General features: G+C 55.7%; 101 protein-coding genes and 4 tRNA genes (1 of these 105 running past the window's edge). 69 read left to right on the plus strand and 36 right to left on the minus strand.

What is annotated here, in order from left to right; translation table 11 throughout:
* Window positions 1–587 precede the first annotated feature (587 nt).
* On the plus strand, window positions 588–1,475 hold the full coding sequence (locus ACZYUB_RS03360) for a hypothetical protein (RefSeq protein WP_463945540.1): 888 nt from the start codon (window positions 588–590) through the stop codon (window positions 1,473–1,475).
* The gene (locus ACZYUB_RS03365) at window positions 1,472–1,939 is read left to right on the plus strand and encodes a hypothetical protein (RefSeq protein WP_463945542.1); all 468 of its coding nucleotides are present in this window, start codon (window positions 1,472–1,474) and stop codon (window positions 1,937–1,939) included. Before ACZYUB_RS03360 ends, ACZYUB_RS03365 begins: the two co-directional genes overlap by 4 nt.
* Window positions 1,940–1,949: 10 nt before the next feature.
* On the opposite strand, the gene ACZYUB_RS03370 is transcribed toward ACZYUB_RS03365, so the two are convergent.
* The gene (locus ACZYUB_RS03370; RefSeq protein WP_463945544.1) at window positions 1,950–2,456 is read right to left on the minus strand and encodes a GNAT family N-acetyltransferase; all 507 of its coding nucleotides are present in this window, start codon (window positions 2,454–2,456) and stop codon (window positions 1,950–1,952) included.
* A gap of 153 nt (window positions 2,457–2,609) precedes the next feature.
* Between ACZYUB_RS03370 and yfcD the strand changes: the two genes are divergently transcribed.
* On the plus strand, window positions 2,610–3,161 hold the full coding sequence (yfcD, locus tag ACZYUB_RS03375) for an NUDIX hydrolase YfcD (protein WP_463945546.1): 552 nt from the start codon (window positions 2,610–2,612) through the stop codon (window positions 3,159–3,161).
* 89 nt (window positions 3,162–3,250) lie between these two features.
* Here yfcD and corA read toward each other — a convergent pair whose 3' ends face one another.
* The gene (gene corA, locus ACZYUB_RS03380; RefSeq protein ID WP_460882386.1) at window positions 3,251–4,198 is read right to left on the minus strand and encodes a magnesium/cobalt transporter CorA; all 948 of its coding nucleotides are present in this window, start codon (window positions 4,196–4,198) and stop codon (window positions 3,251–3,253) included.
* A gap of 261 nt (window positions 4,199–4,459) precedes the next feature.
* Here corA and ACZYUB_RS03385 point away from each other — a divergent pair, with 261 nt between their 5' ends.
* Complete coding sequence (locus ACZYUB_RS03385; protein ID WP_463945548.1) at window positions 4,460–5,065, plus strand: DUF922 domain-containing protein; 606 nt, start codon at window positions 4,460–4,462, stop codon at window positions 5,063–5,065.
* Window positions 5,066–5,156: 91 nt separating this feature from the next.
* Here the strand turns inward: ACZYUB_RS03385 and mnmC are convergent, their stop codons facing one another.
* Window positions 5,157–7,274 (minus strand): bifunctional tRNA (5-methylaminomethyl-2-thiouridine)(34)-methyltransferase MnmC2/FAD-dependent 5-carboxymethylaminomethyl-2-thiouridine(34) oxidoreductase MnmC1, encoded by a 2,118-nt coding sequence (gene mnmC / locus ACZYUB_RS03390; protein ID WP_463945550.1) that lies wholly within the window; start codon window positions 7,272–7,274, stop codon window positions 5,157–5,159.
* Window positions 7,275–7,392: 118 nt separating this feature from the next.
* Between mnmC and fabB the strand changes: the two genes are divergently transcribed.
* The gene (fabB, locus tag ACZYUB_RS03395) at window positions 7,393–8,607 is read left to right on the plus strand and encodes a beta-ketoacyl-ACP synthase I (protein ID WP_463945552.1); all 1,215 of its coding nucleotides are present in this window, start codon (window positions 7,393–7,395) and stop codon (window positions 8,605–8,607) included.
* Between the two features lie 86 nt (window positions 8,608–8,693).
* On the opposite strand, the gene ACZYUB_RS03400 is transcribed toward fabB, so the two are convergent.
* Window positions 8,694–9,896, minus strand: coding sequence for an HD-GYP domain-containing protein (locus ACZYUB_RS03400; protein WP_463945554.1), 1,203 nt, complete (start codon window positions 9,894–9,896; stop codon window positions 8,694–8,696).
* Window positions 9,897–10,033: 137 nt separating this feature from the next.
* Between ACZYUB_RS03400 and rsuA the strand changes: the two genes are divergently transcribed.
* Entirely contained in the window at window positions 10,034–10,723 is a 690-nt protein-coding gene (rsuA, locus tag ACZYUB_RS03405) for a 16S rRNA pseudouridine(516) synthase RsuA (RefSeq protein WP_463945556.1), read from the plus strand.
* A gap of 181 nt (window positions 10,724–10,904) precedes the next feature.
* On the opposite strand, the gene ACZYUB_RS03410 is transcribed toward rsuA, so the two are convergent.
* From ACZYUB_RS03410 to ACZYUB_RS03420, 3 genes are all read right to left on the minus strand, one after another.
* Complete coding sequence (locus ACZYUB_RS03410) at window positions 10,905–11,798, minus strand: DMT family transporter (protein ID WP_463945558.1); 894 nt, start codon at window positions 11,796–11,798, stop codon at window positions 10,905–10,907.
* 133 nt (window positions 11,799–11,931) lie between these two features.
* Window positions 11,932–13,074, minus strand: coding sequence for a PilT/PilU family type 4a pilus ATPase (locus tag ACZYUB_RS03415; RefSeq protein WP_463945560.1), 1,143 nt, complete (start codon window positions 13,072–13,074; stop codon window positions 11,932–11,934).
* 149 nt (window positions 13,075–13,223) lie between these two features.
* Entirely contained in the window at window positions 13,224–13,580 is a 357-nt protein-coding gene (locus ACZYUB_RS03420; protein ID WP_460882394.1) for a DMT family protein, read from the minus strand.
* Window positions 13,581–13,777: 197 nt separating this feature from the next.
* Here ACZYUB_RS03420 and btuC point away from each other — a divergent pair, with 197 nt between their 5' ends.
* Window positions 13,778–14,779: a vitamin B12 ABC transporter permease BtuC gene (gene btuC / locus ACZYUB_RS03425; protein ID WP_463945562.1), complete on the plus strand. Its 1,002-nt coding sequence runs from the start codon at window positions 13,778–13,780 to the stop codon at window positions 14,777–14,779.
* Entirely contained in the window at window positions 14,772–15,581 is an 810-nt protein-coding gene (locus ACZYUB_RS03430; protein ID WP_463945564.1) for an ATP-binding cassette domain-containing protein, read from the plus strand. The genes btuC and ACZYUB_RS03430 overlap by 8 nt, the downstream gene beginning before the upstream one ends.
* A gap of 90 nt (window positions 15,582–15,671) precedes the next feature.
* On the opposite strand, the gene ACZYUB_RS03435 is transcribed toward ACZYUB_RS03430, so the two are convergent.
* On the minus strand, window positions 15,672–16,733 hold the full coding sequence (locus ACZYUB_RS03435) for a 3-deoxy-7-phosphoheptulonate synthase (protein WP_463945566.1): 1,062 nt from the start codon (window positions 16,731–16,733) through the stop codon (window positions 15,672–15,674).
* Between the two features lie 151 nt (window positions 16,734–16,884).
* Here ACZYUB_RS03435 and ACZYUB_RS03440 point away from each other — a divergent pair, with 151 nt between their 5' ends.
* From ACZYUB_RS03440 to ACZYUB_RS03455, 4 genes are all read left to right on the plus strand, one after another.
* A complete protein-coding gene (locus ACZYUB_RS03440; RefSeq protein WP_463945568.1) occupies window positions 16,885–17,265 on the plus strand; it encodes a diacylglycerol kinase in 381 nt (126 codons plus the stop codon).
* A gap of 343 nt (window positions 17,266–17,608) precedes the next feature.
* Window positions 17,609–17,818: a cold-shock protein gene (locus ACZYUB_RS03445; RefSeq protein ID WP_460882399.1), complete on the plus strand. Its 210-nt coding sequence runs from the start codon at window positions 17,609–17,611 to the stop codon at window positions 17,816–17,818.
* Between the two features lie 188 nt (window positions 17,819–18,006).
* Window positions 18,007–20,427, plus strand: coding sequence for a YgiQ family radical SAM protein (locus ACZYUB_RS03450; protein WP_463945570.1), 2,421 nt, complete (start codon window positions 18,007–18,009; stop codon window positions 20,425–20,427).
* Window positions 20,428–20,521: 94 nt separating this feature from the next.
* A complete protein-coding gene (locus tag ACZYUB_RS03455; protein WP_463945572.1) occupies window positions 20,522–21,001 on the plus strand; it encodes a DUF2059 domain-containing protein in 480 nt (159 codons plus the stop codon).
* Here the strand turns inward: ACZYUB_RS03455 and ACZYUB_RS03460 are convergent.
* Both ACZYUB_RS03460 and ACZYUB_RS03465 read right to left on the minus strand, forming a co-directional pair.
* Window positions 20,965–22,680: a bifunctional diguanylate cyclase/phosphodiesterase gene (locus ACZYUB_RS03460; protein WP_463945574.1), complete on the minus strand. Its 1,716-nt coding sequence runs from the start codon at window positions 22,678–22,680 to the stop codon at window positions 20,965–20,967. The genes ACZYUB_RS03455 and ACZYUB_RS03460 overlap by 37 nt on opposite strands.
* A 1,158-nt stretch (window positions 22,681–23,838) precedes the next feature.
* Window positions 23,839–23,964, minus strand: a complete 126-nt coding sequence (locus tag ACZYUB_RS03465; RefSeq protein ID WP_463945576.1) for a hypothetical protein — start codon at window positions 23,962–23,964, stop codon at window positions 23,839–23,841.
* A 72-nt stretch (window positions 23,965–24,036) separates the two neighbouring features.
* On the opposite strand from ACZYUB_RS03465, the gene ACZYUB_RS03470 reads away from it, so the two are divergent.
* Window positions 24,037–24,270: a hypothetical protein gene (locus tag ACZYUB_RS03470; RefSeq protein WP_463945578.1), complete on the plus strand. Its 234-nt coding sequence runs from the start codon at window positions 24,037–24,039 to the stop codon at window positions 24,268–24,270.
* Between the two features lie 58 nt (window positions 24,271–24,328).
* Here ACZYUB_RS03470 and ACZYUB_RS03475 read toward each other — a convergent pair whose 3' ends face one another.
* From ACZYUB_RS03475 to ACZYUB_RS03500, 6 genes are all read right to left on the minus strand, one after another.
* A complete protein-coding gene (locus tag ACZYUB_RS03475; RefSeq protein WP_463945580.1) occupies window positions 24,329–25,648 on the minus strand; it encodes a DUF945 family protein in 1,320 nt (439 codons plus the stop codon).
* A 159-nt stretch (window positions 25,649–25,807) separates the two neighbouring features.
* The gene (gene yfbR / locus ACZYUB_RS03480; RefSeq protein ID WP_463945582.1) at window positions 25,808–26,410 is read right to left on the minus strand and encodes a 5'-deoxynucleotidase; all 603 of its coding nucleotides are present in this window, start codon (window positions 26,408–26,410) and stop codon (window positions 25,808–25,810) included.
* A gap of 53 nt (window positions 26,411–26,463) precedes the next feature.
* Complete coding sequence (locus ACZYUB_RS03485) at window positions 26,464–26,778, minus strand: hypothetical protein (protein ID WP_463945584.1); 315 nt, start codon at window positions 26,776–26,778, stop codon at window positions 26,464–26,466.
* 101 nt (window positions 26,779–26,879) lie between these two features.
* Window positions 26,880–28,094, minus strand: a complete 1,215-nt coding sequence (locus ACZYUB_RS03490) for a pyridoxal phosphate-dependent aminotransferase (RefSeq protein ID WP_463945586.1) — start codon at window positions 28,092–28,094, stop codon at window positions 26,880–26,882.
* Window positions 28,095–28,497: 403 nt separating this feature from the next.
* Window positions 28,498–29,973 carry a D-alanyl-D-alanine carboxypeptidase/D-alanyl-D-alanine endopeptidase gene (gene dacB, locus ACZYUB_RS03495; protein ID WP_463945587.1) on the minus strand — a complete coding sequence of 492 codons (1,476 nt, stop codon included), beginning with the start codon at window positions 29,971–29,973 and terminating at the stop codon, window positions 28,498–28,500.
* 13 nt (window positions 29,974–29,986) lie between these two features.
* Complete coding sequence (locus tag ACZYUB_RS03500) at window positions 29,987–31,750, minus strand: DEAD/DEAH box helicase (RefSeq protein WP_463945589.1); 1,764 nt, start codon at window positions 31,748–31,750, stop codon at window positions 29,987–29,989.
* A 148-nt stretch (window positions 31,751–31,898) separates the two neighbouring features.
* On the opposite strand from ACZYUB_RS03500, the gene fabV reads away from it, so the two are divergent.
* Window positions 31,899–33,098 carry an enoyl-ACP reductase FabV gene (gene fabV / locus ACZYUB_RS03505; RefSeq protein ID WP_463945591.1) on the plus strand — a complete coding sequence of 400 codons (1,200 nt, stop codon included), beginning with the start codon at window positions 31,899–31,901 and terminating at the stop codon, window positions 33,096–33,098.
* Between the two features lie 142 nt (window positions 33,099–33,240).
* On the opposite strand, the gene ACZYUB_RS03510 is transcribed toward fabV, so the two are convergent.
* The 4 genes from ACZYUB_RS03510 to ACZYUB_RS03525 all read right to left on the minus strand — a co-directional run bounded on the left by ACZYUB_RS03510 (window position 33,241) and on the right by ACZYUB_RS03525 (window position 36,771).
* Window positions 33,241–34,002, minus strand: coding sequence for a heme ABC transporter ATP-binding protein (locus ACZYUB_RS03510; protein ID WP_463945593.1), 762 nt, complete (start codon window positions 34,000–34,002; stop codon window positions 33,241–33,243).
* Complete coding sequence (locus tag ACZYUB_RS03515) at window positions 33,999–35,009, minus strand: FecCD family ABC transporter permease (protein WP_463945595.1); 1,011 nt, start codon at window positions 35,007–35,009, stop codon at window positions 33,999–34,001. Before ACZYUB_RS03515 ends, ACZYUB_RS03510 begins: the two co-directional genes overlap by 4 nt.
* Before the next feature lie 3 nt (window positions 35,010–35,012).
* The gene (locus ACZYUB_RS03520; RefSeq protein WP_463945597.1) at window positions 35,013–35,882 is read right to left on the minus strand and encodes a heme/hemin ABC transporter substrate-binding protein; all 870 of its coding nucleotides are present in this window, start codon (window positions 35,880–35,882) and stop codon (window positions 35,013–35,015) included.
* Between the two features lie 106 nt (window positions 35,883–35,988).
* Window positions 35,989–36,771 (minus strand): energy transducer TonB, encoded by a 783-nt coding sequence (locus ACZYUB_RS03525; protein WP_463945599.1) that lies wholly within the window; start codon window positions 36,769–36,771, stop codon window positions 35,989–35,991.
* Between the two features lie 182 nt (window positions 36,772–36,953).
* On the opposite strand from ACZYUB_RS03525, the gene ACZYUB_RS03530 reads away from it, so the two are divergent.
* Genes ACZYUB_RS03530 through hutZ form a run of 4 tightly spaced genes read left to right on the plus strand, consistent with a single transcriptional unit; the run spans window position 36,954 to window position 41,436 of the window.
* Window positions 36,954–38,951, plus strand: coding sequence for a TonB-dependent hemoglobin/transferrin/lactoferrin family receptor (locus tag ACZYUB_RS03530; RefSeq protein WP_463945601.1), 1,998 nt, complete (start codon window positions 36,954–36,956; stop codon window positions 38,949–38,951).
* Window positions 38,952–38,988: 37 nt separating this feature from the next.
* Window positions 38,989–40,380, plus strand: coding sequence for a heme anaerobic degradation radical SAM methyltransferase ChuW/HutW (gene hutW, locus ACZYUB_RS03535; protein WP_463945603.1), 1,392 nt, complete (start codon window positions 38,989–38,991; stop codon window positions 40,378–40,380).
* On the plus strand, window positions 40,367–40,879 hold the full coding sequence (gene hutX / locus ACZYUB_RS03540) for a heme utilization cystosolic carrier protein HutX (protein WP_463945605.1): 513 nt from the start codon (window positions 40,367–40,369) through the stop codon (window positions 40,877–40,879). Before hutW ends, hutX begins: the two co-directional genes overlap by 14 nt.
* 11 nt (window positions 40,880–40,890) lie before the next feature.
* Entirely contained in the window at window positions 40,891–41,436 is a 546-nt protein-coding gene (hutZ, locus tag ACZYUB_RS03545; RefSeq protein WP_463945607.1) for a heme utilization protein HutZ, read from the plus strand.
* An 83-nt stretch (window positions 41,437–41,519) separates the two neighbouring features.
* On the opposite strand, the gene folD is transcribed toward hutZ, so the two are convergent.
* Window positions 41,520–42,374, minus strand: coding sequence for a bifunctional methylenetetrahydrofolate dehydrogenase/methenyltetrahydrofolate cyclohydrolase FolD (gene folD / locus ACZYUB_RS03550; RefSeq protein ID WP_463945609.1), 855 nt, complete (start codon window positions 42,372–42,374; stop codon window positions 41,520–41,522).
* Window positions 42,375–42,567: 193 nt separating this feature from the next.
* Between folD and ACZYUB_RS03555 the strand changes: the two genes are divergently transcribed.
* The 4 genes from ACZYUB_RS03555 to ACZYUB_RS03570 all read left to right on the plus strand — a co-directional run bounded on the left by ACZYUB_RS03555 (window position 42,568) and on the right by ACZYUB_RS03570 (window position 42,994).
* Window positions 42,568–42,644 (plus strand) — tRNA-Pro (locus tag ACZYUB_RS03555).
* A gap of 16 nt (window positions 42,645–42,660) precedes the next feature.
* Window positions 42,661–42,737: transfer RNA gene (locus ACZYUB_RS03560), tRNA-Arg, on the plus strand.
* A gap of 43 nt (window positions 42,738–42,780) precedes the next feature.
* Window positions 42,781–42,856, plus strand: a tRNA-His gene (locus tag ACZYUB_RS03565).
* 54 nt (window positions 42,857–42,910) lie between these two features.
* Window positions 42,911–42,994: transfer RNA gene (locus tag ACZYUB_RS03570), tRNA-Leu, on the plus strand.
* Between the two features lie 340 nt (window positions 42,995–43,334).
* On the opposite strand, the gene ACZYUB_RS03575 is transcribed toward ACZYUB_RS03570, so the two are convergent.
* The 5 genes from ACZYUB_RS03575 to ACZYUB_RS03595 form a co-directional block, all read right to left on the minus strand.
* Window positions 43,335–46,409, minus strand: a complete 3,075-nt coding sequence (locus tag ACZYUB_RS03575) for an efflux RND transporter permease subunit (RefSeq protein ID WP_463945611.1) — start codon at window positions 46,407–46,409, stop codon at window positions 43,335–43,337.
* 2 nt (window positions 46,410–46,411) lie between these two features.
* Entirely contained in the window at window positions 46,412–47,542 is a 1,131-nt protein-coding gene (locus ACZYUB_RS03580) for an efflux RND transporter periplasmic adaptor subunit (RefSeq protein WP_463945613.1), read from the minus strand.
* A 240-nt stretch (window positions 47,543–47,782) separates the two neighbouring features.
* Entirely contained in the window at window positions 47,783–48,553 is a 771-nt protein-coding gene (locus ACZYUB_RS03585) for a substrate-binding periplasmic protein (protein WP_463945615.1), read from the minus strand.
* Window positions 48,554–48,726: 173 nt separating this feature from the next.
* Window positions 48,727–49,074, minus strand: coding sequence for a hypothetical protein (locus ACZYUB_RS03590; RefSeq protein WP_463945617.1), 348 nt, complete (start codon window positions 49,072–49,074; stop codon window positions 48,727–48,729).
* Between the two features lie 271 nt (window positions 49,075–49,345).
* A complete protein-coding gene (locus tag ACZYUB_RS03595; RefSeq protein ID WP_463945925.1) occupies window positions 49,346–49,732 on the minus strand; it encodes an EAL domain-containing protein in 387 nt (128 codons plus the stop codon).
* A gap of 903 nt (window positions 49,733–50,635) precedes the next feature.
* On the opposite strand from ACZYUB_RS03595, the gene ACZYUB_RS03600 reads away from it, so the two are divergent.
* The 3 genes from ACZYUB_RS03600 to ACZYUB_RS03610 all read left to right on the plus strand — a co-directional run bounded on the left by ACZYUB_RS03600 (window position 50,636) and on the right by ACZYUB_RS03610 (window position 54,457).
* On the plus strand, window positions 50,636–52,351 hold the full coding sequence (locus ACZYUB_RS03600; protein WP_463945619.1) for an SgrR family transcriptional regulator: 1,716 nt from the start codon (window positions 50,636–50,638) through the stop codon (window positions 52,349–52,351).
* Entirely contained in the window at window positions 52,341–52,547 is a 207-nt protein-coding gene (locus ACZYUB_RS03605) for a hypothetical protein (protein ID WP_463945621.1), read from the plus strand. Before ACZYUB_RS03600 ends, ACZYUB_RS03605 begins: the two co-directional genes overlap by 11 nt.
* A gap of 254 nt (window positions 52,548–52,801) precedes the next feature.
* Window positions 52,802–54,457, plus strand: a complete 1,656-nt coding sequence (locus tag ACZYUB_RS03610) for a methyl-accepting chemotaxis protein (protein WP_463945623.1) — start codon at window positions 52,802–52,804, stop codon at window positions 54,455–54,457.
* Between the two features lie 305 nt (window positions 54,458–54,762).
* Here the strand turns inward: ACZYUB_RS03610 and cueR are convergent, their stop codons facing one another.
* Window positions 54,763–55,167, minus strand: a complete 405-nt coding sequence (cueR, locus tag ACZYUB_RS03615; RefSeq protein ID WP_463945625.1) for a Cu(I)-responsive transcriptional regulator — start codon at window positions 55,165–55,167, stop codon at window positions 54,763–54,765.
* A gap of 10 nt (window positions 55,168–55,177) precedes the next feature.
* Window positions 55,178–57,550 carry a heavy metal translocating P-type ATPase gene (locus ACZYUB_RS03620; protein WP_463945627.1) on the minus strand — a complete coding sequence of 791 codons (2,373 nt, stop codon included), beginning with the start codon at window positions 57,548–57,550 and terminating at the stop codon, window positions 55,178–55,180.
* Between the two features lie 423 nt (window positions 57,551–57,973).
* On the opposite strand from ACZYUB_RS03620, the gene ACZYUB_RS03625 reads away from it, so the two are divergent.
* Complete coding sequence (locus tag ACZYUB_RS03625; protein ID WP_463945629.1) at window positions 57,974–58,210, plus strand: heavy-metal-associated domain-containing protein; 237 nt, start codon at window positions 57,974–57,976, stop codon at window positions 58,208–58,210.
* Window positions 58,211–58,438: 228 nt separating this feature from the next.
* Here the strand turns inward: ACZYUB_RS03625 and ACZYUB_RS03630 are convergent, their stop codons facing one another.
* Window positions 58,439–59,896: a Cu(+)/Ag(+) sensor histidine kinase gene (locus tag ACZYUB_RS03630; RefSeq protein WP_463945631.1), complete on the minus strand. Its 1,458-nt coding sequence runs from the start codon at window positions 59,894–59,896 to the stop codon at window positions 58,439–58,441.
* Complete coding sequence (locus ACZYUB_RS03635; protein ID WP_463945633.1) at window positions 59,886–60,569, minus strand: copper/silver response regulator transcription factor; 684 nt, start codon at window positions 60,567–60,569, stop codon at window positions 59,886–59,888. Before ACZYUB_RS03635 ends, ACZYUB_RS03630 begins: the two co-directional genes overlap by 11 nt.
* A gap of 183 nt (window positions 60,570–60,752) precedes the next feature.
* Here ACZYUB_RS03635 and ACZYUB_RS03640 point away from each other — a divergent pair, with 183 nt between their 5' ends.
* From ACZYUB_RS03640 to ACZYUB_RS03785, 30 genes are all read left to right on the plus strand, one after another.
* On the plus strand, window positions 60,753–62,138 hold the full coding sequence (locus ACZYUB_RS03640) for a Cu(I)/Ag(I) efflux RND transporter outer membrane protein (protein ID WP_463945635.1): 1,386 nt from the start codon (window positions 60,753–60,755) through the stop codon (window positions 62,136–62,138).
* A 47-nt stretch (window positions 62,139–62,185) separates the two neighbouring features.
* Entirely contained in the window at window positions 62,186–62,578 is a 393-nt protein-coding gene (locus tag ACZYUB_RS03645; protein ID WP_463945636.1) for a copper-binding protein, read from the plus strand.
* A 91-nt stretch (window positions 62,579–62,669) separates the two neighbouring features.
* The gene (locus ACZYUB_RS03650; protein WP_463945637.1) at window positions 62,670–63,959 is read left to right on the plus strand and encodes an efflux RND transporter periplasmic adaptor subunit; all 1,290 of its coding nucleotides are present in this window, start codon (window positions 62,670–62,672) and stop codon (window positions 63,957–63,959) included.
* A 10-nt stretch (window positions 63,960–63,969) separates the two neighbouring features.
* Window positions 63,970–67,116 carry a CusA/CzcA family heavy metal efflux RND transporter gene (locus ACZYUB_RS03655; RefSeq protein ID WP_463945639.1) on the plus strand — a complete coding sequence of 1,049 codons (3,147 nt, stop codon included), beginning with the start codon at window positions 63,970–63,972 and terminating at the stop codon, window positions 67,114–67,116.
* Between the two features lie 330 nt (window positions 67,117–67,446).
* Complete coding sequence (locus ACZYUB_RS03660; protein ID WP_463945641.1) at window positions 67,447–68,418, plus strand: YbgA family protein; 972 nt, start codon at window positions 67,447–67,449, stop codon at window positions 68,416–68,418.
* 60 nt (window positions 68,419–68,478) lie between these two features.
* The gene (locus ACZYUB_RS03665) at window positions 68,479–69,396 is read left to right on the plus strand and encodes a MerR family transcriptional regulator (RefSeq protein ID WP_463945643.1); all 918 of its coding nucleotides are present in this window, start codon (window positions 68,479–68,481) and stop codon (window positions 69,394–69,396) included.
* Window positions 69,393–70,799 carry a deoxyribodipyrimidine photo-lyase gene (gene phrB, locus ACZYUB_RS03670; RefSeq protein ID WP_463945645.1) on the plus strand — a complete coding sequence of 469 codons (1,407 nt, stop codon included), beginning with the start codon at window positions 69,393–69,395 and terminating at the stop codon, window positions 70,797–70,799. Before ACZYUB_RS03665 ends, phrB begins: the two co-directional genes overlap by 4 nt.
* A gap of 1 nt (window position 70,800) precedes the next feature.
* The gene (locus ACZYUB_RS03675) at window positions 70,801–71,229 is read left to right on the plus strand and encodes a nuclear transport factor 2 family protein (protein ID WP_463945647.1); all 429 of its coding nucleotides are present in this window, start codon (window positions 70,801–70,803) and stop codon (window positions 71,227–71,229) included.
* Complete coding sequence (locus ACZYUB_RS03680; RefSeq protein ID WP_463945648.1) at window positions 71,226–71,960, plus strand: SDR family NAD(P)-dependent oxidoreductase; 735 nt, start codon at window positions 71,226–71,228, stop codon at window positions 71,958–71,960. Before ACZYUB_RS03675 ends, ACZYUB_RS03680 begins: the two co-directional genes overlap by 4 nt.
* Window positions 71,957–73,219: an NAD(P)/FAD-dependent oxidoreductase gene (locus ACZYUB_RS03685; RefSeq protein ID WP_463945650.1), complete on the plus strand. Its 1,263-nt coding sequence runs from the start codon at window positions 71,957–71,959 to the stop codon at window positions 73,217–73,219. Before ACZYUB_RS03680 ends, ACZYUB_RS03685 begins: the two co-directional genes overlap by 4 nt.
* Window positions 73,216–73,998: a DUF1365 domain-containing protein gene (locus ACZYUB_RS03690; protein ID WP_463945652.1), complete on the plus strand. Its 783-nt coding sequence runs from the start codon at window positions 73,216–73,218 to the stop codon at window positions 73,996–73,998. The genes ACZYUB_RS03685 and ACZYUB_RS03690 overlap by 4 nt, the downstream gene beginning before the upstream one ends.
* Complete coding sequence (locus ACZYUB_RS03695) at window positions 73,998–75,278, plus strand: class I SAM-dependent methyltransferase (protein WP_463945654.1); 1,281 nt, start codon at window positions 73,998–74,000, stop codon at window positions 75,276–75,278. Before ACZYUB_RS03690 ends, ACZYUB_RS03695 begins: the two co-directional genes overlap by 1 nt.
* Before the next feature lie 5 nt (window positions 75,279–75,283).
* A complete protein-coding gene (locus tag ACZYUB_RS03700) occupies window positions 75,284–75,799 on the plus strand; it encodes a DUF2878 domain-containing protein (protein WP_463945656.1) in 516 nt (171 codons plus the stop codon).
* Window positions 75,796–76,338 (plus strand): chalcone isomerase family protein, encoded by a 543-nt coding sequence (locus tag ACZYUB_RS03705; protein WP_463945657.1) that lies wholly within the window; start codon window positions 75,796–75,798, stop codon window positions 76,336–76,338. Before ACZYUB_RS03700 ends, ACZYUB_RS03705 begins: the two co-directional genes overlap by 4 nt.
* Before the next feature lie 14 nt (window positions 76,339–76,352).
* Window positions 76,353–76,892, plus strand: coding sequence for a DUF3833 domain-containing protein (locus ACZYUB_RS03710; RefSeq protein WP_463945659.1), 540 nt, complete (start codon window positions 76,353–76,355; stop codon window positions 76,890–76,892).
* A 308-nt stretch (window positions 76,893–77,200) separates the two neighbouring features.
* Complete coding sequence (locus tag ACZYUB_RS03715; protein ID WP_463945661.1) at window positions 77,201–77,971, plus strand: amino acid ABC transporter substrate-binding protein; 771 nt, start codon at window positions 77,201–77,203, stop codon at window positions 77,969–77,971.
* A gap of 42 nt (window positions 77,972–78,013) precedes the next feature.
* The gene (locus tag ACZYUB_RS03720) at window positions 78,014–78,694 is read left to right on the plus strand and encodes an amino acid ABC transporter permease (RefSeq protein ID WP_460885066.1); all 681 of its coding nucleotides are present in this window, start codon (window positions 78,014–78,016) and stop codon (window positions 78,692–78,694) included.
* The gene (locus ACZYUB_RS03725) at window positions 78,691–79,458 is read left to right on the plus strand and encodes an amino acid ABC transporter ATP-binding protein (RefSeq protein WP_463945663.1); all 768 of its coding nucleotides are present in this window, start codon (window positions 78,691–78,693) and stop codon (window positions 79,456–79,458) included. The genes ACZYUB_RS03720 and ACZYUB_RS03725 overlap by 4 nt, the downstream gene beginning before the upstream one ends.
* A gap of 90 nt (window positions 79,459–79,548) precedes the next feature.
* Window positions 79,549–80,571, plus strand: coding sequence for a bile acid:sodium symporter family protein (locus ACZYUB_RS03730; protein ID WP_463945665.1), 1,023 nt, complete (start codon window positions 79,549–79,551; stop codon window positions 80,569–80,571).
* A gap of 140 nt (window positions 80,572–80,711) precedes the next feature.
* Window positions 80,712–81,275 (plus strand): YMGG-like glycine zipper-containing protein, encoded by a 564-nt coding sequence (locus ACZYUB_RS03735; RefSeq protein ID WP_463945667.1) that lies wholly within the window; start codon window positions 80,712–80,714, stop codon window positions 81,273–81,275.
* Window positions 81,276–81,605: 330 nt separating this feature from the next.
* Complete coding sequence (locus ACZYUB_RS03740) at window positions 81,606–82,124, plus strand: Hcp family type VI secretion system effector (RefSeq protein ID WP_463945669.1); 519 nt, start codon at window positions 81,606–81,608, stop codon at window positions 82,122–82,124.
* A 94-nt stretch (window positions 82,125–82,218) separates the two neighbouring features.
* Window positions 82,219–82,509, plus strand: coding sequence for a PAAR domain-containing protein (locus ACZYUB_RS03745; RefSeq protein ID WP_463945671.1), 291 nt, complete (start codon window positions 82,219–82,221; stop codon window positions 82,507–82,509).
* The gene (locus ACZYUB_RS03750; protein WP_463945673.1) at window positions 82,506–84,539 is read left to right on the plus strand and encodes a type VI secretion system Vgr family protein; all 2,034 of its coding nucleotides are present in this window, start codon (window positions 82,506–82,508) and stop codon (window positions 84,537–84,539) included. Before ACZYUB_RS03745 ends, ACZYUB_RS03750 begins: the two co-directional genes overlap by 4 nt.
* Before the next feature lie 304 nt (window positions 84,540–84,843).
* Entirely contained in the window at window positions 84,844–86,028 is a 1,185-nt protein-coding gene (locus tag ACZYUB_RS03755) for an extracellular solute-binding protein (RefSeq protein WP_463945675.1), read from the plus strand.
* A gap of 153 nt (window positions 86,029–86,181) precedes the next feature.
* Window positions 86,182–86,394: a ribosome-associated protein YbcJ gene (gene ybcJ, locus ACZYUB_RS03760; RefSeq protein ID WP_460885058.1), complete on the plus strand. Its 213-nt coding sequence runs from the start codon at window positions 86,182–86,184 to the stop codon at window positions 86,392–86,394.
* Window positions 86,395–86,510: 116 nt separating this feature from the next.
* Window positions 86,511–87,506, plus strand: a complete 996-nt coding sequence (gene dusC / locus ACZYUB_RS03765; RefSeq protein WP_463945676.1) for a tRNA dihydrouridine(16) synthase DusC — start codon at window positions 86,511–86,513, stop codon at window positions 87,504–87,506.
* A gap of 122 nt (window positions 87,507–87,628) precedes the next feature.
* Window positions 87,629–88,987 (plus strand): anaerobic C4-dicarboxylate transporter DcuC, encoded by a 1,359-nt coding sequence (gene dcuC, locus ACZYUB_RS03770; RefSeq protein ID WP_463945678.1) that lies wholly within the window; start codon window positions 87,629–87,631, stop codon window positions 88,985–88,987.
* 106 nt (window positions 88,988–89,093) lie between these two features.
* Window positions 89,094–89,945 (plus strand): carboxylate/amino acid/amine transporter, encoded by an 852-nt coding sequence (locus ACZYUB_RS03775; RefSeq protein WP_463945680.1) that lies wholly within the window; start codon window positions 89,094–89,096, stop codon window positions 89,943–89,945.
* A 49-nt stretch (window positions 89,946–89,994) separates the two neighbouring features.
* The gene (locus tag ACZYUB_RS03780; protein ID WP_463945682.1) at window positions 89,995–90,363 is read left to right on the plus strand and encodes a MerR family transcriptional regulator; all 369 of its coding nucleotides are present in this window, start codon (window positions 89,995–89,997) and stop codon (window positions 90,361–90,363) included.
* 53 nt (window positions 90,364–90,416) lie between these two features.
* Window positions 90,417–90,803 (plus strand): carboxymuconolactone decarboxylase family protein, encoded by a 387-nt coding sequence (locus tag ACZYUB_RS03785; RefSeq protein WP_463945684.1) that lies wholly within the window; start codon window positions 90,417–90,419, stop codon window positions 90,801–90,803.
* A gap of 114 nt (window positions 90,804–90,917) precedes the next feature.
* Here the strand turns inward: ACZYUB_RS03785 and pfkA are convergent, their stop codons facing one another.
* From pfkA to elyC, 3 genes are all read right to left on the minus strand, one after another.
* Window positions 90,918–91,880 carry a 6-phosphofructokinase gene (pfkA, locus tag ACZYUB_RS03790; protein WP_463945686.1) on the minus strand — a complete coding sequence of 321 codons (963 nt, stop codon included), beginning with the start codon at window positions 91,878–91,880 and terminating at the stop codon, window positions 90,918–90,920.
* A gap of 199 nt (window positions 91,881–92,079) precedes the next feature.
* Complete coding sequence (gene tpiA / locus ACZYUB_RS03795; protein ID WP_463945688.1) at window positions 92,080–92,835, minus strand: triose-phosphate isomerase; 756 nt, start codon at window positions 92,833–92,835, stop codon at window positions 92,080–92,082.
* A gap of 138 nt (window positions 92,836–92,973) precedes the next feature.
* Window positions 92,974–93,738, minus strand: a complete 765-nt coding sequence (elyC, locus tag ACZYUB_RS03800) for an envelope biogenesis factor ElyC (protein WP_463945690.1) — start codon at window positions 93,736–93,738, stop codon at window positions 92,974–92,976.
* Window positions 93,739–93,831: 93 nt separating this feature from the next.
* On the opposite strand from elyC, the gene cmoM reads away from it, so the two are divergent.
* The 5 genes from cmoM (at window position 93,832) to ACZYUB_RS03825 (ending at window position 101,807) form a co-directional block, all read left to right on the plus strand.
* Entirely contained in the window at window positions 93,832–94,641 is an 810-nt protein-coding gene (cmoM, locus tag ACZYUB_RS03805; RefSeq protein WP_463945927.1) for a tRNA uridine 5-oxyacetic acid(34) methyltransferase CmoM, read from the plus strand.
* On the plus strand, window positions 94,641–95,996 hold the full coding sequence (gene mukF, locus ACZYUB_RS03810; RefSeq protein ID WP_463945692.1) for a chromosome partition protein MukF: 1,356 nt from the start codon (window positions 94,641–94,643) through the stop codon (window positions 95,994–95,996). The genes cmoM and mukF overlap by 1 nt, the downstream gene beginning before the upstream one ends.
* Window positions 95,977–96,696, plus strand: coding sequence for a chromosome partition protein MukE (gene mukE, locus ACZYUB_RS03815; RefSeq protein ID WP_460885049.1), 720 nt, complete (start codon window positions 95,977–95,979; stop codon window positions 96,694–96,696). The genes mukF and mukE overlap by 20 nt, the downstream gene beginning before the upstream one ends.
* A 2-nt stretch (window positions 96,697–96,698) precedes the next feature.
* Window positions 96,699–101,126, plus strand: coding sequence for a chromosome partition protein MukB (gene mukB, locus ACZYUB_RS03820; RefSeq protein WP_463945695.1), 4,428 nt, complete (start codon window positions 96,699–96,701; stop codon window positions 101,124–101,126).
* 150 nt (window positions 101,127–101,276) lie between these two features.
* A complete protein-coding gene (locus ACZYUB_RS03825; RefSeq protein ID WP_463945697.1) occupies window positions 101,277–101,807 on the plus strand; it encodes a cytochrome b/b6 domain-containing protein in 531 nt (176 codons plus the stop codon).
* Window positions 101,808–101,925: 118 nt separating this feature from the next.
* Here ACZYUB_RS03825 and ACZYUB_RS03830 read toward each other — a convergent pair whose 3' ends face one another.
* The 3 genes from ACZYUB_RS03830 to dinG form a co-directional block, all read right to left on the minus strand.
* Window positions 101,926–103,245 carry a citrate transporter gene (locus ACZYUB_RS03830; protein WP_463945699.1) on the minus strand — a complete coding sequence of 440 codons (1,320 nt, stop codon included), beginning with the start codon at window positions 103,243–103,245 and terminating at the stop codon, window positions 101,926–101,928.
* A 60-nt stretch (window positions 103,246–103,305) separates the two neighbouring features.
* Window positions 103,306–103,977 carry a YccT family protein gene (locus ACZYUB_RS03835; protein ID WP_463945701.1) on the minus strand — a complete coding sequence of 224 codons (672 nt, stop codon included), beginning with the start codon at window positions 103,975–103,977 and terminating at the stop codon, window positions 103,306–103,308.
* A 143-nt stretch (window positions 103,978–104,120) separates the two neighbouring features.
* Window positions 104,121–106,190: an ATP-dependent DNA helicase DinG gene (gene dinG / locus ACZYUB_RS03840; protein WP_463945703.1), complete on the minus strand. Its 2,070-nt coding sequence runs from the start codon at window positions 106,188–106,190 to the stop codon at window positions 104,121–104,123.
* Between the two features lie 309 nt (window positions 106,191–106,499).
* Here dinG and ACZYUB_RS03845 point away from each other — a divergent pair, with 309 nt between their 5' ends.
* The 8 genes from ACZYUB_RS03845 to ACZYUB_RS03880 all read left to right on the plus strand — a co-directional run.
* Entirely contained in the window at window positions 106,500–107,636 is a 1,137-nt protein-coding gene (locus ACZYUB_RS03845) for a porin (protein WP_463945705.1), read from the plus strand.
* Between the two features lie 253 nt (window positions 107,637–107,889).
* On the plus strand, window positions 107,890–108,435 hold the full coding sequence (gene apt / locus ACZYUB_RS03850) for an adenine phosphoribosyltransferase (RefSeq protein ID WP_463945706.1): 546 nt from the start codon (window positions 107,890–107,892) through the stop codon (window positions 108,433–108,435).
* A 31-nt stretch (window positions 108,436–108,466) separates the two neighbouring features.
* Window positions 108,467–110,890 (plus strand): DNA polymerase III subunit gamma/tau, encoded by a 2,424-nt coding sequence (gene dnaX / locus ACZYUB_RS03855; RefSeq protein WP_463945708.1) that lies wholly within the window; start codon window positions 108,467–108,469, stop codon window positions 110,888–110,890.
* Between the two features lie 28 nt (window positions 110,891–110,918).
* Entirely contained in the window at window positions 110,919–111,248 is a 330-nt protein-coding gene (locus ACZYUB_RS03860; protein ID WP_463945710.1) for a YbaB/EbfC family nucleoid-associated protein, read from the plus strand.
* Window positions 111,249–111,297: 49 nt separating this feature from the next.
* Window positions 111,298–111,900 (plus strand): recombination mediator RecR, encoded by a 603-nt coding sequence (gene recR, locus ACZYUB_RS03865; RefSeq protein ID WP_460885038.1) that lies wholly within the window; start codon window positions 111,298–111,300, stop codon window positions 111,898–111,900.
* Between the two features lie 102 nt (window positions 111,901–112,002).
* Window positions 112,003–113,910: a molecular chaperone HtpG gene (gene htpG / locus ACZYUB_RS03870; RefSeq protein ID WP_463945712.1), complete on the plus strand. Its 1,908-nt coding sequence runs from the start codon at window positions 112,003–112,005 to the stop codon at window positions 113,908–113,910.
* Between the two features lie 270 nt (window positions 113,911–114,180).
* Window positions 114,181–115,287, plus strand: coding sequence for a sugar ABC transporter substrate-binding protein (locus ACZYUB_RS03875; protein WP_463945714.1), 1,107 nt, complete (start codon window positions 114,181–114,183; stop codon window positions 115,285–115,287).
* Window positions 115,284–115,343: the start of a sensor domain-containing diguanylate cyclase gene (locus ACZYUB_RS03880; RefSeq protein WP_463945716.1), read on the plus strand. 2,013 nt of this gene lie beyond the right edge of the window; the window shows 60 of its 2,073 coding nt (coding positions 1–60); its start codon is at window positions 115,284–115,286; the stop codon falls past the right edge of the window. The genes ACZYUB_RS03875 and ACZYUB_RS03880 overlap by 4 nt, the downstream gene beginning before the upstream one ends.

Here is a 115,343-nt window from a genome sequence, read left to right on the forward strand (position 1 = left end):
TATTATCCTATTATCCTATTATCCTATTATCCTATTATCCTATTATCCTATTATCCTCTTAGTTGTTTATATGGTGTTTTGTTTGGTGATTGTGTTCAATATGATTATATATGCATCAGGTTAATTTTAAATATGGATGCTTAAGCTCCATCGACATTTGTCTTATGCGGCCTTTTCTTATTGGTATTGGTGATAGTTATAGCGATCACAGAGTTGTTTTGATAATCGCTATTTCGTGTTGTCAGCCTTGACTTAGGCGCCCTCTATCAGGAATGATGTGGATTCTATCGAGTATTATGATGGAGATGTTTATGGGGCACAGCAAAATAGCCAACCTGTGGCATATAGGTGCATGGGTTGGAAGAAGTGTAATGACTTCTTTTATAATTGGCTATTTGCCAGATGAGATGATCCATATTGCATCAGGTAATGTATCCTGCAGGGTATTATTATTTAATAATTATTCAGCAAATAGAATAGACCATGGGTACAGTTGTGATATTAGCGTATATATAGGATCAGACTTTGACCCAATATGATGGATGCCATGCTGTATGGCCAATGATTAAGTCTAGGGAGCAGACATTATGCTGACCGAATTTAACCTCGCCGATTGGAAAACCGAGGACAAGGAGTGGGTGGAGGCGCGTAAGCTGCAATGGAAAGAGCTTGAAAAGCGCTGGCGGGTTGCCGATCCCTCGTTTAGTCGCCGCAAGTATATGCCGATATTTCGGGACTTTTTCCTGACCGGTAAACTGGACTTGGACGATTTTTATGAATCGCAAGGGGGCACGTTTACCCTGATGCTGTTGCATCCGAATCAGACCTATGAGCAGTTGCGCTTGTTTATGGATGCCATCGTGGAGACCCATCGCTATTCAAGACTCTATGAACAGTACGATTATACATATAATGCGAGTGTGATGGGGGCCCAGAGCTTTCATCAATTTGAAAAACTCGGCGGCGAAGGGTTGTTTTATGGCCTGGATGAGCTCTATGCCCGTCTGTTTTTTGGCGATCATTGCCATGATCCCAGGGTGATGAAATTTGGCGGATATACGTTGGGACGAATTAATGCGCTACCTGAGCAGGTATTTGAATCCTATCTTGGCTTTGCTGCCTTTTTTATGCTGGGGGTTACCAAATATCCGTATGTCCGTGAGCAGTATATGGCTGAATATTGGTACAGCGCCATCGAATATAATACCAAGCCTTTTGCGCAGATGGAGGTGCTGCCGATGTTCTTGCAGGCCATCTACTATTTTGACGACTACGATGTGCAGGATGGTGTGGCTGGCCGCCGCAAATTGGCCGATGCGTTGCGGCAGATCCTGGATAACCGCCCCTTACCGGATGAGCTGGCCGAAATCTGGCAAACCATTAAAACCTTGCAGGGCGGTGATAGAACCAAGCTGGAGACGATGCGTAACCGATGTTTGGGAACCTCAACCATACCAGAGGGATTTATCGCATGATGGATGCCACGCTGTACTGCCAATTTACCTCGCCCGCGCAATTGCAGGAATGTCTTTACTATTTTGACCCGGCTACCAGCCTGCCCTTTGCCGATGAGGTCGAGCCGGAAGAGGCCGAACGGATTGAGGCGGTCGAGCAGTTGCCGGCGGCCGATGCCATCACCCAGCAGGAGGTGCTGGCGGCGTTTATCGATCTGCAACTCGATGACAATGATTGGGAAGAGGAGCTGGCCGGCCTGTACCTGTTTATTCGCCGTTTTCAGCCGACCACGTTGGCAGTCTACTTCGATACGCTCGAGGAGTACGCTGCCGTCTGGCTGGCCGGCAAGAAGAAATGGCAACCCCTGTATACCTTCGGTGACGATGCCGCGCTCGATGCCGAGCTCTACGCGCTGGACAATACCCAACCGGGGTGGCACCAGCGCCTGCTGCGGGTCCTGGCCCACTGCGGCTCCTCGCTATAGCAATAGTGGGCTATAGCGGGGGGCTGCTCTCCAGCGGTCTGCGCATATAGACAGCTTGCTCTCCATATTCGCTTAAGTCTTTATTGGCGGCCGCCGGTTGAAACCCGTAGCGCGCCCAGTAGCGGTCGGCGCCTTGCACCGCGACCAGGGAGAGCTGGCGGCGGCGTTTTTTGCGGGCGCAGTGCAGGGTCTGTTCGACAAAGAGCCGGGCGATCCCCAGGCCTTGCGCCGCGGGGGAGACCACCACATCGTGAATATAGAGACTCTCTTCACCGGCCGGTTGCGGGTAGCAGCGATAGAGCGCCGCCGGTTGCCGCGCGTCCCACGGATGAGCCAGACAGTAACCCAGGATCTGCGCGCCACGGCAGGCCACCAGGCAGGTCTCTGGCCCCAGCGTGGTTTTGGATTTCAGCACGGCTTCACTTTCCGGCTCGACGGCATAATAGGCTTCGGCCTGCAAGGCCAGAATGGCGGGCCAATCTTGTTCCTGGATGGGGCGGATCGTCAGTTGTGGCATGATAGGGGCGGTGCTAAGCATCAGTCCGGACTGTGGGCGAGGGCTGATTCTAGCAAAAACCGATGCCGAAGGCAGCGGCCGCGTGTGCGGCGCGCTGTGTACACCGAGCCGAGGGCCGAGAGCCAGAGCAGTATGAGCCGCAGGAGCCAGAAGATGAGCCAAGAACTAAATCCGACTAGCCCGATGAGCGATCAGGAAGAGTGGGTCGACTGGGTGGATGCGCAAAACCAGGTGCTGATGGCGGTGCCGCGCAGCCGGGTGCGGCGCGAAGTGCTGTGCCATCGCGCCACCTATATCTTTATCGAAGATCGCCAGGGGCAGCTGTATGTGCAGCGCCGGACTCAACTGAAGGATTATTGCCCCGGCATGCTGGATGCCTGCTGTGGCGGCGTGGTGCAGACCGGCGAGGAATACCTGCCCTCGGCACTGCGCGAGCTGGAGGAGGAGATGGGCATTCGCGATGTCCCGCTGCAAGCCTGGGGCATCTTCTACAGCGAGCATGAAGACAATAAGGTTTGGGGCGCTATCTACAGTTGCCGCTACGAGGGCGAGTTGCAGCTGCAGGCCAGCGAAGTCGAGTATGTGCAGCGGTTGAGCCCGGAGCAGATCCTGGCGCAGCAGCATGAGTTTATGCCCGATTCCCTGGTGGCCTTTAACGAGTGGCAGCGCCGTAAGGCACACGGTCGTGACAACATTCAGGTGTGAAACCGCCATCAGACAAGCAGCAGGCAGAAAAAAGCCGGGTGATGGGTGCCCGGCTGATTTCAGGGTGACGATGACAACGGAGCCTTGTTTTAGAGCCAGCCCTTTCGTTTGAAGAAGAAGTAGGTGGCAAATGCCGAAAGCAGCATCAGGCCGATGGAGAAGGGGTAGCCATAGTCCCAGCCCAGCTCCGGCATTTTGTTAAAGTTCATGCCGTAGATACTGGCAATCCAGGTGGGTGGCAGGAATACCACGGCCGCAACCGAGAAGATCTTGATGACCTTGTTTTGCTGCAGATTGGTAAAGCCCATGGCCGCTTCCAGCTGGAAGTTGATCTTGTCGAACAGGAACTGGGTGTGGGGCAACAGCGACTCGATGTCGTGCAGCACCTCGTCGATGGTCTTCTTCTGCTCTGTGGTCAGGTGCTGACGCACGGTACGGCGCAAGAACCGCAAGGCGCGCCGGGTATCGTGCAATGCCAGACGGATTTGACTGTTGGTCTCTTCCTGGGACATCAACTCCTGCAACATGGCGTGGATCTCGTCATCGTTCAGCACCTGCTCGGAGGTTTCCTCGAGGGTGGTGTAGCCATCTTCGATGAGATCCGACAGGTATTCGACTTTGAGATCCTGCAACTCCAGCAGGATGTCCATGGCGTTTTCGATTTCCACCCGATCGTGGCGCATATAATGGCGCAGCAAACGGACCACGCCGATATCTTCCTCACGGAAGCTGATCAGCAGGTTGTTGCGCAGGGTAAACGACATGTTGACGCCACGGGTTTCGCCGCCGATCCGTTGCGGGAACAGCGAGAGAATATGCATGCCATCTGTGTCCCAGTAGAAACGGGCCGAAGCCTCAATTTCGTCCAGCTCCTCTTCCTCGGGCACATCTTCGAGGAACAGGCCACTTAACCATTCGCGCTCGTCATCATCCGGTTTATAGACATCCAGCCAAATGCTATTCGGCGGCAGTACGTCACTGGTTGTGAGCGGTACCACCTCAAGGACTTTATTATTGAGCATGTATGCGGTGATCATTGAGTCCCCTTATTGAGTCTGAATGGGGGTGTAATTTTGCCAGTCGCACTATACGCGCCCTTCTTTACATTGTCAGGTCTGATGCCGGAGCCGGTTGAAAAAAAGCAGAATTATCCGGCCGTTGACGGGGCTCCCTGCCGAGTGTAGATCACAGATCCGAACTCATTTGCGAACTTGTACTGCAATCTGGCGGGTGGAATGGTTTACTTGGGCCCCATAAGGGAAATGGCGTTTGGATGGAAAGCGAGGATCTCCACGAGCATGCGGTACCGAATGATCACTCTGATGCTGAGCTTGATGGCCGCCGGGCTGACGCCTGCGGCCGCCGAGAGCTACAAGGATGTCAAAATCACCCCGCAGACCGAGGTCAAGATGCACTTTTATGATGTTTCGGCGGCTTCGGGGGCGGATCTGCAACAACGTCTGTTGCGTACCGCACCGACCAGTAGCGCCGGTCGTCGCGCCATTGGCAAGGCTATCTATCAGTTGAGCTGGCAGCTGGATATGAGTCAGCAGAGTGAGCATTGCCAGCTGTACGGGGTCAAGGTGACGACCAAGGTGGAGCTGACCATGCCGAACTGGTTGCAGCTCTCCTCGTTGGCCGCCGAGACCCAGAGCAGCTGGAATGGTTTCTTGTCGGCGATGCAGGAGTATGAGGGACGCCACAAGTCCATCGTGCAGATCGCCGCCAAGGAGATTGGTGATGGTGTGGCCAGCCTGCCGGTCAATAGCTCCTGCCAGGTGTTGCGCACCCAGGCCGATGCCATCGGCTACCAGGCGCTGGATGCCGCCCGGGAGCAGGCCAAACGCTATCAGAGTGAAACTGGCAAGGGACGGCTGATGGGCGTTTCCTATCCACGGTTATAAGTTCGCCAAACCTAGTGCTGGATCAGTCAACCAACAGGGCCACGATGATGTGGCCCTGTTGGTTTGTGGATCAGAGATTTTATCGACGGTATTAGCGTTGGTCTGGGCCCTGATCCGGACGAGCGATTGGCAGGCGACGCAGCGCGGGCCGTAACCAGAAGCGCGCCGGATGCAGGGCGGCCAGCTGCTCAATGGAGAGCGGTAAGGGCTCGCCCTCGTGGCCGCCACAGATCTCGCAGGCCAGGATCTCGGCCAGTAACGGCGCAGAGCACAGGCCCCGGGCTCCGAGTGCACCCATGAGCCATAACCCCGGTTGCCGGGGGGACGGCTGATGGTGCCACTCTGTCCCGGGCGCGGCCAACCGTTGCTCCAGCGCTGGAATATCCGGTGCGGCACCGACCAGCGGCAGATGATCCCGGGTGGCGCAGCGAATGCCGACTCGCGCCTCGTCACCGAGGTGCAGCAGTTGCGGCCAGAGCTGATCCGGCAGGCTGTGGCGCAGCTTGTCCAGATTCTCCTGCTGCTCTTGTGGGCGGTAATCCAGTTTGGTATCGCCACGGCCATAGCTGGCTCCCAGACAGAGTTTCCCCTCGCCATCCAGCGGTGTCATATAGCCATCAAAACACAAGACAGTGCGGAGCGACTCCAGGGGCGATTGCGCCGGCAGATGGGAGACCTGACCGCGCACCGGATAACAGGGCAGCGTTTCCGTCGGTGGTAGCTGGGTGAGGCGATGACCGCTGGCCAGCACCAGATCGGTAAAGGGCCCGGCGGTGGTATTTGTTGCAGCAGGGTTCCCGGCGGCGCCGTTCAGCGTCAGCTGCCAGCCGCTGTGGTGATGACTTATGGCTGTCACATCGGCGTTGTAGTGTTGCTGCAAAAGACCGCTGGCGGCGGCTTCATCCAGCAGGGCTCGGGTCAGGGCGCGGGGACACACCCAGCCGCCTTGGGGATAGAACCGGCTGGTGTCGCTAAATGGGCTGGCCAGCGGCAATCCGGCATATTGATCCCGCATCTGCGGCGTGATGCTCTGCACCAGCTCGGGTGGAAAGGGGCCTTGCGCCAGTTTGAGGTATTTTTGGGCGCTCTTGGCGTCGTGGGCAAATTGCAGCACGCCACACCAGTCATGGGGCACCCGATGGCGCAGCAGCAGGGGTTGATACCAGCGCCGGGCAAACCCGAAGGCGGCGGCGTAGAACTGGGACAGACCATCATGCTCGCCATTGAGCAACGGATAGATGGCGCCCTGCCGGTTGCCGGAGGCTCCGGCGGCAGACTCGGCATCGGCACAGAACAGGGTGACGCTCTGGCCTCGGCGGATCAGCGTCAGGGCCAGCGTGGCTGCGGCAATCCCGCCGCCGATCACGGCGATGTGGTGGGTAGATGATACGGATTCATTTGGGTGCGGTTTATGGTGTCTCTGGTAACAGGGCAGCCCCAGTGCCGGTAAAGGTTGCTCGTTACGTACCCCGGCCAGCATCTGGCGCTTGCTACCGTGACCCTTGACCTTCTGCATCAAAAAACCAGCCGCATTCAGACCCCGGCGGACAAAGCCGGCGCAGGTGAAGGTAGCGACTGTGGCCTGGGGTCGTGCCAGCCGGGCCAGACCGTTGAACAGATGCTCGGTCCACATCTCGGGGTTTTTACTGGGAGCGAAGCCATCCAGAAACCAGGCGTCGATGAGACCGCCGTGAGTCGGGTGCCAGAGCTGGTCCAGGGTCTCCTTGATATCGCCAAACCAGAGATCCAGCACCACGCGACCGTCATCCAGCAGTAGGCGGTGACAACCGGGGACTGCGGCAGGGTATACGGCCACCAACTCAGCCGCCAGCTCGGCCAGCTCCGGCCAGACGGTCAGGGCTTGCTGCAGATCGCGGGGATGGATGGGGTATTTTTCGAAACTGATGAAGTGCAACCGTTCAACGCCCGGGCGTTGCGCGGCGCGCCACTGGCGAAAGGCTTGCCAAACCGCCAGGAAGTTGAGTCCGGTGCCGAAGCCTGTCTCGCCAATGACAAATAATGGCCGATCATGCGTTGCCCAACGCTCCGGCAAGCCGTTATGCTGCAAGAAGACGAAACGGGTCTCGTCCAGACCATCGTTATTCGAGAAGTAAATATCACCGAATTGGGACGAAACCGGGTTTCCCTGCTCGTTCCAACTGAGTTCGGCAGAGTTCAACGGTGGGAGAAATGGGGATTGGGGAGACACCTTAACCTCGACGGACCTCACAGAAGCGGCGGCTATCTTACGTGAAAGCAGACCAGTTTTGCAGGCGATCACGCGTAGAATGCGGCACAGGATAGTGTATCTAAGTGGAATTTATTCGATGAGAAGAGCAGTTATTACCGGCATTGGTATCGTCTCCAGCATTGGCAACAATGTCGCCGAAGTTCTGGCCTCGCTGAAGGCTGGCAAATCAGGCATCACCTATTCCGAACAGTTTGAACAATATGGTTTGCGCTCCCGTGTCTGGGGCAATATCAAACTGGACGTGGCTGAGCTGATCGATCGCAAGGTTCTGCGTTTCATGGGCGAAGCTGCGGCTTATGCCTACCTCTCCATGCAGCAGGCGATTGCGGACTCCGGTCTGGCTGACGATCAAGTTTCCAACGAGCGGACCGGCCTTATCGTCGGCTCCGGTGGCGCTTCCTCCAAGAACCAGCTGGAAGCCTGCGATACCCTGCGCGAGAAAGGTGTGCGTCGCGTTGGTCCTTACATGGTCACCCGTACCATGTCGTCTACTACTTCCGCGTGTCTGGCCACTCCGTTCAAGATCAAGGGCGTGAACTACTCCCTGAGCTCGGCCTGTGCCACTTCCGCCCACTGCATCGGCAATGCGGTCGAGCAAATCCAGCTGGGCAAGCAGGATGTGGTCTTCGCCGGTGGCGGTGAAGAGCTGGACTGGACTATGGCCTGTCTGTTTGACGGCATGGGGGCGCTGTCCAGCAAGTACAACGAAACGCCTGAGCTGGCTTCCCGTACCTATGATGCCGAACGTGACGGTTTTGTTATCTCCGGTGGTGCCGGGATCGTGGTCGTCGAGGAGCTGGAACATGCGCTGGCCCGTGGCGCCAAGATTTATGCCGAAGTTACCGGTTATGGTGCCACTTCCGATGGTTATGACATGGTGGCCCCGTCCGGTGAGGGCGCGGCCCGCTGCATGCGTCAGGCCATGGCGACTGCCAATGCGCCGATTGACTATCTGAACACCCACGGCACCTCGACGCCGGTTGGTGATGTCAAGGAGCTGGAAGCGATCCGTGCCGTGTTCGGTGACCAGGCGCCCAAGCTGTCTGCCACCAAGGCGATGACTGGTCACGCTCTGGGCGCTGCCGGCGTGCATGAAGCCATCTACTCGCTGCTGATGCTCGAGCATGGCTTCATTGCGCCGAGCATCAACATCAGCCAGGAAGATGAGCTGGCCGTCGGTCTGCCCATCGTCAAGGCGTATGAAGAGGCCGAGCTCAACACCGTGATGTCCAATAGCTTCGGTTTTGGTGGCACCAACGCCACTCTGGTGATGAGCAAGTACAAGGGCTAATACCCCTTCAGAGGCTCTGTCATGAAAAAGGCCCCGCTGAGATTTCAGCGGGGCCTTTTTATTGCTCTTTTAGAAAAGTCGATGACTTAAGCGAGATAGCGACGCAGATCGATGCCATAGGCCTTGGGGTCGACCGCGCTTTCGATGCTTTCATTGGCGCCGGCGCGGGCCAGATCCAGCAATTTCACCTCCAGGTGGTGCTGGCCTATGGTGCTGTAAATCACCTTGACCTTGGGTTGCAGTGGCGCCTGTTCGTTGCGCTCCACGACTATGGCCAGCTTGCCGCTTTGTAACTTGACCAGGGTGCCGACCGGGTGGATGCCCATGCACTTGATAAACTTGCGCACCAGATCTTCATCAAACTGGCTGCCAGCCCCTTGCAACAGAATACGGAACGCCGCCGTGGCGGGCATGCCGGGCTTGTAGCAGCGATCGGCGGTCAGGGCATCATAGACATCGACTATGGTGCTCATCCGGGCGTAGAGATCCAGCCGCTCAGCGGCCAGACCATGGGGATAACCGCGGCCATCCAGGCGTTCGTGGTGGCAGGCGGCGACTGTCATCATGATGTCGGTGATGCCCTTGGCATCGCGCAGCAGTTCGATGCTATGGGTGACATGGCTCTTCATCAGAGCGAATTCATCGTCGGTCAGCTTGGCCGGTTTGTGCAGCACGGCATCGGGGATCATGATTTTACCGGTATCGTGCAACAAACCACCTATGGTCAACTCCCGCAGTATGGGACGCTCCAGCTCGAGGAAGCGGCCAAAATTGGCCAGCAGCATGCCCACATTCAGGGAGTGCTCCATCAGGTAACTGTCTTTTTCGCGGATCCGCGCCAGACAGAACAGGGCATCCCGGTTATCGAAGATGCAGTCCACCAGATCGTCGGCAATGGCTTCGAGTTCGGCCACCTGAACCGGTTCGCCTTTTTTCAGATTGCGAAACAGTTTGACCTGCATGCTCTTCGCTTCCTGATAGAGGCGACGGATGCGCTGTTCCTGCTTGGGGCGACTCTCGTCTTTGCCGTTGTCGCTTGAGCCTTGACCTCCATCGCGGGCCACTGCCTGGGGTTGCGTTGCTGCTTGCCGGGCCCGGCTGGGATCAACCCACACGCTACGGACTCCGAGGCGATGCAGCTCCTGGATCTGGCTCTTACTGGTGACTCGCCCGGTCTGCTTGATTTCGTTGGCGCTGGTTTGCTGGGCAATGCCGACCACATACATGCCCAACTCGATATTCTGAATGCTAACTTGCTGAAAATTCGCTGTGCTATTGGCTTGATTCATGGATTACATCTTCTCTGCTGATCGCCGGGGATTGTCTCCTAGCGAGCAGCATTTGTCAGCGACGGCGTTCATGTTGCTACACCTTATAGCATGCTGTGCCTATAATGCTCGGCTTTCATGCATTGGGAATAACCGTTATGAGATTAGAGCGATTTTTGAGTGAAAGCCTGGGGTTGACCCGCTCCCAATCAGGAAAATTAATCCGCAGTGGCGAAGTGCTGGTCAATGGTGTGGTGAACAAACTGGCGGCCACCCGGATCGGTGAGCAAGATGTGGTGCACTATGATGGCCAGGATCTGCAGTTGACCGGACCGCGCTATTTCATGCTGCACAAGCCGGAGGGCTATGTGTGCTCCAATGATGACCCCGATCATCCGAATGTTTTCTTTCTGTTTGAAGAGCCTGCGCTTGGCAAGCTGCACTGCGCGGGCCGTCTGGATCTGGACACCACGGGTCTGCTGCTGGTGACCGATGATGGCCAGTGGTCACATCGCATTACGTCCCCCCGTCATGAATGTGCCAAGACCTACCGGGCCTGGTTGGCCGATCCGGTCGATCCGTCTGCTGTTGCCCACTTTGCCGAAGGGGTGCAGTTACGGGGCGAGCGTGCTCTGACTCTGCCGGCCGAATTGGTGCTGGTCAGCCCGACCGAGGCGCTGTTGACGATTCATGAAGGCAAGTACCATCAGGTCAAGCGGATGTTCGCCGCTATTGGCAACAAGGTGCTGCGTCTGCATCGGGAACAGGTCGGTGAGCTGGTGCTGGATCCCGAACTGGCTCCCGGCGAATACCGGGCTCTGACCGCTGCCGAAATCGCGGCCTTCTAAATAGCCTAATAGCGCTCCATCGACCAGGAAGTACACGCTGACACGCCGTAAACCCATCCATGGGGGCTCCACCGCGCCGTCCCTGGCGCAGAGGGGCAGCTTAGTGCTACCTAAGTCGATGTCGTGAGTGATCTACTATTCGGAACGGTTATTTAGTCGTACCGCATCGGATGTCTTCCGTTTAGATCTTGCCGCTGAGTACCAAAGCCGTTCCGGCGACCACCAGAGCGGCGGCGCACCAGGCCGAGAGCGCCGGACGCTGTCGAGTGTAGAGCCACAACAGCGGCAGTAGCATCACCGGCGTCGTGGAGGAGAGGATGGCGACCATGCCCACTTCACCACGGCTCAGCGCCATCAGGATCAGCGTCATGCCCAGCGTCATGGCCAGAAAACCGTTGCTGGCGACTATGCCCAGGATCGGCCAGGTGATGGGATTCAGGGGTCGGGCAACCGGCGCCCGGCTCCAGCGCAACACCAGGTGCGCCGTGAGGGCGCACCCCATGCGCACGCAGGATGCCGCCACCGGATCTACGCCCTGACTCATCACCGGTTTGGCCAGCAGAGTTCCCAGCGACTGGCACAGTCCAGCCAACAACCCCAGACCGACCGCCAGCCAGAGTGGCCCGGAAACCTGCTCCAGAATATGGGTTCCCGGGCGACGGGCATAGCCAATGGCAATCACCACACCGGTCAACACCAGAGCCGCCCCCCACAGGCGCGGGCCGGATAGTACCTCGGCGAACAACCAGGCCCCGAGTAGGGCGGAAAATAACGCGTGGCTGGCAAACAGCAGACCGGCGCGACGTGGACCGAGCCGGTTCAGGGAGGCGTACAGGGCTGTGTCGCCGATAAAGATGCCAATCAGCCCGGATAAACCCACTTGTGCAATCTGGGGCCAACTGAGAGTGGTAAAGCCGCCGGTATAGAGACTGGCGCTACCGAGCATCAGGGTGACACAGGCCATGCGCCAGCGACTGAAGGCAAAGGCGCCCAGGTGACGGGCGGGTTTGACGGAGAGCAGACTGGCCAGAGCCCACAACAGGGCGGCCCCCAGGGCCAGCCATTCGAAATGCATAGTACTTATTCCTAAGAGCTACCGGTCCTACAGACAGCCGGTCCCACAGACAATCGGGGAATGCCATAAAACACTCGGGCCCCAAGAGAGGGGCCCGAGTCGGTGCTTACTGTAACCAGCTGTGAGAGGGGACTCAAGCGAAAGGATCGGGATTGATCTCGTCGATCGGATCCAGGCTCCAGCCCGAAGTCTGGGTACTCTGCTTGAGCTGACCATCTTCCTGGTAGAGTTTGATGCGTAGTTTGAGGTTGTTGGCCGAGTCGGCATTTTTCAGTGCTTCCTCTTCGCTGATCACCCCTTCGACCACCAGTTCAAACAGCGAGTTGTCGAAGGTCTTCATGCCCAGTGCCGCGGATTTTTCCATGATCTCCTTGAGGGCGCCGAATTCACCGCGCTTGATCAGATCCCGGATGGTGTGAGTCCCCATCATGATCTCGATGGCGGCGCGACGCTGGCCATCCTTGGTGCGCACCAGGCGTTGGGAGACAAAGGCTTTGAGGTTGTTGCCCAGATCGTTGAGCAGTTGTGGCCGCCGCTCCTCGGGGAAGAAGTTGATGATCCGATCCAGCGCCTGGTTGGCGTTATTGGCGTGCAGGGTGGAGATGGCCAGGTGTCCGGTTTCGGAAAAGGCGAGGGCATGTTCCATGGTTTCCCGATCGCGGATTTCACCGATCAAAATAACATCGGGTGCCTGACGCAGGGTGTTTTTCAAGGCGGCGTGGAAGCTGCGGGTATCGACCCCCACTTCCCGCTGGTTGATGATGCTCTTGCGATGAGTGTGAACGTACTCTATCGGGTCTTCAATGGTGATGATATGGCCGCTGGTATTGCGGTTTCTATGGTCGATGAGGGCAGCCAGCGAGGTGGATTTCCCCGAGCCGGTACCACCGACGAACAGCACCAGGCCGCGTTTTTCCATGATCACATCCAGCAGCACCGGCGGCAGGAACAGATCGTCAAAGCGCGGTATATCCAGTTTGATATTCCGCGCCACTATGGAGACCTCGTTGCGCTGCTTGAAGATATTGACCCGGAAGCGTCCGACCTTGTGAATGGAGAGTGCCAGATTCATCTCCAGATCTTTCTCGAAGCTCTGCCGTTGCTCTTCATCCATGATGTCATGGGCGATGCGGGCCACTTCGCCAGGCAGCAGTGGTGTTTCATTGAGTGTCTTGAGAATGCCCTGGAATTTGGCACAAGGCGGTGCGCCGGTGGCGAGGTAGAGGTCGGAACCATCCTGGCTGGCCAGGATCTGCAGCATTTGATCAAGATCCATGTCTTGCTCACTCCCTTGGTATCGAGTCTTAAGCCTAGCAGCTGTCCTCTGCTTCGGCGGTTCGCGCATGGCGAGTCTATGGGGTGCAGTTTACGTGATTACGGCAGGGATACAGATAATATTCTCGGTTTATCAGTGCGTTATATGGGCTAGTTCGCAAACAGCTTTTCACGAAACACGAAAAAGACAGCGCCTAGAATGCACAGCCCGGCCCACAGATAGTCGAGTTTGATCTGCTCCTTGAGATAGAGCACCGAGAAGGGCACAAACACGGTCAGGGCTATCACTTCCTGCAGGATTTTCAATTGCCCCACACTCAGGCTGGTATGGCCGATGCGGTTGGCGGGGACCTGGAGCATATATTCAAACAGCGCTATGCCCCAAGAAATCAGGGCGGCGATGATCCAGGGTTTGTGGCTCATCTCCTTGAGATGGGCATACCAGGCAAAGGTCATGAAGATATTGCTGCACAGCAGCAAGAGGGAACTGGTGAGGATCGGGTTCATGGGGTACTCCGCGGCAAGGTCGACGCTTTATAGCCGATGTCGCGTCATGAATAAAGTGTGGCGGTACAATAAGCCGCCTCTTGGACTACGGATGCGAGAACGGATCTCTGCGGTGCGGGGATGGCATGGCGGTCTTCGTGATCTGGCTGCAGCCAACTGCTAGTATGAGCGCCTTCTCGGGTGTAAAGGTGAATCGGGTGAATGCTTTATTGTTGCGGCAGCAGCGGGTCCAGCACCGTTGGTTGATCGGGTTGGTACTGCTACTGGTCGTGGTATTTGTGGCTAATTTATTGGTAGGTCCCGTCGCCTTGAGCCGCTTGCTGGCCGGTGATGCCCTATCCCCCCTGCAGCAGCAAGTCTTGCTGCAGCTGCGCTTGCCCAGAGCCTGCCTGGCGATGTTGCTAGGGGCTGGCTTGGCGATGTCGGGCTGCGTGCTGCAGACCCTGCTGCAAAATCCGCTGGCTGAGCCTGGCCTCATCGGGGTATCCAGCGGCGCATCCCTGGCGGCGGTCATGATACTGTTTTTGGCCCAACGTCTGGGGGTGATGCTGCCGCCGTGGGGATTGTCGATTGCGGCGTTCGGCGGGGCACTATTGGTGACCAGTACCCTGCTGTTTCTGGCGCGCGGTGGACGCTTGGATAATGTGCGGCTGCTGCTGCTCGGGGTGGCGATTGGTATCTGCAGCAGCGCCATCACCACCTGGTTGCTCTACTTCGCTAACGATCAATCACTACGTGAGATGATGTTCTGGATGATGGGGAGTCTGGCCTACGGTCAGAGCCAACCCCTGTGGTGGTGGTTGCCTTATCTGGCGGTGATGGCCTGGTTGGTGGTGCGTCGCGATAGCTTGACCCTGTTACAGTTGGGCGATTTTCAGGCTCAGTTGATGGGACTGGATCTGCGGCGCATCCGCTGGCAACTGGTGTTCGCCGTCTGTGTCTTGAGCGGGTTGGCTGTGGCGCTGGCCGGTTCGATTGGCTTCATCGGACTACTGATCCCCCATCTGATGCGACTGCTGGGGCGGGGCAGTGCGCGCTTTGTGCTGTTGGCCTCCATGCTGGCCGGGGCCGTAGCGCTGTTATTGGCCGATCTGTTATCCCGTAATCTGCTGCCCAGCGGTGAGTTACCGGTCGGCATCATCACAGCCAGCCTCGGAGCTCCGCTGCTTATTTTCCTCCTGGTACGCCGTCATGTTTAATATCCGAGCTCTGAGTGTCCGTGGTCGTCTGGCGCCGTTGAGTTGGCACTGCCCGCAACCCGGGCTGATCGCCTTGATTGGTCCCAATGGCAGTGGCAAGTCCTCGTTGCTGCTGGCGCTGGCCAATCTGTTGCCAGCTGCCGGTCAAGTTCACCTGGGGCGGTGCTCCCTGCTGGATCTGGATATGCGCTCGGCCGCCCGGGTGCGGGCCATGTTGCCCCAGCGCCAAAGCAGCTTGTTGACGATCTCCTGTCTGGATGTGTTGCAACTGGGCGCCAGCATGCTGGACGTGCCTAGCGCTCAGGTGCAGGCGGTGTTGGGTGAGCTGGTGACGCGGCTGGAGCTGGGTCATTTACTGGCACGGGATTTTAGTCAGTTATCTGGGGGGGAGCAGCAGCGGGTGTTGCTGGCCAAGACCTTGCTGCAGATCTGGCCGGATCTGAATCCTCATGGCCAACTGCTGCTGCTGGATGAGCCCCTGGCGGGACTGGATTGGCATCACCAACTGCAACTGTTGACGCTGCTGCAGGAGTTGGTGGCACGCGGCGTCATGGTGTTGTTTTCGGTCCATGATTTTAATCTGGCGTTTAGTCATGCCGATGGACTCTTGTGTTTGCATGAGGGAAAGCTGGTGGCGCAGGGGGGCATAGAGGTGCTGGATGCGGCGCTGTTGGCCCGGGTGTTCCAGATCCGCACCCTACGACTCAGTGATGGCCATCATCAGTGTCTGGTGCCGATTGCACTGAGTTCGGATACCGGCTCGGAAGGGAGTGCGGGTGACCGCGGGGATGTACATGAATAGCAAGTGGTAACCGACGCTCCGGAGCCATGTTTTTGAACACGGCTCCGGAGCGCGGTGCGGTTTAGCTCAGTCGGTTTAGCTCCGTTGGTTTCAGCCCAGTCGGCTGATCCGCTCGCGGGCCGCGCTATCCAGTTTGTCCAGTATGGTTTCCGTCTGCTCCCAGCCGATACAGGCATCGGTGATGCTCTGCCCGAAGGTCGCGGCGCAACCATTCACCACATCCTGGCGCCCTTCGACGAGGAAGCTTTCGATCATGACGCCAGCAATTCCGGTACGACCTCGGCGTAACTGATCGCAGACATCATCGGCGACATCCAGCTGACGGCGGTGATCTTTTTGACTATTGCCGTGGCTGAAATCCACCACCAGACGTTCGGCCAGCCCCGCTTTGGCCAGATCGGCACAGGCGGCATCCACGCTGGCGGTGTCGTAGTTCGGCCGACGACCGCCACGCAGGATCACATGACCAAAGGGGTTGCCGCTGGTGCGATAGATGGTCATCTTGCCGTCTTTATCCGGCGAATTGAAAATATGACTGTGCGCAGCTGCTCGGACCGCATCAATGGCGATGCGGATATTGCCATCGGTGCCGTTCTTGAAGCCCACCGGGCAGGAGAGGGCCGAGGCCATTTCCCGGTGTACCTGGCTCTCGGTGGTCCGTGCACCGATGGCTCCCCAGCTGATGAGGTCGGCAATATATTGCCCGGTCACCATATCCAGGAACTCGGTCGCCGTGGGCACGCCCAGGCTGTTGATGTCATGCAGCAGTTGACGCGCCAGGGTCAGACCGGCATTGACGTTGTAAGTGCCATCCAGATAGGGGTCATTGATCAGTCCCTTCCAGCCGACAATGGTGCGTGGTTTTTCAAAGTAGGCGCGCATGACGATACACAGGCTGCTGGCATAATGCTGTCGTAGCGCGGCCAATTGTCGGGCATAGGCCAGTGCGGCCTCGGGATCATGCAGCGAGCAGGGACCGATAATCACCAGCAAACGCTGATCCTTACCTGCCAGAATGGCTTCGATTTCCTGACGAGCCTGCAGGATATGCCGGGCAAGCTCCGGAGTCAGTGGCGAACTGGCGGCGAGTTCTCGGGGTGTAATGAGGGCTTCGAGTTTCTGGGTTCTGAGTTCATCAGTAAGGAGCGACATTCTTAATTCCTTGGCGGGTCACTGTGACCTTGCGTGCAGGCTGAATACCTTAATAGAAATGAATCAAGAAGGAAATGTCGCCGGAGGTTTAGCTTCCAGGCGTACTTTGCTAGCATCTAGCGTCCCGCAAAGTACTGTAACGAGGTGTCAGTTGGCTAAACCAGGCAATACCGGTCTTTATCGCATCATCAAGGCGACAGGTTACAGCGCCAAAGGGCTCTGTTCGGCGTGGCGGCATGAGGCGGCTTTTCGTCAGGAGTTGATCCTGATGCTGGTGCTGACTCCGTTGGCATTCCTGCTGGGGCAGGGCATCACCCAGCAATTGCTGATGCTGGTGGTCGCCTGGCTGGTGGTGATCGTCGAGGTGCTCAATTCTGGCATTGAAGCTGTGGTCGATCGTATCGGCCCGGAACATCACGAGCTTTCCGGTCGCGCCAAGGATCTGGGTTCGGCGGCGGTGTTTTTATCCTTGGGGCTGACCTTTGTGGTCTGGGGTACTGTCATCGGCAGTAACCTGCTCCATTGGTGGTAATTCCTCGTTCTGAGGGGGTAATAGTGCATAACCAAGCATTTGTGATCCGTGCTCGGCGGCGTGACTCTGTAGGGCGCCACGAGCCGCCCCGCTTGCCATCTCACTGATAAGCGAGAGGTTTATCACTCTTTCGGAAACTGCATATCGTTTTTCGGATAATGCGATTGACTTATAGGGGGATGCGCTTACAATGCAAACAGCTTGAAAGTGTCCCAGCTTATTGTTCGATAACGAAGCCAATCCTTTGCGGAACGTCCTCGTTTAGGTTTAGTAAGTCAACACCTCTCAGCTTGTACCGCCTCATTTCAAGGCACAGTTATATTTGTTACTTAGGAAATTTATTATGTCTGACGTCCGCACTGGCAAGGTAAAATGGTTCAACGAGACTAAAGGTTTCGGCTTCATCGAGCAGGACCAAGGCCCGGATGTATTCGTACACTTCAGAGCAATCAACGCTCAAGGTTTTAAGACCCTGGCTGAAGGTCAACGCGTGCAGTTCAGCGTGACCCAAGGTCAAAAGGGCCCGCAAGCTGAGAACGTAACTATTCTGTAAGCTTGCAGGTGTTGGTGGCTTCGGCTGCTAACAAAAGAAAAAGCGCCCTCATGGGCGCTTTTGTTTTATGGGCTTTTTATCGCTTTCGCTGAGCAGACTCGCTTGTTCCGCTCAAAAAATACCCTTCGCCAACATTTTTTTCACAAGCTATAATGCCGCCCCTCGTTTTCAGCCTCAGGCCCCGTGGTATGCAGCAGCCAGATATTTCTCTTTTTTCCTATCCCAAATATTGGGCTGAGTGCCTGGGTCCGGCACCCTTTCTTCCTATGTCCCGTGCCGAGATGGATAAGCTGGGCTGGGATAGCTGCGACATCATCATCATTAGCGGCGATGCCTATGTGGATCACCCCAGCTTCGGTATGGCGGTGATCGGCCGTTTTCTCGAGGCGCAGGGGTTTCGGGTCGGCATCATTGCCCAACCGGACTGGAACAGCAAAGAGCCGTTTATGGCACTCGGGAAACCAAATCTGTTTTTCGGGGTCTCGGCGGGCAATATGGACTCGATGATCAACCGCTACACCTCGGATAAAAAGCTGCGGCACGACGATGCTTATACCCCGGGGAACGAGGGCGGCAAGCGTCCGGATCGGGCGGTGCTGGTCTATTCCCAGCGCTGTAAGGAGGCCTATAAAGAGGTGCCGGTGGTGATTGGTGGCATCGAGGCCTCGCTGCGACGGATTGCCCATTACGACTACTGGTCCGAAACCATTCGTCGCTCGGTGTTGTTTGATGCCAAGGCCGACCTGCTGGTGTTCGGTAATGCCGAACGACCGTTGGTCGAGATCGCCCATCGTTTCGCCCGTGGCGATACCGTCGCCCAGATGCAGGATATCCGCGGTACGGCGGTGATCCGCCGTGAGGCTTTGCCGGAATGGCGTGGCGTCGATTCCACCCGTCTGGATAAGCTCGGCAAGATAGATCCAATCCCCAATCCCTATATGGAGGGAGCACCTTGTGCGCCGGAATCGGCTGCCGAGCCTGAGCCCAAGGCGATCCTGGTGCAACCGGCGCGTCCCAAACCCTGGGAGCAGACCTACGTGCTGCTGCCGTCCTATGAGAAGGTTAAAGCCGACAAGGTGTTGTACGCCCATACCTCCCGGGTGCTGCATCAGGAAACCAATCCCGGCTGCGCTCGGGCTCTGATGCAAAAGCATGGCGATCGCTACCTGTGGGTGAATCCGCCAGCGATCCCTTTGACCACCGAGGAGATGGACGGCGTCTTTGCGCTGCCCTACAAACGGGTGCCGCATCCTGCTTATGGCAAGGCCAAGATCCCGGCTTACGAGATGATCAAGACCTCGGTCAACATCATGCGCGGTTGCTTTGGTGGTTGTACCTTCTGCTCGATCACCGAACATGAGGGCCGCATCATCCAGAGCCGCTCCGAAGAGTCGATCCTGCGCGAAATTGAGGAGATCCGCGACAAGGTGCCGGGCTTTACCGGAGTGATCTCCGACTTGGGTGGGCCGACCGCCAATATGTATCGGCTGCGCTGCAAGAGCCCGAAAGCGGAAGCCACTTGCCGCCGTGCCTCCTGTGTCTACCCGACCATCTGTCACCATATGGACACCGATCACGCGCCGACCATCAGCCTGTATCGCAAGGCCCGGGATCTCAAAGGCATCAAGAAGATCCTGATTGCCTCCGGGGTACGTTACGATCTGGCGGTGGAGGATCCCCGTTATATCAAGGAGCTGGTCAAGCACCATGTCGGCGGCTACCTGAAGATTGCCCCGGAGCACACCGAAGAGGGGCCGCTGGCGATGATGATGAAGCCGGGGATGGGCAGCTATCACCGCTTCAAGGAGTTGTTCGAGCAGTATTCTCGCGAGGCAGGCAAGCAACAGTACCTGATCCCCTACTTTATCTCGGCCCACCCGGGTACTCGGGATGAGGACATGGTCAATCTGGCGTTGTGGCTCAAGGCCAATGATTTCAAGCTGGATCAGGTGCAGAACTTCTACCCGTCTCCTTTGGCGACGGCTACCACCATGTACTATTCGGAAGTGGATCCGCTGCACAAGGTGACCTACAAGTCGGAAGCCGTCTTTGTCGCCAAGGGCGAGCGTCGCCGCCGGTTGCATAAGGCGATCCTGCGTTACCATGACTCGGCCGGTTGGCCGATGATCCGTCAGGCCTTGCAGGAGATGGGGCTCAGTCGCCTGATTGGGATGGGGCCGCAGCATCTGGTGCCACCGGCAGGCCGGGATGAGCGACCCACAGGGTCAGGGAATGGCCGCGTGGCCCTGACCCGGCACACCGATATCGTTCGTCAGCGCCAGCCCTATTCCCAGTCCCAGCCTCAGGGCGGCAAGTCCCAGGTCGGTAAGTCGCAGGCGAGCGGGGCTCGACAGACGGGAGCATCGACCTCAGGGTATGCCGCCAAACCGGCAACTGCGGGGAGTAAGCCCACCACGGGTGCCGGAAAACATCAGGCCGCTGCTGGCAAACAAGGCAAGCCGGCTCCATTGGGGAACGGAACATCGCCGGGGCGATCGGTTGGCAAACCTGCTGCCTCGGTGAAAGGTGCCTCGCCGGAACGATCGGGTGGCAAACCGGCCCGCGGCGAGGGACGCAAGGCGGCACCCGGCGGCAAAGCGGGTCGCTAAGCCATGATGCAGATGGGATAAATAGGAGACCTGGCTTGTGCCAGGTCTTTTTCATGTCTAACCTACCGCAAAACAAGTGTATTCAGGTGGAAACATGAGCGTCGGAGCTTGGCGTTGGTTGTGGTTATGTCTGGTCTGTTTGCCGCTGACGGCGCAGGAGAGCGATCCGGCGCTGGAATTAGCGGATCTGATTGGTGGTAAAGCCCAGTACCAACAGCTCAGTCACCAGGTGCTGGGCGATATGATCCGCAAGCAACCGGCCATGGCCCGCTATCAGGGGGTTGTCCAGCGTTGGGCCAAAGAGTATCTGACCTGGGAGCGGATGCGCGCCGAGCTGGCGCAGACCTATCACAGTCACTTCAGTAGCCCGGAGATCCGGGACATGGTGCTGTTCTTCCGCACCCCGAGCGGGCAGAAGTACGTTCGTTATACACCGCTCCTGCGCGAGGAGATGATCCGTATCGGTCAACGTCTGGCGCGCGAACAGCAGCCGCGACTGATCCAGATGCTGCGCGATGCCGGCGCCAAGGTCGAGGTTCAACAGGCAACCCGACCTCCGGTTTCCAGCCAATAGTCTTCACCGCTCAACTGCTTGGCCGCTTTCTTGGCCTGGGTTAGTTGTTCACTCAGTTGTGTCGCCGTGACACCGCATCCGGGTTGCCAGCCCACCAGACCTATCGCCAACTCCAGTAGTGGAAAAAACCGGGGCTGGCCATCACGATCCAGGCTCTGGATGCCTCCTGCACGCCAATCCTCATCCCGATAATAGTGTTGCCGCACTTGCCGGAGTTCGGCCTGCATCGCCACTATGTGCTGCTCCCAGCCCGGATGACGCAGTAGCAGAATGAAGTCGTCTCCGCCCAGATGACCAATAAAGTTATGCCGTTGGCCAAGGTGTTTGCGCAGCAAGGTGGCAACCAGGGTGATGAGCTGATCGCCGCGGTCATAGCCATAGACGTCGTTATAGGGCTTGAAGAAGTTCAGATCGCAGTAGGCCAGGTGGAAGCGCTCCTGCATCACAATCGCCCGCTCCAGGGCTTGCTGAATGGGCACATTGCCCGGCAGCAGGGTCAGGGGATTGGCGTGCCGGGCCATCTGCAGTTGGTAATGGGTCAGACGGCGCATCAGCTCGCGCACGCTGCCCATGCCCAGATAACGGCCCTCCTCGCAGATGATAAACCAGGCATCCATCTCGTTGCTGTTGTGTTCAATCAGATGCTGGCTGACTTGCAGCACATCGAGTCCGGCATCCACCTGGATCGGTTGATGATCCATCAGGCTGCGTACCGGGCGTTTGGCATACAGGGAATGGCCAAACCGCTCGGCAAAATGGGCCAGCAGGCGATTACGGCGAATGATGCCGATGGCTTTGCCCTGTGGGGTGATCACCGGCAGACAATGCAACTGTTCATCCTGATGAAACAGCTCGAACACCTCCTGGCAGGGTCGCTCCGGCGTCAGGGTGGGCATGGGATGTACCAGTTCGCGCATCGGCGTTTGCTGCTCATGGCCCGTTCCGGTGGCGAGTATCGGCGGCCACGATACGGGGGCGGGCACCGGTTGCGGTCGTCCCAACAGGTAGCCCTGGTAATAGCGAATACCCAGCTGTTGCAGTGCATGCCACTCCTGGAGGGTTTCGACGCCTTCGACGATAAATGCGGTATTCAGCTGGTTCGCCAGCTCCAGCAGGCTGGCGACAAACAGGCGACGTACTGGATCCTCGTGCAGGCTTTGAATGAAATAGCGATCCAGTTTGATAAATTCCGGCGTCAAATCCAGCCAGCGCCGCAGACCGGAGAACGCCGCTCCCAGATCATCCAGCGCCAGAGCTATCCCGGCCTCACGTAACGACGCGGCAACGCTGCGCAGGCTATCGACATCGTTCTGATATTGTTCGGTCAGCTCGATGACCAGGCGTTCGCTGGCTAAACCCTGGTATGCCAGCTGGTCCATCAGTTTCGACACGTCCAGGGCCAGCACAGCGGCGGCGGACAAATTGACAAACAGCCGCCCCTCCAGTTGCAGAGCCATGAACTGGCCGATGGCTAACTCCAGACACAGATGTTCCAGCTCGACGCTGCGTTGGCAGGTTTTTGCCAGATTAAACAAGGCGGTCGCACTGTGGTAGGGGCTGTGCGCTGGCCCCCGGCTTAACGCCTCATGGCCAAGAACTGTATGCTGGTGGGCATCCATGATCGGTTGAAACAGGGTGTGGATATCGGCATTCGCCAGGATGGAATCCAGAGTTGGCATAGAAGGCGGTAACAGGTGAGTGCTAGTGTCTCTGGACGCTAAAAGCTCTGGATGACAGCAAGATGACAAGGCACTCAATACGGCTTGCTCATTGATCCAAAACAAAATTTTTAGGGGCTGGTTATCGGAACGCCATGATGAGAAAGCGGATTGCACAGCCTCAACCATTACCCGGCGAGTATTCTGATATGGTCGGGCATCACGCGGCTTCGGTCAGATCCGGATTACTAATTTTAATGCCTGAAATTAAATCAGCTTCATTCAGGCATATTGTTTCAATCAGGATGGACAAACATATGCCGCCGCTGTTAATTATATTCTGAATTATTTGTTTGGGATGTCAGATTAATAAAAAGTGGATCTTTGTTTAGCTCAACCGTGCTGGTGACGCATAAGCCAAATAACAGCATCGCAATGAATAGAAAATTATTCATGATTGTCATGGCTTTTTTCTTCAATGAAATATAGGTTATCTGCCAGTAAATTAACAGGCTAGGCAATTCTAAATAGCGGTTCCGAATAGTCGCTCACTCACCACATCGACTTAGGTAGCGCTAAGCTGGCCATCCGCGCCAGGGATGGCGCGGTGGAGCCCCCATAGGTGGGTTTACGGCGTGTCAGCGTGCGCTTCCTTGTCGATGGATGGCTATTCGGATCGGTTATTTAGTCTGTACTGGCTGCTTATATTGTAGTCATTGCACATAAGCACGATATAAGTTGCAACCTGGGTGCTTTTATATCTTTGGCTATGATTTTATTGATTATTTTTATATCTCACCTGCCGAGTCCGTTTTTAGTTAATGCATCTATTTGGCGCTATTTATATAAATAGCATGGTGAATCAATGCGGGTGTTTATAATGCGAAATAGACTTTTGTCTTATATTCTTAATTGAATTTATTATTGTCTTATGTGTGTATTTATATGGGTGTTTGTATATGTGTTTATATTTATGCGCTGAAGCTGTGAATTATTTGAATCTCGCGGGTTTGTTCTGCTGGTCATGACATTTTTGTCTATCCAGATCAAAAAAAACCGGTTTACAGGCCGTAAACCGGTTGAGCAAAACATGAAGGGGTAAATCAGTTACTCAAGTGGCACATCAAAGTGGTATTGCATCAAGGTGGTATCGCCTCGTTCGCCGGGCAGGCTAGCGGACTACAACCAAAGCGTCAGGCTTTGACTCAACAGTTGGATCGCAATTTCAATCGAACCGCCGATGGTAATACCGACGATCCAGACGGTGGCTAATCCCCAGTTGCTGTCATCATGGCTGATATTCATAGGTGCTCTCCTCAACATTATTTTGTTAAATCTTTAGCTTCGCACAGGCTGTCATCCCTATATGACACCATCATGACCCTTGGTCATCTGGATGCAAAATCAGATTTGTTCGAAGCTTGTTTGCAATTCTGCTTACTCGATATCACTGATACTCAATATTCAAATGGCATACCAACTTGGTTGATAGGCTTAAAAATTTTTAACCAGTCGCAAGGAATGGGGCTTTATCTGAGCTCAGGGCTGCATATACCAGGCGCCCGGATGGCGTTTGGAGTATCCAATCAACCGATTGCACCGCTTTGGTGAACAACAATGACGCGTTTGAGTCAGTTTCTGACGCCGCTCTACGCCCGCCGCTGAGTTATTACCAAGGCAGCTTGTAACCGTTGGCCGAGAGTTTGCCGTTGACCATGCGCAGACGGGTATTGAGCTGGCCCTGATGATTGCGGGCGATGAAGCCGGCCTGCTGCATGCTGAGCAACAGGTTCTCATCCTCGACAAACAGCGGTGCCAGTGCCTGATCCGCCTCCACACTCAGGGCGCCCTGCAACAGGGAGCGAAAGGAGGCGAGACCATTGAGTTGTGCCATGTCGAAGGGGCGGGAGGTGACCTCGCCATCGGCCTGAAAGTGCCCTTGCTGCAGGCGCAACGTGAAGGGCTCCAGATGCAGATGGAAACCGGAGCGGGTGACCCGATTCAGGGCCGCCAGCCAGGAGGGCTTATCGCTGAAATTGGTAGCGGCACTCATCACCAGCGACTTGTAGCCTTGCTGATCGATGCCGGAGAGCCCCACGCCGAAGGCGAGATCTTCGAGTTCATGACGGGAGGCGCGGTGATTGATACCGAGCAATGCCACGGCTCCCTGCCAGTGCATATCCACCAGTGAGAGCAGTCCCTGGCGATTTTCCCGGACGCTGCCCTCGAGGGTGGCCGCTGTCAGATCCAGTGGGGGTTGGTCTCCTGCACGATAGCTGGCTTCGGCGAGCTGAAGGTTCACATTGGGAATCAACCAGAAATCATGGGAGGGCTGCAGGGTGAGGTGGCCCTGCACGCCATGCAGGGCCAGATCATTATCACGCTGTTGCAGATTGACACCGTTCAGCAGCCACTGCAGCTGGATACGCTGATCGGGCTGCCGGGTCATGGTGACGGTCAGTGGATCCAGGTGCATGCGACTGTCGCTCAGCTGCAGCGTGATACCATCAGCATCCAGTTGTGCGGTGATCTGCTCACTCCAGCCGCGCGCCTGCCAGCGCAGAGAGGGTTCGCCGAGCTGCAATTGACCGTTTTCCAGCAGGGTAGCGAGAGTGCCCCGGTTACTGACCAGTCGCCCTTCGCTGCGGGCATAACCGGGCAGCATCCAGCTATCGATGCGCATGTAGAGCTCCAGCGGTCCCATGCCGGCCAACTGCTGGCTGAGTCCCGTTTGCGCGGGTAGGCCAAGAGCCGTGAGTAGGCTGACCGGATCCACCAGGCTCAGATGCAGTTCGCCGCTGTGGCGGAATAGCCCCTGGTCATAGCTAAACCAGGTGGCCCCCATACCTGGCGTCTTATTCAGCCGCTCGAGCCAGGCCTGGCGCTGATCCTCGTAGCGGGCTCCGGTCTGCAGGGTAAAGACCATGAACAAGACCAACAGCAGGCTGACAGCAACAAGAAAGGGCCAATAGTGTCTGATGGTTCGCATAGCATCCTTGCCAGAGAGATAACCCGGTACGGCCCGAGTCTGTGGCGCTAGGATGCGGCGTTTTTATGACAATTTGATGAAATCTGACTCAAATGGTGCAGATGGGCGGATCTGGGGCTCGGCGTCACACCTGGATCTAGAGCCCCATGACGGAGCGGGTTACTCCTCCTGATCCTGACTCATGTCGTCGAGGGTGAGGGAAAAACTGGGCATAAAGGTATCGAGAAAATATCGCACCGTCGGGGTCATGCGTTGTTCCAGCATTTTTTCCAACCGCCGTTTGGCGACTTCGAATTCGTGGTTGCCAGCCGCCAGCTCTTCGAGGCACTTGCTATAGGCACACAGGGTATCGGCGGCCTTCACCAGCGTGTATTGGTGCGGGTCCTGTTGATCCGAATCCAGCAATGGTCGGAAATCATCGATAAATTCGGCGGGTAGCATATGGAGCAGACGTTGCTCGGCCAGCTTCTCGATCTTCTTGTATTCCGCGGCAATCGCCGGATTGTGGTACTTGATGGGGGTGGGCAGATCGCCAGTCAGGATCTCGGTGGCATCGTGATACAGGGCCAGTACCGCGATGCGATCCGGATTGAGCTGACCGCCAAACTTGCGGTTTTCAATCAGGGCCAACGCATGGGCGACCATGGCCACTTGCAGGCTGTGTTCACTGATATTTTCCGGCTGCACGCTGCGCATCAGCGGCCAACGGTAAATCAGCCGCATCCGCGAGAGTTGGGCAAAAAAATGACTGGAAACCGGCATCAAGACTCCTGAAGGCAAGGATAGGGGTGATGATGAGCCCCATCCAACACGGGTTATTCGACCAGAACCCAGCCTTGCTGGCCATCGGCAACGACGACTTGCTGGGTTTTGCGTTGACTGCCGACCACGGGCAACTTGGTCTCGACTTCGATGGTGCAGGCATAGGCACCCTCTTTTTTATCGCAACCGAGCTTATGCACGGCCACGACTTCAATCTTGCCTTTATCGCCCAGCACCAGGCTGGTGACCTGATTGGCCTGGGTCAGACTCTTCTCGATGGCGGCTTTCAGATCGGCTTCGCTGGGTTCGCCGCAAGCGGTTAACAGCAGGGCGCAACAGGGGAGGAGCAGAAGGCGTTGATAGGACATGAGATTCTCGGCATGGAAAGCTGTGGCGCCACAGTATCATCTGCAGCGGGCAAAAAAAACCGGGGCCAGCAAATCGCCCGCCCCGGTGGTTTCGTAACGACCTACTGGTGGTAGGTCTTGAGGAAGCGGGCCAGACGGCCGATGGCGTCCTGCAAGATCTCTTCCTGGGGCAAGAACACCAGCCGGAAGTGGTCGGGGGAAGGCCAGTTAAACCCTGTGCCCTGAACCACGAGCAGCTTCTCTTGTTGCAGCAGATCAAACACCAGCTTCTGGTCATCCTTGATCGGGTAGACCTTGGGATCCAGCCGCGGGAACATGTAGAGCGCGCCCTTGGGTTTGACACAGGAGACACCGGGGATCTGGTTGATCAGCTCCCAGGCCAGATCCCGCTGTTTACGCAGGCGGCCACCCGGCAGGATCAGCTCGTTGATGCTCTGGTAACCGCCCAGTGCTGTCTGGATGGCAAATTGCATCGGCACGTTGGCGCAGAGGCGCATGGACGCCAGCATCTCCAGACCGTCGATATAGCCGCGGGCATGTTGTTTCGGGCCGCTGACCATCATCCAACCCTGGCGGAAACCACAGGCCCGATAAGCCTTGGACAAGCCATTGAAGGTCACCACCAGCACATCGTCACACAGGGTGCAGATACTGTGATGGGCTATATCGTCATAGATGATCTTGTCGTAAATTTCGTCGGCGAAAATGATGAGCTTGTTCTGGCGCGCAACCTCAATCACTTCCAGCAGGAACTCGGTGCTGTAGACGGCGCCGGTCGGATTGTTGGGGTTGATGAGCACTATACCCCGGGTCTTAGGGGTGATCTTCTTCTTGATATCGTCGATATCTGGATACCACTCGGCCTGCTCATCACAGATGTAGTGCACCGGATGGCCGCCGGAGAGGGTGACGGCGGCGGTCCACAAAGGGTAGTCCGGAGCCGGAACCAGCATCTCGTCGCCATTGTTCAGCAGCGCTTGCATGGCCATCACGATCAGTTCGGAAGCGCCGTTGCCGACGTAGATGTCATCCACATCGGCCTTACGCAGACCTTTTTGCTGGTAGTGCTGGGCGATCGCCTTGCGGGCCGCGAACAGCCCCTTGGAATCACAGTATCCCTGGCCCTGGGAGATGTTGACGATCACATCCTTGATGACCTCTTCCGGGGCATCAAAACCAAAGGGGGCGGGATTACCGATGTTGAGTTTCAGAATGCGGTGCCCTTCGTCTTCCAGACGGCGAGCCTCTTTATGCACTGGACCGCGAATGTCATAACAGACATTGTCCAGTTTGTGTGCTTTATCAATCGAATACATCTGTGCCTCTGCAATACCGGAGGAGACATACTCCAATCGTCTCCAAGGGCACCTATTCTTCCCCCTCATGGCCTGTGTGACAACCATGGATCCAGATATTTTTTCAGTGTGAGTGGCGACTAAATTGTCTTTATGACAAATATATGACCGCATTTATTTGTAATATTGGATGTATGTGCTGTTGTGGCAATTCAGGTGCGTGACCTGTACTGGCTGGGAGCCTGGCGATGGCGGGATCCTCTATTGCCGAATTGGTGCAATTGTTGGGGCCGGATCCGGTCGTTGGGCCTCATGGTGGGACAAAAACGGTCATGAGTGGCGGGAAAGGTGTGCTGCAGCTGTTGTAGTCCGGGGCAGGCTCTCCACCGCAAAACCGGTGGAGAGCCGGGTTGTTTAGTCTGCGCTAATCGGTGATCTGCAGCGGCTGTTCGCGATAAATCTGCTCCAGCACGGCTCGCTCGAATTTGTAATGGGGAGAGGCAATACGGTGGGCCTTCAAGGCCTGGCGTACCTTGGGAGGAAATGTCAGGCCGTTGACCATCACCACGAAGGCCTTACGTTGCCCTGAGGCGGTGGTCATAAACCCGGCCAGATTGGATACGTTTTGCAGGGTACCGGTTTTGGCGGTCACATTCTTCACCAGCGGTGGCATCTGCACGCTGCCGCGCGAACCCAGGGTCCCGCTCATTCCGGCGACGGGCAGCTTCTCGATGAGCTGCAATTGGTCATTGTTGCGGGCGATGAAATCCAGCACTTCCAGCATCTGGCTGGCCTTGATCAGGTTGTGGGCCGAGAGTCCTGAGCCATCGGCCAACAGCGCCGAGCCCAGATCGATGCCGGCTTTGGTGCGCAGAATTTCGCGAATGGCATCGGCGCCGCTGGCATAACTGGCTGGGCGTTTGAAGTAGAGGTGTCCCAGGGCGCGGGCGATGCTGTCGGCAATCAGGTTGTCCGATTTTTTCAGCATCCGGTCCAGCAATTTACCCAGTGGAGCCGAGGGCACATGGGCCAGTTCGACCAGATTGGGGGGCGTCTTGCGGACCGAATACACGGTGCCACTGACGGTCAGGCCAGCCCGTTTAGCGGCCCAATCAGTAATGCTGATGCCCCAGACCGTTGGATCCTGCACCGCAAAGGAGAGGGGCCAGGGTTTGTTTTTTTGCGCCGGAATACAACCGGTCAGATGGTAGTTGTTGCCGGAGTCGAGATTGACCTCCAGCTCGCAGCCCGAGTAGTAGTCATTGAGTGTGACGACCTGCGCTTCACTGGTGATGGTGATAGGTTGGCCGGTTTTGATCATCGGTTGAGCAATTTGCCCGACTTGATCGGCCTGTAATTGGGCATAGACACAGTTGCGATCGATGATGACAGCCGACGCTGGAGCCGTGAAGCAGACTGGCAGATCATTCCACGACCAGCCATTGCCGCGGTCATAACCGGCATAGTTGCTGACATCCAGCAAGATATCACCATTGATTTGGGTCACGCCCTGCTGGCGCACATAGGCCAGCAAGTTGATCAGCGTTTGGCGGGTCAGATCCGGAGCGCCGTTGAACTCCAGTACCAGATTGCCCTGCAGCACTCCGCCATTGGCCTTGGCTTGTGCCATGGCGCCATTTTCTGCCAGCAGGCGGGTCTTGAATTGCCAATCCAGACCCAGATAGAGAGCGGCCGCCGTGGCGGTCAGCACTTTTTGCGTCGAGGCGGGGATCATAAAGGCATCGGTATGCACCCCCTGGATCGAGGCTTGTCCTGGCGTTTTGTAAGCCACGGCAACCCGGGCGCCTTCTGGAACCGGGATCGCCGCGTGAGCCGCCAGGGCGCCGAACAGACTTGCCGCCAACAGGGCAGGGCGTAGCAATGAGATCAACAACTTCATGGTAGAACCTCGGTTACAGGGCGTAAGCAGTACGAAAGCGGCCCTGATAATCAAAAATTTTCTCGGTAATGCGCCAGACATGCCCCTGCTTGCGGGCAATGACGAAATCTGGATGGCGCAACAACGGCTCGGCTTCGAGTACGCTGGCGAGGGTTTGTAGTTGGGGTTGCAACCCCGGCGCGCGCCAATGGCGCGCAATCAACTGCTGGTTCAGTCGTTGCAGGCTGCCCGCACTGTCAAAACTGAAACGTTCACTCAGTTCGGCGCCGTCTTCATCGTGATAGGTGACGAGCAGTTGTTCACGGCCCTGTTTACGATTGGCTTGCAAGCTCATGCCGGCACAGCGGATGACTTTGGCGTCTTTGAGCGCCAATGCCGCCTTGAGCTGATCATCGGCATCGTGCAGCACGGCATCGCAGCTGTGGCAGCGTCGCGCGGCGATATCGTTGGCTGCACCACAGTGGCCGCAAATTTTAGCCCGGAAACGATAATCGCAAAATTCGCGATGTCCACCTTCATCTTCAAAAAAACCGTGACATTGACGGCCAAAATGTTCAATCACCTCGCCATTGGTGCCCAATCGACCCCAAAATTGATTGGCAAAGCCACAGGCCGGACACAGCACCTGGACAGGTACCGTATCCGCCGCCGGTTTGGGCTCGCCAATTTCCGGGGCAAACAGGTCATAGGCATTACCGGCGTAATCCAGGATCAGGCACTCCTGTTTCTGCTCGGCCAGACGCAGACCGCGACCGATGATCTGCTGATACAAGGAGAGGGATTCGGTAGGCCGCAGCACAACGATCAGATCGACATGGGGGGCATCAAAGCCCGTGGTCAGCACCGCCACATTGACCAGAAACTTGAGTGTTCGTGCCTTGAAGGAGTCGATCAGTCGATCCCGCTCCGGTAACGGGGTTTCTCCGGTGATGAGAGCCGCTGTACCATCCGGCAGCAAGCCGGTCACTTCCCGCGCGTGCTCGACCGTGGCGGCGAAGATCATGACGCCGTGTCGATCCTGCGCGTACTCGATGATTTGGCGGACAATATGTGGTGTGACCCGGGTCTGGCGTTTGAGCTCGCGTTCGATATCGGCATCGCTGAACAGACCGTTTTCCCGAGGCAATAACCGGCTGAAATCATAATGGACGGCGGGTGCATCTATGAGTCGGGGCGGGGTCAGATAGCCCTGTTTGATCATCTGCCGCAGCGGTAGCTCGAAGATGCAATCGGCAAAGAATCGCGGCTCCGTGGTCCGGACCATGCCGCGGTAGTGGTAGTTGTAGATGTAGCCCAGGCCGAGGCGATAGGGGGTGGCGGTGAGACCGAGGATCTTCAGTGCCGGATTGTGGCTTTTGAGATGAGCGATCAGCTGATGATACTGGCTATCCTCTTCCTCTCCGACCCGGTGACATTCATCGATGATCACCAGGGATACGGGTTCGCTAAAGCGTGGCAGATTGCGGGCGACCGACTGGATGGAGCCGAAGACCACGCGGCGCAGGTTCTCTTTTTGTCCTAATCCGGCGGAGAAGAGATCGGCCTGCAATCCCTCCTGCAGGCCCAGCGCCTGATATTTGCCATGATTTTGCGCCACCAACTCTTTGACATGGGCCAGTACCAGTACCCGTCCTTTGGCCTTGCGGGCCAATTCGGCGATGACCAGACTCTTACCCGCTCCGGTGGGAAGCACCAGCACGGCGGGGGTGCTGCGGCGCCGAAAATGATGGATAACCGCATCCACGGCTTGCTGTTGATAGGGTCTGAGCTGGTACATGGTCTGTTCCGTACAGGCTTTGAAAACAGCGAAAGGGGGCATTATAGGAGCCCGGGATCGCGCTGCAACTGATCCGACATCACAAGTGGTTGGGAATCATGTATCATTTGCCACGATTTTCCAAAACCGACTGACTAGAGAACCGACCATGATCATTACCCCCAAGGTACGTGGCTTTATCTGCACCACCACTCATCCGGCCGGCTGTGAAGCCAATGTTCGCCAACAGATCGCCTACATCAAGAGCAAAGGCAAACTGGAACAGGGTCCCAAGCGCGTGCTGGTGATCGGTGCCTCTACCGGCTATGGCCTGTCGTCACGCATTACGGCGGCGTTTGGTTCCGATGCGGCGACCATCGGTGTGTTTTTCGAAAAGCCGGGTACCGACAAGAAGACCGGCAGTGCGGGTTGGTACAATGCCGCCGCTTTTGACAAGGCCGCCAAAGAGGCTGGTCTGTATGCCAAGAGCATCAACGGCGATGCCTTCTCCCATGCCTGCCGCGATCAGGTTATCGAGCTGATTAAACAGGATCTGGGTCAAGTCGATCTGGTGGTCTATTCACTGGCCTCGCCGGTGCGCAAGCTGCCGGATACTGGTGAAGTGATCCGCTCGGCGCTCAAACCGATTGGTGAGGTCTACAAGACCACGGCCATCGACACCAATAAAGATGTCATCGTCGAAGCCGAAGTCGAACCTGCCACGGACGAAGAGATCGCCAGCACCATCAAGGTGATGGGTGGTGAAGATTGGGAGCTGTGGATCAACGCTCTGGAAGCGGCCGGCGTGCTGGCCGATGGCGCCAAGAGTGTGGCTTATAGCTACATCGGCACCGATTTGACCTGGCCGATCTACTGGCATGGCACCCTGGGCCGCGCCAAGGAAGATCTGGACCGCGCCAGTGCGGCCATCAACACCAAGCTGGCTACTCATGGTGGCAGTGCTTATGTGGGCGTGCTCAAGTCGGTGGTGACTCAGGCTTCGGCCGCTATTCCGGTGATGCCACTGTACATTTCCATGTCGTTCCAGATCATGAAGCAGATGGGCCTGCACGAAGGTTGCCTGGAGCAGATCCAGCGTCTGTTCTGGACCCGCCTCTACTCAGGCGAGCCGACCCCGACCGATGAGAAGGGTCGTATTCGTATGGATGACTGGGAGCTGCGTGATGATGTGCAGCAAGCGTGTCGCGATCTGTGGCCGCAAATCACCAGCGAAAATCTGTCCCAATTGACCGATTACCAAGGCTACAAGGATGAATTCCTCAAGCTGTTCGGTTTTGGCTGGGCGGGTGTGGACTACGACGCTGACGTGGCCACCGAAGTCAACTTCGATGTGATCGAGCTGGCATAAGCGGATCGCAGCGCTTAATTGCTCATGACTCGAAACAACGCCCTCCATTGGAGGGCGTTGTTTTTTTATGCCATTTAAGCTGCCGATGTGGCGATACGCCGCGAGCGGATTGACACTCGGAGTCATTGAATAACGGGCTGGTTCAGATCACCACAGGTCGACCGTGAGTTGGATGCAACCACAACTCGGGACCTACGCCGTAGAGCTGATGCAGGTTGCGGGCTGTCAAGGTGCTTGCCGGGGCGCCGTCGGCCACTATCTTGCCCTCTTGCATCAGCAGCAGTCGATCGGCGTAACGGCTGGCCAGATTCAGATCATGGAGCACGATCAGCACCGAGTGACCCGCCCGGGCCTGGGCCTGGGCCAATTGCAGGGTCTGATGCTGGTGGCCCGGATCCAGTGCCGAGGTGGGTTCATCCAGCAGCAGTAATCCGGGTTGATCAGGGTCCAGTTGCGCCAACACCCGGGCAAAATGCACCCGCTGCTTTTCGCCACCGGACAACTGCTGGTAGGGCGCATCCCGCAAGGACCAGACATCCAGCGACTGCATGCTGCTGCGGATGCGGCGCAGATTCTCGTCGCGGCTACAATGCCAGGGATAGCGCCCTAACTCGACCACCTCACGGGCGCGAAAATCAAAACCCAGCATCGAACTTTGCGGTAGCACCACCAACCTTCGTGCCAATGCATGGGCATGCCAGTGCTGCCGAGGTTGGTCAAACAGCCGGATCTCGCCTTGATAGGGGATGTCATGACAGATGGTGCGTAACAGGGTGGATTTGCCACAGCCATTGGGTCCCAGCAGGACGGTCAATGCACCGGACTCCAGCTCCAGTGACAGACCATCAAATAGCGGACGACGTCCTAACTGCAGCTGCAGATCGACAATCGATAAGGGCTTCATCCTCGCGCCTCCTGACGCTGTTTGAGTAGCCAGAGGAAAAATGGCGCACCGAGCAGGGCGGTGATGAGGCCTACCGGAATTTCAGCGGGAGGGGCCAGAGTGCGCGCCAGCAGATCGGCCAGCAGCAGCAACAGGGCACCTCCTAGCGCACTCAGTGGCAGCAAGCGCCGGTAATCGGGCCCGGTCAGCATCCGCATCAAATGCGGAACCATGAGCCCGACAAACCCGATCATGCCGGCGGCCGCCACGGCAATGCCGACGCCCAGAGCACACGCCAGAATGGCGCGCCGTTTCAGTTGTTCCACCGCCACGCCCAGATGCCGGGCTTCCGATTCCCCTAGCAGCAAGGCGTTCAGTGCCCTGGCTTGATGCTGGCTCCAGCCCCAGAGCAGGAGAGTGGCCAGCAGGGAGAGCGTGACCCGAGGCCAGCTGGCGCCCGCGAGGGAACCCATCTGCCACAAGGAGAGATCCCGCAGTTGTTCATCATCGGCAACATAGTTGAGTAAGCCGAGTACAGAAAAGGCGATGGCACCCACGGCGACACCGGCCAACAACATCATCGCCATCGAGGTGCCATAGGCGGTATGGCCCAACCGGTAAACCAGCAAGGTGGTGAGCAAGCCACCGACAAATGCCAGTAGTGTGGTCGAGCCCAGGGTCAACCATGGCATGGCCAGTTGCGGTAGCAACACGATAGCCAGTCCCGCGCCCAGCGCTGCGCCACCACTGACGCCAATAATGCCTGGGTCTGCCAGGGGATTACGGAATAACCCCTGCAAGATGGCGCCGGTGAGGGCGAGTAGAGCCCCCACCGCAATCGCCATCAGGCTACGTGGCAGCCGAATTTGCCAAATCACCAGTTGGTGGGTGGGATCGCCCAGTCCCTGCAATGCACTCCAGGTATCGCCCAGGGTCAACGGGAGAGCCCCTGTCGCCAACGACAGCATGGCCATCGCGAGCAGGGGCGAGATCAGAAGCATCAGGGATGTACCGGTACCAAGACGCATGACTCAGTGGGTCTCCGCGGTGGCTGCTGCTTTGAGCAGCACCTGTTGCAAGCGGGTTGCGGCATTCACGGTGCTGAGGTTCATGCCGTCGATCAAGGCCTGGCCAGGAACAGGATAGACGGGCAGATTCTGCAGATGGGGGTGATCCTTGATGTGCGCAAAGGCGTGCTGCAGTAATTGCGGGTCTTGCTTGAGACTCCGGGTGCTGACCAACAGAGCATCAGGCTTCATGGCCAACAGGGATTCCAGGTTCAACAATTGATAATTGGCGAGCTCGGCGGCCGGATTTATGCCGCCAGCTAGTTCGATGAGGGTCGATGCCGGGGTGTTGCCACCGGCTACCATGGCTGGCCGTCCTGGGTGGATCATCAGATAGAGCAAACGCGGGCGCTGTTTGAGGTGCCCAGCGTGCTGGTGCAGTACTGTCACCTGCTGCTCCACCTGTTGGGATAACTGTTTTGCCGCTGCTGGCTGATCCAGCAGTGTGCCCAAGTGCTGGATGTTCTGCTGCAAGGTCGCGACGTCAGCACGGGATGAGAGTTTATCGATACGAACGCCCGCTTGTTGCAGTTGTTGCAAGGTATGGTTGGGCCCCATTTCATCACTGCCAACCAGTACGGTCGGCTGGAGTGCGAGGATCCCTTCACTCGCCAACTGCCGGTGATAGCCGACATTGGGAAGGGTGAGACCTTGGGGCAGACGGGAAGTACTGTCGGTGGCGACCAGCTGCTTGCTGCCATTCAGAGCGATGATCAGCTCACTGATACCGGCACCGGCACTGACAATCCGCTCGGCAGCCAGCAGGGAAGGGCTGAGTAGGGCACAGCTCAATAGAGCGCTGCTAACAAAGCACAGATTTTTCATGCTCTTCATGGGGTACATCTCCAGTGAGTGAGGTCGGGTCAATTGACAATAAGGGGGGTGAATGTCCGGTTACGAGGTGAGCGGATGCCATAAGCTGAAATCGACCCAGCATGGTTTAGCTCAGTTTGAATCGGACAGGCACCAGTGCTTTGCTGGTCCCTGTGACCCCGGTCGGGGGAATAAATTTCCATTCCTGAACTGCTGCGATGGCAGCTTTGTCGAGCACGGCAAAGCCGGAACTTTTATGGAGTGAAATGGCGACTACCTCGCCCTGGGGGTTGATCTCGACCACGAGTCGCGTGGTCCCTTCCTGCCCCAATCGTACCGCCAATCTGGGATATGGTGGCTGAGTTGGCGTCCCTCGGTATCGCGCCGGATAGTAGGGATCCGGATGGTAGGGATCGACAGTCCGTTGCTGGCGAGCCGTGGATACCGGTCGCGAGGTTGCTTGTGCTCGCAGTGCTGCAACTCCGCGGGCAGACTCGGTGGCTGGCTGCGACGCGGGGCGTACGGTATGCATCGAAGGTGTCGCCTTCTGTTGGCCATGTTCCCCGGGGTGAGGGTGCTTTTTCGATGTGATCGGCTTAGTCGTGGCGACCTTGATCGGCTGTGGACGTGCACTCGTTGTCGCCAACTTGTTCTGCGGGGTTGCTCGCGGGTTCTTGGGAGTAGGAACGACCGTTGCTACTGGCTCTGAGATGGCCTTTGTAACCGTGGCCTGGATCTTCTGTCTGACTACAGGCGCAGTCACATGCCGCACGCTGATCCGGCTGTTCTCGAGGGCGGAGTCAGATTGGGCTTTGGCTTGATTGCCGGAATAGGCCACGAGTGAAAAGATGCCGACATGAATCGCCACCGAGATGACTCCGGAAATCCAGATCCTTGCTGTTGGCATCATGATGTTTTGCCCGTTCCATGCCGCATGGGGTCAACTCCGGTAGCAGGTGAAATCTACCGACCGAATATACAAAAGACCCTGAAAAAGATCAAATGGGAACTATTTGCATTTGCGTTTAGTCCGAATTATTCTGGCCCAAGTTTCTGGAATAGTTATAAAAAAGGACTCAAAACGTGAACGATATGTCAAAAGTTGCCTTGGCGGTTTGCGCTGGCCTGATGGGCATGCAGGGTGCCGTTGCCGCAGAAGAAGTGGATGAACTTTCTACCGTCGTAGTGACTGCAACCCGGGATGAAAAGCCTGCTGATCAGCAGCAACGCGCCGTGGCTGTGGTTACCAAGAAGGCGATCGAAGCGCGCCAACCGGACTCTGTTGTTGAATCACTCAAGTATGAAAACAACGTGGAAGTCGGAGGCGGTAGTCGCCCTGGCGCGCAGCAACCGATTGTTCGCGGTTTGAGCGGGAATCGGGTGCTGCAAGTCATTGATGGTGTGCGTCAGAACACCAATTCCGGGCATCGCGGTACCTACTTTGTTGATCCGGAGCTGGTTGAACAGGTCGAAGTGGTCAAGGGGCCCAGTAGCTCGTTGTGGGGCAGTGGTGCACTAGGGGGGGTTGTGGCCACCAATACCCGCAATGCCGATGATCTGCTCAAGCCGGGTCAGGAGCTGGGTGGTTATGCCAAGCAGGGCTTCCAGACGGCGGATGACAAGTCGCTGACCAGCACGGCCCTGTATGGTCGGACCGGCGAGAAGGGTGACTGGTTGCTGAATGGTTATTACAACGACAGCAACAATATCCGCCTCGGGAATGGGGAAGATCTGCAACACTCGGCTGCTCGTCAGCAAGGGGTGATGGGGAAGTTTGGTTGGGAGCCGGATGATGCGCAGCGGATCCAGCTGTCACTGCGCCATAGCGAATCGAATCAGAACGCCCCTAGTAATCCGTCGGCTGACGTTAGCAGCTCGGTGCCGCTAGTCGATCAACAGACCCGTGATTTTAACTCGACACTGGATTATCGCCTGCGTCCAGATAACAACCCGTTGCTGGATACCCGAGTGACAGCCTATGTCAACCAGACCCAATTTGATGAATACCGTATCGCCAAAGCCCAGCAGGATGAGGTGAACTATCAGACTCTGGGTCTGAATCTGAACAATCGCGCCGAACTGGAGTGGGCCTCGGTTCTGGCGGGTGCCGATATTTATGCAGACAAGACCGATGGCCAGCGGGAAGGAAGCAACCGTCCGATCCCGGCCGATGGTCGTGCCCGGGTGTGGGGCACCTTTGTTCAGGCAGACATTCCGTTGGCTCGGGACTGGACTTTGTCGCCAGGCGTGCGTTACGACCAGTTCCATACCGAAGACAAGCAGCAGGCGAACTCCGCTCGTACCGAAGACCATATTTCGCCGAGCCTTGGCTTGTCCTGGGTGACCACCTCCTGGTTGACGCTGGGGGCCCGTTATGACGAGGCCTTCCGCGCTCCGACCAGTGAAGAGCTCTTTACCTCCGGCACCCACTTCTGCATGGGACCAACCATATGTAATACCTTCGAGCCCAATCCGGATCTGAAGGCCGAGACAGCCAAGAACAAGGAGCTCTCTGCCCGCTTTACCTTCAACGATGTGTTGACTCAGGATCGTCTGGGCTTGACGGCCAGCTGGTTCGACAACGATGTGGATAACTACATCGAGCAACAAGTGGTCAATGATTTTGCCAACATGATCTTCCAGACCAGCTACAACAATGTCTCCTCGGCACAACTCAGGGGTTACGAATTGGCGGCGGACTACAGTTGGCAACTGCTGAGCCTGCAACTGGCCTATGGCCAGACGCGCGGTCTTGATAAGAGCCAGGGCGATGGTTTGTCCGGTGTCCCGGCTGACAAGCTGGTATTCGGTATCAATCAGGGCTTGCTGGCCGGTGATGTGGATGTTGGCGCCAAGATCTCTCACTACGGTTCACAAAGCCATGTGCCACAAGACAATGATGTGGCGAGCTATGACGGCTATACCCTGGTCGATCTGTCCATGCGCTGGCAGCCGCAAAGTGGCACCTGGCAAGACTGGCGAGTCAATCTGGCGCTGGATAACCTGACGGATCAGTACTATCTGCCAGCGTTTAACCAGCTCTATTCTCCGGGACGTAACGGCAAGCTCTCGGTTGCTTACCAATTCTGATGAGGCGAGCCCCGGGTGACCGGGGCTCTATCGAGTTATGGATATTTCACAGTTCGATGCCACTATCCTAGGTCATAGGACCCCGGATCCGTTGCAATTTGCCTTTGCAGGCAAGAGTAGTGCCCATGCCGGACGCGGCGGGCGACCGCTGACCACACCGGAAGCCCAGGCTGCCCGGATGGATCAGTTGCTGGCTTCCGAGCCGGTTCCGGGGCGCGCCCGTTGCTTGTACGTGCATATTCCTTTTTGTCGAGTGCGGTGCACCTTCTGTTCGTTTTTTCAATACGCCGCAAGTCCGGACTGGATCCATGGATACCTGCATGGCTTGTGGCAGGAGTTGGAGAACAAGGCGCGTCAGCCCTGGGTGCAAGCCGCACCGTTTGATGCTGTGTATGTTGGCGGTGGCACGCCCACCGACATGAGTGCCGGGCAAATCCAGGAGTTGGGGCAACGACTGCGGCGCTTGTTTCCACTCAGCGATGATTGCGAGATGACTCTGGAAGGGCGACTCAACGGCTTCAACGACGACAAGTTCGATGCTGCCTTGCATGGCGGGTTCAACCGCTTCTCGTTTGGCGTGCAAAGTTTCGATAGTCAGGTCCGTCGAGCGGCCAAGCGCCTGGATCTGCGCGACGCCGTCATGTCCAGATTGCAGCAACTGGCCGCTGCCGATGCCGCGCCCATTATTATTGATCTGCTGTTCGGCTTACCGTTTCAGGATGAGGCCTGCTGGCAGCGGGATATCGCCGACTTTCTGGCCAGTGGTGCCCACGGCGTCGATCTCTATCAATTGATTGAAATGCAGGGCACACCGATGGCTCGACTCATCGAACAGGGCAAACAACCGCCACCTGCCATGACGCCGATGAAAGCCCGGATGTACGCCTATGGAGCGCAAACCCTGGAAGCCGCCGGTTTGACCCGCCTGAGTGTCAGCCACTGGGCCCGCGATGCACGGGAACGCAGCCGCTACAACGCGCTAGCCAAAACCAGCGCCGATGTCTTGCCGCTCGGTGCCGGGGCGGGGGGCAACATCAATGGTGTGGCCCTGATGCAGCACCGGGATCTGCCCGCTTATCAGGAATCGTTTACCCGCACCCCATGGCCTATCGCCATGATGATGGAGCCTGCGCCGCATGCGGCACGGGATGGCCTGCTCAAGGCGGCTTTTGATCGCGGCATTCTGGATGCCAATCTCTGGGCCCGTGCCGGTGAGCCTGAACTGTTCCAGACGTTATCCCCCTTACTGCGCGCTTGGGCTGAACGAGGTCTTCTGGAACTCGGGTCTAATTCTGCTGAGTTGACCCTCGCCGGGCGTTTCTGGAGCGTGAATATGGCGCAAGGTGCCTTGACGGCTCTGGCCGGCCGCGCCGGCGCTCCCCCCTCTTTGATGCAACAACATAAGGAAGCTACACATGCCGCACACTGAACAACTTGCCACCCTGATTGCCGAGGATCCCCATCAAACGACGATGGCGATGGCAGAAACGCTCGGGCTGACAGAAGGTGCGCTGATTCGACTCTTGCCTGCCGAGTGGGTCACCCTCTGGTCGGGTGAACAGGCCGAGGCACTGCTGCTGCAATTGAGCCAGTGGGGCGCGCTGACTACGATTGTGGAATCTGACGGCTCTATTTTCGAGTTCAAGGGGCTGCTGCCTGCCGGCAAAACGGCGCGTGGTTACTACAACCTGATGGGTGACGAGGGGTTGCACGGGCATCTCAAGCTGGATGGCATCACGCATATTGCTCTGCTGAGCAAGCCGTTTATGGGCAAAGAGAGCTATGCCTTCGCCTTCATTGCCGCCTCCGGACGTTGTGCTTTCAAGATTTATCTCGGCCGTGATGCCGATCGCCGCTTGCTGGCCGATCAGGTAACCCGCTTCCAGCACTGGCGACAGCTGGATTCTCTGCCTGCAGCAATGGTTTGAGGTGATAACAGATGCAAGATAAACAGCAACGTTTACAACAACGGCTGGAGCCGGAAATTCAGGCTTTTCGGGATGCCTGTCGTAGCCTGATGCTGGCCACCGTGGATGCCGACGGTATGCCGAATGTCAGTTACGCCCCCTTCGCCTTGGGTCAGGAGGGTTACTATGTGCTGATTTCCGACATCGCCCGCCATGCCCGCAATCTCAAGCAAGTGCCTAAAGTTTCACTGATGCTGATTGAAGATGAGGCCAATGCGCGTCAGCTGTACGCACGTCAGCGGCTGACCTTTGATGCCAGTGTGCGCATCGTCGGGCGTGACAGCGAAGAGTGGCCGCTCGGTGTTGCCGCTCTGCTGGCGCGGCATGGGGAGATAGTGGCGGGTTTGTCCAAGATGGAGGATTTCACCTTATTCTGCCTGCAACCGCAGATGGGGTTGTATGTGAAGGGCTTCGGTCAGGCTTACCGGGTCAACCCGCATGATCTGATTGATGTGCTGCATCTCACCGAGGGACACAGATCGCAACCCCCAAGTCTGGAACCAGACGTCAGCCGCTAATGGCTCTTGAGCTCATCGTTAAACCAAAGGGCTGTCGATGGACAGCCCTTTTTGCACCACCCGAACGGCTCTAGCACAGAGAATCAGCTGTGGTACTGCTCGCAGGCTTCCAGCGTGTTTTCAATCAGACTGGCCACTGTCATGGGGCCGACACCACCGGGAACCGGGGTGATGAAGCTGGCGCGCTCGGCAGCGGCCTGATAGGCCACATCGCCGACCAGACGGCCATCGGCCAGACGGTTGATGCCGACATCGATGACGATGGCACCGGGCTTGATCCATTCACCGGGAATAAACTCGGCCTTGCCCACGGCGACCACCAACAAATCCGCCTGACGGACGAAGGATTCCAGATCCTTGGTGAAGCGGTGGGTAGTGATAGTGGTGCAACCGGCCAGCAGCAGCTCCAGGGTCATGGGGCGGCCAACGATATTGGAGGCGCCGACGATCACCGCATTCAGACCATAGGTATCGACCCCGGTGTGTTGGATCAGCGTCATGATGCCCTTGGGGGTGCACGGACGCAGGGCGGGAATTCGCTGCGCCAGTCGGCCCACATTATAAGGGTGGAAGCCGTCTACATCCTTATCGGGCTGGATCCGTTCAATCACCAAGGTTGAATCGATATGCGCGGGCAGGGGGAGTTGCACCAGAATGCCATCGACGGCCGGATCCTGGTTCAACTCATCGATCAGGGCCAGCAGGGCCTCTTGGCTCGTGGTGACCGGTAAGTCATAAGAGCGTGATTCAAAACCGACCTCTTCACAGGCGCGGCGTTTGCTGCCGACATAGACCTGGGAGGCGGGATCTTCTCCGACCAGTACCACGGCGAGGCCCGGGACTCGTAACCCGGCGGCAATTCGTTGCTGGACCCGGGCGGCAACAGTGTGACGTACCGACTGCGCAATTGCCTTTCCATCGATAATTTTGGCTGACATGCTTCCTTCTCACCTTGCGTATTCGTGGCGCGCATTGTCGCATTTTTTTAACGAAATCGTTAGTCTGGCTCGGTTGGAAAAGCGGCATAGAATAAGAAGTAGGCGATTGAAACTATTGGGGGGAAAAGTGTTTGACGCCTCATACTCTAATCGGTAGTATTCGCCTCCGTTGTCGGTACGCTTACAACAATGTCGGTGATTAGCGCAGTCTGGTAGCGCATCTGGTTTGGGACCAGAGGGTCAGAGGTTCGAATCCTCTATCACCGACCACGCTTCGCAAGGCAGTGCGCCCTTAGCTCAGTTGGATAGAGCAACGGCCTTCTAAGCCGTGGGTCACAGGTTCGATTCCTGTAGGGCGTACCATTGTGATAAGCAGTAAGGCACGTTAAAGAAGTAAAAGTCAGTGGTGGCTGTAGCTCAGTTGGTAGAGTCCAGGATTGTGATTCCTGTTGTCGTGGGTTCGAGCCCCATCAGCCACCCCATCATTACCAGGTTGGCGTTACTTGTTGATAGGTAACGAGGACCAAGCCCTCTTCGCGGAAGTGGCGAAATTGGTAGACGCACCAGATTTAGGTTCTGGCGCCTTAGGCGTGTGGGTTCAAGTCCCTCCTTCCGCACCATACAAACAAAACCCCGGCCATGTGCCGGGGTTTTTGTTTTGCAGCGTCCGCAAGAGCGCGGTACTAGAGATGGAGGCCTTTGTAATGTTGAGATGTTCGCTGCAACAGCAGTGACAAGAGAGCTTCGTTCAAGTGGGCAATCCTGCAATAAATGACGATGCGCTTCTATTGAAAGTAATGATCTGCATGTGCGACTCATTATGATCGGTGAATGTCTCATTTAGTTCCCGGCTCGTTTGTCGTCTGATTGAATTGGCTATGAATCAGATTGCACAAACGAGCCGAATTTCCTTCTGTTCCGGTTCAGTGATCTACAATTTCGGGCGGTTGTAGAGCTGATTTATGTTGAACTTCGTTTCAGTAGCCTCACAAACCACAACCGCAGATCATCGATGTAGACAAACACCACGGGTACCACCAGCAGACTCAGGAAGGTGGAGGTGATGAGGCCGCCGATGATGACGATGGCCATGGGGGCGCGGAAGCTGGGATCTGTGCCAAGACCTAGGGCGATCGGCAACATCCCGGCACCCATGGCCACCGTTGTCATGATGATGGGGCGCGCGCGCTTGCTGCAAGCATCCAGCAGGGCGTCCAACCGGTTCAATCCTCGATTCTGACGGGCCATGATGGCGTACTCCACCAACAGAATGGCGTTTTTGGTCGCTACCCCCATCAGCATGATGAGGCCTATCATGGCCGGCATCGACAGCGCGGTTTGAGAAATAAACAGCGCCAATATGGCCCCGGGTATCGACAGGATCAGGGCTGCCAAAATCGTCACCGGTTGCACGAAGTCCTTGAACAGCAGCACCAGCACAAGATAGATGCAGAGGATGCCGGTGGACATGGCGAGGCTGAAGCCTTCGAACAGCTCGGCCATCGCCTCGGCATCGCCCAAGGCGGCCTTGCTGATGCCGGCAGGCAACTGCTGCAGGCTGGGTAGCGTGCTGACTGCTGCCTCCATCTCGCCCAAGGCGAGACCGTTGAGTTCGACATCCAGAGTGATGTTGCGCGAGCGGTCGAAACGGTCAATCTGTGCCGGGCCGCTCTCCAGACGGATATCCGCAATGTTGGCTAGCATCACGGGGCCATGGCTGCCGGGTACCAGCATGCGCTCGAAGCGGCTCAACTCCTCACGACTGGCATCCTTGAATTTGACCAGCACAGGCACCTGGCGCTGGGAGAGATTCAGCTTGGGAATATTCTGGTCATAGTCCCCCGTGGTGGCGATACGCAGCGTGTCGGCGATGGCCTCGGCGGTGACGCCGAGATCGGCGGCGCGGGAAAAGTCTGGACGGATCACCAGCTCAGGGCGCACCAGGCTAGCGCTGGAGGTAATGTTGCCGACACCGGGAATGGCGCGCATCTCCCGCTCTACCTGGCGGGCGAAGCGGGCCAGTGTTTCGCCTTCGTCACCGGAGAGCACCAGCTGGTACTTCTCGCCGGAGCCGCCGAGGCCGACCTTGACGCGGACTCCCGGCAGCTCGGCCATCCGGTTGCGCAGGTCGGTCTCGATGGCCTGTTTGCTCAGACCACTGCGCTCCTCGCGCGGTGTCAGGTTGATGGTCAGCGTCGCCTCGCGCACGTCACTCACGCCACCGGAGGCAAAGGGATCGCTGCCGGAGGCTCCACCACCAATGGTGGTGTAGAGGCTCTTCACATGCGGATTTTCCCTGGCCAGCTTCTCGGCGAGTTGAACACTCTGATGGGTCTGATGGAGTGTACTGCCTGGCGGCAAGGCCAGGCTGATCTGGGTTTGTGATAGATCGTCTGGCGGAATGAAGCCGGTGGGCAGCAGGGGGGCCAGGCCAAACAGCACACCACAGAAGAACAGCGCCGTGATGGCCGCGGTGCGCCCCTTATGGTGCATGCACCAGTCGGCCATCGCCATGTAATAGTGGTGCCAGCGAGCTTCCTCTTCTTCATCTGGATTGGGTTTGAGCAGATAGGCGGCCATCATAGGAGTCAGCATGCGCGCGACCACCAGAGAGAAGAAGACCGAAATGGCAGCCGTCCAGCCAAACTCGACGAAGAACTTGCCGACGATGCCGGTCATGAAGGCGGTGGGCAAGAAGACGGCGATCAGCGTGAAGGTGGTGGCGATCACCGCCAGGCCAATCTCGTCGGCCGCCTCCATCGCCGCCTGATAGGGGCTCTTGCCCATGCGCAGGTGACGCATGATGTTCTCGATCTCGACGATGGCATCGTCGACCAGGATACCGACCACCAGTGACAGCGACAGCAGAGTGACGGCATTGATGCTGAAGCCCAGCAGGTGGATGACGCCGAAGGTCGGGATGATCGACAGCGGCAGGGCGGCGGCTGAGACCAGGGTGGCGCGCCAGTCGCGCAGGAACAGCCAGACCACCAGAATCGCCAGCAGGGCTCCCTCATACAGCAGCTGCATCGAGCTGTCGTAGTTTTCCACCACTGGGGTGACGAAATTGAAGGCCTCGTCGATCCGGATATCCGGGTGCTGCTGGCGCACCTTATCCAGCGCCTGGCGCACCGAGTTCATGATGTTGACCTCGCTGCCACCCTTGCTACGCACGATTTCGACGGCTACCACAGGTTTGCCATCCAGCAGGGCCAAGGAGCGGGGCTCGGCTATGGTGTCCTTTACCGAGGCGATGCGGTCGAGGCGTACCGCGCGGCCATCGGCTAGCGGTAATTCCAGCGAGGCCAGCTGTTCCGCAGTCTGTACCGTCGCTATGGTGCGCACCGACTGTTCGCTACCACCGACATCGGCGCGCCCCCCGGAGGCCTCCTGCTGGATCTGGCGTACGCGGCGTGACAGATCGGCGGCTGTGACCCCCAGTGCTTGCATGCGATCCGGATCCAGTTCGACCCGGATCTGCCGTGAGACACCACCGACACGGTTGACGGCGCCGACCCCGGGGAGACTGAGCAGCGAACGGGTTAGCTGATTGTCAACAAACCAGGAGAGCGCCTCGTCGTCCATCCGGTTGGAGGCCACCGTATAGGTCAGGATCGGGGTGCCAGCCAGATCGGATTTACTGATCACTGGGTCACGCATGTCGCCCGGCAGGTCGGAGCGGATGCGGCTGACGGCATCGCGGACGTCATCCAGTGCCTCTTGGGTTGGTTTTTCGAGACGGAACTCGATGGTGATGGTGGCCGAGCCATCCGTGGTCTGGGTATAGATGTGCTTGACCCCCTGCACCGAGGCTACCGAGTTTTCGATCTTGCGGGCGATCTCGGTCTCCATCTGTGAGGGGGCGGCGCCGGGCAGCGCGGCACTGACTACCACCATAGGCAGATCGATATCCGGCATATTCTGGATACCCATCTGGTGAAAGCCCATCAGACCGATCAGGGTCAGCAGCAGGAAGCCGAGTACGCTGGGGATCGGATTGCGGATGGACCAGGCCGAAACATTCAGACGCGCCATGCTCACTCTCCGGTGGCTGAAGTCAGTGAGGAGACGCGTACCTTGTCGCCCTCATTGAGAAAACCGACGCCACTGTTGACGATATTCGTCGAAGTAGCCAGCCCCGTAAGGATGGCAATTTCATCGCCCCGTCGTAAACCCGGCTCCACTTTAATCTGGCGTAATGTGTTGTCGGCTCTGAGCTCAAACAGATAATGGAAGCCGTCACGTAGCAACAGAGCGCTTTGGGGGACCGTCAACACCTCCTGTTGTCCAAGCTCGATCGCACCATGGGCAAACATACCGGCGCGGGTACTCTGCCCGGTGGGCAAGTCCACATAGACGATCCCGGTGCGGCTGGCGGCATTCAGAGTGGGGGCGACCTGGCGCACCGTGCCAGTCAACTGCTGTTCGGCCGTGGTGGTGACGTGGACTGGCATGCCGGGTTTAATCTGTACCAATTCGGCGGCTGGCAGTTCGGCGCGCCACTCCAGACGATCGCCGCGATTGAGCCGAAACAGCTCGTCACCGGTCTGTACCACGGCACCGAGGGTGGCCAGGCGGCTGGTGATGGTGCCGTCATCCGGAGCCGTGATACGGGTTTGTGCTAGTCGCAGGCGTGCATTCTGTACGGCCGCCTGCAGACCGGCTACCCGGGCCTTGGCAGCCCGCTCCGCCACCAGATAGGAGGTGGCCTGCTGTTCACTGAGTGTCCCCTTGCCCTGTACGCGACGTGCGCGTTCAGCATTAGCTGTATCCTCTTGCAACATGGCTTCGGCCTCATCGAGAGTGGCCTCGGTCTGCGCCAGTTCGGCTCGTACCGTCTCCTCCTGCAGGTGGGCCAATAGTTGTCCTTTGTGCACCGTATCGCCGACATCCACCCGCAACTCGGTAAGTCGCAGGCCGCCGATCTCGGCGCCGACCACAGCCTCTTGCCAGGCGCTGATACTGCCGTTGGCGGTGAGTGTCATAGGCCAGTTTTGAGGGTGAGGCGTAATGACGCTGACGGTTAGTGCCGCCGGCGCCGCAGACGGTGCCACCGTCAACGTGGGGGGCGAGGGTCTTAGCCAGACCCAGATCCCTGCCAGCAGTAACAGCAGGATCCCAACCAGTGACAGTCGTGGATGGCGGCGCAGCAAGACAACAAGTTTCATTGTGTGATTTCTCGTATTCATCGTTGGCAGATGGGTGATTGTATTCTTATAAAAGTTTCGCAGTGTCAGCTTTTTCGAGATCAGTTTTATAGGTGTGGCGAATCTTGTATTGCTAGGGGTATTGCTGTTTAGCTTATAAGCCGTTTATGCATGGTAAAATCGTACTCATTGAAACCGCTGTCTTCATCCAATTGTTTGGGGGTGAAAATGATATCAGAGTATTGATCTATCATCATGGTTCTAAATGCTATGAATGTTATTCTTGTTGACTATCTCGCGATAAACACCATTCGCTAGGATTTTTTTTAGTCCAGTATTGAATCGCGCGAGAATTTGTTCGGAATTAGGATGTTTTTTTGAGGCAATTAGAACGTTTGGCATGGCATTCATATAGCTAAAAGTCAATGCCTTGAACTTTGTCACCTCTTGAGGGAATGTTTTTTTAATTTCATAATGCAGTGAGGCTCGGTCGCCAACAATCATATCGATTCGTTTTGCTTTTAACATTCTTATCAGTTGTCTGGTGTTTTTTACCTCATAGTGTTTCAGATCTCTGATTTCATACTCCTCTCTCATGAAGTCACCAAGTACAACACCAAAGCTTAATGATTTCAGATCATTCAAATCTTTTGCAGCTATGATATTATCAGTGATGTTAATGTTGTCATCATAATATAAAAACACATTATCCCCATATTGGAATACATCTGACAACAGGTATTTTGACTTTCTGGTTTCGGTAATGGCATAAGCAAAGGATCCAAAAACCTTACCTTCCTGAACTAATTGTTCAGCTCGAGCCCAAGGATAAAATTTGTAAACAGGAGTAATCCCCGCTTCGCGACATATTGCACTGACAAGCTCTGTTGTATAGCCATAGTTAGCCATCTCTGATGACACATAGGGAGGCCATTCACCGATTGCGAACACAACTTTTTCTGCAAGTGCGTTAGCTGAGGAGAAGACAAGAGCAACGAATAGGGTTAAGTATTTCATTGTTTCATCACTCAAAGGGTCTATTCCAAGTAAAAAAGCAAAAAAGTATAGCACACATGTAATTTTACAGAAAACACACACATATAGCGTTGCGGAAATCCATGAATTAGCTATCTAACATTGAAGAAATATGATTATTTAGAATTGTTACCATTTTTTCTTTCTCAGAAGTATCGAAATATATATATTCACTTAACGGTCAACATTAAAAATGGCTTGTGTATTACGATTGATATTTTCTGTGGTATGAGTTGTTTTTCGGTGAAATAAGTTGTTTGCATTGATATAGTGCTTATTGTTAAAGCGGTTTCATATGTCTTGCTTAAACTCTCTTTAGCTACATTATTTTTAATTGCTCTTGAACCGTTTTGTTGAATGCGGATTGACATCCTATCGGTCATATTTTTTATCTGTTGGTCATCATAAATTTGTTTAACTACTGCAATGGTAACGGAAATTAAAGAAAAAAATATAAAGAAAAACAGGATGATGAATTTAGCCTTCAAGGAAAGAGACCCGATATCTATGTTGTTCATGGTTCATATACTTTCAATTATATATATCAATTAAATTATAAAGTATTAAATTAACATCAATAATGCAATATATAGTAATGCAATAAATGGAATATATGGGCATGATCTCATTGTCGCCCGTAAAAGGGGAACATTCACCGGAGGTAATTTCATTGTTTCATTTTTAATTTTTGTCAAAAGTGGAAGTTATCATGTTGACTATGATTTTCTGGTTTTAATATCGCAATTGATGTTTCTATATTTAACTCAATTGATTCAGCGTGCCACATGCTTATGGATGAGAGTTGTGTACATGCCATGCCAGAGTCTTGCTACAGAGTGCATTAATACTGATTTTGAGTTGGTTTGATATTTTTATTGTCTTACATAATCTCGATAATTTCCGTCCATTAAATGAAATATAAACGTCATTGGACGCCATCCAAGAGACAGGGCGAGAAAAATGCCGGCCCTGGACATATTCAATATTCTTAGAACAGATAAAACAAAGCTGGGTTAAATCTTCAATACCTTCAGCTATTAATTCGCTGTTCAAACACTTTGCCAGTTTAATGATTGATTCATACACATTAACTGCATTTTTCCTTTTATGTAAGTCAATGAGAAAATTTTTATCTATCTTTATAAAGTCAAATGATATATCTGAGACTCGCTGCAGGTGCTATAACCAACACCAAAGTCGTCAATAGCAATTTTAAATCCCAGTCGGCTGGAGTTGTAAGAATTAAATATTTTGGCAAGACAGTGTAGGAAATGGCCTGAACAAAGATCGTTGATTGATACATTTAGAGAAATTTGAAAGTTATCCGGTGGGGTTGATTCAGAATATAGATCCTCTAGCGCACATGAAATAGATTTAAGAGCCAGCTTGCTGGTTAGTCCATGGAGCTAAAAATGAAATGAATATGTCAGGTGTTAATTCGCCATGATTCTTTCTTTTCCAGCGACTTAATATTTCAAATCCAATGCAACGAGCTGGATCAATCTCCGCTGTTGGCAGGTGTGTATTATATATTTCATTATTTTATAACGCCTGTGTATGATGTTCTTTACGAATTCCAGAAGTGGCATATCTATTATTATCCCGATTGGCTGTTAATGTTGATAAATAAAAGCGAGTTGAGGTGAATTCACCGCGGAGTAATCAATAAAGCTTAATAAGAAGTGCTGCTTAGAGTATTCTGCATCTTGCGCATATTTCCATCGCGATAAAAAGCACAATGCAAATAAGAATATAATAACTAAGATAAAAGTAATGCGCTGTAATTTGAACTGGCCCGCTCATTCGGAGTTCCTATTATAATTTTATATCTATATGGTTAAAGTATCTGGCACTTCATTAACCAATTATTAACCTAACCAAGACATTATAACTTACCACTAGGTGTGGTTCGTCGCATGATGGTTATATACATATTGTGAATAACCTCTCAACATATGTTGTAGGATCTGTTTGTTTCATAAAGAATAGTGTTTGAGCTGTCATTTTTCAAAACATAGGTTATCATTTGCTGGTGAATAATTAAACAATGATATTTTTTTTGAAGTTGCTTCTATATTTATGACTAAAAACATATTAGAAAATCAATATTTATTACTTTACAAGTGCTTTTATGGAAATGATGGCGGTGTGAATCTTCAGGATATCTCTGATGCATTGTCATGCTCGAAGCGTCACGCCAGTAATATTGTGGCTCGTCTGGTTGACGAGGGTCTCATTGATTGGAAAGGCGTTGCTGGGCGCGGACATAAGTCTGCACTCAAGTTTCTCGCAAGGACGGACTTGGTTGAGGCCAGAATTGCATGTTCAGCTATAAGGCGGCTGTCAGCGCAAGAGAATAAAGCGCTAAAAAATATTAATGAGACTACGCTGGCTAGTTATTTACGCCAAAGTTTAGATCCCAGACCGGCTCAGGATTCACAAGTAAAACCTGATAATAAGTTAATTGTTCACTATTACAGAAGCATTGTGCTTGACTCTCCATTTGTCCACCTTAGGAGAACGGAGCGCCACCTTATAGGCTATTTGTATAAAGGATTGGTGTCATTAAATCATAACAATGGTCTTTTAAATGGTGAGATTTCTCATTACTGGGAAAATATTGAGCCATTGATTTGGCGTTTTCATTTAAGAAAGAAAATTTATCTGCATAGTGGAAAGTTACTTACGGCAGAGAATATTGCCGCATCTCTGACAAAAGATTTCTCCATATTCTCAAAAAAATCAGATTTAGAGATGAAGGTTTATTCAGCAAATGACGAATATGTTGATGTTGCGGTAAATTACAAATTTGCTTGGGTGCCATATCTTCTCGGGTCTCCATTGTTTTCTATTGCAATTTCTGACTCAGATAGCTCTACTGACCCTGCTGATGGTGTGGGGCCGTATAAGATATCTAACGTGAGTAATGATGTTATCGAGTTGGCGTCCGACAGTTTATTCTATGGAGTTAAACCATTGGTTGATTCAATTTCCATTTGTCAGGATGCGCACGTTGATATTCAGCGAAAAATAAGTACTAACCCTGGGTTCATACCAGGCCCGTATGTAAGTTCACAAAGTAAGAAGCAAGAAGAAGCTGTCGAACATAAATCGAAGCTGGAGCTTGGTTGTTATTTTGCAATGATAAGTGACAAGTCGAAAATATTAAACACAGAGACCCTGCGTGCAATTGTGTTAAACATGATAAGTCCAATAGCAATGCTGCAAAATGCAAAGCCTGATGCTTATAGTCATTGGGTTCCAGCGACCGGATTGATACCAAACTGGAATCATAGAGCAATAAAAAACAATGTTTCTGTTAATAGTATTAATTGTGGTTTGAAAGTTATTTATCACACTATGCAGCCCGAACTAGAAAGTATTGCAGCGCTATTGTCACTTCATTTGGCTAGATACAATGTAGATTGTGAATTGATTCCATTGCCATTCGAGAGTTTTTGTAATCCAACATGTGATGTTGATATTGTTCTATCCTCAGTAAACTTCTTTGAGCCAAGAACCTATTCAATTCCTTCTTGGTTTTTCCTGACCGACATTGTCAGACATCATGCTTCATCATTTATAAACAGCATACAGCAAATGAAATCAGACTGGTGCAATGGCCATGATGTATCAGAAACAATATCGAAGCTTGCAATTGAAAAAAATGTTCTAGTGCCGCTATATCATCATTGGCTGAATGTCTATCATGATGAAAATATACGAAATGTAGAAGTAGGATTGCTGGGTTGGTTTCAGCTAGATCATGTGTGGATTAAAAATAATGAACACTGATTTCATTGAAGTAAAAGTAATTATTGAAATAAGGTCTGGAATGGCGCTAGCCCCGTTACAAATTGATAGCGCGAAATATTTAAAGGTTGTGGACCACCTTTTGAAATCGCTAGGCTATGTGAATGTTTTTTCTTCAGAGGTTAATGAAAATGGCGGACATACATGCTATTACAAAAAGCCAGCAATTATGAGTTGATTTATAAGCCAATTCGTTATGGTAATTTAGATGCTTTTCGTAAGTAGGGTTGCCATTTACGACATTAGATTGTTCGACGCGTGTCACGTTTTTTAGCGTTTTCTCATCTTAAAACACGAAATTAAAATATTTGATGGTTCGTTTTTTGTGTGTCTTATATTTCATATAATTAGTCTCAATGGTTACGATGGCTTGATCATGCATCAACAAATAAGCATTAATGCCAATACAATATGTTTGACGAGAGACATTTTATGAAACTTGTAACTAAACTAGCGATAACACTAATCTTGTCAGGTTGTGGTTTTGTTATGATTGGAGCCTTATCTCTTCAGCGGCTTAAAGAGGTTAACACGGATTTTCAATATGTAATGGATAATACGCTACCTAGTTTCAATACCATAAATGAAGCTAATGCTATGTTTCTTGAATTGCGGATTAAAATAAGAAATTTCGCTTTCGGCTGGCAATCAAGAAATAACGACCTATATGGTGGTTCTGACTTTGAAACCGAGGCGAAAAATATACGAGCAAATGGTGATTTATTGTTGGCAAAACTATCCGGATACGAAAAACTTTTCTCGGATGAGCGAGATGCAGTTATTTATAATGATGCCAAATCTGAATTGGTGAAATATTTGAAGATGCTGGATGATCTTCTCATTATGATTGTCTCCACACGTGGCAGCATTGATGATATTTCAGTCGTTAACATTGCGATAAATGATCTCGCGAAGCAATCTAAGCTCGTATCTAGGACATTCTCTGAAATTGTTCATTATAATGAAGTCCTTGCCCGAGATTTAGCTCAAAAGGATCATGAACATTACGGTAATGCACAAATAACCATTATTATGTCTTCAATTCTAATGTTGTCGTTGCTTTTGGTTTTAGGGCTGATTGTTTTCAAACAACTCACCTTCGGTGTTTCCGAGATGAAGAGAGTTATGGATGGTGTTAGTCGTAATCTTGATTTCACCATTCGGGGGCGCATTTTACGTAGTGATGAAATGGGAATGTTATTAAGTACTTTTAATGTCTTTTTGGATACTCTCCATGATGCAATATTAAAGGTTAAATTGGAGTCAGCTAGTCTAGCTTCCACAATTAATGCTCTTGAGGCATCAGCATCGACAGTTGCCAATGGATCTGCATCTCAAAATCAGGCGACTTCTTTGATAGCTGCATCTATAGAGCAATTGTCTGTCAGCATTCATCATGTTGGAGAACAAGCGGATCTGGCCAACCAGCGGGCCATATCTACAGGTCAGATTGCATTAAATAGCCAGCAAGTGATAGAAAAAACAACAAGCCAGATTAATTCAATTTTTTCTGCAGTAAATTCTGTCTCATCTGGTGTGGATGCTCTAAAAGATAAGAACCTTGAAATCAGCAAAGTTATTGGTGTGATTAGAGATGTAGCAGAAAGAACTAACTTATTAGCCCTTAATGCTGCAATTGAGGCTGCAAGAGCTGGAGAGCATGGGCGAGGTTTCGCTGTTGTCGCTGACGAAGTTAGGAATCTTGCTGCCAGAACTGCTTCATCAACAACAGAGATTAGCCAGTTGATTAGTACTATTGCAGATCTTTCATATTCAGCAAGGAGTAGCATGGATGATGCTGTTGAGCAGGTCCAAAGCGGGGTGAAATTAGCCAAAGAGGCCGATGTTGCTATGTCGCAAATTGCTCAAGTTGCAGAAAGCACAATTAGTCTTGTCGATGAAATGACTACATCTCTAAAAGAACAATCTATAGCCACAAATAGTATCGCTGAGCAGATCGAAATTGTCGCTAAGATGGTTGATGAGAATAATAGTGCCGCATCTACAACATCTGAAATTTCGGAAAAAATGACAGAGGCGACTAAGGGCATAAATTCTGTTGTTGCGCTTTTTAAACTTACTGAATAAATTAAATTGCAGTTTGCGAAATTATAGTAAGTATCTGTGCTGTATTTAGGTACATCAATTGCACCTGCCTTTGCCCCCATATCGGGGGCTTTTTTCATCTGCTATTAAGCAATACAGTTTAAGAGATTTATCCACAATGATGTATGCAATGCTTTTTTTAGCAGACAGGATCTTGTGGATAGTTCTCGATGTTATTTATCTCGTTAAATATGCACATAAGGATCTTGAAAAATCTTGGTTGCATACAGATTATTTTACTCAGAAAAATTATCGGGCACCTAAGGTGCCCGATATTATTTAAATTATCATAACGGTTTAGCCAGTTGCTTAAGAATATTGCAGTGTGGGCTACCATCACCACGACAACTTTCGGCAAGAGCTGTCAGCACATTTTGCATGTGTTGCAGTTCGGCAATTTTTTCAGCGATTTCATTGAGGTGCTGTTGTGCAAGTTGTTTTACTGCACGGCTTTCACGCTCTGGGTTTTGCCACAATTCAAGCAAAGAGTGTATGTTAGCCAATGAAAATCCAAGATTACGGGCTTGCCGGATAAAACGTAGTTGATTGACCTGTTCACTGTTATATAACCTATAACCTGATTCGCTACGTAATGAGACTTTAATCAATCCTAATTGTTCATAATGACGAATCATCTTTGCCGTTAAACCACTGATTTTGGCAACATCACCTATAGTTAACAATGACTTCATGTGGGACACCTCATTTAAATGACATCCGCTGTAAACGTAGAGCATTGGTAACAACTAAGACACTACTACAAGCCATCGCTGCACCAGCAATAACTGGATTTAAAAATCCCATAGCCGCCAGAGGAATACCAATTGTGTTAAAAGCGAATGCCCAGAATAAGTTTTGCTGAATATTTCTGTACGTAGCACTAGACAGATGCAATGCAGCCGCTACCAGTTCTGGGTTACCACGCATCAGGGTCATGGCAGAAGCACTCACAGCTACCTCTGTGCCAGTTGCCATAGCGATGCCCAAATCAGCCTGTGCCAGTGCAGGAGCGTCATTGATACCGTCACCAACCATTGCCACTTTAAATCCTTGAGCCTGATACTCCATTACTGCCTGCGCTTTGCCTTGCGGTAATACTTCAGCTTGAACATTATCCAGCCCTAACTCGTTGGCAATGTAATCGGCGCTATCTCGTGAATCACCCGTCAGCATTGCCACCTTGATGCCACTTTGCTGCAACTTTTGAACCGCAGTTTTCGCCTCTGGTTTTGCCTTGTCGGCAAAACATAGCAGACCAAGGAGTTCAACTTTCCCTGCCTTCATTTCTGCCACCCAAGATATTGAGGCCCCTTTTATCGCAATTTTATCTGTTGGCAGTGTCAGTCCCAGTTCGCGCATCCAATGACTGGATCCAAGTAATATATCGCGCTCATCGATAACCGCCTTAACCCCTTTTCCTGCCACCACAACGAAATTGCTAACTTCATTTAACTTAACCTGGTGTAATTGTGCATATTTTACGACAGCTTTGGCTAATGGATGTTCGCTGTTTTCAGATAGTGCATAGGCCAGCATGGCGAGGTCATTATCATTGGTTCGTAGCGACATTAACTGCATCAGTTCCGGTTTACCTTCGGTAAGAGTGCCGGTTTTGTCAAATACGACATAATCAATCTTTGTTGCCTGTTCCAATGCAATCGCATCTTTCACCAAAATACCATGCCGGGCTGCCGTGCCAGTACCAGCCATAATAGCAGCAGGTGTTGCTAAACCCAGCGCACAGGGACAAGCGATAACCAGTACCGCTACGGCATGCAATATACCTTGTGTCCAGTCACTAAATACCACTCCCCAAATCAGTACCGTAAATAATGCAACAATAAGAACAGAGGGTACAAATATACTACTGATTTTATCCACTAGCGCCTGAACCGGTGCTTTGGCACCTTGTGCTTGCTCGACTAGACGAATAATCTTCGACAGTGTCGATTCTGCGCCAACGGCAGTCGCTTCAAATTCTAAAACACCATCCAGATTAACTGCACCTCCGGTAACCTGATCGGCAATGTTTTTATGTAGTGGAATACTTTCGCCACTAATTAGCGCTTCATCAACATGACTGGTGCCTTTAATAACAATACCATCCGATGGTATGCGATCACCCGGCAGCACTTTTACTTTGTCACCCTTTTTAAGCTCTGCTACGGCGACCACTTGCCAATCATCTTGACGCCATACAGTGGCGGATATTGGCTTTAAATTTTCTAGTGCTTTAAGAGCATCAGTTGTCCGTTGCTTTGCTCGTTTCTCTAGAAACTTTCCAAGTAATACCAGAGTGAGTACTGCAGCACTGCTTTCAAAATATAGATGTGGTGCACCGTGGTGCCCATCAAAGCTGTACCATAAGTAAATTGATAAGCCATAGGCAGCACTAGTACCTATTGAAACTAGCAAATCCATATTGCCAGATAGGGCTTTTAATGCATGCCACCCAGCTTTGTAAAAGCGAGCCCCAAAATAAAATTGTACGGGGGTCGCTAACAACCACTGCCAGAGCGGAGGCAGCATCCAGTCTGCTCCAAATAGACTTCCTAACATTGGAAACACTAATGGCAAGGTAAGTATGGCTGCGCCAACGACTGGCCAGGCATCCTTTTCATAAAACTTCTGCTCCGTTTTCATGTCAGCCGTCTGAGCCGTATTCTTTTCGACAATCAGCTCATAACCCGCTGTAGCCACTGCCTGTTGTAAGGCATCAATAGAAGCGTTGGCAGCAATAAGCTCTAAGCTGACCTGCTCGGTGGCCAGATTTACTGAGGCAGAGATCACGCCAGGTACTTTTAGCAAAGCCTTTTCTACTCGGCCGGCACAGGAAGCACATGTCATGCCTTTCACATCGAATAGTTGTTTCTGAGTATCGAGTTGATAGCCTGCTGTCAGTATCGCCTGCATGATATCTGTTAATTGTGCAGTGCCATTTATTGTTGCTGTTTCAGTCGCTAAGTTAACATTGGCTTGAGTTACTCCTGTTACTGAAAGTAAGGCTCTTTCAATCCGGTTTGCGCATGATGCGCAGGTCATACCTTTTACTGCTAACTGAAGGGGTGCTGCCATGTTTGTTACTCCCATATACAAGATGGTCGGGCTGACAGAACAAGTCTGGACCTTTCCATCATGGTAAGGTCAAGAATAACGTTGTCTAATCATCTCGGGCTCTGTATCTATAGGCGCCACAACTATTTTTTCTGTTGTTGACCGAAGAGTCAGAGCGAATGTACTGACAGACCGATTACGGGGGCGAGCCTCTACTGTGCGGATCTAATTGCATCCCAAGCGTTTCAACTATCAGACTTAGCAGAAATTCTGACATTTTGAGACGGAGAAGAGTTATATCTCAATGATTATTGAATACGGTCTAGCGGTGTGCTTGTGCCTATTCTGTCACTTTAGGAATATGCAAAAAAAGTGAAACACCCTTGACCCTGCCATTATGGCAATCTTTATCATATCTAATGAACTTAGCAAAGGAGACTCAGTATGATGAAGTTCTACGTTTCAGATATGACATGTGGCCATTGTGTCAGCGTAATTACCAAAGCGATTTTGCAGCTACAAGATGATGCGAAAGTAGAGGCGGATCTAGTGAGCCATATTATATCGGTGAGCGGTGAATTAGATGCAGATGAAATTATCGAGGCATTAAAAGAAGCTGGATATGTAGCGACTATCGCTAAAGCTGGTTGCTGCAGTCCATCGAATAGTTGCCACTCCTGATAAAGAGTGTTGCTATTAAAAGGCACCGGTTTAAAACCGGTGCCTTTTTTACTCCGCGTAGGCTGTACTCTTAAACTAATAGTATTTCAATCGACGCAATTTTAGCGCAGAATTTAGCTTAGAAGAGGGCCTCTAAAGAAGGCCTGCTTGCTGGTATTGAAGTAATTAATGCATATATATGCTCAGCATATTGCTGGGACATAGCCTTTTCGAAGGCAATGTCCACTGTCAGTGCTCGATCCGGGGCAGTGAGATGGTGAAACGCGTCGAGAGGGTATCGGATTCGACGCTGATTTTGCCATGGTGCACGGCGACGATCGATTTGACGATGGCAAGGCCGATACCGCTGCCTTCGCCCTTTCGTTGCCGGGATGGGTCGACCCGGTAGAAACGGTCAAAGAGGCGTGGCAAATGCTCAGGTGGGATCGGTACGCCCGGATTCTCGACGGACAGCTCGACCCACTCGTCGCGTTCACACAGGTGTACCGTGACCGATCCGCCACTCGGGGTATAGCGAATGGCATTGGATAACAGGTTATTGATGACACGCCGAAGCATCAGCGGATCCCCCTCGACGAAGCCGGAGTGGTTGTCCAGCGTGAGGCCGACGCCGCGCTCTTCGGCCCACGCCTCGAAAAACTCGAACACCTTGAGGGTCTCCGCCTGCAGATCCAGCGGGATGCGCTCCGGGATCAGTTGATTGTTGTCCGCTTGGGCCAAAAACAGCATGTCGCTCACCATTTTAGCCATCCGGTTGTACTCCTCGAGGTTGGAATAGAGTACATCCTCAAGCTCCTTCGCCGTTCGCTGCTGGCTCAGTGCTATCTCCGTCTGGGTCGCCAGATTGGTGATCGGCGTTCTGATCTCGTGCGCGATATCGGCAGAGAAGTTGGCCTGGCGGGTGAACACATCCTCAATACGCGCAATCATGTGATTGAACGAGATGACCAGCTGTTCGAGCTCAATCGGGACTCGTTCCGGCTCGAGCCGCACATCCAGATTTTCCGAGGTAATGTTCTTGATTCTCATGCTGACGTTGCGCAGTGGCTGGTGGCCTTTGTGCACGGAGAACAGCACGATAAAAATGATGAATAGACTCATGGTCGCGGCAATCATCAAGAGCTTGTGCTTCAGCGCGTCAAGATAATGCAGGTGGAAATCGATCGATAAGGCGATGAGAAGGGTGTGCGGGCTGCTGGTATCGTCTGTGGCGGCATCGATGGAGGAGGCGATAATCCGGTAGATGGTTGACTCCATCTTGCCGCCGGTGTGCATTGTGGTTGTGCCGCCCTGGTGAGCGGGCCATAGAAATACCTCACCGGAGCCGAGTTGTTTGCTGAAGTTGGCCGAGCTTAATACGGGCATCAGGACCGGGCCCTCGGCCGAACTGTATACTACCTGGTGTTGCGAATTCAGCAGCAATACGGAGACGTGATGATAGCTAGCCAACGCAATGTCGATCTTTTCCGCTTTCTGCTGCTCTGACTCCCCCGATGTTTGCAAGATGTCCGAGATTGCCGAGTTGATCTGCTGCAGGTTCATCACGTCTTGCTCGGCAAAGTGCGTTTGCACGGAGCGCAGCATGATCTCGGCAAAGGCCGCAAAAGTGATAATGGCCGCAAGGCTGATGAAGAAGGTGAGGCGGAATTTGAGTGAGAACGGCCGTCTCTTCCAGCTAGTTACCATCCGGCACCTCGAGGACATAGCCGACGCCGCGGACGGTCTGAATGAGCTTGGGTTCAAAATCGTTGTCTATCTTCACCCGGAGCCGTTTGACGGCAACGTCGATGACATTGGTGTCACTGTCAAAGTTCATATCCCAGACCTGGGAAGCGATGAGCGCCCGGGGCAGCACTTCTCCTTGATGGCGGATAAAATACTCGAGCAGGGTAAATTCCTTACTGGTGAGCGCGATCCGGACACCGCCGCGGCTCACTTTACGCGAAATCAGATCGAGGGTTAAATCGGCGACTTGAAACTGGCTCTCCGGCATCAGGGTGGTACCACGACGCAGCAGGCTTCTGACCCGGGCCAGCAGTTCGGCAAAGACGAACGGTTTGACCAGATAATCGTCAGCGCCAAGCTCGAGGCCCTTGACTCTATGCTCAACCGTTCCGAGAGCCGTTAACAACAGGATCGGCATGCCTTTATTGGCGGCACGCAGCATGCGCACTATATCCCAACCGTTCACATCGGGCAGCATGATATCCAGCACGATGAGATCATAATCCGCTGTCATCGCCAGATGATAGCCATTGAGGCCGTTATCGGTGAGATCCACCACGAAACCCGCTTCGGTGAGTCCCTTGCAAAGGTACTCCCCGGTTTTTGCCTCGTCCTCGACAACCAGTATTTTCATCTTACCTCCGGAGTTCGTCAGCCATTCTAGTGCGCGAGACAATGATATCAACGACCTGCATCTAACATGACAGCTTTGTCATGATCCTGTCACCGGGCAAACAGAGTGGCCCGTTTAAGCTGTCTGTAATCATCTGGAAACCATTGGCTGCATGTCATCGAGCATGCTTAGACGAGAACCGATATGTTGAAATTAAAACAACTGGCCGTCAGTTCTATGTTGGTTTTGGCGGGATGCTCCTCTCTGGCTCCCGCCTATCAGCGACCGGAACTCCCGGTGCCGCAACAGTTCTCTGTGTCCCGGAATGCTCTGGTTCCTGCCGCTGCGAATGATCAGGAGACGGGCTGGCGTCACTTTTTTGCCGACCCGCAGGTGAAGGGCTTCATTGCCGAGGCGCTGCGGAATAACCGCGATCTCCGGATGGCCGCGCTGAAAGTTCAGGAAGCTCGCGCGCAATATAATGTCACCGATGCCGATCGATATCCGCAGTTGAACGCCGCTTCCGATAGCAACTACCAGGGCGGACTCGACGGCCGGGGCTCTACCAGCAAGGAGTTGGAGGCCGGTGTGGAGCTGACGTTTGATTTCGATCTTTTCGGCAAGCTGAAGAATATGAGCGAGGCGGATCGGCAAAACTTTTTTGCCAGTGAAGAGGCCCAGCGTGCCGTTCATATCCTGCTGATTTCAAACGTGTCACAAAGCTACTTCAACCAGCGCCTGGCCAGGGCACAGCTGAACATAGCCCGAGACACATTGCAGAATTACCAACAATCTTATGCCTTTGTCGAACAGCAGTTGGTCACGGGCAGCAGTAATGTTCTGGCCCTGGAACAGGCCCGCGGCATGATTGAGAGCACTCGCGCGGATATCGCCAAACGGGAAGGCGAGCTGGCACAGGCGAACAACGCACTGCAACTGCTGCTGGGTAGCTACCAGACCCTGCCAAATGACACGCTCGAGCCGGAGCTGGATCTCAACCCGGTCACGCTGCCGCCCAACATCTCCTCGACCATACTGCTGCAACGACCGGATCTGATGGAGGCCGAGCATCAACTGCGGGCCGCGAACGCCAACATTGGTGCGGCCCGAGCGGCATTCTTTCCCTCCGTCACCCTGACCAGCGGGATTTCAAGCAGCAGCACGGATCTATCAAGCCTGTTTAGCGTTGCCAGTGGCATGTGGAATTTCGCGCCGAAAATCGAGATCCCTATTTTCAATGCGGGTCGAAATCAGTCCAACCTGGATTTGGCCGAGATCCGGCAGAATCAATCCATCGTGAATTACGAGCAAAAGATTCAAGCTGCATTCAAAGAGGTCGCCGATGCCTTATCGTTGCGCGATAGCATCAGCGGGCAAATTACGGCCCAACAGCGTTATATCGCATCATTGGAAATCACGCTACAACGAGCCCGCGCATTATATGAGAGCGGCGCCGTGAGTTATATCGAAATACTGGATGCGGAGCGGTCGTTATTTTCTGCTCGGCAAACCCTTCTTGATTTGAAATATTCCCAGCAGGTGAATGAAATTAATCTGTTTACTGCTCTTGGGGGCGGTTGGATAGAATGAAATATTTAATGGCAGTTAATTTTGGAGAAAATAATATGCATCAATCAATGAAATTTGTACTCTGCGGTCTCTTCTCTCTGGCCATGGTACAGGCAGTGCAAGCCACGGAACAACATCACAGCATGGATATGGACATGAGCAGCATGGCATCCACGGCAGAGCATCATGATATGGCGATGGCCAGCGCTGAAGCCACGCCGGAGCAGCAAGTCATCCATGCCAGCGGTGTCGTCAAGGAGATCGATCTGGTCAATAAAAAGATCACCATAGCTCATGATGCTATTCCGGCGGTCGGTTGGCCGGAGATGACGATGCGATTTACCTTTACCAGTCAGGATGACAGCATTAATGCTTTAACCGTTGGCGCTGCAGTTAATTTCTCGTTTATCCAGCAGGGCAATATTTCACTGTTGCAAACCATTAACGTCGTACCGTCCTGATGATGAAGGTCCCATCCGCAAATAACGATGGGGCACTTTTTTTTCACCGGATAAATACGCCAGTATTACTCTCGATTTAGTAGAGGCGCCGATGTCTTCTTTAACCTTAAAATATACAGCAACCATCATCTGTAGCCTCATCGTGGGAGGGGTCATCTCTATTTCCGCCTACCGTTATCTCGGCTCGGTAGAAAAAGCGGCGTCGCAGTCATCGCCACCATCAGAGCGCAAGGTCCTGTTCTGGTATGACCCGATGAAACCCGATACCAAATTTGATAAACCCGGCAAGTCGCCATTTATGGATATGGATCTGGTGCCGAAATATGCCGATGAAGGCGGTGAGCAGCAGAGCGGGGGAGTTCGTATCGATCCGACTCTGGTTCAGAATCTCGGACTGAAGACGGCTAAGGTCAGCAAAGGCAGCTTGCACTACTCTCAGACCATTCCGGCCAACGTCAGCTTCAATGACTATCAGTATGTGATAGTACAGGCGCGCGCCGAGGGCTTTGTCGAAAAGGTGTATCCACTGACCATCGGCGACAAGGTGAAAAAAGGCACCCCGCTGATTGATATCACCATTCCGGAATGGGTTGAGGCACAGAGCGAATACCTGCTGTTATCCGCGACCGGCGGCTCTGCCACCCAGGTGAAGGGCATTCTTGAACGGCTGCGCCTTGCCGGTATGCCGGAAGAAAATATCCAGCGTCTGCGTAGCTCGCGCGTCATCCAGACCCGCTTCACCATCAAGGCGCCGATCGAGGGTGTTATCACGGCGTTTGATCTGCGCAGCGGGATGAATATTTCAACGGACAAGGTGGTGGCCCAGATCCAGGGTATGGATCCGGTGTGGATCAGCGCCGCGATACCAGAATCGATTGCGTATCTGCTGAAGGACTCCTCCCAGTTCGTCATCTCCGTCCCCGCGTATCCAGACAAGAGCTTCCACGTGGCACGCTGGAACCTGTTGCCCAGCGTCGATCCGACCACCCGCACGCTTCAGGTCCGTCTTCAGGTGGCCAATCCGGATGAGTTGCTAAAGCCTGGCATGAATGCCTACCTGAAACTGGACACCCAGAGTCCGGAGATGCTGGTGATCCCGTCGCAGGCGGTTATCGATACCGGTCATGAACAGCGTGTGATTACTGTCGATGGTGACGGTCGCTTCGTGCCGAAAGCCATTCAGGTCCTGCATGAATCGCGACATCAGAGCGGAGTTGCGGGACTGAACGAAGGGGAATCGATCGTGGTCAGTGGTCTTTTCCTGATTGACTCGGAAGCCAACATCACGGGGGCGCTGGAGCGCATGCGCCATGCGAAGACCCCAACCGCAACGGCTGCGGATAGGGTGATGCCGGCTGCCAACGCGCATTCCGGCCATTGAGGAGAGTGTGATGATTGAATGGATTATCCGTCGTTCGGTCGCCAACCGCTTCCTGGTGGTGATGGCCGTGCTGTTTCTCAGCGTCTGGGGTACCTGGACTATCGTCAACACGCCGGTGGATGCGCTCCCTGATCTGTCGGATGTACAGGTCATCATCAAGACCAGCTATCCGGGGCAGGCGCCGCAGATCGTGGAAAACCAGGTGACCTACCCGCTGACCACCACCATGCTGTCGGTGCCGGGCGCCAAGACAGTGCGCGGTTTCTCCCAGTTTGGCGACTCGTACGTGTATGTGATCTTCGAGGATGGGACCGATCTCTACTGGGCTCGCTCCCGCGTATTGGAGTATCTCAATCAGGTGCAGGGTCGCTTACCGGCGGGTGTCAGCTCGGAAATCGGGCCCGATGCGACCGGGGTTGGTTGGATCTTTGAATATGCGCTGGTGGATCACAGCGGCAAGCATGATCTGGCGGAGCTGCGCTCCTTGCAGGACTGGTTCTTGAAATATGAGCTGAAAACTATCCCTAACGTGGCCGAGGTCGCTTCGGTGGGCGGGGTGGTGAAACAGTATCAGATTCAAATAAACCCAATCAAGTTATCGCAGTATGGTATCAGCCTGTCAGAGGTGAAATCGGCACTTGAGACATCCAATCAGGAAGCGGGTGGCTCGTCGGTGGAGATTGCCGAGGCGGAATACATGGTCCGTGCCAGCGGCTATCTGAAGACGATCGAGGATTTTAACCATATAGTGCTGAAAGCCGATGCCAACGGCGTGCCCATCTATCTGCGCGATGTCGCCCGTGTGCAGATTGGCCCGGAGATGCGGCGTGGTATTGCTGAGTTAAATGGCAAAGGGGAAGTTGCCGGCGGTGTCGTCATCCTGCGTTCGGGTAAAAACGCCCGCGAGGTCATCGCCGCGGTAAAGGAAAAACTCGACTCGTTGAAAAAGAGCCTGCCTGATGGCGTGGAAGTGGTCACAACTTACGACCGCAGCCAACTTATCGACCGTGCGATTGATAACCTCAGTCATAAGCTGCTGGAAGAGTTTATCGTGGTCGCTCTGGTGTGCGCCCTGTTCCTGTGGCATGTGCGTTCGGCTCTGGTGGCGATTATCTCGTTGCCGCTTGGGCTGTGTATTGCCTTTATTATCATGCACTTCCAGGGCTTGAACGCCAATATCATGTCACTGGGCGGGATTGCGATCGCCGTCGGGGCCATGGTGGATGCTGCGATTGTCATGATCGAGAACGCACACAAGCGGTTGGAGGAGTGGGAACATCATAATCCCGGTGTCCAAATCGATAATGTCACCCGCTGGAAGGTCATTACCGATGCCTCGGTTGAGGTGGGACCTGCGCTGTTTATCAGCCTGCTGATCATTACCTTATCCTTCATCCCTATTTTTACTCTCGAAGGACAAGAGGGAAGGCTCTTTGGTCCGCTGGCGTTTACCAAGACTTACGCCATGGCTGGGTCGGCGGCGCTGGCTATCGTCGTGATCCCCATTCTGATGGGCTTCTGGATCCGCGGGAAAATTCCGGCCGAGAGCAGCAATCCGCTGAACCGCTTTTTGATCAAGATTTACCATCCGGTGCTGTTGAAGGTACTGCAGTGGCCGAAGCTGACGTTGATAGTGGCCACGTTATCCATCTTCACGGTTCTCTGGCCGTTGAGCCATGTGGGGGGGGAATTCCTGCCGAAAATCAACGAAGGCGATTTGCTGTATATGCCATCGACCCTGCCAGGCATTTCTCCCGGTCAGGCAGCCGTGCTGCTGCAGACCACGGACAAGCTGATCAAAACGGTACCCGAGGTGGCCTCCGTGTTTGGCAAGACGGGGAAAGCACAAACGGCAACCGACTCCGCGCCGCTGGAGATGGTGGAAACCACCATCCAGCTGAAGCCGGAAAGTGAGTGGCGCCCGGGGATGACGATCGACAAGATCATCGAAGAGCTGGATGCCACGGTCCGCTTGCCAGGGTTGGCGAACCTCTGGGTGCCGCCGATCCGCAATCGTATCGACATGCTCTCCACCGGGATCAAGAGTCCGATCGGCATCAAAGTCTCAGGTACCGTGCTGGCCGATATCGATGAAACGGCGCAGCGGATTGAGGAAGTCGTGAAGACTGTGCCTGGCGTCGTGTCGGCACTGGCGGAACGTCTGGAGGGGGGGCGTTACATCGATGTGGATATCAACCGTGAGAAAGCCTCACGTTACGGCATGACGGTGGGAGATGTGCAGTTGTTTGTGTCATCGGCCATCGGTGGCGCCATGGTCGGAGAAACGGTTGAAGGGGTGGCCCGTTATCCGATCAACATCCGCTACCCGCAAGGGTTCCGCGATAGTCCCGAGGCCTTGCGGCAGCTGCCTATCCTCACGCCCATGAAGCAGCAAATTACGCTGGGCGATGTGGCGGAGGTGAAAGTAGTCTCCGGTCCCACCATGCTGAAAACGGAAAACGCCCGTCCATCCAGCTGGATCTACATCGATGCCCGGGGTCGCGACATGGTGTCCGTGGTCCATGATCTGAAAACGGTGATCAGCGAACAGGTCGAGATGAAACCCGGGACCAGTGTGGCGTTTTCTGGACAGTTTGAGCTATTGGAGCATGCCAATAAGAAGCTCAAACTCATGGTGCCGATGACGGTGATGATTATCTTTGTCCTGTTGTACCTGGCGTTCCGTCGCGTGGATGAGGCGCTGTTGATCCTGACGAGCCTGCCGTTTGCACTGGTGGGGGGGATCTGGTTCCTGTATTGGCAGGGGTTCCATATGTCGGTTGCCACCGGGACCGGATTTATTGCACTGGCCGGGGTTGCTGCCGAGTTTGGTGTGGTGATGCTGATGTACCTGCGGCACGCAGTAGAGGCGGATCCCCGGCTCCTGCGCACCGAGACCTTCAGCCTGAAGGGGCTCGATGATGCCCTGTATCAGGGGGCCGTGCTGCGCGTGCGACCGAAGGCGATGACGGTGGCGACGATAATTGCGGGTTTGCTGCCCATTTTGTGGGGAACCGGAGCGGGTTCGGAAGTGATGAGCCGCATTGCCGCCCCGATGATCGGCGGTATGATCACAGCACCGTTATTGTCCCTATTCATCATTCCCGCCGCCTACAAGCTCATCTGGCTCTACAGGCATCGGGTGAAAGCAGCCTAATCCCCAGGGCACACTGGTCTATGCCGGTGTGCCTCGTATCGAAACCTCGCCGGCTGATTTCAAGCTGTGTCGTAGTGTAGAAATAATCGCTCGAAACACTCAATAGTTTAACCACCGAGTCAGCCGGGAGGAGGTTGCCCGCTTATTCGCATCTTCCCTAGCTCTCGCCCTCTGCTGCGTAGATTCATCGATGTTCACGCCCTGTGAGATGGTTTGATCGATGAGCTCCCCAATCGTCCTTGTACCGCATCCGTTAACAAAAGTTATACAACTTTCTTTTTTTTGTATAACTGCTATAACTGAATCAACTGTTATACAAGGAGCGCCATCATGTACAAGATTCAAGTCGGTATCAGTGCCTGCCTGCTTGGGCAGGAAGTGCGGTTCGACGGGGGCCACAAGCGCTCCAGCTTTTGCGAACAGGAGCTTGGCGCTCACTTTGACTACCACCCGGTCTGCCCGGAGATGGCCATCGGCCTGGGCTCGCCGCGGGCGGCCATCCGCCTAGTCCGGCGCCAGGGGGAGATCCGTGCCGAGGCCAGCAACGGCAGCTTCGATGTCACTGACAAGCTCATCGCCTTTAGCGAACAGAAGGCGCGTCAGCTCGACTTTATCTCCGGCTATATCCTCTGTGCCAAGTCACCCAGCTGCGGCATGGAGCGGGTGCGCATCTATGCCGGCACGGCTGACGGCGGCCGCAATGCCGGTAACAGCGGCGGTAGTGCCAAGGAGGGCGTGGGCCTGTTTGCCCAGGCGCTGATGGCGGCCAACCCGCTGCTGCCGGTGGAGGAGGATGGTCGCCTGTGCGATCCCGTACTGCGGGAAAACTTCGTGCTGCGGGTCTTTGCCTATCATGACTGGCAACAGCTCTGTGCCCGTGGGCTGAGCGCCGCTGCCCTGATCCAGTTCCACTCCCGCTACAAGTATCTGGTGCTCTCCCACGCCACGACCCACTATCGGGCGCTCGGAAAATTACTGGCCCATGTCGGCAAGGCCAACCTGCAGGAGGTCGCACAGCGTTATATCCAGGGGTTGATGACGGCGCTCAGCGTACGCGCCACCCGTCGCAATCACACCAATGTGCTGATGCACCTGCAGGGTTACTTCAAGAAGGTTCTGACTCCGGCGCAGAAGCAGGAGTTGACCGACACCATTGATAAATACCGCACCGGCATCCTGCCGCTGCTGGTGCCCTTGACCCTGATCCGCCACTACCTGCGCGAATACCCGAATCGTTATCTGGCCGAGCAGGTCTATCTCAACCCGCACCCGGATACGCTCAAGCTCCGGTATGGGCTCTGAGCCCTGTTGTGACCCCGGGGTGCAAGCCGGGGTTTGATCTCTTGATGAACGGAATTTGTTATGTCTGATACCCACTTAAACCCGGCTGCCCTCGCACCGGATGAAGGGATTTACCCGATCCGCGAGGTCTCCCGCCTGACCGGAGTCAACGCCGTGACCCTACGGGCCTGGCAGCGGCGCTACGGCCTGGTACAACCGGCCCGCACCGAGAAGGGACACCGCCTCTACAGCGAGCAGGATATCCGCCAGATCGGCGAGATCCTGAGCTGGCTGGAGCGCGGCGTGAGCATAGGCCAGGTCAAGGGGCTGCTGAGCGAACCGCAACCCCAGCAGGTACACGACCATTGGCAACAGACCTTCGAGCAACTCGGCCAGGCGGTACTGGCTCTGCATCAGCGCAAGGTCGAGGCGCAGCTCAATGAGTTGCTGGCGAGTTACCCGTTCGAGCTGGTGCGCAGCCGGGTGCTGCAGCCGCTGGTGGCACAATTGCTCGGCTTGTGGCGTGAGCGCCCCGATGGCCTCTTGCTGCAACAGGTCTGGCTGGGCTGGCTACAGACCCGTTTTGCTCGCCATTTCATCGAGCAGGAGAAGGGGCTACCCGTGACTCTGGCGAGCTGGGGGCAAGTCGGGCCGCTGGATCTGATCTGGTGCGGTTACGAGCTGGTAACTCAAGGCTACGAAGTACAGCTGCTGGGGGTGGTCGATCCCAAGACTGCAGCCTTGCTGGAGGGGCGTGCCGCTACCCCATGGCTGGTGTTGCTGGGGGCTGGTTTGGGTAAGCAGGAGCTGAGTGCTGACTGGCCCGCAGGCACCTGTCTGTTCGGCGAGCTGGGCAATCTGTACGACCCGGATTGGCTGGCCGCCCGGGGTTGGCAACCGACGCTGGCTTCCTGGCTCAGTGCACAGCGTTTAACCGACCGAGGCCCGGAAAACTCGCCGTCTCAAGGCCGTATTGAACACGAGAGGAGTGCGCCATGAAACTGGTCTGGTTTCGCAATGACTTGCGGCTCACTGACAACCCGGCGCTGCGCCATGCCTGTAGCGAGGAGGGGGAGGTGGCGGCGCTGTTTGTCATATCAACCGCCCAATGGCAGCACCACAAGATGGCACCGATCCGCCAGCAGTTCCTGTTGGCTCAGGTGGATGCGCTGGGCCAAGAGCTGGCGGCTCTGGGCATCCGCTTGCATCTGCTGCACGTCGACACCTTTGCCGAGTTGCCCCAGGCGCTGGTGGGGTTGTGCCGCGAGCTCGGGGTGAGTCAGCTGTATGCCAATCAGGCCATCGAAATCGATGAGTTGCGTCGGGATCGGGCGGCAAGCCAGCTTCTGGCGGCGCAGGGGATTTCCTCGCACTGGTTTAACGGCTGCTGTGTGCTGCCACCGGGGCGAGTACTGACCGGTGCGGGCGAGATGTTCAAGGTGTTTACGCCGTTTAGCCGCGCCTGGTTGAAGGCGCTGGAGCAAGATGGTTTTGTCATTCACCGAGCGCCGGCAGCCCGCGGCGCGGCCGTGCCTTGGGTCTCGTTGCTGGAGCGCGGGCTGCGTCCCCCGTTTGACGAAACACTCTGGCCGGTGGGGGAAGCTGAAGCCCGGCGTCGCCTGCTGCTGTTTTTAGAGCGGGCCGTGTTCGATTATGGCCAGACCCGGGATTTTCCGGCCCTGGCCGGTACTTCGACCCTGTCACCCTATCTGGCGGCGGGCATTATAAGCCCACGTCAGTGTCTGGCAGCCTTGCAGCAACGCCTCGGCTATCGGCCGCAGTCCAAGGAGCAGCCCGGCTTTGTCTGGCTGAACGAACTCATCTGGCGCGAGTTTTACCGTCACCTGCTGGTTATGGTGCCCACGCTCTCCATGAACCTGCCGTTCAAGCCTGAAACCGCCGCCCTGCCCTGGAGCTGGGATCCGCAGGCTTTCGCCGCTTGGTGCGAGGGACGAACCGGTTATCCGATTGTCGATGCGGCGATGCGCTGTCTCAAGGCCACCGGCTGGATGCATAACCGGCTGCGGATGATAGTGGCCAGCTTTCTGACCAAGGATCTGCATATCCATTGGCGGCTGGGGGAGGACTATTTTATGAGCCAGCTGATCGATGGCGACCTGGCCGCCAACAACGGCGGTTGGCAGTGGGCTGCAGGGACCGGTGCCGATGCGGCACCCTATTTTCGGGTGTTCAACCCGACCACTCAGGGGCAACGATTTGATCCGCAAGGGGAGTTTGTCCGTACTTGGGTTCACGAGCTTGCGGATATTCCGCCGTCCCTGGTGCATGAACCCCATGAGTGGTTGCGTCGGCAGGGGCGAACTGATTATCCGGTGCCCATGGTCGATCACGCTGTTGCCCGGGTAACAGCCATCGAGATGTTTCGCCAGTTGGAGAAATAGTATGACCGAGCCGCTCAGCCGCTTTATCGCCCTGTACCAGCAGTTGAACTTGCAGCAACTGCATCGGTTGCCGGAGGTGTACGCCGATGAGGTGATCTTTATCGATCCGGCTCATCGCATCGAGGGGCTGGCGGCACTGAGCGACTACTTTGCTGCCCTCTACCAGCGCCTGAGCTACTGCCGTTTCGAGATTGTCAGTCAGCAGCAACAGGGAGCGCAGGCTTGGCTCGGTTGGGTGATGACCTTCTCTCATCCGCGGTTGGCGGCGGGTCAGCCGATCCGGGTGGAAGGGGCGACCCGGCTGGAGTTTGATGCCGCAGGTAAGGTGATAGTACATCGTGACTATTTCGATCTGGGGGCCATGCTCTATGAGCAGTTGCCGCTGCTGGGGCCGCTGGTGCGGCTTATCAAGGGGAGGCTGGGGTCATGAGTGGACGCGTGCTGATCACCGGAGCCAGCTCCGGGCTGGGTCGACAACTGGCGCTGGATTACCGGCATGCCGGTTGGCAGGTGTGGGGGTGTGGCCGTGATGCGCAGCGGCTGGAACAATTGGCTAAAGCGGGGATCACCCCACTGGCGTTCGATGGGCGGGATCGGGCCGCGCTGGCGCAGATAGCGGCTCAGCTGCCGCCGCTGGATCTGCTGATCCTCAACGCCGGGACCTGCGAATATATGACGCTGGATGAGGGCTTTGATGGCGAGCTATTTGCCCGGGTCATCGAGACCAATCTGGTGGCTACGGGTCTGGCGCTGGCGGCTTTCTTGCCGCTGCTAGGGCGGGGCGCGCGGCTGGCGATTGTCAGCTCCTCTGTCAGCTGGTTGCCACTGCCAAAGGCCGAGGCCTATGGCGCCTCCAAGGCGGCCCTGGATTATCTGGCCGCCACCTTGCGACTGGATCTGCAGCCCAAAGGGGTGGGGGTGACCCTGATCCGGCCCGGTTTTGTGCAGACGCCGCTGACGGCCAAGAATGATTTTCCCATGCCCTGTCTGGTGGCGGTCACCGAGGCTTCGCGCATCATCCGCGCCGGATTGGCCGCAGGTCAGCACCAGATCCACTTTCCCCGCCGTTTTATCTGGCTGTTGCGCCTGCTGGGCGCCTTGCCGGTTGGTCTGTGGCTGCGCCTTGGCCGCTCCCTATTGTCGAAAGGACGCTCGTTATGAAGAAAAAGATTGCCATCATAGGCTCCGGCATCTCGGGGCTCACCGCAGGTTTCTTGCTGCATCGCCAGCATGAGATCACCCTGTTTGAGGCGGCTCCTGTGCTGGGTGGACATACCGCGACAGTGGATGTGACTCAGGATGGGCGCAACTATGCCGTGGATACCGGTTTTATCGTCTTTAACGACCGCACCTACCCGAACTTTCTGAAACTACTGGCGCGCATCGGTGTGGCGAGCCAGCCTGCCGAGATGAGCTTTTCGGTGAAAAGCCCTGAGGGGCTCGAATACAACGGCCACAATCTCGACACCCTGTTTGCCCAGCGCAGTAATTTACTGAGTCCCCGTTTTTACCGCTTTGTGGCCGAGATCTTGCGTTTTAACCGGCAGGCGCGGGCCTGGCTGGCCGGTCGCACGGCGGTCGGGCAGATGCCAGCCGAGCAGACGCTGGGGGAGTTCTTGCAAGCGGGAGGCTATAGCGACTATTTTGCCCGCCACTACATACTGCCCATGGGGGCGGCCATCTGGTCATCGACCCTGGCGGACATGCGCGCCTTTCCCCTCGGCTTTTTCCTGCGTTTTTTCCAGAATCACGGCCTGCTGGATGTGGCCCATCGCCCCCAGTGGTACGTGATCCCGGGTGGTTCACGGGAGTATCTGGGGCCATTGACTGCAGGCTGGCAGCAGCAGATCCGGCTGGCGTGTCCGGTACAGGGAATGCGGCGCTCGGCCGATGGGGTGGTGATCCAGAGCCTGAAGGGGGAGGAGCACTTTGATGAGGTGATCCTTGCCTGCCATAGCGATCAGGCCTTGCGGCTACTGCAAGATGCCAGCGCGCGGGAGCAGGCCATTCTGGGGGCCATGCCCTATCAGGCCAATGAGGTCTGGTTGCATACCGATATAAATTGTCTGCCTACACGGCGCAAAGCCTGGGCTAGCTGGAACTATCAGCTCGATACCGATGAGCAGGCGCGTCCGCTGGTGAGCTATAACATGAATATTTTGCAGGGGCTGGAGTCGCCATTGCCCTTCTGTGTCAGCCTCAATCCGGCCGGCAAGGTGGATGAGAGCAAGGTGCTGCGCCGCTTTGTCTATGACCATCCGGTGTTTAATCTGGCCTCGATTCAGGCTCAGCAGGCCAGAGCCGACATCTGCGGTCAGCAGCATACCCATTTTTGCGGCGCCTACTGGTACAACGGTTTTCATGAGGATGGGGTGCGCAGCGCTTTGGATGTGGCCACCCGTTTCGGGGCCAGCCTATGAACGCCGCCTCCTTTAGCACCCTCACTCCTCTTGGCCCCATCAGCCCCATCAGCGCCATCTGGCAGGGGTCGGTACGCCATCGCCGTTTTGCCCCCAGGGCCCATGCCTTCTCCTATAGCCTGTTTATGTTGGGGCTGGATCTGGATGAGGTCGAGACGCATGGAGTGGGCCAGGGGCGCTGGTTCGGCGTCGAGCGGGCCGGGTTGCTCGCTTTTTACCGCCAGGATTATCTCAAAGGCAGCAGCGGCTCCCTCAAGCAGGCGGTATGGCAGAAGGTGGCGGAGCTGGGCGGGGAGGCCACCCCCGAGCAGCGGGTGCTGCTGCTGGGAAATGTGCGCTGTTTGGGATTTTATTTCAGTCCGGTCAACTTCTACTTCTGCTATCAGCAGGAGAATGCCCGTTACCTGCTGGCCGAGGTTTCGAACACTCCCTGGAACGAGCGTCACTACTACCTGCTGGATCTGAGGGCGCTGGCGCCCCACAACAAGGATTTTCATGTCTCGCCCTTTATGGATCTGGCCATGCGTTATCACTGGCGCATTCGTCCGCCGGAGCAGGAGACGCTGATCCATATCGAGAGTCACCCCCAATCTGGCGAGGCCAAGCTGTTTGATGCCACCTTGACGCTACGCCGCGAGCCGCTGTCTCGTCAGGGGGTGATGCGCCTTTTGGTGCGCTGGCCCTGGATGACCCTAAAGGTGCTGCTGGGGATCTACTGGCAGGCGCTGCGCCTTTTTATCAAACGAACCCCTATCTTTAGCCACCCGGAGACTCACTAATGGAACTGGTGCAATCGACTCTTTCCGCCTCCCTGCTCGATAAGGGGGCCAAGCAACTGGTGCTCAAGCTGCTGGGGCGACTCACGGATGGTCAACTGCTGCTGCGTGAAGGCAGCGAGCAATACAGCTTTGGCGTGACCAGCTGCGGGGTAACCAGCACCGACCTGTATGCCGAGCTGGTGGTGCAGGATCCTGCCTTCTATCGCCGTCTGCTGCTCGGTGGCAGTATCGCCGCCGGGGAAACCTGGGTGGAGGGGCTGTGGAGCAGCCCGGATCCGGTGGCGCTGGTGCGTCTACTGGCCCGTAACCAGAGCCTGCTCGATACTCTGGAGCGGCGTCTGGGCTGGCTCAGCTTCCCCTTTAACAAGGTGCGGCACTGGCTCAACCGCAATACGCTGACCGGCTCCCGCGCCAATATCGCCGCCCATTATGATCTGGGAAATACCCTCTATCAGGGCTTTCTCGACAGCCATATGCAGTATTCCAGCGGCATCTATCCGCACCCCGAGGCCACTCTGGAGGAGGCGCAAGAGGCCAAGCTGCGCACCATCTGCGAGCGGCTCGAGCTGGGGCCACAGGATCATCTGCTGGAGATCGGTACCGGCTGGGGGGGGCTGGCCATCTATGCCGCTCGCCACTACGGCTGCCGGGTGACCACCACCACCATATCTCAAGCCCAGCATGACTATGCCCGTGCCTGGATTGACAAAGAGGGGTTGCAGGATCGCATCACCCTGCTGCTTGAGGATTACCGCCAGCTGGAGGGAACCTATGACAAACTGGTCTCCATCGAGATGATAGAGGCGGTGGGCCATGCCTTCTTGCCGGACTATTTCCGGCAACTTTCCCGCTTGCTCACCCCCGGTGGTCGGCTGTTGATCCAGGCCATTACCATCGCCGATCAGCGTCATGGCCAGTATCTGCGCAACGTCGATTTCATCCAGCGCTACATATTCCCGGGCGGCTGCCTGCCGAGTGTTTCCCAGATGGCCACCCTGCTGGCGCGGGAGACCGACATGCAACTGGTGCGGCTGCACGATCATGGCCAGCACTATGCCCGCACTCTGGCCCACTGGTGCGAGCGCTTTCTGGCACTGGCGCCCGAGTTGCCGACGCTGGGCTATAGCCAGGATTTCATCCGCCTCTGGCACTTCTATTTTGCCTACTGCGAAGGCGGGTTCTGGGAGCGGGCCATCAGCCTGGTGCAACTGGAGGCCGCCAAACCGGGTGCCGCTGGCTGGTCGGGCGATCTGCCGGTCCGATCTGCCGGTAAGAGGTGAGTGACATGTGGCCCTGGATGCAACTGCTGGGCTTCAACCTGTTCTGGTTTATGGCCGTGGCTTGGCAGCAGCCGGCTCCTCTGCTGGGACTGCTCGCCTTGCACGGGCTGTTTTCACCGCAGCGGCGACGGGATCTGCGACTCTTACCCCTAGCTCTGGTCGGTTGCCTGCTGGACGCTCTGCTGTGGCAGTTGGGGCTGTTTGAATTTGCGGCCGGCTTTCCTGTGTGGTTAGTTTTGTTGTGGCTCGGTTTTGCCCTGACCCTGGCCCATGGGCTGCGCTGGCTGGTGGTATTGCCTCGCTGGCAGCAAGCGCTGATCGGAGGAGCCGGTGGTGCCTCCTCCTACTTGGCTGGGGCCGCCATGGGGGCTGTGCACTTGCCTTGGGGACTCTGGATCAGTGGCGGCGTGCTGGCGGTGATCTGGATGGTCTGGTTACCCGTACTGCTATGGACCATGGTCAAGCTGGATGCTTGTATTCCCGCAGCCATAGGCGTTAGCACAGGAGAGAGGCAGCCATGAAGCAAACAGGCTCGGATCTTGGTTTATGGCGCAGTATCCGCCTGCTTTGGGTGGGGTTGGCCATCTCGTTGTCGCCCCCCGTACTGGCCTCAGCCGCACCCTGGTTGCAGTTGCGCCCTGTCGGCCAAGGCGAGATGAACTGGCTTTGGTTCAAACTCTATGACGCGACCTTTTACAGTCACAACGGCCGCTACCAACCGGGTGACTACCCCCAGGCTTTAACGCTCACCTACGCCAGAGCCATAGCGCGTCAGGATCTGCTCAGTGCGACTGCCGATGAGTGGCAACGGCTCGGCCTCGGTAGTGAAACCCAGCGTCAGCAGTGGCTACACCAATTGGCAGGCTTCTGGCCGGATGTGGCGGCCGGGGATCGGCTCACCTTCTATATCGACGCCGAGGGCAAGGGCCATTTCTGGTGGCAGGATAAACCCCTCGGAACCCTGGCAGACCCACACTTTAGTTCTGCTTTTTTGGCGATCTGGTTGGCGGATAACAGCCGCGACCCGGCGCTGACCCGCCGCCTGCGCGGCCAATCTTGATACGGGAGCTGGGTATGACTCTTCATCGTGTGTGTCGTTGGCTGATCCTGCTGCCATTTTTACTGCTGGCGGGTTGTGGTGCGAGTCTGGAAACGTACCGGGATCGGGGACCTGCCTGGGATTTGGCGCAGTTCTTCAACGGCAAGCTGGTGGCCCATGGTCTGGTGACCAACCGCAGTGGCGAGGTCACCAGTCGCTTTCGGGTGGATATGGTGGGGCGCTGGCAGGATGGCAAAGGGGAGTTATTCGAGCAGTTCTATTTCGATGACGGCCGCCAGCAGACCCGAACCTGGCATCTGAGCCGTGGCGCCGATGGTCACTGGCGTGGTACGGCATCGGATGTCGTCGGCGAGGCGGTGGGCAAGAGCGAAGGCTTCGCCCTCAATTGGCGTTATCAGCTCGATCTGCTGTTACCCGAGGGAGACGTGGTGCGGGTGAGCTTCGATGACTGGATGTATCTGCTGGATACCGATCGCCTGATCAACCGCGCCGAAATCAGCAAATTCGGCATCTCGCTGGGCGAGGTGATCCTCTATATCGAGCGCCAGCCTTAGATGCCAGCCTTAGATGATAGGAGGGCCATACCGTGTCGGAAGACACCTTTTGGCTTGTGTGGTCAGCTGCCATTTTTCTGGTCGTTATCGCTGCTAGCTATTGATGACTTGGTTTCTATATCTAATTTATGTATATAGATTACAGTTTTAATCGGTTCATCGGGGTAGGGCGCCGCGTTAAGGTGCTCGGGAATCCAGTGGCCGTTGCGGTGCACTGCTTATACTGGGTCTTGGCAGGCAGTCTTTATGACTCCTGACCGGTACCCCAAGAACACAAAAACAGAATACAAACTAGGACGAGGTCAGCGATGAAATTTACCAAATCAGCAGTAGTGATGGCGGTTCTGCAATTGGCTCTGGCAACCGGTGCTTATGCCCAATCCAGCCTGGAGACCATCAAGTCAGCCGGTGTGATCAAGATTGGTACCGAAGGCACTTATGCGCCGTTCACCTTCCACGACGCCAGCGGCAAGCTGGTGGGCTTTGATGTGGAAATCGGTGAAGCCATTGCCAGCAAGCTGGGGGTGAAGGCCGAGTTTGTGGAAGGTAAGTGGGATGGTCTGATCGCCGGTATCGATGCCAAGCGCTATGACCTGGTCATCAATCAGGTCTCCATTACCCCGGAGCGCCAAGCCAAGTATGATTTCTCCGCCCCCTATATCACTTCCAAGGCGGTGGTACTGGTGAAAAATGACAGCACCATCGACAGTTTCGCCGCCCTCAAAGGTAAGAAGGCCGCCCAGTCGCTGACCAGTAACTTTGGCAAACTGGCGCAAAGTGCCGGTGCTGAACTGGTCGCCACCGAAGGCTTTAATCAGTCGGTCGAACTGGTTCTTTCCGGCCGTGCCGACGCTACCATCAATGACAGCATCTCCTTCCTGGACTTCAAAAAACACAAGCCGGATGCACCCTTGAAGATTGCAGCGACCCAGGAAAATGCGGATCATGCCGGTGTTCTGCTGGCCAAGGGCCAACCGGAGTTGCTGGATGCCATCAATAAGGCACTGGCGACCGCACAAGCCGACGGTACCTATCTGCAGATTTCACAAAAATACTTCGGGGCGGATGTTTCCAAGTAATACATCCACCGTCTTTGCCACTCGTTAGGAGGGAGCTGTAACGTGCCTGCCTGGTTACAGTTGATGATTGATTCTTTCTGGCCCCTGCTTCGTGCGGGGCTTCTTTTTACTGTGCCGCTGACGCTGATCACCTTTGTCGGTGGTATAGCGCTCGGCTTTTTGCTGGCGTTGGGGCGTCTGTATGGCCCCAAACCGCTGGTGGCGCTGGTGCGGTTTTATGTCTGGCTCATCCGTGGTACGCCCTTGCTGGTGCAGCTGTTCCTGATTTTTTACGGCTTGCCGAGCGCCGGGATCACCCTGGATGCCTTTACCGCGGCTGTGATTGGTTTCACCCTGAACGTCGGGGCTTATACCTCCGAGGTGATCCGCGCCACGCTGGACGCGGTGCCCAAGGGGCAGTGGGAGGCGTCGTACTCCATCGGTATGAACTGGTTCCAGGCGATGCGTCGTATCGTGCTGCCGCAAGCGGCGCGGATTGCGGTACCGCCGCTGTCGAATACCTTTATCTCCCTGGTGAAAGATACCTCGCTGGCGGCGGCCGTGACTGTGCCCGAGTTGTTTCAGGCGGCGCAGCGCATTGCGGCGGCGACCTACGAGCCGTTGATCCTGTATATCGAAACCGCAGTGATCTACTTGCTGTTCAGCTCTGTGCTGTCGGCACTGCAAAATAAACTGGAGGCCCGTTTGACCCGGCATAACCAGCAGAGTGGGGAGTCATCATGATCCGTCTGGCACAGATTGAAAAACGCTTTGGCCAGCAGGTGGTGCTCAAGGGCATCGATCTGACGATTGATGAGGGCAGCGTCACCGCGCTGATTGGTCCATCCGGCAGTGGCAAGAGTACCTTGCTGCGCTGCGTCAATTTGCTGGAGATCCCCCAGGCGGGAACCTTGCAACTGGGGGCGGCGCAGATCGACTTTGATCGTCACCATACGCCGAGTCGGCAGCAGATCCAGGCGATCCGTCAACAGACCGGCATGGTATTCCAGAACTTCCAGCTGTTTCCTCACCTCTCGGTGTTGGCCAACGTGATGGAAGGCCTGGTGACGGTGCTGGGCTGGGATCCGGCGCGGGCTAGACAGCGAGCTGGCGAGTTGCTGGATAAGGTCGGCATGAGCCATAAGGCTGGTGTCTACCCTGGGACTCTATCCGGCGGCCAACAGCAGCGGGTGGCTATTGCTCGGGCACTGGCACCGGCACCCAAGGTGCTGTTGTGTGACGAACCGACTTCGGCGCTGGATCCGGAGCTGGCGCTGGAGGTGGTGGCGGTACTCAAGCAGTTGGCGACTGAAGGTACCACCATGTTGATGGCGACCCATGACTTGCGTCTGGCGGCCAATATCGCCCGTCATGTGGTATTTCTGGAGGCTGGGCAAATCGTCGAGAGCGGCAGCTCGCAGGCGATCTTTACCCAGCCCCAGCAACCCCGCACCCAGGCATTTATCTCCACCCTGACCCACAAGGCTCCGGATAACTGGGAAATTTGAGGGTAAGGTTCATCTAGATAGATAAAAGGCGCGATACCCTCGCGCCTTAATTTTCGGTGCTTACTACCGTTCATGAAGACAGGAGTTGTCATGTCATCAGGATTGGCAAAGGCCTCTCGCGGGCTTGGACGTGTACTGGGTCAGCATGGTTTCGTACTGGGTATGCTGGCCATGGTGACGATTGCTATGTTGTGGCCACAGCTTGGTCGTACCGGAGGCTGGCTGCACAGCGAGCTGTTGACCGATGTCGGTGTGGCACTGATTTTCTTGCTGCATGGCGTGTCACTCTCCACTGAAAAATTACAGCAAGGAGTGCGTAATTGGCGCTTACATCTGCTGGTTCAGCTATCAACGTTTGCCCTGTTTCCGTTGCTGTGGTTGTTGGTTTCCCCCTGGGTCACCACTCAGCTACCGCTGGGACTCACCTTGGGATTTATCTACCTGTGTGCCTTGCCATCAACGGTCTCCTCCTCGGTGGCGATGACCGCTGCGGGTCGCGGCAATGTACCGGGCGCCATCTTTAACGCCACACTCTCCAGCTTGCTGGGGGTGGTCCTGACGCCACTGCTGGTCGGCTGGCTGGCAGGCTCTGCGGGTGGCGGCGGCGATTTAGGCGACACCATGTGGAAAATTGCACGCATGTTGCTGTTGCCGATGCTGGTTGGTCAGTTGCTCCGTCCCTGGGTCTGGTCCTGGCTTGCGCCTTATAAACCCTGGTTGAATCGGGTGGATCGCGGGGTGATCCTGTTGCTGGTTCTGGCGTCATTTAGTGATTCGGTGGCAGCCGGAGTCTGGCAGCAATTTGGCGCTGGCATTGTGCTGATCACCGTACTGGGATGTGGTGCCTTGCTGACTGTCGTGCTCTGGCTGACGGCATTTATTGCCCGTCGCTGTCGACTCAGTCGAACCGATGAAGTTGCACTGGTTTTTTGCGGCAGCAAGAAGACCTTGGCTTCAGGTGTCCCTATGGCGACCCTGCTGTTTGGTGCCTCGCCGTGGCTGGGAATGATCGTGTTGCCCATCATGGTCTATCACCAGCTACAGCTACTGATTTGTTCCGTGCTGGCGGCTCGCTATGCGGCTCAGGAATCAGCGCGAACAGGGGCCACTTGAGGCTTTAAAATCAGGCGTTCAGGGGCAAGCTGAATGGCAGTTGAATCGAATACAAATATCGATTTTCCCGCCAAATCGCTGTGCTAGATTCCTCGTCATCAGCCACCTATCAGGCTGATTACCACAGGGAGTCTGCCATCATGGCAATGGATAAATTTCGTTCTGCGTGTTGTGTTGTTGCCTGTCTGCTGGTTGCTCCGAGCTATGCCGGAGAGGATTTGAATACCGCCCTGGGCGGCGCTGTGGCCGGGGTCGCTGGCACCATCATCGGCGAACAGGTGGCCGGTGAGAACGGTGCCCTGGCAGGCGCGGCGATCGGGGGTGCTCTGGGGGGGGCCGCAACGGCCAAGCGAGGCAACAAGAATGAAGCGGCATTGGGTGGTGCGGTCGGTGCCTTGAGTGGTGCCGCCATCGGTAACCAGGTCGGTGGTAGCAATGGCAAGCTGATCGGAGCCGGGATCGGCGGTGCTGCGGGGGCCTCGGTGGGCGCCAATAACGGGGATCGCCAGTCGAGCAACAGTGGTTCCTCCCATCGCTATGATCGCGATGATTACCGACCCAGTCATTGGGATAACCACCATCACTATGGCAAACCCGGCCACTGGGATAATCGCCGCTACTATGACCGTGGCCACGGGCGGCATCATAAACCAGGCCCTTACTACTACGGCTATGACAAGAAACACTCCCACCGCCGTCACTAATACGGACGCAACAGGGAGTGAGCTTCGCCCCACAAAAGGTCTTGATCATCTGGCGCCGCTAAGGCGCCATTTTTATGTCCGACCGTCGCTCCTCGTAGGGTGTATGGCCCGAGATCAGGCATCTTGTGCCTGAGTCAGCAAGCTTTACCGTTATCTATGCTGCGGACGCAATACCGGTTGGTACATGCTGTATATTGATGACAACACCCTGCTGCTTATCGGCGGTAGTGACAAATCGTTCTAACTATTTAATTGATAAATAACGAGATTACCTGCTGGTATGAAAGCTGCTGCGCTATGGCCTGATCCCAACCGCAGCAGGAGCTTGTGATGCCAACACCGTGCTATATCAGTATTCAAGGCAAGACCCAGGGCCATATCACCGCCGGAGCCTTTACCTCGGACTCCGTCGGCAACATCTACGTGCAGGGGCATGAAGATGAGATGCTGGTACAGGAATTTGACCATGTAGTGACAGTACCAACCGATCCCCAATCCGGGCAACCCTCTGGCCAGCGCGCCCATAAACCGTTTCGTTTTACCGTGGCCCTGAACAAGGCTGTGCCCTTGATGTACAACGCGCTGGCATCCGGAGAGATGCTGCCCAAGGTGACGCTCAAGTGGTTTCGCACCTCGGTTGAGGGGCGTCAGGAGCACTTTTTCAGTACCTTGCTGACCGATGCCACCATAGTCGAGATCGATTGCCAGATGCCCCATTGCCAGGATCTCAACAAAGCCGACTATACCCAGCTGATCCGGGTGGCGCTGGCATATCGAAAAATTGATTGGGAACATACGGTCGCGGGCACCTCGGGTGCCGATGATTGGCGGGCCCCCCTCGAGAGCTGATCCGACAGAGCCCTATCCGAAGGTGGGCCTACTCCTGGCTCACCTTCGGATCCTTCGCCGCTGAATATCACTTTTCTCATCCGGAGGCGCAGTTATGTGTCCAGCCATCGCAACGATTGGCGATCTGGGATCCGCCCATGGTGGTTTTCCTGCAACACCTATCTTGAGTGGAAGTGCCGATGTCCTGGTCCAGGGACGCGGGGTAGCCCGTCAGGGCGACAGTTTATTAGCTCATGCCAAGCCGAAAAGAGGCAGCCATGGTCGGCAGATTGTCGGGGGGGAGCCCTCGGTGCTGATCAATGGTCGCCCGGCGGCTATCGCCGGTTGTGCCATCAGTTGCGGCGGTGTGGTGATCGCCAGTCATTCCGTAGTGGCGGGTCTATGACCGCGATGACTGGATTGCAATTTACCCTGACACTCGACGCCATGCCGGATGCCGACTTGGTGGTGGTCAGCTTTACCGGGCAGGAGGCACTCTCCGAGCCGTTTGTTCTGCAGCTGGAGTGTGCCAGCCAAGATGCCGAACTGCCGCTACCCGAGTTGCTGAACAGTCAGGGTAGCCTGACCATCTGGCAGGATGGTACGGCGGTGCGGCGGGTAACCGGCATTCTTGCGGCGGCAACTCAGGGCGCACGCGGGGTGCGGCGTACCCGCTATCGCCTGCAACTGCGCTCGCCGCTCTGGCGTTTGCAGCTGCGCCATAATTGCCGGATTTTTCAAGGACAAACGCCTCAGGCCATCATGGGCCAGCTGTTGCAGGAGCATGGTATTGCCGCGGTTGATTTTGTCCTGCGCGGTGCCCATCCGCCCCGGGATTATTGCGTACAGTATCGCGAGACCGATCTTGCCTTCTTGCAGCGCCTAGCGGCAGAAGAGGGGATCTTCTACTTCGAGGAGATGACAGGATCCCACTCTCGTCTGCGATTTGCCGACGAGGTGACCGCGCTCGAATCAGGGGGAGAGCTGATCTTCAATGCGCAGCCCCATCTCGATGGGCTGGGATGGCGTGTTCAGCGCTTCGAGTGGCAACATCAGTTGGGTGTAACCGGCGTGGTATTGCAGGATCACAGCTTCTTGCAACCTGATTATGCACTGGCACATAGCCAAGGCCTTCGGGGCGGCCATGAGGTTGGTCTGGGCAGCGATGAACAGCTGGGGACGTTTCAACATTACGACTATCCCGGGCGCTTCAAGCAGGATCTGCAAGGCAAGGCATTGGTTCGCTATCGGCTGGACGCCCTGCGCCAGCAGGTATCCTGTGCCGAAGGTCGTAGTAATGCCCCGATGGTACGACTCGGGACCCGTTGGTCACTGCAAGGGCAGGGGGGCGCCGATGAGTGTGCCTGGCAGGCTATCCGCATCGGCCATGTCGGCCAGCAACCCCAGGCGCTGGAGGAGGAGGGGGGCTGCGGGGCAACTCGCTATCACAATGAGTTTCAGGCCATACCGGCCAATGTGTGCTGGCGTCCCGTGCCGAATGTGAAGCCGAGAATCGACGGACCTCAAGTAGCCCGTGTGGTGGGGCCCGAGGGCGAGGAGATCTACTGCGATGCCCATGGTCGCATCAAACTGCAGTTTCCCTGGGATCGGGATGGCCAGAGCAATGCGCAAAGCTCCTGCTGGGTTCGTGTCTCCCAAGGCTGGGCCGGAGGCCATTATGGCACCCTGGCCTTGCCCCGGGTGGGTCATGAGGTGATCGTCAGCTTTCTGGAGGGGGATCCGGATCAGCCGATTGTCACCGGCCGCACCTACCATGCCACCCAGGTGCCGCCCTATTCGCTTCCGGAACACAAGAGCCGGACCGTGCTTCGCACCAACAGCTACCAGGGGGATGGTTTCAACGAAGTACGCTTTGAAGATCAGGCGGGCAAGGAAGAGATCTATATCCATGGCCAGCAGGATCTGGCGGTCCATGTGCGCCACAACGTGCGCTGGCAGATCCACAACGAGGAACATGCCAGCATTCGCGGCCACCGGCTGACCCGGATCGGCAAGAATGAACACCTGCTGGTGGAAGGTGAACGGCGGCAGCAGATAGATGGCGAGGATGGTCTGGCCGTACACAGATCCCGGCGGCTACAGCTCGGGGAAGACTATCTGCTCAGCGCAGGGCGCGAGGTCCATCTCAAGGCAGGACAGCAACTGGTGCTGGATGCGGGCAGCCAGTTGACTCTCAAAGCCGGAGGCAGTTTTATCACGCTCGATGCCAGCGGCATTACCCTGGTGGGGCCCTGCATTCGCCTGAATTCAGGTGGCGCGGCAGGCACTGGCACCGAGTTGACTCCCCAGGCTCCGGAGTTGCCCGCGGGCGTCGGTGCCCCGGCCTATACGCCGCCCCCCGTGGTGCAAGCCGGCACTGGCCACAGTCCAGAGCGGGATAAGGTGCAAGCGGGCCATTATCGCTTCTCGGAATAGATCCAATGGCTCTGGAGCAATGCTGTTCACTGTAGAGAAATGAAGGAAGGTCCCCTTTCACCAACACGCCGTAACCCCATCCGTGGGGGCTCGATGGCGGCATCCCTGCCACCAACGGTTGGCTCAATGGGAACACGTCCTACCGTATCTGCTCAGCATTGGGGCTCTGGAGCCGCTATCCCGCCGTTACCCCTAGAGTTTGAGCTACAACAGAGTTTGATCGCCCCAATCACGATGCTGCTGGCAATTTGCTCCGCGTTGAGGATGATGCGCCCTATTTGCTGCGTGACTCAGGAGGGGCGATATGATTCGGCGAAGGATGGCCATCGGCGTGGGTGCGGTCGGGGCTCTGGTCGTGATACTGGTGGCAGCGTTCGGTTTATTGCGAGGTAACTCGCAACCAGAACGTCCGCTACTGATCTGGACAGGGCGCGGTGTCAGCGAGCTGACCGCCATTGGCCATGCCTTTACCGCTCGAACTGGGCGCGCGGTACAGATTGAGAGCCCTGCTAATTTCGTCGAAAAGTTCGAGATCCTGGCCCAGCAAGGGCAGGGGCCCGATATCATCATCTGGGCTCATGATCGGTTTGGCGCCTGGCAACACGCCGGTCTGTTATTGCCGCTGCAACCAGGGCCTGAGTTGCAACAACACTGTCTTCCCCAAGCCATGGCTCCCTTGCAACGAGCGGATTCCAGCCTACTGGGATATCCGCTGCAACTGGAATCCCTGGTGCTGTTCTGGAATCGTCGGTTGCTGGCGGCAGCCCCCACCGACGTCCGCCAGTTTCCACAGCTGGCATCGGACTTGGCCAAGGATATGGACCTGGTCGGTTGGGATTTCAGCTCGCCCTATCACAGCTGGCCTTTTGTGACCGCCGGCGTGGCGAAGGCGTTGCACGTCGATACGGCAGGTCAATTACGCATGCAGGCGCAAACCGCACAGACGGCTCTTAACCTGCAAGAGATGAAACACTGGGTCGATGCCGGTTGGTCGCCCAAAGGCTTGAGCTATGAGCTGGCACTGGATCGCTTCAGTCAGAACAAGTTAGCGTTGATGGTGGGAGGGCCCTGGGATGCTGCTCGATTGCAACAAAGTGGGGTTGACTACGGGGTCGCTGCCTTGCCTGCCATGCAGGGGCAGCCGGTACAGCCTTTTTACGGGGTGATGGCGGCGGGGATCAGCGCCCAATCCACGGAGCCCATGCTGGCGCAGGAGTTTTTGCAACAGGATCTGCTGACACCTGCAGGCATGGCCCGTTACCAGTCGGGGGCGGATAGCGGCATAGTGGCCTGCTATGGAGCAGGCTCCCAAGATCCGATGCACAGGGCGATTTTGCAGAGTGTCCGCCAGGGCGTGGCCATGCCCGGACATCCGGCGATGCCATTGTTCTGGAACAGTGTCACCGCGGCGCTGAATAACATTTTTTCCGAACGCCAGAGCCCGCAGCAGGCGCTGCTCGAAGCGCAACGGCGGGTGAATACGCCGTAAACTGGCGCAGGCTAGGAATAATCGTCCCGCAAGCGGGGAAATTCGGTTATCCGATTCGACAAACCGCGACTTTTATGACATACATGCGCCAGAAAAATTGAGTGACCAGCGATTGGGGTGTCCAGCCTGATCGCGTGTAGACGAGGAGTCGTAATGGAGACGTTTAATCTGGAAGGCCATCCCCATGTGGAGTTGTGTGATCTGCTGAAGCTGCAGGGGTGGAGTGAGAGCGGTGCGGCTGCCAAGTCCGCCATCGCCGAAGGTCTGGTGCTGGTGGATGGCAATATCGAAACCCGCAAGCGCTGCAAGATCCTGGCAGGCCAGGTGGTATCTTTTACCGGGCAAGAAGTCACAGTTCTGGCTTGAGTTGCGACTAACGCCATCGAAAAACACCGGACGCTGCCGCAAGGAGAGCCCGGTGTTTTTATTGGCTTGTTTTTGACACCCGGCTGCAGGGTGTTGCCTAAGTTCCGGAGACCTGCATGTTGCCCCCAGCTTCCACTCCACCGACTAGTACCCCACCGACTGGCCGCTTGATCCTAGCGCCTATGGAAGGGGTGCTGGATCCTCTGATGCGTGGCTTGCTCAGCCAGATCAATCCCTATGATCTCTGTGTGACCGAGTTTGTCCGGGTCATTGATATGCTGTTGCCGAAACGGACCTTCTATAAGTTGGCGCCTGAATTGCTGCAGGGTGGCAAGACGGTATCTGGTACTCCGGTGCGGGTGCAACTGCTGGGGCAGTCGCCGGAGTGGTTGGCGGAGAATGCCGTGCGTGCGGTCGAGCTGGGCTCGCCAGGGGTGGATCTCAACTTTGGCTGTCCGGCCAAGCTGGTCAATCAATCCAAAGGGGGCGCCGTACTGCTCAAGGAGCCGGATCTGATGTACCGGATCATCAGCGCCGTTCGTCAGGCGGTGCCGGAGCATCTGCCGGTCACGGCCAAGATCCGTCTGGGGTGGGATAATCCGGCGGATTGTCTGACCATTGCCGATGCGGCGGCGGCGGCGGGTGCCTCAGAGCTGGCGGTGCATGGCCGGACCAAAGAAGATGGCTATCGCAGCGAAGCCATCAAGTGGGAGTGGATTGCCCGCATTCGGGAGCGCTTGTCGATTCCGGTGATCGCCAACGGCGAGATCTGGAGTCATGCCGATGGGGTGCGGTGTCGGGCTGTGACCGGTTGTCAGGATCTGATGGTGGGACGCGGTGCCCTGAATGTCCCCAATTTAGGCGCCGTGGTACAGCACCAGGCGGCAGTCATGCCCTGGTCTGAAGTGCTGCAATTGCTGATGCAATATGGTGAGCTGGAAGTCCAGGGTGATAAGGGCGCCTATTTTCCGAATCGCATCAAGCAATGGTTCAGCTACCTGCGTCAGCAATATGAGCAGGCGCAGCCGCTATTTGCCCAGTTGCGCCGTTGTACGGAGCCCGCGCCCATCATGGCCTTGCTGCAACAGGAAGTTGAAAATAGCCAGGTATGAGTTGTCCGAAGTGGCTCGGCCAAACCATTCTGTGCCGCTGGACTAGGCGACAGAGCGGACTTTGGTTCACAATCAGAGTCCTGTGCAGTGGTAGTGCCTGAGGTTCGGCATCTGGAGTACTCATGCTGGCGTTGATCATCGGTCTGTCGGTTACGTTTCTGGTCGGTTATTACATCGTCAAGGGCTATGCCGCCAGCGGCGTCTTGCTGGTGGGCGGGATTGTGCTGCTGAGTGTCAGCGCGGCGCTTGGATACCGGATCCTGCCTGCGGAGGTGACCAGTACCGGTAATCCGCTTTCTGATGTGATTGATTTTGTGCGCTATATGCTGGTCGATCGCACCGCCGGACTGGGTCTGATGATCATGTTGCTGTGTGGCTTCTCCGCCTATATGAATCATCTGGGAGCCCATGGCGCCCTGGTTAAATTACTCAGCAAACCGCTGCATGCCATTCACTCCCCTTATTTGCTGATGGTGGTGGCCTATTTTGTCGCCTGTGCCATGTCGCTGGCGGTGAGTTCGGCGGCGGGGCTGGGCATTCTCCTGATGGCAACCCTGTTTCCGCTGATGGTCAATATGGGCATCTCCCGGGCGGCGGCTACTGCTATCTGCGCCTCTCCGGCGGCCATCATGCTGGCGCCCACCTCGGGGGATGTAATCATCGCCGCCGAGACCGCCGGTATGGAGCTGTTGCCCTTTGCCTTTGGGCTCTCCTTGCCGATCTCCCTGAGTGCCATGGCGGGTATGGGCGTGACCCATTTTTTCTGGCAACGCTGGCTGGATGAGCGGGAGGGGGTCCGGCATGAGCCGGTGGATATCAGCCGTCAGCAACTTCACGGTCCTGACGGCTACGCCATACTGCCGTTCTTGCCGCTGGTCGGGGTCTTTGTGTTCAATGGTGACTACGGCATCCAGTTTGATATCAATACCATCGTGATTTTTTCTCTGCTGCTGGCGGCGAGCTGTGAATTCCTGCGTAAACGGGATGCCAAGAAATTGTTCGATGGTCTGAACGTGGCGTATCGCGGGATGGCCGAGGCGTTTTCCAGCGTGGTGATCCTGCTGGTGGCGGCGGGGGTCTTTGCCCAGGGACTGATGAGTGTCGGCTTTATCGAACAACTGTTGCAACTGGGCCAGGAGAATCAGTGGAGCGCGCTGTGCGTCATGCTGCTGCTGGTGCTGATCACCCTGCTGGCCGCTGTGACCACGGGCTCGGGGAATGCCCCCTTCTATGCCTTTATCGAGCTGATCCCCAAGCTGGCCGTGAGCCTGGGGATCCCCCCCGCGTACCTGGTGATCCCCATGCTGCAGGCCTCCAATCTGGGACGAACCATATCGCCGATCTCCGGGGTGGTGGTAGCCACGGCTGGTATGGGCCATGTTTCGCCGCTGGAGGTGGTCAAGCGAACCTCACTGCCGGTTGCCGTGGCATTGGTCATCGTCATTGTGCTAACCCACTGGCTGGTGCCTGGGGCGCTCTAGAATTGACCGCTTGTCAATGCTGACCTGCCGCGGAAAGACTCAGCCGTCTGGCCTCAAGCCCATGGCTATTGCATGATCCGGCTCCTGATTGGTTCTGGAGTTCGCCATGGCGTACCTGTCGTTTGTCACCCTGTTATGGGCTTTTTCGTTTAGTTTCATCGGTGTCTATTTGGCCGGGCAGGTGGATGCCTATTTCATGGTGCTGACCCGTACCGCACTGGCGCTGCTGGTGTTCCTGCCCTTCTTGCGACTGCGTCAACTCAAGCCTCGGCTGGCCCTGGGCCTGATGGCGATAGGCGCCATCCAGTTGGGGTTCATGTATCTCTTCTACTATCACTCCTTTTTGTTGCTGACGGTCCCCGAGGTGCTGATCTTCACCATCTTCACCCCGCTATACGTCACTTTGTTCCATGATCTGCTCAGCGCTCGCTTCCATCGTCGTTATCTGCTGACCGCGGGGCTGGCGGTCCTGGGGGCCGCTGTGATCCGCTTTGACCATCTGACGTCGGATTTCCTGATCGGTTTTCTGGTGGTGCAGGGCGCTAACCTCTGTTTTGCCGCCGGTCAGGTCGGTTATAAACGACTGCTGGCCCAGCAAACGGCAGAGCTGCCCCAGCACCAGATCTTTGCCTGTTTCTTTGTGGGAGCGGCTCTGGTCGCGTTGGTGGCCTGGCTGCTGCTGGGCACCCCACGCTATCCAACCAGTTCGCTGCAGTGGGGGCTGCTGCTCTGGCTGGGCGCCGGTGCATCCGGCCTGGGTTACTTCCTGTGGAATAAGGGCGCGACACGGGTGAATGCCGGGGTGCTGGCCATCATGAACAATGCGCTGATCCCGGCCGGCTTGCTGGTCAATCTGTTGATCTGGAATCAGTCGGCAGATCTGTTGCGTTTGAGTATTGGCGGTGGTCTGATCCTGGGGTCCTTGTTGCTCAACGAGCAACAGAGCCAGCGCACGTAACGGGCCAGTTCAGGCTGGCCAGCCCAGCGATTTTGGCCAGGAGGCCGTCATGACCATTCAGGAGTTTGCGACCCTCACCGGATTGACGGTACACACCCTGCGTTATTACGAGCAGATTGGCCTGCTGGACCAAATCCAGCGGGCTGCATCCGGACACCGCATCTACCAGCAACAAGATCTGCTGTGGGTTGCCTTTATCAAGAAGCTCAAGGCGACGGGTATGCCGCTGCGGGAGATCCAGCACTATGCGCAATTACGCAAGCTGGGCAATACCACGCTGGAGGCGCGTCAGCAGTTGCTGGAGCGACATGCCGATGCCTTGCAGCAACAGTTGGCCGAGCAGCAGGCTCATCTGGCGGCATTGCAGGAGAAAATTGCCTATTACCAGCAGGAGCTAGCAAAACAGCGCTTGATCTAGAGTGCACTCGAAGTTGTAGCCTCATGGTTTTACAACCCGAGGAGAGTGAATTCATGAACAACGCACGGTTTGAGGCTGGTCTGCGCCGCCTGAATGAAATTGATGGCGAGGCCGGAGCCAAGGTGATCGCGGCCCTGGAGTCTATTGCGCCGGATCTGGCGCGCTACACCATCGAGTTTCCATTTGGTGATATCTACCAGCGCCCGGGTCTGGATCTGAAGAGTCGGGAGCTGGCCACTGTGGCTGCCTTGACGGCCTTGGGCCATGCGCAGCCGCAACTGGCGGTGCATCTGCACGGTGCTTTGAATGTGGGCTGCTCGCCCGAGGAGGTTACCGAGGTGATTTTGCAGATGGCGGTCTACGCTGGTTTTCCGGCAGCCATTAACGGCATGTTGACGGCGAAAGCGGTATTTATCGAGCGGGGACTGATCCCGGTGTAATTATTGAGCCTCGCTGATGCAACGCGTCGAAAGGGCGGGCTACAAATCACAGATAACACCAATAAAAAGGAGGCATCACAGCCTCCTTCTTCATGTCGTTGACTGCATGCAGTCTTAGAACAGCTTGTCGCTCAACAGGAACATCTCTTCGTCGAATGGACGCTTCATGTTCTCGATGCAGTCGACGATATCGTGATGCACCAGCTTGTTCTCTTGCAGACCGATGCAACGACCGCCAGCACCCTCGAGCAACAGCTCAACTGCGTAGGCGCCCATGCGGCTGGCCATGATACGGTCACGAGCCGTCGGGCTACCGCCACGCTGGATGTGACCAAGAATGGTGGCGCGGGTCTCGAGGCCGGTGTGGGCTTCGATTTCCTTGGCCAGGGCATTCACGTCGGTGACATGCTCACAGATGGTGATCATGGCGTGACGCTTGCCCTTGGCGATACCATCGTCGATTTGGGCCAGCAGTTCGTTTTTGTCGAAGCCTTTTTCCGGCACGATCACGAACTCGGCGCCACCGGCTACCGCGGCCGACATGGCCAAATCACCACAGTGGCGACCCATGACTTCCACAATCGAGATCCGCTTGTGGGAGGTAGAGGTGTCACGCAGACGGTCAATCGCTTCCATTACCACGTTCAGAGCGGTGTCGAAACCGATGGTAAATTCGGTACCGGCGATATCGTTATCGATGGTGCCTGGCAGGCCGATGCAGGGATAGCCCATCTCGGTCAGCTTCTTGGCGCCCATGTAGGAGCCGTCACCACCCACCACGACCAGCGCATCGATACCGTGCTTCTTCAGGTTTTCGATGGCTTCACGGCGGACCGATTCTTCTTTGAATGCCGGGAAACGGGCCGAGCCCAAAAAGGTGCCGCCGCGGTTGATCACGTCAGAAACGCTATGGCGCTCCAGTTTGGTTATGCGATCCTGATGCAGACCCAGGTAACCGTCACGGATACCATACACCTCCAGACCGGCTGCCAGACCGGCACGAACCACAGCACGAATGGCTGCGTTCATACCTGGTGAGTCACCGCCGCTGGTCAGAACACCAATTTTCTTGATCATAGTGTGCCTCTATAAGTCGAAGTTTCTTGTACAAACTGGTGGGGCAGGCTGGCCCCGGCGTCTCGCGATGAACCCATGGGCTGCCGAGTCAGAGCTGGCAGTAGCGGTACTTTCACACATCCCCTCCGTCACAGAGGGAAAGTACCCGACAGGGCTATGCGGACACGATGAGGGCGTCTGATGACGCCCTCATGATGTTTTATTGCTTGGCGCCAGCGATGATCTGGGCAAAGTCTTCCGGCTTCAGGGACGCACCGCCCACCAGGCCGCCGTCGATGTCGGCTTGACCGAACAGATCAGCTGCAGTCGCGCCAGTCACGGAACCACCGTACAGGATCTGTACTTTAGCGGCGACGTCAGCGCTGAAACCGGCCAGATAAGCGCGGATGTGAGCGTGAACGGCTTGTGCGATTTCCGGAGTAGCAGTCTTGCCAGTGCCGATAGCCCATACCGGCTCGTAAGCGATAACGGCGTTGGCGAAAGAGTCGATACCGGAGCGGTCGATCACAGCCTTCAGCTGGGTTTCAACGACGGCATTGGTTTCGTTGGCTTCGAACTGAGCCAAAGTTTCACCGATGCACAGTACAGGTACCAGGCCGTTCTGTTGGATGGCTTCGTACTTGGCAGCGACTACGGCATCGGTTTCTGCGTGCAGGGTGCGACGTTCGCTGTGGCCAACCAGAGCGTACTTGCAACCAAATTCCTTCAGCATGACCGGAGAATTTTCACCGGTGAATGCGCCAGCAGTGTGGACGTCGGCGTTTTGCGCGCCGTACTGAATGCGGGTGCCTTCAGTCAGCTTTTCAACCAGGCCCAGGAAGATAACTGGCGGGCAGACGGCAACTTCAACGCCTTCAGCTTTGGCAGCCGGTTCAACCAGTGCCTTGACCAGGGCTTCAACAGATGCTTTGGTGCCGTTCAACTTCCAGTTACCCATTACCAATGGTTGTCTCATTCTTTCATCCTCCAGATGGTGATTTGCTGCGGGGCATTATATGAGGTGAACTCGGCCCCGAATAGTCAGCGCTTGGTCACGCAGGCTAATATTTTACCCTAATTACTGATCCATATCAGTTTTTGGGTTGGACATCGCTCATTCTTTCGACTGGTTTCGCAATTGATGCCAAATGGCGCCTATCCATTCATGCCATGCGGTTTCTGAATACATCAGATACCGCCCCTCCGGCAGATAGCCATAGGAGGGGATGGGGCGCTGGGGGTGTCGCCCCATGTAATCGGTCGGCGCGGGTATCACTTGAAGACCCGCTTGACGCATGAGCCCCATAGCGCGGGGCATGTGGCTGGCAGAGGTCACCAGAGCCGCCGGATGATCCCCTATGATTGCTCGGTAACGGCTGACTTCATCGTGGGTGTCGTAGGCATCCTCAATCAGGATCATCTCCTGACGGGAAATACCATAGTGCTCGGCAATCCGGGCATACATCTCGGCACAGGAAATCGGGTCACTGCTGATGTTGCCGGATAGCACCAGCTTGGCCTGCGGATTGCGCCGTTTCAGTTCGATCGCTTCCAGAATGCGGGCATAGGCATTGCTGATCGGTTGACTGGTCAAGGGCACGCTCGGGTCACTGACATGACCATGACCGAGCACCAGGATAAAATCGACGCTCTGGTTCGCAGGAAACGGCGGGTATTGCTGCTCCAGCGGCCGCAACAACTCCATGCTGACCGGACGCAGCGAAAACAGGATTAGCAACAAGGTGCCCAGGGTACAGAGCGTCTTGCCTAACCGTTGACGGCGGGTAAACCACAGTAGTAATAAGCCCAGCACGATCAGGGCCAGAGTGAAGGGTAAGGGCATTAATAGCCCACCGAGCCATTTTTTTAACCAGAACATGGATGATCTCTGAGCGGCCGTCTGCCGCGCCGTTTGCAGGGGTATAGGGATGTGCCAGAATAGCCCTCCCTTGAGTGAAACGGAACCGCTATGGTGAGTGCAGATCACAGCTTCGACGGCATGGCCGACAAGTTTGCCCAGAACATTTATGGCACCAGCAAGGGTCGCATTCGCGCGGCCGTGGTGTGGCAGGATCTGCAGGGCTGTCTCAGTCGCCTCGGCGAGCGCCCGTTGCGGATCCTGGATGCCGGCGGTGGCTTTGGCTATTTCGCCCAGCAGCTGGCGCAAATGGGGCACCAGGTCGAGTTGTGCGACCTCTCGGCCGACATGCTGGAGCTGGCGCGTCAGCAGATCGACGCCAAGGGCTTGAGTGATCGTATCCGTTTGATTCATTGCCCGATCCAGGAGCTGGATCAGCACATCGAGGGTGAGTTTGATCTCATCTTGTGCCATGCCGTACTGGAATGGTTGAGTGAACCTCGGCAGACCTTGATATCCTTGCTGCGCTATTTGGCGCCGGGCGGGATCCTCTCGGTGTTGTTTTATAATCGCAACGCCTTGTTATTCCAGAGTCTGGTGGTGGGGAATTTCGACTATATCCGCGCCGGCCTGACCAAGAAGCGCAAGCAGAAGCTGACCCCCAGTAATCCCCAACTACCGGATGAGGTCTATGACTGGTTGCAGCGCGGTGGGCTGAAGCTCATCGGCAAGACCGGGGTGCGCGTGATCCATGACTACATGCGGCACAAGCAGGATCAGCAGGATAAATTCGATGATCTGCTGCAGATGGAACAACGTTATTGTCGCCAGGAGCCTTTTGTCGCCCTGGGTCGCTATATCCATGTCATGGCGCAACGGCCACTACTCCATGGAGAAAGCACTGTGATTGAGAAGAGAATGTGATGACGCAAGAGGTTTCCCGCGCCACAGAGCGTAGCGTGCCCGAATTGACCCTACCGGAATTAGTTGGCTGGGTGAAACAGGAAGGACTGTCGCTGAATCTGGCCAATGACCGGTTGGCTTTTTTGATCGCTATCGCCACGCTTTCCCGGGATGACTCGACCCATGAGTTGACCGAAGCCGCGCTGCATGATGCTTTCGGCTATGTCAGCCAGATCTTCGGGCAGATGGACGAGACCCTGAGTCATAGAGCGAACAATGCCATCAATGAACTGGTCCGGCAGAAGCTGCTGTCACGTTTCAATGCCGATCCGGTCGAAGGCGAGAGCTTGTATCGTCTGACGCGACTGGCGATGGGCATCGTCGAATTTTTTGCCGAACAAAAAGAGGTCAGCAGCGTCAAGCTCTCCTTGTTGCTGGAGCAGGTCGCCAGCGAACTGGGTAAAGCCTATCAGGCGGCGAGCGAGAATGATGCGCTGGCCCACTGGGATGAGCAGGTGTATCCGCGACTAAAATATTCGGTCGAAGAGATCCTGGCGCGTATCGATCTGACCCAGCGCGCGATGGATGAGCATCAGAATCAGGTCAAGGCCGAGATTGCCGATCTGCTGAATCTGGATTGGACCCAGGCGATCCACAGCTGCGAGAAGTTACTGCGCGAGACCGGCCAAACCCTGCGCGAGTTGCAAGATACCCTGGATGCCGCGGGTCACAATCTGCAGGATGGCTTGCTGAACATTCAGGAGGCGACGCAAGGTCGGGAAGAGCTGGCTCATATCGAAGCCTTGACCCACACCCTGCAGGCACGGCTGGATGCCATCATCAACTGGGGCCAGCAATGCATCGAATTGTGGGCTCGTTACGATCGCCACGTGCACAAGTTTATCCGCACCGCCATCGACATGGACAAAAACCGGGCGTTCAGTCAGCGCCTGCGGGAGTCGATCCGCGAGTTCCAGAACCACAACTGGCTGATGGTGGTGGCCCAGGAGCATCGCTTGCTGGAGTTGCGCGACGAAACCCTGGCCTTGCATGGCGACGAAATTACCGGCGAGTTGCCGAGCGAGCTGGAGTATCACGAAATTCTGGACGTGAACAATCAACTGGCCGAGCGTATCCAGTTGCATCTGGATGCATTCCGCGAGCAGGGTAAACCGCTGGATATGGCCGAGGTGCTGCGCGACTACCTGGCCCATTATCCGGACTATCAACACTTCGATGTGGCACGCTTGCTGATTGATTCGGCGATCCGCCTGGGACACTCAGAAGCGGAACTCACCAGCGCCAAACAACCGAAATGGAAACCCATCAACGAATCGGGAGCTAAGGTACAGGCCCATGTCATTGATCAATACTGATTTTCCTCTCGCACTGCGCATGGCGCAGGCGATCGCCAACCCCTTGTTCCCGAAACTGGATACCTGGTTGCGCAGCGGACGCCATATCAGCGCCGATGACCTGGACAACCACTCGTTTTTGCTCGAATACCACGATGAGCTGGAGCGCTTCTACGCCCGCTATCAGGTGGAGCTGATCAAGGCGCCGGAAGGCTTCTTCTATCTGCGGCCGCGCGCCAGCTCGGAAATTGGTACTTCTGTGCTCTCCGAACTGGACATGCTGGTGGGCAAGGTTCTCTGTTATCTCTATCTGAGCCCGGAACGCCTGGCGAACGAGGGGCTGTTTTCTCTCTCCGATCTGCAAGAGGAGCTGTTGACCCTGGCGGATGAGCGGCAATTGCTGCGCATGGTCAACCAGCGCAGTGGCGGCTCGGATCTGGACAAGCGCAAGCTGCTGGAGAAGATGCGGACCTCGCTGCGCCGTCTCAAACGCCTCGGCATGGTGGTGCAGGTGGGGACGGGCGATAAATTCCGCGTCAACGAGTCGGTATTCCGCTTCGGGGCCGATGTTCGCAGCGATGAGGATCCGCGTCTGGTGCAGTTGCGGATGATCCGGGAAGGGGAAGCCATCTTGCATGATGACGAGCTGCCGACCAGCGAACACCTGCTGGACGAGAGTGAAGATGAGCTGGAAGAAGAACAACTGGGACTGGACGTATAACGATGCGCGGCAAGTTTATTTCGATGACTATGGTCAACTGGAACGGCTTTTTTGCCCGGACTTTCGAGCTTGACCAGCTAGTAACCACACTTTCCGGTGGCAATGGTGCCGGGAAGTCCACCACTATGGCGTCGCTCATCACGGCCTTGATCCCGGATCAGACGCTGCTGCACTTCCGCAATACCACCGAAGCGGGCAGCTCCAGTGCCAGTCGGGATAAGGGGCTGTACGGCAAGTTGCAACGGGGTCATTGCTATTCACTGATTGAGGTGCTCAATTCCCGGGAGCAGCGGTTGTGGGTCGGGGTTCATCTGGAGCAGGTTGCCAATCGGGATCACAAGGTCAACATTACTCCCTTCGCGCTGGTGGATGTGCCGGCGGGGATCCAGCCGACCGAGCTGCTGCTGGAGCGGCTGGATGAGGACAAGGCCAAGGTGCGGCCATTTAGCGATCTGCGCAAAGCAGCCGCCGAGCTGGGTGCCCTGAAAGTCGCCAAGTTCAATTCGGTGACCGATTATCACAACTTCATGTTCGAATCCGGCATCCTGCCGAAGAAGATGCGCGATCAAAAGGATCGGGCACGCTTCTATCGCTTGATTGAAGCCTCGCTCTACGGCGGTATCTCCTCCTCGATCACCCGCTCGTTGCGGGAGTATCTGTTGCCGGAGAACTCCGGGGTGCGCAAGGCGTTCCAGGACATGGAAGCGGCCATCTATGAAAACCGCCGTACCCTGGATGCCATCAAGGAAACCCAGTCCCAACGAGACCTGTTCCGCAACCTGATCACCGAAACGACCCACTATGTCGCGGCTGATTACATGCGCAACAGCACCGAGAAGGCGCGACTCTCCGAGTCGGCGCTGGCCGGTCGCCAGCAGCTTCAGGACAAACACCGCCTGCTGCGTGAAGAAAAGCAGCGCGCCATCTATCTGGCAGAAGAAGCCGAGCAGATGCAGGCGCGGGAAAAGCATCTCACCGATGAACTGGAGGCCGCCTCCGAGCAGTTGGCCCGGGTGATCAACGGTGTGGCGCTGGGCAAGAAAATTGAACAGTATCGTGAGGATGTCACCGATATCGGCCTGCGCCTGGAAGAGCAGTTGGCGATGGTCGAGGAGATCAGCGAGCGCAAATGCGAGCTGGAGCAGAAGAAGCAGCAGACCGAGGGTGAGGTGGATAGCCTCAAGACCCAGTTGGCGGATTACCAGCAGGCGCTGGATATCCAGCAGACCCGTGCCATCCAGTACCGCCAGGCCATCAAGGCGCTGGAGAGTGCGCGTGAGCTGTGCGGTCGCCCAGACCTGGATGTGACCGGTGTGGCCCGGGAGCAGAGTCTGTTCAAGGAGCAGGAGCGCCAGCTTACCGACGCCTTGTTGGCTGTACAGCAACGACTGAGTCTGGCCAAGGCGGCCGCTAGTCAGTATGACGCCGCACTGGCGTTGCTGACCCAGGTTGCGGGTCCGGTACCCCGTGAACAGGCATGGGAGAGTGCCCAACAGGTGCTGCGCCAGGGCCAGCAGAGCCGGGATCTGGTCAACCGCAGCGCGCAAATCCAGCATGCCCTGAGCGACTTGCAACGGGATGCCGAACAGCGCCAACAGCTGGCGCGCTGGCAAGAGGAGTTGCAACGTCAGCACCAGATCCTGGTGACGGATGAAGAGGCTCTCGAGCTGGCGGCCGAGCAACAGCAGGCGCGGCTGGAACAGTTAGCCGATCAACTGGACGCCGGTCGTCAGCAAGGGGCGCAGGTCGAGCAGCAATTGCTGCAGTCCCGTACCCGGATTGACCAGCTCAAGAAGATAGCGCCGGCCTGGCTGCTGGCCCAGGAAAAACTCGACAAGCTGCGCGAGCTCAGTGGTGAAGCTCTGGAAAATCCGCAGGCGGTTTCCCAATCCATGCATAAGGCGCTGGCGGCTGAACGTCAGGCCGAGACCGAGAAGAACCAGCTGCAGCAACGCAAGCTGGATCTGGAAGCCCAGATCCGCCGCCTGCAAAACGTCGGCGGTGAAGTGGATGAACGGCTGTCACGAGTCAGTGAGCAGCTGGATGGTGTCTTGCTGTGCGATGTCTATGACGACATCAACATCGACGATGCCCCTTATTACTCTGCGCTGTATGGTCCGGCACGGGCTGCCATTGTGGTGGCGGATCTGGATGCGGCGTTGGAGCGACTCAAGGCGCTGGAGGATCTGCCGGATGATGTCTATCTCATCCAGGGCAATCCGGAGTCTTTTGATGAGGATCTGCTGGATGCCCGCGAGCTGGAGCAGGCGCTGGTGGTGCGCGGCAGTGACCGTCAACTGCGCTACTCCCGCTTCCCGAGCGTGCCGCTGTTTGGTCGTGCCGCCCGTGAGCAACGCATTGCCGCACTGGAGGCCGAACGTGAGTCCCTGATCGATGCCTATGCCACCGCCGCTTTCGAGCAGCAAAAGCATAGTCGCACCTATCATCACTTCAGCCAGTTTATTGCCGAACATCTGAACGTGGCCTTCGAGACCGATCCGGAGGCCGAGCTGGAGTTACTGCAAGCTCAGGTGCGCGAGTTGCAATCCCGGCAGCAGGAGCGTCAGCAGCAAGACGCCCAATACCGCGCCGCGCAGGAAAGCAGCCGTGCCGCGTTAGCACTGCTACAGCGCTTGCGTCCGCTATGGCATCTGGCCCAGACCGATGCCGGTGCCGAGCGTTTGAACGCGGCCCGTGCCGAGCTCGAGGCCTTGCAACAGGCCGAGCAATTCTTGCGGCAGAAGGGGCAGGCGCTGAGTGCTCTGGAAGGGCAAGTGCATCTGCTGCGCGAAGATCCCCAGAGCCTGGACGCCTTGCAACAGGCGGCACTCGATGCCGAACAACAACTGAGCCAGGTGCGACGGCAGAGCTTTGCCCTGGACGAGTTGCTGGCGCGCAGCAGCCATTTTGCCTACCAGGATGCGGAAGCTATGCTGGGGCAAACCTCCGAGATCAGCGAACGACTCAAAGCCAAGCTGGCGGATGCCGAGCTGGCGCGGCGGCAATTGGCCGAGTCGGTGGCCCAGATTGTCAGCCGCTTCACCGAGGCCATGCAGGTCAAGACGGCACTGCAGTCGGGTCTGGATGCCAAGCGCCAGACCTTAAGCGAGTTCGAACAGGAACTGGCAGCCATGGGGTTGGTGGTTAGCGTGGATATGGAAGAGAAGGCCCGCCACCACAAGCGGGAGGTGGAAGAGCAATTGGTGCGCACTCGTTCCCGTCGCACCCAGGCCGAGGCCCAGTTCCAGGTTTGCCGTCGGGACATCGACAGTCTTCAGGGACGTCTGGCCCATGAAGGCAAAGATTACAAGCTGGCGCGCAAGCTGCTGGTCCATCATAAGCAGAGCTGGAACCGGGTGCTGCGCCTGGCCCGTGACAACGATGTGGAAAAACGGTTGAATCGCCGCGAGCTGGCCTATCTGGATGCGGATGAGCTGCGCTCCATGTCGGACAAGGCATTGGGCGCTCTGCGTCTGGCCGTGCATCACGACGAGGAGCTGCGCGATGCCTTGCGGCTGTCGGAAGGCAATCGCAATACCGAGCAGAAAGTCGCCTTCTATGTGGTGGTCTATCGCTATCTGAAGGATCGCATCCGTCACGACATCATCCGCTCGGATGATCCGGTCGAAGCCATCGAGGAGATGGAAATCGAGTTGTCGCGGCTGGCCGATGAGCTCAAGCAGCGCGAATCCCACCTTTCCTTGAGCTCCACCGAGGTGGCCGCCAAGATCACCAATATCATCCGCCGCGAGCAGAATCGCATTCGGGTGCTGAATCAGGGACTGCAGAATATCGCTTTCGGTCAGGTTCATGGCGTGCGCTTGAATGTCAACGTCCGCGATGCCTACGCTCGCCTGCTCAATGCGCTTGGCGATCAGGCGACCCTGCACCAGGACTTGTTTGCCGATGAGGCGCTGACCTTCTCCGAGGCAATGGCCAAGCTGTTCCAGCGTCTGAATCCGCACATCGATCAGGGAGAGCGCAGTCATCAGGTATTGGGTGAGGCCTTGCTGGATTACCGCAATTACCTGGAGCTGGAGATCGAAGTGCAGCGCGGTGTGGACGGCTGGTTGCGTGCCGAGAGTGGCGCCTTGTCCACCGGTGAAGCGATCGGTACCGGTCAGGCGATCCTGCTGATGGTGCTGCAGAGCTGGGAAGAGGATGCCAAGCGCTTGCGGGCAAAAGATATTTTGCCGTGCCGCTTGTTGTTCCTGGATGAGGCGGCGCGTCTGGACGCCAAGTCCATCGCCACCCTGTTCGAGCTGTGTGAACGCCAGGATATGCAACTGCTGATTGCGGCACCGGAAAATATCAGTCCGGAGAAGGGGACGACTTATAAGCTGATCCGTAAGGTGCACGGCAAGCATGAGCATGTGCATGTTGTGGGCTTACGTGGCTTTGGCTACGGCGACGACCGACTCTCGGCATGATGACCACTTCAATTTTATCCGCATCGCTTAAGGTTGAAGTAAGGCTGTAGGAGTAGTCTGGAGCATAAGAGAGGCTCGGTGCATGGTGTGGGCCTTGGGTCAAACCTATGCACCGGGTTGCTGACAGCTAATAACGGAGAGCATGACAATATGAGTACACAGGATGTAGGACGTTGGGATCTGGTGGTTCGCTCCACTCACTGGCTGGTCGCCATCGGTTTTGTCACCAACCGTTTTATCGATGAACCGGGCGAGACGGTGCATGTCTGGATTGGCTGGAGTATTGCCGCTTTGGTGGTGATCCGTTTGCTGTGGGGGTTGCTGCCTGCCAGTGGCCCGGCGCGACTGAACCAGTTTTTCCCGTGGCCCAAGGCTATCCTGGCGCATCTGCAGGATCTGCGGGCGCGCAAGACGCACACCGAGCTGGGACACAATCCGCTGGCTGGCGCCATTATCTGGTGTTTCTGGTTGGGTATGTTGGGCATGGCCGGTACCGGCTGGGCCATCGACAACACCAAGATCGAGATCATGGGCGAGCTTCATGAGACCCTGGCTAATGTCATTACCGTGCTAGTGGTGCTGCATCTGCTGGCACTGGTGGTGATGTCCTGGTGGACGCGTTTCAATTACCTGAAAACCATGAAGCCCGAATTTCATTGCAAGAAAGCCAAGTCGGAATAGGCAGTGACCGATGCACTTATGCGATACAACAAATTCGAGATAACTAATTCGAGACAACAAAAAAGGAGCCGGTTCGGCTCCTTTTTTGTTTGTTGATGACTCTTAAATCACGTTGCTCTTAGGGGATCTGTGTCGTAACCGGTGCTGGCTCTGCCACCTTGTGTGGCGGGCTCGGTTGCCAGCCTAACAGCGCCAGCATGACAAAAAAGCCGACGACATAGGCCAACACCACATGCCAGCCATGTCGTACCCAGCGTACAGCCGAGCGGGACTCGGGATACATGTTCGACAGGGCAACCCCGGCGGAGGAGCCAAACCACAACATGGAGCCACCGAAGCCCACCGCATAGGCCAGCATGCCCCAATCATAGCCGCCTTGGACCAGGCAGAGCTTGGTCAACGGTATGTTATCGAACACCGCCGAGATAAAGCCCAGCGCAAAGGTGGTGATCCAGGAAGCGGGGGGCAATTCATCGACCGGCATCAAAGAGGCACAAGTGACTAGGGCCACCAGGAAGATGGTACCGGAGAAGGCGCTCTTGAGCTCTGACCAGGGGGTTTTCACAAACAAGGCGCCCAGCAGTATCGCCATCCAGACGCCGAGTGCAGGGAAGTCGAGCAGATAGTTGGTGACGATCGCCAGAATAAGGATGGCAGCGACCACGGCCAGACGTTGCCACTCCACGGTCACCCCTGTGGCGGCGTCCTGGGTGATGCGCTGGTATTTGTCCTGCTGGCGAGCGGCGATAATCCCGAAGATTAGCAAAGCAATGACCGCAGCCACATAAGCGTGGAGGACGTGTAGTGGGTTGACTCCATCGATCCACATCAGGGTAGTCGTAGTGTCACCGACCACAGAGCCGGAGCCCCCAGCATTGCTGGCGGCGACAATCGCGGCCAGATACCCGATATGCACCCGTTTATTGAACACTACAAAGGCGATAGCACCGCCGATCATCGCCGCCGCAATGTTATCCAGGAAGGCGCTGATGACAAAGATCATCACCAGCAGGGCAAAACCTCCCTTCCAGTCATCGGGGAGAAAGCGGGGCAGAATCTTGGGCAGCTGCGATTCATCGAAGTGTTTGGCCAGAATGCCGAAGCCAAACAACAAACCAATCAGATTCAGCAGAATGCGCCACTCGCCTTCATGGCCATGGCCACCGAGCAGATGCTGGCTGAATGAGAAGTCTGCCAGCAGGCTATATTTGGCCACCAGAATTGCGGTTAGCCCTGCCAATGCGACCCACATGGTGACTCGATGGAGCAAGGCGACACCCAGCAGGGTCAGAGCAAACAGCACAAATTCGATACGGATCCCGCCCGGTACTAATAATTGAGCCGATAGCTCACTGGCGGCGACGGGGAAGGTGAGGAGTAGAAGCGGTAACAAGGGGAGCAAAAACAGGCGTTTTGTCCATTGAGCAAGGAGAGTCATTGGTATTGTCCTGTGATCTCCTCCGGCACTGAGTGGGTTGGCCGGAGGAGTCGACCATGATTATTGCTGGGAGATAATCCAGTGTTGGAAGTTCTTGCGGGTTTCGGCATCGGCCTGGGTATACCAGTACTTCAGCATCTCGATGGTCTGTGCGTTTTTGTCGACGCTACCCTGAGCGTTACTCTTGGCGTCCGGTACCGCAGTTGCCGCCACGGCTGCTGTTGTCGCCAGGGCGACTTCGGCGGGAGCTTGCTGGAAGCCCTTACCCATGGCCAGCAACTCAGCCTGATAGTCGCGGCCAATTTGTAGACCCTCTTTTTTCGGCATCACAAAATGGTCCACATTCACGGTTGCGCCAGACTTGGTGTCGATAAAGGTCAGCTTTTGTTGGGCGATGAAATGCTCAGCTGCCGTGTAGTTTCGTGGATAAGCAAATTTGATCGCTAGGGCTTCGTCACCTTTGAGGTCCAGGTTGATGACTACGGGTTCACCGCTCAGCAGACGAGTATCACTCTGATCCTTGAAGCTACCCTCAAAACGGATCACCAACTGATGGGCGCCGGCTGATAAATTGACTTTTCGCTCTGCATTCAAGGCACTGCTTGTGGCGGATTTGCCATCCTGCAAATAGACGACATAGGGACGCGGGATCTCGATAGTCGCTGCATAGGCCATAGAGCACAGCGAGCTCGACAACGCACAAATCATGGCCAGTAGATGGGGCAGGCGCATCTTATCTCCTTATATTGATGGTATTGATGCTGATGAGCATCCGTTAGCACGGCAGCCATTTTTGCAGTTTTAGTGGACTGCGGCAATCGGATGCTGATTGTCCAGTAGCCGTTGATACGCTTTGGTGTGGCTAGGCCGTTGCTCTAGTCGCCGATCCGGCGACGGAAGGGAGGAAGTGCGGCCAGCAATCCCTTGCCGTAACGGCGGGTGAGGATACGGCGGTCCAACAGTATTACCCGTCCGCTATCACCCTCTTTGCGGATCAAGCGGCCACACGCCTGGATCAATTTTCGCGAGGCATCGGGAATCGTGATCTGTAAAAAGGGATTACCCCCTCGGGCCGTAATCCACTCGGCTTGGGCTGCTTCTATGGGGGAGGTCGGCACAGCAAATGGCAATTTGGTAATAATCAGGTTGGTCAACTGGTCACCGGGCAGATCCAGACCCTCGGAAAAACTGCCGGTTCCGAACAGTATGCTGGGTTGCTGATGCATACAACGCTCTTTGTGCAGACTCAGCAAGGCATTGCGCGAGGCCTCGCCTTGTACCAGTAAACTCCAACCTTGGGCTCGCAGACCCACGGCCACCTCTTGCATCTGCCAGTACGAAGCAAAGAGCACTAGCGAGGCCTGCTGATCCGTCAGGTAGCGCGGCAGTTGCCGGATCAGTTGCTGGGTGAAATCCGGGTCACTGGGATCACAGCCGATATCCGGGAGCCAGAGCTCGGCTTTCTGGTAGTCGAACGGAGATAGCAAACGCAAGTAGCGGGAGCCGTCGTCATTATATAAGCCAATCTGCTGGCGAAAATGGTCGAAGCTATTGAGAGCCGTTAGCGTGGCAGAGACTAAAATGGCTCCATGGCATCGTGACCACAGCAGGCGATCCAGCCAGCCTCCCATTTCCAGCGGTGCAGCCTGAAGTTGATAATCGGACTCTTCAGTGTCGTATTCGACCCATTTGGCGACCGGATGTCGGTTATCCTGCTCTGCATAGAGTTGCCACAGGGTCTGCATCTGCAGGCTACGCTGCTGAGCACTGCCCAACTCTGCTAATAAGGCTTCGCCATCCCGGCGGGGTAGCTCTCCCAGTTTGATGGCTTCGGTGAGTCCCTGTTGCAACCGTTCCAGAAATCGACTCAGTTTGCTGCTTCCTTCACTGAGGCTCTGCGAGAGCGCCGTCAACTGGGTTGGCAAAACGCCTTCAGCAAATCGGTACTCCGGAGTCTGGCTGAACCAGTCTGTTTGTCCTTTGATAAGTAATTCCAGTTGTCGCAGATCATGCACGAGCCCATAAATAGTTTCGCTGAGGCGGGACGAATGAGTGCGAATGCTCTCGCTTTGCACTGTTTTGGCTAGCCTGTCACCAAGATGGGGCATTTTTTGCAGCCAGCTTAGGGTGTGACCCACCCGTAACTGTGCCGATGCTTGATCGCGAGCTATGGTCGGAAGGTGGTGAGCTTCATCCACGACATAGATGCAATCCTCGGGGGCTGGTAGCACCACGCCACCGCCTAATGCCAGATCGGCGAGCAATAATGCATGGTTGACCACCAGAACATCGATTTCGTTCATCATGGCGCGTGCATGGTGAAACGGGCAGTTCTGATGATGATCGAACAGCGGGTTGCAGATGTGGCGCTCGGCGGCGATTTCCTGCCAGAGCGACTCCTCCAGAGGTTGCGGCCAGCTATCCCGATCACCGGCCCATTGGCCTTGTTGATAGGCGCGCCAGAGTGACTGGTAGATCTGCTGCTGTTCCGCGTCAGGACTAAAGCTCAGCAGCTCCTGAAAACTCATTTGGGTGTTGGCGATGTTGACGTCCGCCAATTGCGCCAGTCGCTGGGCGCAGCAATAGCGTTGTCGTCCCTTGACCAGGGTAAAGCTGAAGTCGTCATTACTGATGGTATGAAACAGGGGCAGATCTTTGGTGATGAGCTGTTCTTGTAGCGCCAGGGTTGCAGTGGAGATGATCAGCTTCTTACGGAACTTGAGTGCGCAAGGGATGGCGCCTTGTGCATAGGCCAGCGACTTGCCGATCCCGGTTCCTGCTTCGGCGACCAGGATACGCTTGCCCACCCCATACTGGCCACAGAGCACCTTGACGATTTCCGCGACCAGATAGTTTTGCTCTTTTCTTGGCACAAATGCTGCTAGGTGTTGGTGCAACCGTTTATAGCTTTGTTGAACACTGTTTTTGATGGCTGCAAACGGCATTTAGGATATTTCTCTGATGGGCGAAAACGAAGTATATCGCTCTGTGAGCTGGCTAACAAAATCTGACTTTATTGTGTTGCCTGTCAGCAGATGAATCTGTGCGAACGGCAGCATAATATGAGTCAAAGGCAGGCATATCAGCTTGAAATGTAAAAGATTATGCTAACGACAATCTTGTTCTAAGTTAGTTCATTTTTTTCTGTTGATTGCCTCACATTTTGTATGATAGTCTCGAAAACAGAGTGATGGAAACGTCACTTTCACAGGGAATATAAGGACTTAGTGTTTAATTTCAGTAGGCAAACCATTATGAAAAAGACTCTTCTTGCAATTGCTATCCCGGCTCTGATGTCAGCTACCGCAGTGAATGCTGCTGCCGTTTATGAAAAAGACGGTCAGGTTCTGAAGCTGGGCGGTCGTGTACAAACCTCCATCGAAAACAAGGGTGGTCTGGCCGCTGATGGTGATACCACTTCCAGTGAAACCACCCTGCTGGGTCTGGCTCGTCTGCGTGTTGAAGGCAGCACCGCCATCAATAGCGAATGGAAAGGGATTGCCAAGGCAGAATGGCAAGTCGCTGCCGAAAACAGTGATAATAATGCTAAAACAGTCACTGGCACTGTTTTAGATGTTAATGGTGTTCCGACTGGCGAGACAGTTGAAGGCACGACTGCCAAGGATGACGGCAAGTTTAAGGCGCGTCACGTTTATCTGGGCTTCGATAGCGAAAAATACGGTAAGGTAATCGTGGGGCAAACCGATACCGCTTACTACGACGCTATCGCCGCAACCGATATGTTCAACCAGTGGGGCTCCTTGGGCAACGGTTATGATGGTCGCCAAGAAGGTCAGTTGATTTATAGCGGCGTTTGGGGTGGTTACCACGCAGGTGCTTCTTATCAGTTCTCTGACGATACCGCCAGCATTGATGTAGGCGACAAGGCTGAATCTAACTATGTGACTGTGGGTAAGCTGGATTACGGCTATGCCGCTAACTTCGGTTACAACTTCGAGCAAGGTTTCGGTTTCACCGCCGGTCTGTCTGAATCCAAATACGCCGAAGCTGGTACTGTGTCTGACGTGACCAAGTCTGACTGGGCTCTGTCTGGTTCTTATGGCACTTACGGCGAAGCTGGTTTCTATGGTGCGGCCCTGTATAACCAGACCGCTCTGGAAGCTGAGTCCAGCGAAGTAAACTATGCTGGTTACGAAGTCATCGGTATCTACCGCCTGGAAAACAATGTCTCCTTCCTGGCGGGTTACAACTTCCGTGAAGTGACCGACAGCGACTACGGTTCTATCGCTGAAGCTGATCTCATCGATGAATTCCTGGTGGGTGCCGGTTATGACTTTACCAGCAACTTCCTGGGTTGGGTTGAATATGCCGCCGACCAGATCGATGGCAATGACGACCGTTTTGCAGCCACTCTGCAATATAACTTCTAAGACTGATTGGCTTGCGAGTTAACTCGCGAAGTCGATAAAAAGGGGCAGCCTCGAGCTGCCCTTTTGTTGCCCTATTTTCATCGTCGTACGACCTAATCGATGGATTAATGTGCGGCTGATGACGGCTTTTGCGGCCAGTGGTTGCATTGGATGGCGGGGTTGTTAAGCTAGCGCCTTCACGTATGCTGAGCCCTGTCATGAGCTGTTTATCCAATAGCGTGAGGGCATTTATTTATTCCTATCGGTACCCATCATGAAGCCAGAAACCCTGTCTTTTATTGCATCCTGCATCAAGACCATTCCTGATTATCCGAAACCCGGGATCCTGTTTCGGGATATCACCAGTCTGGTGGAGCACCCGCAGGCGTTCAAAGCCACTATCGACCTGCTGATTGAGCATTATCGCCATGTGCCGTTGAACAAGATTGTCGGCACCGAGGCTCGGGGTTTCATCTTCGGTGCTCCAGTCGCTGCCGCCTTGGGGCTGGGCTTTGTCCCGGTGCGTAAGCCGGGCAAGTTGCCACGCGCGGTCTTCGAGGAGAGCTATGAGCTGGAGTATGGTCAGGACTGCTTGCAGATACATGACGATGCCATCCAGCCCGGGGACAAGGTGCTGGTAATTGATGATCTGTTGGCCACGGGTGGAACTGTGGAAGCTGCGATCAAATTGATCCGGCGCTGCGGCGGTATAGTCGATCAGGCGGCCTTTGTGATTTCCCTGCCGGATCTGGGGGGAGAGGAGCGTTTGCGGGCCTCGGGTGTCGAGCCTTTGAGCCTGGTGCAGTTTGCTGGTGAATAACAGTCTGAAGGCTTAAGGAAACAGAAGGGCTATGGGATATCAGGTTCTGGCGCGAAAGTGGCGTCCCCATTCGTTTCATGACGTTGTGGGTCAACAACATGTGTTGACGGCGCTGATTAATGCGCTGGACCAGGGACGTTTGCATCACGCTTATCTGTTAAGTGGTACCCGTGGAGTAGGTAAAACGACCATAGCCCGTATCCTGGCCAAGTGCCTGAACTGTGAGGAGGGGGTTAGCAGTACTCCGTGCGGTCGATGTGATAGCTGTCGCGAGATCGATCAGGGTAATTTTGTCGATTTGCTGGAGATCGATGCCGCTTCCCGCACCAAGGTCGAAGATACCCGCGAGTTGCTGGATAACGTGCAATATCGTCCGGCGCGCGGGCGCTACAAGGTGTATCTGATCGATGAAGTACACATGTTGTCGCGTCACAGCTTCAATGCCCTGCTCAAAACCCTCGAAGAGCCGCCGCCTTACGTCAAGTTCCTGCTGGCGACGACTGATCCGCAAAAGTTGCCGATCACCATTTTGTCCCGTTGTCTGCAGTTTCATCTCAAGGCTCTCACCCGGGAGCAAATTGTTTCCCAACTGGTCAGAGTGCTGGACGCCGAAGCGCAAGCTTATGAGTTACCGGCACTGGCTGCCCTGGCCAAGGCGGCTGATGGCAGTATGCGCGATGCCTTGAGTCTGACCGACCAGGCATTGGCCCATGGCAGCGGCCATGTGCACCTGGATCAGGTGCTGGCCATGCTCGGTACCCTGGATCACCGTCACCTGCACCAGATCGTGTTGCTGTTGGCGCAGTTGCAGGGCTCGGCGTTGATGGCCAAAGTCAACGAAGTGGCACAGTTAGGGCCTGATTTCGAGTTATTGCATGCCGAGCTGGCAAGTTTGCTGCACCGCATTGCATTGGCGCAGTTACTGGGCGGCAGTGCCGATCCACTGGCACTGGACAGCGAGCAAGTGGTTGCCCTGGCTCAAACCTTTACCGCCGAAGAGATCCAGCTGTATTACCAGATTGCCCTCACCGGGCGCCGCGAGTTACCGCTGGCCCCCGATGGCCGCAGTGGCTTTGAAATGACCCTGTTGCGAATGCTGGCTTTTTCGCCGCGAAGATCGATAGATAATGCTCGACTGACCGCAATACCGGTTGTCATGACTGGTGGTGATGCCTCCACATCGTCGGCCATATTCACGCCGACGCCTTCTGGCTCGGCGGCTCAGATCTCCGATCCGGCGCCAGCACCCCGCCAACCTGCGCTTAGCACCAACATCCCGAATGTTGTGCCTTTTGTCGCTGACGCTCGCGCTGCCACGGCCGAAGTGGAAGAAGATGCGGCCACCCTAGCGGCGCAGGAAGCACTATTTGCCGAACAGCAGCGGTTGCAAGATGAGGCTACCAGCTGGCAGAGTGCGCCACCATCGGCTGCTCAGTTCAGTGAATCCGCAACCTTGAGTTCTGCACCTACTACCGGAGCTTCAACTCCTGCTGATGGTGGTTTAAATCAACTGTTGCAAGTCCGTAATCGGCTGCGGAGTCAGCAAAAAGAATCTGTGGGAAGCGAGACGCCGGCGGTTGGTAACCGGGTTTCGGCGACTTATTCCCCTCCTGTCGCTCGTCCTGTCCCCGCGCATCCTGCAGCGGACACTCCTGCCGCATCGTCATCGCCGCGCCCTATGGCGGCGGCAACTGCTGCTATTCGGCCGGTTGCCGCTTCCTCGGTGCTGGATGACCGCCCCCCCTGGGAGGCGCCATCGCAAAAATCTCCGCTACAGGAGGAGACCCCAGCACCAGAAGTTCCTGCTTGGCAATCACCACCCATTGAAGCCTATCAGGATGATGAAGGAGCTAGTCAGCGGGTGCCGATGGCGTATGAGTCGGTAGCGCCGGAGCTGATGGCCGCGACATCGGAAGCCGTTGCTCAATCGTCGAATCCCCCCTCGATGGCGGTGGACTCCCGGAATACCCCCAGGGCTATCTCTGTCAGCTCTGCGCCAGCGTTGCCCGTTGCGGAGGCTGATGCGCCAGAGTCTCTGGATCCGCGCTGGCTATCCAATGACTTGCTAACGGGTTGTGGGGATCCATGGGCTGAGCTAATTGCTGCCAGTGGCATGGGCGGACGTTTGCGGCAGTTGGCGCTACAAGCCAGTCGACAGGTCGAGGGAGATAGTTGGTTGCTGACGTTGCCGCCGGAACATCGGCATTTGATCTCGGACAAAGCGATAGCCGCACTGGTGGATGGGTTCTCCCGTCATTTGCAGCAGCCGGTGCAAATCCAGATTGAGGTGGGGGTGCCCACGCACGCGACACCGATCCAAATAGAGCAACAGCGCTACGCCGAATTGTTGGTTGCTGCGCAGCAGGATTTGGCGCAAGACCCCCATATCCAATTTTTGATCCAACGCTTTGGTGCGCAACTGGATGCTGATAGTATTCTGCCATTGAAGCATTAGGCGATAACCTCAACAGAAGAGAAGAGCGATGTTTGGAAAAGGTGGGATCGGCAATCTGATGAAGCAGGCGCAAGCCATGCAAGATCGTATGCAAAAGATGCAGGAAGAGCTGGCTCAGATGGAAGTGGTGGGTGAGTCGGGCGCAGGTCTGGTGAAAGTGACCATGACCGGCAGTCACAGCGTGCGCCGCGTCGCCATTGATCCAAGCTTGATGGATGATGATCAGGAAATGCTGGAAGACTTGATCGCTGCGGCATTCAATGATGCCGTGCGTCGGGTCGAAGAACAGAACAAGAGCAAGATGGGCGAATTGACCGGTGGTATGCAGTTACCGCCTGGTTTCAAGATGCCCTTTTAGTCAGGCATGAAGCGGGAGATGACTCCCGCTTTTGTTTTGTGGAGTTGCCATGAAATTCAGCCCCTTGCTGGATGATCTGATCCGTGAATTGCAAGTCTTGCCCGGTGTTGGACCTAAATCGGCGCAACGGATGGCGTTTCAATTACTGGAGCGTGAGCGTAGTCGCGGCCAAAAACTGGCGCGGACCCTGGAGCGGGCACTGACCGAAATTGGCCATTGCCAACAGTGTCGTACTTTCACCGAAAACGAGCTGTGCGAGCTATGCGCCAACCCCAAGCGTGCCGAAAAACGCCAGCTGTGTGTGGTCGAATCGCCCGCTGACGTCGCGGCCCTGGAGCAGACCCATCTCTATTCCGGCCGCTACTTTGTGTTGATGGGGCATCTATCTCCGCTCGATGGGATAGGTCCCCGCGAGCTGGGATTGGACTTATTGGAGCAGCGTTTGCAACAGGAGCCGCTGGATGAGTTGATCCTGGCCACCAATCCGACCATTGAAGGGGATGCCACTGCATTCTATATCGCCAACCTGGCGCGGCAGGCGGGTATTGCCGTGACGCGCATTGCCCACGGTGTACCTGTGGGCGGTGAGCTGGAGCTGGTGGATGGCACTACGTTGTCCCACTCCCTCAGTGGTCGTCGTCCGCTGGAGTAAGTCACAATTTTCAACTCCGAGCTCCGGCTCGGGGTTGAAAAGCTCAATCCTGCCCCCATCTTGCTTTCAGTCGTAACAAACCACTCATCAAGGAAAGCAACGATGACCGAAGCCACTCATATGGAAACCCACGGGTTTCAGACCGAAGTCAAACAACTGCTGAGCCTGATGGCGCATAGCCTCTACTCGAATAAAGAAGTTTTTCTACGCGAGCTCATCTCCAACGCTGCGGATGCGGCCGATAAGCTGCGTTTCAAGGCCCTTTCCAACGCAGAGCTGTATGAAGATGACGGTCAGCTGCGCGTGCGTCTGATCCTGGATAAAGAGAAGCAGACGCTGACCATTTCCGACAACGGCATTGGTATGACACGGGATCAGGCGATTGAACACCTGGGTACCATAGCGCGCTCCGGTACGGCCGAGTTTTTTAGCCACCTCTCGGGTGATCAGACCAAAGACTCGCAACTCATTGGTCAGTTTGGTGTCGGTTTTTATTCGGCGTTCATTGTCGCTGACAAGGTAACTGTTCTGAGTCGTGCAGCCGGTGAGTCCAGCGATCGCGGTGTCTGCTGGGAATCCGATGGTTCGGGCTCCTTCAGCGTGGCGGATGTCAATAAAGCCAACCGCGGGACCGATGTCATTCTCCATCTCAAGGCTGAAGAGAGCGAGTTCCTGGATGATTGGCGTCTGCGCTCGGTGATCGGTAAATATTCGGATCACATCAGTATTCCGGTCGAAATGTGGGAGCAACCGGCGGCCGATGAGAGCGAGGGGGGAGAAAAAACCGTCTCAGAAGGTGAGTGGAAACAGGTCAACCGAGCGACCGCGCTTTGGACCCGGACTCCCCGGGATATTCAGGACGAGGAGTATCAGGAGTTCTACAAGCACATCAGCCACGATTTTGAAGATGCTCTGGCCTGGGCCCATAACAAGGTTGAAGGCTCCCAGGAGTACACCAGTCTGCTGTATGTCCCAGCCCGTGCGCCATGGGACATGTGGAATCGTGAGCAGAAGCATGGCTTGAAGTTGTACGTCCAGCGCGTTTTCATCATGGATGACGCCGAGCAGTTTATGCCGACCTACCTGCGCTTTATCAAAGGGGTGCTGGATACCAACGATTTGCCGCTGAATCTATCGCGGGAGATCCTGCAAGAAAACAAGATAACTGTGCAGTTGCGCAAAGCCTGTACCAAGCGGGTTCTGGGCATGCTCGCCAAGCTGGCCAAAGATGACAGCGACAAGTACCAGCGCTTCTGGGCTGAGTTCGGTAATGTGCTCAAAGAGGGGCCAGCTGAAGATTATGCCCACAAGGAAGAGATTGCCAAGCTGCTGCGATTCGCATCAACCCACACCGAATCCGATGCCCAGAGCGTGAGTCTGGAAGACTATGTTGGCCGGATGAAGGAGCAGCAGAGCAAGATTTACTACATCATTGCTGACAACTACACTGCGGCCAGCAAGAGCCCGCATCTGGAGTTATTGCGCCAGAAGGGTGTCGAAGTGTTGCTGCTGTGGGAGCGGATCGATGAGTGGTTGATGAACCATCTGACCGAGTTTGATGGCAAGCAGTTTGTTTCCGTAACCCAGGGCGATCTGCAACTGGGCGATCTGGAAGACGACGAGAGTCGCAAGCAGCAGGAGTCGCTGGCGGAAGCCAATCAGGAGCTGGTGGCCCGCGTGCGTAAGGCGTTGGCGGATAAGGTGAAGGATGTGCGTATCAGTCATCGTCTGACCTCCACGCCGAGCTGTGTGGTTACCGATAGCCATGGTATGAGCAGCCACATGATGAAGCTGATGCAGGCGGCCGGTCAGAAAGTCCCGGAGCAGAAATTCATTCTGGAGCTCAACCCCGAGCATGCCCTGCTCAAGCGGATTGACGGCATTGCAGATGAGGCACAGTTTAGCGAGTGGTGTGAACTGTTGCTGGAGCAGGCGCAGTTGGCCGAGCAGGGTGGTTTGCAAGATCCGTCTGGTTTCGTGGCTCGTTTGAATCGACTTCTGATGGGCTAATAGTTGCAGTGGACTTTATATCGGGAAGCCGCGCAGATGCGCGGCTTTTTTTTCATAAAAATTAAGAATTTACCGGTCTGTTGCCGCTTGATTAAGGGTAGTGGTGGCGGTCAGTTGCTAGACTGGAGACTGAGTGGTCGGCAACCCGAACCTTGAAGGGGTTGTCCGTGATTGCTGCTATCAGTCGGATTGTCACAACTTGTTCAACAAAACATTGCCATGTCCGATACGGATGAGACAATTGTCGAGAATGTTACGCAAGGAGTCGTTATGCGTCTATTTTACCTGCTGCTTGCTATATCCATCGGCTGGTCTTCTTCCTCTATCGCCGAAACACTCACCTTGTGGAATGGGCACAGTCTAGAACACCTGCAACCCGAGCTGGATCGCTTTGCCAAACAGAGTGGTCATCAAGTGGTGCAACAACACTTTCGTGCCGACCAGTTTCGCGACAAGGTGATGTCATCAGTCCTGCTCCCGGATCTCTATTTCATACCCAGTGATCAGATCAGCAATAAGCAGGAGTACCACCTTGGCGTTTGGCCTGATTCGATAGCCGCCGAGTTTGGTCTGCGTGAGGATGGTCGCCTGGAGGAGAATTGGTACGGTATTCCCATCAATATGGGCAACCAGCTGGTGCTGTATTATCGCAAAGACCTAGTCAAGCCCGCACTCACGCTAGAAAGTATCCCTGATAAACAGTTGGCTTGGCCTCGCGATCAGGCATTCTGGTTTATGACCTTTTTAACCGCCAACGGCGGCTGGCCACTGCAGAACGGGCAATTCTCGCTGAATACGCCGCAGATGGTAGCGGCACTGACGCAATATCAGCAGACCATGGATCGCTTTCCAGCCAGTCATTGTGAGCTGATGTGCAATGAGCAAGCGTTTATCAAGGGCGAGGTTACCTACCTGATGGACGGTGATTGGGCTTACCAGATGCTCCATGATGTGCTGGGTGATAAATTGGGCGTTGCCTTGCTGCCCACACTGGGAGGCAAGCCGATGACTCCCTTGAGTAGCTCCTACGTACTGGCCATGCGGGCCGATATTTCCGCGGCTAAACAAAAAGCGGCGGTTGAACTGGTGCATTTTTTACTCTCGGATGCCAGCCAGCGCTCCTTGTATGAACGCTCCAAGCTGTTTCCGGCGGTGGATCGGGTTGTGGAGCAACTGGCGGGTAACATGTCTGAGGATATGAAGACTCTGCACCGCCAATTGCAGCTGAGCAAGCCGATGCCGAATGATCGAAGAATGCTGATGGTCTGGTTGGTGATGGGTAAGACGCTGAAACTATTCCTGGCTGGTGAATACGATGCTGCCGAGGCTGCGCAAAATATGCAGTCGTTGGCTGAGGAAGAGGGATCCCATCAATGATCCGACTGAGTCGGTTTCTGATCGTTTTGATGCTCTGCATGATCATAGTGCCCTTG

The organism is Pseudaeromonas sp. HNCC25DJ182 (assembly GCF_055413365.1).

Coding starts and splice junctions, on each gene's coding strand:
- ACZYUB_RS03360 (WP_463945540.1), top strand. CDS start 588: ATGCTGACCGAATTTAACCTCGCCGATTGGAAAACCGAGGACAAGGAG.
- ACZYUB_RS03365 (WP_463945542.1), top strand. CDS start 1,472: ATGATGGATGCCACGCTGTACTGCCAATTTACCTCGCCCGCGCAATTG.
- ACZYUB_RS03370 (WP_463945544.1), bottom strand. CDS start 2,456: ATGCCACAACTGACGATCCGCCCCATCCAGGAACAAGATTGGCCCGCC.
- yfcD (WP_463945546.1), top strand. CDS start 2,610: ATGAGCCAAGAACTAAATCCGACTAGCCCGATGAGCGATCAGGAAGAG.
- corA (WP_460882386.1), bottom strand. CDS start 4,198: ATGATCACCGCATACATGCTCAATAATAAAGTCCTTGAGGTGGTACCG.
- ACZYUB_RS03385 (WP_463945548.1), top strand. CDS start 4,460: ATGCGGTACCGAATGATCACTCTGATGCTGAGCTTGATGGCCGCCGGG.
- fabB (WP_463945552.1), top strand. CDS start 7,393: ATGAGAAGAGCAGTTATTACCGGCATTGGTATCGTCTCCAGCATTGGC.
- ACZYUB_RS03400 (WP_463945554.1), bottom strand. CDS start 9,896: ATGAATCAAGCCAATAGCACAGCGAATTTTCAGCAAGTTAGCATTCAG.
- rsuA (WP_463945556.1), top strand. CDS start 10,034: ATGAGATTAGAGCGATTTTTGAGTGAAAGCCTGGGGTTGACCCGCTCC.
- ACZYUB_RS03410 (WP_463945558.1), bottom strand. CDS start 11,798: ATGCATTTCGAATGGCTGGCCCTGGGGGCCGCCCTGTTGTGGGCTCTG.
- ACZYUB_RS03415 (WP_463945560.1), bottom strand. CDS start 13,074: ATGGATCTTGATCAAATGCTGCAGATCCTGGCCAGCCAGGATGGTTCC.
- ACZYUB_RS03420 (WP_460882394.1), bottom strand. CDS start 13,580: ATGAACCCGATCCTCACCAGTTCCCTCTTGCTGCTGTGCAGCAATATC.
- ACZYUB_RS03430 (WP_463945564.1), top strand. CDS start 14,772: ATGTTTAATATCCGAGCTCTGAGTGTCCGTGGTCGTCTGGCGCCGTTG.
- ACZYUB_RS03435 (WP_463945566.1), bottom strand. CDS start 16,733: ATGTCGCTCCTTACTGATGAACTCAGAACCCAGAAACTCGAAGCCCTC.
- ACZYUB_RS03445 (WP_460882399.1), top strand. CDS start 17,609: ATGTCTGACGTCCGCACTGGCAAGGTAAAATGGTTCAACGAGACTAAA.
- ACZYUB_RS03450 (WP_463945570.1), top strand. CDS start 18,007: ATGCAGCAGCCAGATATTTCTCTTTTTTCCTATCCCAAATATTGGGCT.
- ACZYUB_RS03455 (WP_463945572.1), top strand. CDS start 20,522: ATGAGCGTCGGAGCTTGGCGTTGGTTGTGGTTATGTCTGGTCTGTTTG.
- ACZYUB_RS03460 (WP_463945574.1), bottom strand. CDS start 22,680: ATGCCAACTCTGGATTCCATCCTGGCGAATGCCGATATCCACACCCTG.
- ACZYUB_RS03465 (WP_463945576.1), bottom strand. CDS start 23,964: ATGAATATCAGCCATGATGACAGCAACTGGGGATTAGCCACCGTCTGG.
- ACZYUB_RS03470 (WP_463945578.1), top strand. CDS start 24,037: ATGACCCTTGGTCATCTGGATGCAAAATCAGATTTGTTCGAAGCTTGT.
- ACZYUB_RS03475 (WP_463945580.1), bottom strand. CDS start 25,648: ATGCGAACCATCAGACACTATTGGCCCTTTCTTGTTGCTGTCAGCCTG.
- yfbR (WP_463945582.1), bottom strand. CDS start 26,410: ATGCCGGTTTCCAGTCATTTTTTTGCCCAACTCTCGCGGATGCGGCTG.
- ACZYUB_RS03485 (WP_463945584.1), bottom strand. CDS start 26,778: ATGTCCTATCAACGCCTTCTGCTCCTCCCCTGTTGCGCCCTGCTGTTA.
- ACZYUB_RS03490 (WP_463945586.1), bottom strand. CDS start 28,094: ATGTATTCGATTGATAAAGCACACAAACTGGACAATGTCTGTTATGAC.
- dacB (WP_463945587.1), bottom strand. CDS start 29,973: ATGAAGTTGTTGATCTCATTGCTACGCCCTGCCCTGTTGGCGGCAAGT.
- ACZYUB_RS03500 (WP_463945589.1), bottom strand. CDS start 31,750: ATGTACCAGCTCAGACCCTATCAACAGCAAGCCGTGGATGCGGTTATC.
- fabV (WP_463945591.1), top strand. CDS start 31,899: ATGATCATTACCCCCAAGGTACGTGGCTTTATCTGCACCACCACTCAT.
- ACZYUB_RS03510 (WP_463945593.1), bottom strand. CDS start 34,002: ATGAAGCCCTTATCGATTGTCGATCTGCAGCTGCAGTTAGGACGTCGT.
- ACZYUB_RS03515 (WP_463945595.1), bottom strand. CDS start 35,009: ATGCGTCTTGGTACCGGTACATCCCTGATGCTTCTGATCTCGCCCCTG.
- ACZYUB_RS03520 (WP_463945597.1), bottom strand. CDS start 35,882: ATGAAGAGCATGAAAAATCTGTGCTTTGTTAGCAGCGCTCTATTGAGC.
- ACZYUB_RS03525 (WP_463945599.1), bottom strand. CDS start 36,771: ATGATGCCAACAGCAAGGATCTGGATTTCCGGAGTCATCTCGGTGGCG.
- ACZYUB_RS03530 (WP_463945601.1), top strand. CDS start 36,954: ATGTCAAAAGTTGCCTTGGCGGTTTGCGCTGGCCTGATGGGCATGCAG.
- hutW (WP_463945603.1), top strand. CDS start 38,989: ATGGATATTTCACAGTTCGATGCCACTATCCTAGGTCATAGGACCCCG.
- hutX (WP_463945605.1), top strand. CDS start 40,367: ATGCCGCACACTGAACAACTTGCCACCCTGATTGCCGAGGATCCCCAT.
- hutZ (WP_463945607.1), top strand. CDS start 40,891: ATGCAAGATAAACAGCAACGTTTACAACAACGGCTGGAGCCGGAAATT.
- folD (WP_463945609.1), bottom strand. CDS start 42,374: ATGTCAGCCAAAATTATCGATGGAAAGGCAATTGCGCAGTCGGTACGT.
- ACZYUB_RS03575 (WP_463945611.1), bottom strand. CDS start 46,409: ATGGCGCGTCTGAATGTTTCGGCCTGGTCCATCCGCAATCCGATCCCC.
- ACZYUB_RS03580 (WP_463945613.1), bottom strand. CDS start 47,542: ATGAAACTTGTTGTCTTGCTGCGCCGCCATCCACGACTGTCACTGGTT.
- ACZYUB_RS03590 (WP_463945617.1), bottom strand. CDS start 49,074: ATGAACAACATAGATATCGGGTCTCTTTCCTTGAAGGCTAAATTCATC.
- ACZYUB_RS03600 (WP_463945619.1), top strand. CDS start 50,636: ATGACTAAAAACATATTAGAAAATCAATATTTATTACTTTACAAGTGC.
- ACZYUB_RS03605 (WP_463945621.1), top strand. CDS start 52,341: ATGAACACTGATTTCATTGAAGTAAAAGTAATTATTGAAATAAGGTCT.
- ACZYUB_RS03610 (WP_463945623.1), top strand. CDS start 52,802: ATGAAACTTGTAACTAAACTAGCGATAACACTAATCTTGTCAGGTTGT.
- cueR (WP_463945625.1), bottom strand. CDS start 55,167: ATGAAGTCATTGTTAACTATAGGTGATGTTGCCAAAATCAGTGGTTTA.
- ACZYUB_RS03620 (WP_463945627.1), bottom strand. CDS start 57,550: ATGGCAGCACCCCTTCAGTTAGCAGTAAAAGGTATGACCTGCGCATCA.
- ACZYUB_RS03625 (WP_463945629.1), top strand. CDS start 57,974: ATGATGAAGTTCTACGTTTCAGATATGACATGTGGCCATTGTGTCAGC.
- ACZYUB_RS03630 (WP_463945631.1), bottom strand. CDS start 59,896: ATGGTAACTAGCTGGAAGAGACGGCCGTTCTCACTCAAATTCCGCCTC.
- ACZYUB_RS03635 (WP_463945633.1), bottom strand. CDS start 60,569: ATGAAAATACTGGTTGTCGAGGACGAGGCAAAAACCGGGGAGTACCTT.
- ACZYUB_RS03640 (WP_463945635.1), top strand. CDS start 60,753: ATGTTGAAATTAAAACAACTGGCCGTCAGTTCTATGTTGGTTTTGGCG.
- ACZYUB_RS03645 (WP_463945636.1), top strand. CDS start 62,186: ATGAAATTTGTACTCTGCGGTCTCTTCTCTCTGGCCATGGTACAGGCA.
- ACZYUB_RS03650 (WP_463945637.1), top strand. CDS start 62,670: ATGTCTTCTTTAACCTTAAAATATACAGCAACCATCATCTGTAGCCTC.
- ACZYUB_RS03655 (WP_463945639.1), top strand. CDS start 63,970: ATGATTGAATGGATTATCCGTCGTTCGGTCGCCAACCGCTTCCTGGTG.
- ACZYUB_RS03660 (WP_463945641.1), top strand. CDS start 67,447: ATGTACAAGATTCAAGTCGGTATCAGTGCCTGCCTGCTTGGGCAGGAA.
- ACZYUB_RS03665 (WP_463945643.1), top strand. CDS start 68,479: ATGTCTGATACCCACTTAAACCCGGCTGCCCTCGCACCGGATGAAGGG.
- phrB (WP_463945645.1), top strand. CDS start 69,393: ATGAAACTGGTCTGGTTTCGCAATGACTTGCGGCTCACTGACAACCCG.
- ACZYUB_RS03675 (WP_463945647.1), top strand. CDS start 70,801: ATGACCGAGCCGCTCAGCCGCTTTATCGCCCTGTACCAGCAGTTGAAC.
- ACZYUB_RS03680 (WP_463945648.1), top strand. CDS start 71,226: ATGAGTGGACGCGTGCTGATCACCGGAGCCAGCTCCGGGCTGGGTCGA.
- ACZYUB_RS03685 (WP_463945650.1), top strand. CDS start 71,957: ATGAAGAAAAAGATTGCCATCATAGGCTCCGGCATCTCGGGGCTCACC.
- ACZYUB_RS03690 (WP_463945652.1), top strand. CDS start 73,216: ATGAACGCCGCCTCCTTTAGCACCCTCACTCCTCTTGGCCCCATCAGC.
- ACZYUB_RS03695 (WP_463945654.1), top strand. CDS start 73,998: ATGGAACTGGTGCAATCGACTCTTTCCGCCTCCCTGCTCGATAAGGGG.
- ACZYUB_RS03700 (WP_463945656.1), top strand. CDS start 75,284: ATGTGGCCCTGGATGCAACTGCTGGGCTTCAACCTGTTCTGGTTTATG.
- ACZYUB_RS03705 (WP_463945657.1), top strand. CDS start 75,796: ATGAAGCAAACAGGCTCGGATCTTGGTTTATGGCGCAGTATCCGCCTG.
- ACZYUB_RS03710 (WP_463945659.1), top strand. CDS start 76,353: ATGACTCTTCATCGTGTGTGTCGTTGGCTGATCCTGCTGCCATTTTTA.
- ACZYUB_RS03715 (WP_463945661.1), top strand. CDS start 77,201: ATGAAATTTACCAAATCAGCAGTAGTGATGGCGGTTCTGCAATTGGCT.
- ACZYUB_RS03725 (WP_463945663.1), top strand. CDS start 78,691: ATGATCCGTCTGGCACAGATTGAAAAACGCTTTGGCCAGCAGGTGGTG.
- ACZYUB_RS03730 (WP_463945665.1), top strand. CDS start 79,549: ATGTCATCAGGATTGGCAAAGGCCTCTCGCGGGCTTGGACGTGTACTG.
- ACZYUB_RS03735 (WP_463945667.1), top strand. CDS start 80,712: ATGGCAATGGATAAATTTCGTTCTGCGTGTTGTGTTGTTGCCTGTCTG.
- ACZYUB_RS03740 (WP_463945669.1), top strand. CDS start 81,606: ATGCCAACACCGTGCTATATCAGTATTCAAGGCAAGACCCAGGGCCAT.
- ACZYUB_RS03745 (WP_463945671.1), top strand. CDS start 82,219: ATGTGTCCAGCCATCGCAACGATTGGCGATCTGGGATCCGCCCATGGT.
- ACZYUB_RS03750 (WP_463945673.1), top strand. CDS start 82,506: ATGACCGCGATGACTGGATTGCAATTTACCCTGACACTCGACGCCATG.
- ACZYUB_RS03755 (WP_463945675.1), top strand. CDS start 84,844: ATGATTCGGCGAAGGATGGCCATCGGCGTGGGTGCGGTCGGGGCTCTG.
- ybcJ (WP_460885058.1), top strand. CDS start 86,182: ATGGAGACGTTTAATCTGGAAGGCCATCCCCATGTGGAGTTGTGTGAT.
- dusC (WP_463945676.1), top strand. CDS start 86,511: ATGTTGCCCCCAGCTTCCACTCCACCGACTAGTACCCCACCGACTGGC.
- dcuC (WP_463945678.1), top strand. CDS start 87,629: ATGCTGGCGTTGATCATCGGTCTGTCGGTTACGTTTCTGGTCGGTTAT.
- ACZYUB_RS03775 (WP_463945680.1), top strand. CDS start 89,094: ATGGCGTACCTGTCGTTTGTCACCCTGTTATGGGCTTTTTCGTTTAGT.
- ACZYUB_RS03780 (WP_463945682.1), top strand. CDS start 89,995: ATGACCATTCAGGAGTTTGCGACCCTCACCGGATTGACGGTACACACC.
- ACZYUB_RS03785 (WP_463945684.1), top strand. CDS start 90,417: ATGAACAACGCACGGTTTGAGGCTGGTCTGCGCCGCCTGAATGAAATT.
- pfkA (WP_463945686.1), bottom strand. CDS start 91,880: ATGATCAAGAAAATTGGTGTTCTGACCAGCGGCGGTGACTCACCAGGT.
- tpiA (WP_463945688.1), bottom strand. CDS start 92,835: ATGAGACAACCATTGGTAATGGGTAACTGGAAGTTGAACGGCACCAAA.
- elyC (WP_463945690.1), bottom strand. CDS start 93,738: ATGTTCTGGTTAAAAAAATGGCTCGGTGGGCTATTAATGCCCTTACCC.
- mukF (WP_463945692.1), top strand. CDS start 94,641: ATGACGCAAGAGGTTTCCCGCGCCACAGAGCGTAGCGTGCCCGAATTG.
- mukE (WP_460885049.1), top strand. CDS start 95,977: ATGTCATTGATCAATACTGATTTTCCTCTCGCACTGCGCATGGCGCAG.
- mukB (WP_463945695.1), top strand. CDS start 96,699: ATGCGCGGCAAGTTTATTTCGATGACTATGGTCAACTGGAACGGCTTT.
- ACZYUB_RS03825 (WP_463945697.1), top strand. CDS start 101,277: ATGAGTACACAGGATGTAGGACGTTGGGATCTGGTGGTTCGCTCCACT.
- ACZYUB_RS03830 (WP_463945699.1), bottom strand. CDS start 103,245: ATGACTCTCCTTGCTCAATGGACAAAACGCCTGTTTTTGCTCCCCTTG.
- ACZYUB_RS03835 (WP_463945701.1), bottom strand. CDS start 103,977: ATGCGCCTGCCCCATCTACTGGCCATGATTTGTGCGTTGTCGAGCTCG.
- dinG (WP_463945703.1), bottom strand. CDS start 106,190: ATGCCGTTTGCAGCCATCAAAAACAGTGTTCAACAAAGCTATAAACGG.
- ACZYUB_RS03845 (WP_463945705.1), top strand. CDS start 106,500: ATGAAAAAGACTCTTCTTGCAATTGCTATCCCGGCTCTGATGTCAGCT.
- apt (WP_463945706.1), top strand. CDS start 107,890: ATGAAGCCAGAAACCCTGTCTTTTATTGCATCCTGCATCAAGACCATT.
- dnaX (WP_463945708.1), top strand. CDS start 108,467: ATGGGATATCAGGTTCTGGCGCGAAAGTGGCGTCCCCATTCGTTTCAT.
- ACZYUB_RS03860 (WP_463945710.1), top strand. CDS start 110,919: ATGTTTGGAAAAGGTGGGATCGGCAATCTGATGAAGCAGGCGCAAGCC.
- recR (WP_460885038.1), top strand. CDS start 111,298: ATGAAATTCAGCCCCTTGCTGGATGATCTGATCCGTGAATTGCAAGTC.
- htpG (WP_463945712.1), top strand. CDS start 112,003: ATGACCGAAGCCACTCATATGGAAACCCACGGGTTTCAGACCGAAGTC.
- ACZYUB_RS03875 (WP_463945714.1), top strand. CDS start 114,181: ATGCGTCTATTTTACCTGCTGCTTGCTATATCCATCGGCTGGTCTTCT.